General features: G+C 69.9%; 95 protein-coding genes, 3 tRNA genes and 7 pseudogenes. 50 read left to right on the forward strand and 55 right to left on the reverse strand.

The window, feature by feature from the left end:
* Window positions 1–119 precede the first annotated feature (119 nt).
* Window positions 120–1,883, reverse strand: coding sequence for an aspartate--tRNA ligase (gene aspS / locus ACFYQA_RS02895; RefSeq protein ID WP_388910665.1), 1,764 nt, complete (start codon window positions 1,881–1,883; stop codon window positions 120–122).
* Between the two features lie 155 nt (window positions 1,884–2,038).
* On the opposite strand from aspS, the gene ACFYQA_RS02900 reads away from it, so the two are divergent.
* The gene (locus ACFYQA_RS02900) at window positions 2,039–4,306 is read left to right on the forward strand and encodes a SpoIIE family protein phosphatase (RefSeq protein ID WP_388910668.1); all 2,268 of its coding nucleotides are present in this window, start codon (window positions 2,039–2,041) and stop codon (window positions 4,304–4,306) included.
* A gap of 6 nt (window positions 4,307–4,312) precedes the next feature.
* Here the strand turns inward: ACFYQA_RS02900 and ACFYQA_RS02905 are convergent, their stop codons facing one another.
* The 3 genes from ACFYQA_RS02905 to ACFYQA_RS02915 form a co-directional block, all read right to left on the reverse strand.
* The gene (locus ACFYQA_RS02905; protein ID WP_388910671.1) at window positions 4,313–5,404 is read right to left on the reverse strand and encodes an AI-2E family transporter; all 1,092 of its coding nucleotides are present in this window, start codon (window positions 5,402–5,404) and stop codon (window positions 4,313–4,315) included.
* Window positions 5,405–5,644: 240 nt separating this feature from the next.
* A complete protein-coding gene (locus ACFYQA_RS02910) occupies window positions 5,645–6,625 on the reverse strand; it encodes a pirin family protein (RefSeq protein ID WP_388910674.1) in 981 nt (326 codons plus the stop codon).
* Between the two features lie 198 nt (window positions 6,626–6,823).
* Window positions 6,824–7,312 carry an SseB family protein gene (locus ACFYQA_RS02915; RefSeq protein ID WP_350850749.1) on the reverse strand — a complete coding sequence of 163 codons (489 nt, stop codon included), beginning with the start codon at window positions 7,310–7,312 and terminating at the stop codon, window positions 6,824–6,826.
* 306 nt (window positions 7,313–7,618) lie between these two features.
* Between ACFYQA_RS02915 and ACFYQA_RS02920 the strand changes: the two genes are divergently transcribed.
* The 4 genes from ACFYQA_RS02920 to ACFYQA_RS02935 all read left to right on the forward strand — a co-directional run bounded on the left by ACFYQA_RS02920 (window position 7,619) and on the right by ACFYQA_RS02935 (window position 12,174).
* On the forward strand, window positions 7,619–9,445 hold the full coding sequence (locus ACFYQA_RS02920) for an acyl-CoA dehydrogenase (protein ID WP_388911091.1): 1,827 nt from the start codon (window positions 7,619–7,621) through the stop codon (window positions 9,443–9,445).
* Between the two features lie 283 nt (window positions 9,446–9,728).
* Complete coding sequence (locus ACFYQA_RS02925) at window positions 9,729–11,102, forward strand: M18 family aminopeptidase (protein ID WP_388910677.1); 1,374 nt, start codon at window positions 9,729–9,731, stop codon at window positions 11,100–11,102.
* A gap of 203 nt (window positions 11,103–11,305) precedes the next feature.
* A complete protein-coding gene (locus ACFYQA_RS02930) occupies window positions 11,306–11,554 on the forward strand; it encodes a DUF6458 family protein (RefSeq protein ID WP_386393832.1) in 249 nt (82 codons plus the stop codon).
* Between the two features lie 128 nt (window positions 11,555–11,682).
* On the forward strand, window positions 11,683–12,174 hold the full coding sequence (locus ACFYQA_RS02935) for an LURP-one-related/scramblase family protein (protein ID WP_388910680.1): 492 nt from the start codon (window positions 11,683–11,685) through the stop codon (window positions 12,172–12,174).
* Between the two features lie 127 nt (window positions 12,175–12,301).
* On the opposite strand, the gene ACFYQA_RS02940 is transcribed toward ACFYQA_RS02935, so the two are convergent.
* On the reverse strand, window positions 12,302–13,120 hold the full coding sequence (locus tag ACFYQA_RS02940; protein ID WP_386393835.1) for a carbon-nitrogen family hydrolase: 819 nt from the start codon (window positions 13,118–13,120) through the stop codon (window positions 12,302–12,304).
* A gap of 218 nt (window positions 13,121–13,338) precedes the next feature.
* On the opposite strand from ACFYQA_RS02940, the gene ACFYQA_RS02945 reads away from it, so the two are divergent.
* Window positions 13,339–14,163: a maleylpyruvate isomerase family mycothiol-dependent enzyme gene (locus tag ACFYQA_RS02945; RefSeq protein ID WP_388910683.1), complete on the forward strand. Its 825-nt coding sequence runs from the start codon at window positions 13,339–13,341 to the stop codon at window positions 14,161–14,163.
* 117 nt (window positions 14,164–14,280) lie between these two features.
* Here ACFYQA_RS02945 and ACFYQA_RS02950 read toward each other — a convergent pair whose 3' ends face one another.
* Both ACFYQA_RS02950 and ACFYQA_RS02955 read right to left on the reverse strand, forming a co-directional pair.
* Window positions 14,281–15,630: a nitrate/nitrite transporter gene (locus ACFYQA_RS02950; protein WP_388910686.1), complete on the reverse strand. Its 1,350-nt coding sequence runs from the start codon at window positions 15,628–15,630 to the stop codon at window positions 14,281–14,283.
* Window positions 15,627–16,280: a GntR family transcriptional regulator gene (locus ACFYQA_RS02955; RefSeq protein WP_388910688.1), complete on the reverse strand. Its 654-nt coding sequence runs from the start codon at window positions 16,278–16,280 to the stop codon at window positions 15,627–15,629. Before ACFYQA_RS02955 ends, ACFYQA_RS02950 begins: the two co-directional genes overlap by 4 nt.
* A gap of 438 nt (window positions 16,281–16,718) precedes the next feature.
* Here ACFYQA_RS02955 and ACFYQA_RS02960 point away from each other — a divergent pair, with 438 nt between their 5' ends.
* Window positions 16,719–17,618, forward strand: coding sequence for a D-alanyl-D-alanine carboxypeptidase family protein (locus ACFYQA_RS02960; RefSeq protein WP_388910691.1), 900 nt, complete (start codon window positions 16,719–16,721; stop codon window positions 17,616–17,618).
* Between the two features lie 58 nt (window positions 17,619–17,676).
* Here the strand turns inward: ACFYQA_RS02960 and ACFYQA_RS02965 are convergent, their stop codons facing one another.
* Both ACFYQA_RS02965 and ACFYQA_RS02970 read right to left on the reverse strand, forming a co-directional pair.
* Window positions 17,677–18,315, reverse strand: a complete 639-nt coding sequence (locus ACFYQA_RS02965; protein WP_388910694.1) for a DUF6518 family protein — start codon at window positions 18,313–18,315, stop codon at window positions 17,677–17,679.
* Between the two features lie 316 nt (window positions 18,316–18,631).
* Entirely contained in the window at window positions 18,632–19,633 is a 1,002-nt protein-coding gene (locus ACFYQA_RS02970) for a GlxA family transcriptional regulator (protein WP_388910697.1), read from the reverse strand.
* A gap of 101 nt (window positions 19,634–19,734) precedes the next feature.
* Here ACFYQA_RS02970 and ACFYQA_RS02975 point away from each other — a divergent pair, with 101 nt between their 5' ends.
* The 4 genes and pseudogenes from ACFYQA_RS02975 (at window position 19,735) to ACFYQA_RS02990 (ending at window position 23,373) form a co-directional block, all read left to right on the forward strand.
* Window positions 19,735–20,373 carry an HD domain-containing protein gene (locus ACFYQA_RS02975; protein ID WP_388910700.1) on the forward strand — a complete coding sequence of 213 codons (639 nt, stop codon included), beginning with the start codon at window positions 19,735–19,737 and terminating at the stop codon, window positions 20,371–20,373.
* 184 nt (window positions 20,374–20,557) lie between these two features.
* Window positions 20,558–21,859 (forward strand): amidase family protein, encoded by a 1,302-nt coding sequence (locus ACFYQA_RS02980; protein WP_388910703.1) that lies wholly within the window; start codon window positions 20,558–20,560, stop codon window positions 21,857–21,859.
* A 20-nt stretch (window positions 21,860–21,879) separates the two neighbouring features.
* Window positions 21,880–22,002 (forward strand): annotated as a pseudogene (locus tag ACFYQA_RS02985) (DNA-binding protein); the annotation flags it as partial.
* A 371-nt stretch (window positions 22,003–22,373) separates the two neighbouring features.
* Window positions 22,374–23,373 (forward strand): annotated as a pseudogene (locus tag ACFYQA_RS02990) (Bro-N domain-containing protein).
* Window positions 23,374–23,529: 156 nt separating this feature from the next.
* Here the strand turns inward: ACFYQA_RS02990 and ACFYQA_RS02995 are convergent.
* Together ACFYQA_RS02995 and ACFYQA_RS03000 are read right to left on the reverse strand one after the other, a co-directional pair.
* The gene (locus ACFYQA_RS02995) at window positions 23,530–23,715 is read right to left on the reverse strand and encodes a DUF397 domain-containing protein (RefSeq protein ID WP_388910706.1); all 186 of its coding nucleotides are present in this window, start codon (window positions 23,713–23,715) and stop codon (window positions 23,530–23,532) included.
* A 6-nt stretch (window positions 23,716–23,721) separates the two neighbouring features.
* Complete coding sequence (locus tag ACFYQA_RS03000) at window positions 23,722–24,603, reverse strand: helix-turn-helix domain-containing protein (protein ID WP_388910709.1); 882 nt, start codon at window positions 24,601–24,603, stop codon at window positions 23,722–23,724.
* 223 nt (window positions 24,604–24,826) lie between these two features.
* Between ACFYQA_RS03000 and ACFYQA_RS03005 the strand changes: the two genes are divergently transcribed.
* The 3 genes and pseudogenes from ACFYQA_RS03005 to ACFYQA_RS03015 form a co-directional block, all read left to right on the forward strand.
* Window positions 24,827–25,264, forward strand: coding sequence for an ATP-binding protein (locus ACFYQA_RS03005; protein ID WP_388910712.1), 438 nt, complete (start codon window positions 24,827–24,829; stop codon window positions 25,262–25,264).
* Window positions 25,265–25,328: 64 nt separating this feature from the next.
* Entirely contained in the window at window positions 25,329–25,676 is a 348-nt protein-coding gene (locus ACFYQA_RS03010) for a hypothetical protein (protein WP_388910715.1), read from the forward strand.
* A gap of 80 nt (window positions 25,677–25,756) precedes the next feature.
* Window positions 25,757–26,040, forward strand: a pseudogene (locus ACFYQA_RS03015) (BRO family protein); the annotation flags it as partial.
* A gap of 153 nt (window positions 26,041–26,193) precedes the next feature.
* Here ACFYQA_RS03015 and ACFYQA_RS03020 read toward each other — a convergent pair.
* Genes ACFYQA_RS03020 through pdhA (ACFYQA_RS03030) form a run of 3 tightly spaced genes read right to left on the reverse strand, consistent with a single transcriptional unit; the run spans window position 26,194 to window position 29,878 of the window.
* Window positions 26,194–27,723: a dihydrolipoamide acetyltransferase family protein gene (locus ACFYQA_RS03020; RefSeq protein ID WP_388910718.1), complete on the reverse strand. Its 1,530-nt coding sequence runs from the start codon at window positions 27,721–27,723 to the stop codon at window positions 26,194–26,196.
* A 24-nt stretch (window positions 27,724–27,747) separates the two neighbouring features.
* On the reverse strand, window positions 27,748–28,740 hold the full coding sequence (locus tag ACFYQA_RS03025; protein WP_388910721.1) for an alpha-ketoacid dehydrogenase subunit beta: 993 nt from the start codon (window positions 28,738–28,740) through the stop codon (window positions 27,748–27,750).
* A gap of 1 nt (window position 28,741) precedes the next feature.
* Window positions 28,742–29,878 (reverse strand): pyruvate dehydrogenase (acetyl-transferring) E1 component subunit alpha, encoded by a 1,137-nt coding sequence (gene pdhA, locus ACFYQA_RS03030; RefSeq protein ID WP_388911093.1) that lies wholly within the window; start codon window positions 29,876–29,878, stop codon window positions 28,742–28,744.
* An 819-nt stretch (window positions 29,879–30,697) separates the two neighbouring features.
* Here pdhA (ACFYQA_RS03030) and ACFYQA_RS03035 point away from each other — a divergent pair.
* Window positions 30,698–31,727, forward strand: a pseudogene (locus ACFYQA_RS03035) (phosphotransferase).
* A gap of 103 nt (window positions 31,728–31,830) precedes the next feature.
* Here ACFYQA_RS03035 and ACFYQA_RS03040 read toward each other — a convergent pair.
* Window positions 31,831–33,432 carry a protein kinase gene (locus ACFYQA_RS03040; protein WP_388910724.1) on the reverse strand — a complete coding sequence of 534 codons (1,602 nt, stop codon included), beginning with the start codon at window positions 33,430–33,432 and terminating at the stop codon, window positions 31,831–31,833.
* A gap of 362 nt (window positions 33,433–33,794) precedes the next feature.
* Here ACFYQA_RS03040 and ACFYQA_RS03045 point away from each other — a divergent pair, with 362 nt between their 5' ends.
* Window positions 33,795–35,477, forward strand: a complete 1,683-nt coding sequence (locus tag ACFYQA_RS03045; RefSeq protein WP_388910727.1) for a protein kinase — start codon at window positions 33,795–33,797, stop codon at window positions 35,475–35,477.
* Window positions 35,478–35,707: 230 nt separating this feature from the next.
* On the opposite strand, the gene ACFYQA_RS03050 is transcribed toward ACFYQA_RS03045, so the two are convergent.
* Window positions 35,708–36,250 (reverse strand): bacterial proteasome activator family protein, encoded by a 543-nt coding sequence (locus tag ACFYQA_RS03050; protein ID WP_388910730.1) that lies wholly within the window; start codon window positions 36,248–36,250, stop codon window positions 35,708–35,710.
* A gap of 695 nt (window positions 36,251–36,945) precedes the next feature.
* Here ACFYQA_RS03050 and ACFYQA_RS03055 point away from each other — a divergent pair.
* On the forward strand, window positions 36,946–37,260 hold the full coding sequence (locus ACFYQA_RS03055) for a hypothetical protein (protein WP_388910733.1): 315 nt from the start codon (window positions 36,946–36,948) through the stop codon (window positions 37,258–37,260).
* A gap of 29 nt (window positions 37,261–37,289) precedes the next feature.
* Here ACFYQA_RS03055 and ACFYQA_RS03060 read toward each other — a convergent pair whose 3' ends face one another.
* Window positions 37,290–38,270, reverse strand: coding sequence for an NAD(P)H-quinone oxidoreductase (locus ACFYQA_RS03060; protein WP_388910735.1), 981 nt, complete (start codon window positions 38,268–38,270; stop codon window positions 37,290–37,292).
* A 237-nt stretch (window positions 38,271–38,507) separates the two neighbouring features.
* On the opposite strand from ACFYQA_RS03060, the gene ACFYQA_RS03065 reads away from it, so the two are divergent.
* On the forward strand, window positions 38,508–39,566 hold the full coding sequence (locus ACFYQA_RS03065) for an ATP-binding cassette domain-containing protein (RefSeq protein ID WP_388910738.1): 1,059 nt from the start codon (window positions 38,508–38,510) through the stop codon (window positions 39,564–39,566).
* Window positions 39,563–40,414, forward strand: a complete 852-nt coding sequence (locus tag ACFYQA_RS03070; protein ID WP_388910741.1) for an ABC transporter permease — start codon at window positions 39,563–39,565, stop codon at window positions 40,412–40,414. Before ACFYQA_RS03065 ends, ACFYQA_RS03070 begins: the two co-directional genes overlap by 4 nt.
* A 108-nt stretch (window positions 40,415–40,522) precedes the next feature.
* Here the strand turns inward: ACFYQA_RS03070 and ACFYQA_RS03075 are convergent, their stop codons facing one another.
* The 6 genes from ACFYQA_RS03075 to pdhA (ACFYQA_RS03100) form a co-directional block, all read right to left on the reverse strand.
* Window positions 40,523–41,617 carry a potassium channel family protein gene (locus ACFYQA_RS03075; protein WP_388910744.1) on the reverse strand — a complete coding sequence of 365 codons (1,095 nt, stop codon included), beginning with the start codon at window positions 41,615–41,617 and terminating at the stop codon, window positions 40,523–40,525.
* A complete protein-coding gene (locus ACFYQA_RS03080; protein ID WP_388910747.1) occupies window positions 41,614–43,107 on the reverse strand; it encodes a molybdopterin molybdotransferase MoeA in 1,494 nt (497 codons plus the stop codon). The genes ACFYQA_RS03075 and ACFYQA_RS03080 overlap by 4 nt, the downstream gene beginning before the upstream one ends.
* Window positions 43,104–44,039: a DUF6457 domain-containing protein gene (locus ACFYQA_RS03085; protein ID WP_388911096.1), complete on the reverse strand. Its 936-nt coding sequence runs from the start codon at window positions 44,037–44,039 to the stop codon at window positions 43,104–43,106. Before ACFYQA_RS03085 ends, ACFYQA_RS03080 begins: the two co-directional genes overlap by 4 nt.
* Before the next feature lie 251 nt (window positions 44,040–44,290).
* On the reverse strand, window positions 44,291–45,832 hold the full coding sequence (locus ACFYQA_RS03090; protein ID WP_388910750.1) for a dihydrolipoamide acetyltransferase family protein: 1,542 nt from the start codon (window positions 45,830–45,832) through the stop codon (window positions 44,291–44,293).
* Window positions 45,832–46,836, reverse strand: coding sequence for an alpha-ketoacid dehydrogenase subunit beta (locus ACFYQA_RS03095; protein ID WP_388910753.1), 1,005 nt, complete (start codon window positions 46,834–46,836; stop codon window positions 45,832–45,834). The genes ACFYQA_RS03090 and ACFYQA_RS03095 overlap by 1 nt, the downstream gene beginning before the upstream one ends.
* Window positions 46,833–48,005 carry a pyruvate dehydrogenase (acetyl-transferring) E1 component subunit alpha gene (gene pdhA / locus ACFYQA_RS03100; protein ID WP_388910756.1) on the reverse strand — a complete coding sequence of 391 codons (1,173 nt, stop codon included), beginning with the start codon at window positions 48,003–48,005 and terminating at the stop codon, window positions 46,833–46,835. Before pdhA (ACFYQA_RS03100) ends, ACFYQA_RS03095 begins: the two co-directional genes overlap by 4 nt.
* A gap of 190 nt (window positions 48,006–48,195) precedes the next feature.
* Between pdhA (ACFYQA_RS03100) and ACFYQA_RS03105 the strand changes: the two genes are divergently transcribed.
* Entirely contained in the window at window positions 48,196–48,681 is a 486-nt protein-coding gene (locus tag ACFYQA_RS03105) for an Lrp/AsnC family transcriptional regulator (protein WP_386393910.1), read from the forward strand.
* Window positions 48,682–48,766: 85 nt separating this feature from the next.
* Here ACFYQA_RS03105 and ACFYQA_RS03110 read toward each other — a convergent pair whose 3' ends face one another.
* Together ACFYQA_RS03110 and ACFYQA_RS03115 are read right to left on the reverse strand one after the other, a co-directional pair.
* Window positions 48,767–49,357: a TetR/AcrR family transcriptional regulator gene (locus ACFYQA_RS03110; protein WP_388910759.1), complete on the reverse strand. Its 591-nt coding sequence runs from the start codon at window positions 49,355–49,357 to the stop codon at window positions 48,767–48,769.
* Complete coding sequence (locus ACFYQA_RS03115; RefSeq protein ID WP_388910762.1) at window positions 49,354–50,868, reverse strand: 3-hydroxyacyl-CoA dehydrogenase; 1,515 nt, start codon at window positions 50,866–50,868, stop codon at window positions 49,354–49,356. Before ACFYQA_RS03115 ends, ACFYQA_RS03110 begins: the two co-directional genes overlap by 4 nt.
* Window positions 50,869–51,107: 239 nt before the next feature.
* Between ACFYQA_RS03115 and paaN the strand changes: the two genes are divergently transcribed.
* A complete protein-coding gene (paaN, locus tag ACFYQA_RS03120) occupies window positions 51,108–52,799 on the forward strand; it encodes a phenylacetic acid degradation protein PaaN (protein ID WP_388910765.1) in 1,692 nt (563 codons plus the stop codon).
* 22 nt (window positions 52,800–52,821) lie between these two features.
* Here the strand turns inward: paaN and ACFYQA_RS03125 are convergent, their stop codons facing one another.
* From ACFYQA_RS03125 to ACFYQA_RS03135, 3 genes are read right to left on the reverse strand one after another with little or no spacing between them, the layout of a single operon-like run.
* Window positions 52,822–53,661: a TrmH family RNA methyltransferase gene (locus ACFYQA_RS03125; protein WP_388910768.1), complete on the reverse strand. Its 840-nt coding sequence runs from the start codon at window positions 53,659–53,661 to the stop codon at window positions 52,822–52,824.
* A gap of 10 nt (window positions 53,662–53,671) precedes the next feature.
* Window positions 53,672–55,018 (reverse strand): HTTM domain-containing protein, encoded by a 1,347-nt coding sequence (locus ACFYQA_RS03130; RefSeq protein WP_388910771.1) that lies wholly within the window; start codon window positions 55,016–55,018, stop codon window positions 53,672–53,674.
* A complete protein-coding gene (locus ACFYQA_RS03135) occupies window positions 55,015–55,896 on the reverse strand; it encodes a DUF5819 family protein (protein WP_388910773.1) in 882 nt (293 codons plus the stop codon). Before ACFYQA_RS03135 ends, ACFYQA_RS03130 begins: the two co-directional genes overlap by 4 nt.
* Before the next feature lie 354 nt (window positions 55,897–56,250).
* Between ACFYQA_RS03135 and paaA the strand changes: the two genes are divergently transcribed.
* From paaA to ACFYQA_RS03160, 5 genes are read left to right on the forward strand one after another with little or no spacing between them, the layout of a single operon-like run.
* The gene (paaA, locus tag ACFYQA_RS03140) at window positions 56,251–57,261 is read left to right on the forward strand and encodes a 1,2-phenylacetyl-CoA epoxidase subunit PaaA (RefSeq protein ID WP_388910776.1); all 1,011 of its coding nucleotides are present in this window, start codon (window positions 56,251–56,253) and stop codon (window positions 57,259–57,261) included.
* Window positions 57,258–57,545: a 1,2-phenylacetyl-CoA epoxidase subunit PaaB gene (gene paaB / locus ACFYQA_RS03145; RefSeq protein ID WP_388910779.1), complete on the forward strand. Its 288-nt coding sequence runs from the start codon at window positions 57,258–57,260 to the stop codon at window positions 57,543–57,545. The genes paaA and paaB overlap by 4 nt, the downstream gene beginning before the upstream one ends.
* Window positions 57,542–58,276 carry a 1,2-phenylacetyl-CoA epoxidase subunit PaaC gene (gene paaC / locus ACFYQA_RS03150; protein WP_388910782.1) on the forward strand — a complete coding sequence of 245 codons (735 nt, stop codon included), beginning with the start codon at window positions 57,542–57,544 and terminating at the stop codon, window positions 58,274–58,276. The genes paaB and paaC overlap by 4 nt, the downstream gene beginning before the upstream one ends.
* The gene (gene paaD / locus ACFYQA_RS03155; RefSeq protein ID WP_386393931.1) at window positions 58,270–58,839 is read left to right on the forward strand and encodes a 1,2-phenylacetyl-CoA epoxidase subunit PaaD; all 570 of its coding nucleotides are present in this window, start codon (window positions 58,270–58,272) and stop codon (window positions 58,837–58,839) included. Before paaC ends, paaD begins: the two co-directional genes overlap by 7 nt.
* Complete coding sequence (locus ACFYQA_RS03160; protein ID WP_388910785.1) at window positions 58,839–59,897, forward strand: 2Fe-2S iron-sulfur cluster-binding protein; 1,059 nt, start codon at window positions 58,839–58,841, stop codon at window positions 59,895–59,897. Before paaD ends, ACFYQA_RS03160 begins: the two co-directional genes overlap by 1 nt.
* Window positions 59,898–60,029: 132 nt before the next feature.
* Here the strand turns inward: ACFYQA_RS03160 and ACFYQA_RS03165 are convergent.
* Window positions 60,030–60,204, reverse strand: a pseudogene (locus ACFYQA_RS03165) (rhodanese-like domain-containing protein); the annotation flags it as partial.
* A 63-nt stretch (window positions 60,205–60,267) separates the two neighbouring features.
* Window positions 60,268–62,319 carry a hypothetical protein gene (locus ACFYQA_RS03170; protein WP_388910788.1) on the reverse strand — a complete coding sequence of 684 codons (2,052 nt, stop codon included), beginning with the start codon at window positions 62,317–62,319 and terminating at the stop codon, window positions 60,268–60,270.
* A gap of 516 nt (window positions 62,320–62,835) precedes the next feature.
* On the opposite strand from ACFYQA_RS03170, the pseudogene ACFYQA_RS03175 reads away from it, so the two are divergent.
* Window positions 62,836–63,003 (forward strand): annotated as a pseudogene (locus ACFYQA_RS03175) (2Fe-2S iron-sulfur cluster-binding protein); the annotation flags it as partial.
* Between the two features lie 75 nt (window positions 63,004–63,078).
* On the opposite strand, the gene ACFYQA_RS03180 reads toward ACFYQA_RS03175, so the two are convergent.
* From ACFYQA_RS03180 to ACFYQA_RS03195, 4 genes are all read right to left on the reverse strand, one after another.
* Window positions 63,079–63,408, reverse strand: a complete 330-nt coding sequence (locus ACFYQA_RS03180; RefSeq protein WP_388911098.1) for a rhodanese-like domain-containing protein — start codon at window positions 63,406–63,408, stop codon at window positions 63,079–63,081.
* Window positions 63,409–63,481: 73 nt separating this feature from the next.
* Window positions 63,482–64,336 carry a hypothetical protein gene (locus tag ACFYQA_RS03185; RefSeq protein WP_388910791.1) on the reverse strand — a complete coding sequence of 285 codons (855 nt, stop codon included), beginning with the start codon at window positions 64,334–64,336 and terminating at the stop codon, window positions 63,482–63,484.
* A 212-nt stretch (window positions 64,337–64,548) separates the two neighbouring features.
* Window positions 64,549–66,015 carry a DUF2252 domain-containing protein gene (locus tag ACFYQA_RS03190; protein WP_388910795.1) on the reverse strand — a complete coding sequence of 489 codons (1,467 nt, stop codon included), beginning with the start codon at window positions 66,013–66,015 and terminating at the stop codon, window positions 64,549–64,551.
* 307 nt (window positions 66,016–66,322) lie between these two features.
* On the reverse strand, window positions 66,323–66,997 hold the full coding sequence (locus tag ACFYQA_RS03195) for a ScbR family autoregulator-binding transcription factor (protein WP_386393941.1): 675 nt from the start codon (window positions 66,995–66,997) through the stop codon (window positions 66,323–66,325).
* Between the two features lie 215 nt (window positions 66,998–67,212).
* On the opposite strand from ACFYQA_RS03195, the gene ACFYQA_RS03200 reads away from it, so the two are divergent.
* The 3 genes from ACFYQA_RS03200 to ACFYQA_RS03210 all read left to right on the forward strand — a co-directional run bounded on the left by ACFYQA_RS03200 (window position 67,213) and on the right by ACFYQA_RS03210 (window position 70,141).
* Complete coding sequence (locus tag ACFYQA_RS03200) at window positions 67,213–68,238, forward strand: ScbA/BarX family gamma-butyrolactone biosynthesis protein (RefSeq protein ID WP_388910798.1); 1,026 nt, start codon at window positions 67,213–67,215, stop codon at window positions 68,236–68,238.
* Between the two features lie 10 nt (window positions 68,239–68,248).
* Window positions 68,249–69,214: an NAD-dependent epimerase/dehydratase family protein gene (locus ACFYQA_RS03205; protein ID WP_388910801.1), complete on the forward strand. Its 966-nt coding sequence runs from the start codon at window positions 68,249–68,251 to the stop codon at window positions 69,212–69,214.
* A 381-nt stretch (window positions 69,215–69,595) separates the two neighbouring features.
* A complete protein-coding gene (locus ACFYQA_RS03210; RefSeq protein WP_388910804.1) occupies window positions 69,596–70,141 on the forward strand; it encodes a glycosyltransferase family 2 protein in 546 nt (181 codons plus the stop codon).
* Window positions 70,142–70,458: 317 nt separating this feature from the next.
* Here ACFYQA_RS03210 and ACFYQA_RS03215 read toward each other — a convergent pair.
* Window positions 70,459–70,542, reverse strand: a tRNA-Leu gene (locus ACFYQA_RS03215).
* 675 nt (window positions 70,543–71,217) lie between these two features.
* On the opposite strand from ACFYQA_RS03215, the gene ACFYQA_RS03220 reads away from it, so the two are divergent.
* The 7 genes from ACFYQA_RS03220 to ACFYQA_RS03250 all read left to right on the forward strand — a co-directional run bounded on the left by ACFYQA_RS03220 (window position 71,218) and on the right by ACFYQA_RS03250 (window position 80,616).
* On the forward strand, window positions 71,218–72,090 hold the full coding sequence (locus ACFYQA_RS03220) for an FhaA domain-containing protein (protein WP_388910807.1): 873 nt from the start codon (window positions 71,218–71,220) through the stop codon (window positions 72,088–72,090).
* 10 nt (window positions 72,091–72,100) lie between these two features.
* The gene (locus ACFYQA_RS03225; RefSeq protein WP_388910810.1) at window positions 72,101–72,610 is read left to right on the forward strand and encodes an FHA domain-containing protein; all 510 of its coding nucleotides are present in this window, start codon (window positions 72,101–72,103) and stop codon (window positions 72,608–72,610) included.
* Between the two features lie 132 nt (window positions 72,611–72,742).
* On the forward strand, window positions 72,743–74,287 hold the full coding sequence (locus tag ACFYQA_RS03230) for a Stp1/IreP family PP2C-type Ser/Thr phosphatase (RefSeq protein ID WP_388911101.1): 1,545 nt from the start codon (window positions 72,743–72,745) through the stop codon (window positions 74,285–74,287).
* Window positions 74,288–74,314: 27 nt separating this feature from the next.
* Entirely contained in the window at window positions 74,315–75,760 is a 1,446-nt protein-coding gene (locus ACFYQA_RS03235; protein ID WP_388910813.1) for an FtsW/RodA/SpoVE family cell cycle protein, read from the forward strand.
* Window positions 75,757–77,229, forward strand: a complete 1,473-nt coding sequence (locus ACFYQA_RS03240) for a peptidoglycan D,D-transpeptidase FtsI family protein (protein ID WP_388910816.1) — start codon at window positions 75,757–75,759, stop codon at window positions 77,227–77,229. The genes ACFYQA_RS03235 and ACFYQA_RS03240 overlap by 4 nt, the downstream gene beginning before the upstream one ends.
* Window positions 77,230–77,398: 169 nt before the next feature.
* A complete protein-coding gene (pknB, locus tag ACFYQA_RS03245; protein ID WP_388910819.1) occupies window positions 77,399–79,405 on the forward strand; it encodes a Stk1 family PASTA domain-containing Ser/Thr kinase in 2,007 nt (668 codons plus the stop codon).
* 188 nt (window positions 79,406–79,593) lie between these two features.
* Complete coding sequence (locus ACFYQA_RS03250) at window positions 79,594–80,616, forward strand: restriction endonuclease (protein WP_388910822.1); 1,023 nt, start codon at window positions 79,594–79,596, stop codon at window positions 80,614–80,616.
* 96 nt (window positions 80,617–80,712) lie between these two features.
* On the opposite strand, the gene ACFYQA_RS03255 is transcribed toward ACFYQA_RS03250, so the two are convergent.
* From ACFYQA_RS03255 to ACFYQA_RS03280, 6 genes and pseudogenes are all read right to left on the reverse strand, one after another.
* Complete coding sequence (locus tag ACFYQA_RS03255; RefSeq protein ID WP_388910824.1) at window positions 80,713–81,474, reverse strand: class E sortase; 762 nt, start codon at window positions 81,472–81,474, stop codon at window positions 80,713–80,715.
* A 13-nt stretch (window positions 81,475–81,487) separates the two neighbouring features.
* Window positions 81,488–82,765, reverse strand: coding sequence for a class E sortase (locus ACFYQA_RS03260; RefSeq protein WP_388910826.1), 1,278 nt, complete (start codon window positions 82,763–82,765; stop codon window positions 81,488–81,490).
* Entirely contained in the window at window positions 82,762–83,403 is a 642-nt protein-coding gene (locus ACFYQA_RS03265; protein ID WP_388910828.1) for an aminodeoxychorismate/anthranilate synthase component II, read from the reverse strand. The genes ACFYQA_RS03260 and ACFYQA_RS03265 overlap by 4 nt, the downstream gene beginning before the upstream one ends.
* Window positions 83,400–83,561, reverse strand: coding sequence for a hypothetical protein (locus ACFYQA_RS03270; protein ID WP_332429303.1), 162 nt, complete (start codon window positions 83,559–83,561; stop codon window positions 83,400–83,402). Before ACFYQA_RS03270 ends, ACFYQA_RS03265 begins: the two co-directional genes overlap by 4 nt.
* A 52-nt stretch (window positions 83,562–83,613) precedes the next feature.
* Window positions 83,614–84,386: pseudogene (locus ACFYQA_RS03275) on the reverse strand (class E sortase).
* A 58-nt stretch (window positions 84,387–84,444) separates the two neighbouring features.
* Window positions 84,445–85,224 (reverse strand): DUF881 domain-containing protein, encoded by a 780-nt coding sequence (locus tag ACFYQA_RS03280; RefSeq protein WP_388910830.1) that lies wholly within the window; start codon window positions 85,222–85,224, stop codon window positions 84,445–84,447.
* Window positions 85,225–85,364: 140 nt separating this feature from the next.
* Between ACFYQA_RS03280 and crgA the strand changes: the two genes are divergently transcribed.
* A complete protein-coding gene (gene crgA, locus ACFYQA_RS03285) occupies window positions 85,365–85,619 on the forward strand; it encodes a cell division protein CrgA (RefSeq protein ID WP_388910832.1) in 255 nt (84 codons plus the stop codon).
* A 311-nt stretch (window positions 85,620–85,930) separates the two neighbouring features.
* Here the strand turns inward: crgA and ACFYQA_RS03290 are convergent, their stop codons facing one another.
* Both ACFYQA_RS03290 and ACFYQA_RS03295 read right to left on the reverse strand, forming a co-directional pair.
* Complete coding sequence (locus ACFYQA_RS03290; RefSeq protein WP_388910834.1) at window positions 85,931–86,818, reverse strand: rhomboid family intramembrane serine protease; 888 nt, start codon at window positions 86,816–86,818, stop codon at window positions 85,931–85,933.
* Window positions 86,819–86,927: 109 nt separating this feature from the next.
* A complete protein-coding gene (locus ACFYQA_RS03295) occupies window positions 86,928–87,455 on the reverse strand; it encodes a peptidylprolyl isomerase (protein ID WP_388910835.1) in 528 nt (175 codons plus the stop codon).
* A 323-nt stretch (window positions 87,456–87,778) separates the two neighbouring features.
* Here ACFYQA_RS03295 and ACFYQA_RS03300 point away from each other — a divergent pair, with 323 nt between their 5' ends.
* The gene (locus ACFYQA_RS03300) at window positions 87,779–88,477 is read left to right on the forward strand and encodes a DUF5324 family protein (RefSeq protein WP_388910837.1); all 699 of its coding nucleotides are present in this window, start codon (window positions 87,779–87,781) and stop codon (window positions 88,475–88,477) included.
* A gap of 274 nt (window positions 88,478–88,751) precedes the next feature.
* Here the strand turns inward: ACFYQA_RS03300 and ACFYQA_RS03305 are convergent.
* Window positions 88,752–88,824: transfer RNA gene (locus ACFYQA_RS03305), tRNA-Ala, on the reverse strand.
* A gap of 183 nt (window positions 88,825–89,007) precedes the next feature.
* Here ACFYQA_RS03305 and ACFYQA_RS03310 point away from each other — a divergent pair.
* The gene (locus ACFYQA_RS03310; RefSeq protein ID WP_386393972.1) at window positions 89,008–89,556 is read left to right on the forward strand and encodes a helix-turn-helix domain-containing protein; all 549 of its coding nucleotides are present in this window, start codon (window positions 89,008–89,010) and stop codon (window positions 89,554–89,556) included.
* Window positions 89,557–89,737: 181 nt separating this feature from the next.
* Window positions 89,738–91,459 (forward strand): protein kinase, encoded by a 1,722-nt coding sequence (locus ACFYQA_RS03315; RefSeq protein ID WP_388910839.1) that lies wholly within the window; start codon window positions 89,738–89,740, stop codon window positions 91,457–91,459.
* A gap of 43 nt (window positions 91,460–91,502) precedes the next feature.
* On the opposite strand, the gene ACFYQA_RS03320 is transcribed toward ACFYQA_RS03315, so the two are convergent.
* Together ACFYQA_RS03320 and ACFYQA_RS03325 are read right to left on the reverse strand one after the other, a co-directional pair.
* Window positions 91,503–92,810, reverse strand: a complete 1,308-nt coding sequence (locus ACFYQA_RS03320) for a hypothetical protein (RefSeq protein ID WP_388910841.1) — start codon at window positions 92,808–92,810, stop codon at window positions 91,503–91,505.
* Window positions 92,811–93,016: 206 nt separating this feature from the next.
* On the reverse strand, window positions 93,017–93,145 hold the full coding sequence (locus ACFYQA_RS03325; protein ID WP_003999697.1) for a DLW-39 family protein: 129 nt from the start codon (window positions 93,143–93,145) through the stop codon (window positions 93,017–93,019).
* Between the two features lie 337 nt (window positions 93,146–93,482).
* Here ACFYQA_RS03325 and ACFYQA_RS03330 point away from each other — a divergent pair, with 337 nt between their 5' ends.
* Window positions 93,483–93,860, forward strand: coding sequence for a DUF6344 domain-containing protein (locus ACFYQA_RS03330; protein WP_388910843.1), 378 nt, complete (start codon window positions 93,483–93,485; stop codon window positions 93,858–93,860).
* Window positions 93,861–94,371: 511 nt separating this feature from the next.
* On the opposite strand, the gene ACFYQA_RS03335 is transcribed toward ACFYQA_RS03330, so the two are convergent.
* The 9 genes from ACFYQA_RS03335 to dnaA all read right to left on the reverse strand — a co-directional run bounded on the left by ACFYQA_RS03335 (window position 94,372) and on the right by dnaA (window position 107,743).
* Window positions 94,372–94,445 (reverse strand) — tRNA-Ile (locus ACFYQA_RS03335).
* A 121-nt stretch (window positions 94,446–94,566) separates the two neighbouring features.
* The gene (locus ACFYQA_RS03340) at window positions 94,567–95,313 is read right to left on the reverse strand and encodes a DUF3566 domain-containing protein (protein ID WP_388910845.1); all 747 of its coding nucleotides are present in this window, start codon (window positions 95,311–95,313) and stop codon (window positions 94,567–94,569) included.
* Window positions 95,314–95,331: 18 nt separating this feature from the next.
* Window positions 95,332–97,923 carry a DNA gyrase subunit A gene (gene gyrA, locus ACFYQA_RS03345; protein WP_388910847.1) on the reverse strand — a complete coding sequence of 864 codons (2,592 nt, stop codon included), beginning with the start codon at window positions 97,921–97,923 and terminating at the stop codon, window positions 95,332–95,334.
* Window positions 97,924–97,965: 42 nt separating this feature from the next.
* The gene (gene gyrB, locus ACFYQA_RS03350) at window positions 97,966–100,026 is read right to left on the reverse strand and encodes a DNA topoisomerase (ATP-hydrolyzing) subunit B (RefSeq protein ID WP_388910850.1); all 2,061 of its coding nucleotides are present in this window, start codon (window positions 100,024–100,026) and stop codon (window positions 97,966–97,968) included.
* 466 nt (window positions 100,027–100,492) lie between these two features.
* A complete protein-coding gene (locus tag ACFYQA_RS03355; protein WP_388910853.1) occupies window positions 100,493–101,056 on the reverse strand; it encodes a DUF721 domain-containing protein in 564 nt (187 codons plus the stop codon).
* On the reverse strand, window positions 101,053–102,174 hold the full coding sequence (recF, locus tag ACFYQA_RS03360; protein ID WP_388910856.1) for a DNA replication/repair protein RecF: 1,122 nt from the start codon (window positions 102,172–102,174) through the stop codon (window positions 101,053–101,055). The genes ACFYQA_RS03355 and recF overlap by 4 nt, the downstream gene beginning before the upstream one ends.
* A 126-nt stretch (window positions 102,175–102,300) precedes the next feature.
* Window positions 102,301–103,176, reverse strand: coding sequence for a phosphogluconate dehydrogenase (NAD(+)-dependent, decarboxylating) (gnd, locus tag ACFYQA_RS03365; RefSeq protein ID WP_388910859.1), 876 nt, complete (start codon window positions 103,174–103,176; stop codon window positions 102,301–102,303).
* A gap of 296 nt (window positions 103,177–103,472) precedes the next feature.
* Complete coding sequence (dnaN, locus tag ACFYQA_RS03370) at window positions 103,473–104,603, reverse strand: DNA polymerase III subunit beta (protein WP_055596610.1); 1,131 nt, start codon at window positions 104,601–104,603, stop codon at window positions 103,473–103,475.
* Between the two features lie 1,196 nt (window positions 104,604–105,799).
* Window positions 105,800–107,743: a chromosomal replication initiator protein DnaA gene (gene dnaA, locus ACFYQA_RS03375; protein WP_388910863.1), complete on the reverse strand. Its 1,944-nt coding sequence runs from the start codon at window positions 107,741–107,743 to the stop codon at window positions 105,800–105,802.
* A gap of 380 nt (window positions 107,744–108,123) precedes the next feature.
* On the opposite strand from dnaA, the gene rpmH reads away from it, so the two are divergent.
* From rpmH to ACFYQA_RS03415, 8 genes are all read left to right on the forward strand, one after another.
* The gene (gene rpmH / locus ACFYQA_RS03380; RefSeq protein WP_003949374.1) at window positions 108,124–108,261 is read left to right on the forward strand and encodes a 50S ribosomal protein L34; all 138 of its coding nucleotides are present in this window, start codon (window positions 108,124–108,126) and stop codon (window positions 108,259–108,261) included.
* Between the two features lie 21 nt (window positions 108,262–108,282).
* Window positions 108,283–108,654, forward strand: a complete 372-nt coding sequence (gene rnpA, locus ACFYQA_RS03385; RefSeq protein ID WP_386394009.1) for a ribonuclease P protein component — start codon at window positions 108,283–108,285, stop codon at window positions 108,652–108,654.
* Window positions 108,651–109,022 carry a membrane protein insertion efficiency factor YidD gene (gene yidD / locus ACFYQA_RS03390; RefSeq protein ID WP_332429321.1) on the forward strand — a complete coding sequence of 124 codons (372 nt, stop codon included), beginning with the start codon at window positions 108,651–108,653 and terminating at the stop codon, window positions 109,020–109,022. The genes rnpA and yidD overlap by 4 nt, the downstream gene beginning before the upstream one ends.
* Window positions 109,023–109,025: 3 nt before the next feature.
* Window positions 109,026–110,297 (forward strand): membrane protein insertase YidC, encoded by a 1,272-nt coding sequence (yidC, locus tag ACFYQA_RS03395; RefSeq protein ID WP_388910867.1) that lies wholly within the window; start codon window positions 109,026–109,028, stop codon window positions 110,295–110,297.
* 15 nt (window positions 110,298–110,312) lie between these two features.
* Complete coding sequence (locus tag ACFYQA_RS03400) at window positions 110,313–110,825, forward strand: R3H domain-containing nucleic acid-binding protein (RefSeq protein ID WP_055595877.1); 513 nt, start codon at window positions 110,313–110,315, stop codon at window positions 110,823–110,825.
* Between the two features lie 115 nt (window positions 110,826–110,940).
* Window positions 110,941–111,660, forward strand: coding sequence for a 16S rRNA (guanine(527)-N(7))-methyltransferase RsmG (gene rsmG / locus ACFYQA_RS03405; RefSeq protein WP_388910869.1), 720 nt, complete (start codon window positions 110,941–110,943; stop codon window positions 111,658–111,660).
* 344 nt (window positions 111,661–112,004) lie between these two features.
* Complete coding sequence (locus ACFYQA_RS03410; RefSeq protein ID WP_388911104.1) at window positions 112,005–113,081, forward strand: ParA family protein; 1,077 nt, start codon at window positions 112,005–112,007, stop codon at window positions 113,079–113,081.
* The gene (locus ACFYQA_RS03415; protein WP_388910872.1) at window positions 113,078–114,178 is read left to right on the forward strand and encodes a ParB/RepB/Spo0J family partition protein; all 1,101 of its coding nucleotides are present in this window, start codon (window positions 113,078–113,080) and stop codon (window positions 114,176–114,178) included. The genes ACFYQA_RS03410 and ACFYQA_RS03415 overlap by 4 nt, the downstream gene beginning before the upstream one ends.
* Window positions 114,179–114,440 lie beyond the last annotated feature (262 nt).

The raw sequence follows: 114,440 nt of genomic DNA on the forward strand, positions 1-114,440 counted from the left end.
CCGGGCGCCGACCGCCTGGGCAACCCCCCCCCCCCGGGGGCCCCCCGGGCCGGCCCCGGGGGGGGGGCCCGCCCCCCGGGGGGGCCCCCCCGGGGCCCCCCCCCCTCTCCGCTGTGGTTCTACTTCGCCTGCGGCTTGCGCACCGTCAGGTGCAGTTCCTTCAGGCGGGCCTCGTCCAGCTCCGTCGGGGCGCCCATCATCAGGTCCTGGGCGTTGCCGTTGAGCGGGAAGGCGATGGTCTCGCGGATGTTGGGCTCATCGGCGAGGAGCATGACGATGCGGTCGACGCCGGGGGCGATGCCGCCGTGCGGCGGGGCGCCGAAGCGGAAGGCGCGCAGCATGCCGGCGAACTTGTCCTCGACCGTCTCACGGTCGTAGCCCGCGATCTCGAAGGCCTTGATCATGATGTCCGGCTCGTGGTTCCGGATCGCGCCCGAGGACAGCTCGACGCCGTTGCACACGATGTCGTACTGCCAGCCCAGGATGTCCAGCGGGTCCTGGGTCTGAAGGGCCTCCAAGCCGCCCTGCGGCATCGAGAAGGGGTTGTGCGAGAAGTCGATCCGCCCCGTGTCCTCATCCTTCTCGTACATCGGGAAGTCGACGATCCAGCAGAAGCGGAAGACTCCTTCCTCGAACTGGTCGGCCCGCTTCGCGGCCTCGACCCGGACGGCGCCCATGATCTTGGAGACCTCGTCGAACTCGCCCGCGCCGAAGAACACCGCGTGGCCGGGGGCGAGGGACAGCCGCTTGGTCAGCTCCGCGATGTTCGCCTCGGTCAGGAACTTCGCGATCGGGCCGGTCAGTGAGCTGTCCTCGGCCACCCGCACCCAGGCCAGGCCCTTGGCGCCCTGCGAGACCGCGTAGTCACCGAGCTGGTCGAAGAACTTGCGCGACTGGCCGGAGACGTCCGGCACCGGCAGCGCGCGCACGTGCTTGCCGGCGAACGCCTTGAACTCCGAGCCCTCGAAGACGTCGGTGATGTCGACGAGCTCCAGCTTGGCGCGCAGGTCCGGCTTGTCGGAGCCGTACTTCAGCATCGCCTCGCGGAACGGGATCCGCGGGAACGGCGAGGTGACGTGACGGCCGTTGCCGAACTCCTCGAAGAGCTCGGTCATGAGCTTCTCGATGGGCTGGAAGACGTCCTCCTGCTCGACGAAGCTCATCTCCACGTCGAGCTGGTAGAACTCGCCCGGCGAGCGGTCCGCGCGGGCGTCCTCGTCGCGGAAGCAGGGCGCGATCTGGAAGTAGCGGTCGAAGCCGGAGACCATCAGCAGCTGCTTGAACTGCTGCGGAGCCTGCGGCAGCGCGTAGAACCTGCCCGCGTTGAGGCGCGACGGGACGACGAAGTCGCGGGCGCCCTCGGGGGAGGTGGCGCTGAGGATCGGCGTCGCCATCTCGTTGAAGCCCAGCGCCGTCATCTTGTGGCGGATGGCCGAGATCACCGATGTCCGCAGCAGGATGTTGCGGTGCATGCGCTCACGGCGCAGGTCCAGGAAGCGGTACTCCAGGCGCCGCTCTTCGTTGACCCCGTCCTCGGCGTTGATCGTGAAGGGGAGCGGAGCCGCCGCGCCCAGCACCTCGACCTCGCCGACCTCGACCTCGACCTCACCGGTCGGCAGCTCGTCGTTGACGTTCTCCGCGCCGCGGGAGACGACCTTGCCGTCGATCCGGACGACGGTCTCCTTGGAGAGCCGGTCCAGGGTCTCGTAGGCGGGCGTGCCGGGCCGGGCCACGAGCTGCGTGATGCCGTAGTGATCGCGCAGATCGATGAAGAGGATGCCACCCAGGTCGCGCCGATTGTGCAGCCAGCCGCTCAACCGGACGTCGGTGCCGACGTCAGAGGCGCGGAGCTCGCCGCAGGTGTGGGACCTGTACCGATGCATCGTCGTTCATCCAGCCTTCGCGGATCGGGGTTTTGTTTCACGTGAAACTCCCCCAAGCCTACCGGCCGGTCCGAGATCGCCGCCCCAGGATTGTCCGTCGGTGCCGCGGGAACCGCCGGTAGCATTTTTCTCCTGAAACTCCATAAAGTGGGGCAATGCGCACAGGTGAGCCCCTGCCGTCCATGGGGGAAGTCCTCGCCCTCGTCGACACCGGCAGATGGCACTGGGACACGGCAACCGGGCTGGTCACGGTCGACGAGGTGGCGGCACGGCTCCTGGGACTGCCCGCCGAGCAGGCCACCCTCACAGAGGCCCAGGTGCGGGCACGACTGCACCCGGTCGACTGGAACGAGATCACCGGAGTGGTCCGGCTCGCCGTCGCCGAGGGCACCCTCGCCGAGGTACGCATCCGGATCATGGACAGTCGGGGACGGATCGTACGGGTGGTGCGCAGCCGCTCCAAGCCGACCTTCGACCCCCTGCGCAAGGCGTACCTGCTCACCGGAACCCTTCAGGAAGTCACCGATCCGACGCCCGGCACCCCCGCCGGCCGCAGGGCGGTCACCGGCGACTGGCGACGGTCCCGGGAGGCGTTCCTGCTGGACGCGGGCAGGGCGCTGGCCGAGGCGCGGTCGACGCAGGAAGTACTGCGGGTCACGGCGAACCTCTCGATGCCGGGCTTCTCACCGGACGGACTCGCGGTGTTCGGCGTGGCGGGCGACCGGCTCACCATCATCGGCCACTACGGACAGGAACCCGGCGCCGAAGACCCGTTCCACATGCCACTGGACACCCCCTACCCGGCCGCCGAGGTGGTACGGACGGGCCACGCGATCTACCTGTCCACCCCGCAGCAGTACCAGGCCCGCTATCCCCTCACCTGGCCGCTCGCCGAACGCTTCGGCCGCCACTCCTGGGCGTTCCTGCCGCTGGTCGTGTCCGGCCGCACGATAGGCACCTGGATGGCGGCCTTCAGCTACCCGGTCGCCTTCACCCCCGACGAGCGGTCGGTGCTGACCACCGTGGCGCGGATGCTGGCCCAGGCACTGTCCCGCGCGGGCACCGCCGAGAACGAGCGGGCCCTCACCGACGGCCTGCAGCGCTCGATGCTGCCGAGGCTCGGCCCTCAGCGCATCCCCGGAATGAGCCTCGCCGCCCGGTACATCCCCACCGGCGGCGGCCTCCAGGTGGGCGGCGACTGGTACGACGTGATTCCCCTGCCGAACGGCCGGTTCGCCCTGGTCATCGGGGATGTGCAGGGACACGACGTACGGGCCGCCGGGCTCATGGGCCAGCTGCGGATAGCCCTGCGGGCGTACGCGTCCGAAGGGCACCGGCCCGACGCCGTGCTCTCCCGCGCCTCCCGCTTCCTGTACGGGATCAACGAGGTGGACCCCGTCGATCCGCGCTTCGCGACCTGCCTGTACGTGGAGGTCGACCCCGCCGGTGGGATGCTGGACGTCGCCCGCGCGGGACACCCCGACCCGGTGGTCCGCATGCCCGACACGACCGTACTGATCCGGCAGACGGCCGGCGGACTTCCGCTGGGCATCGACCCGGACGCCGACTACCCCACCACCCGCATGGTCCTGGAGTCCGGCGAGACCCTGCTGATCTGCACGGACGGTCTGATCGAGACCGGCGGGCACGACCTGGACACCGGCTGGCAGCGGCTGCGCGACATCCTCGAACGCCACAGGGGCAGCCTGGAGGAACTGGCCGACGCTCTGGTCCAAGCGGTCCACGGTCCCTCCTCGCACCACACCACCGGCCCTCTGATCGACCGCCGCGAGGACGACATAGCCCTGCTGCTGCTCTCCCGTCGGGCCGAGGACCGCGGCTCCGGTGCGGGCCGGGACACCGTACGGCCGTCGCTGCGCCGCACCATGCTGACGGTGGAGCAGGCCGAGCCGGAGCGGGTCGCGGAGGCCCGGCAGCAACTGCGCGAGCTGCTGCACGACTGGTGCTCGACGGACCAGGTCGACTCGGCGGTCCTGCTCCTGTCGGAGGTGCTCACCAACGTCCTCGTGCACACGGACGCCGTCGCCCTGCTCGAAGTCGAGATCACCGACGGGCCTCAGGGCCGCCGGATGCGCATCGAGGTCACCGACGCGGGCGAGGACCTCCCGCACCTGCGCACACCGGGCGAGCTGGCGTCCTCCGGCCGCGGCCTGCTCCTGATCGAACTGCTGGCCCACACCTGGGGCGTCGTCCCGCGCGGCAAGGGCAAGAGCATCTGGTTCGAGCTGGACGAGGACGAGGCGGACACCCCGCCGGACAGGGCCGACGGGGCTGCTCCCTCGAAGCCCCACGAGGACCGCACCGCCCTCGACGACCGCGAGCCTCCCGAGGACGGCAAGCCCTACGAGGGCCGCAAACCTCTTGCGGACGGCAAGCCCCGGGAGAACCGCCCCACCCCGTGAAGGCCCTCACGACGGCTCGGGCTCCGGGGGCGACTTCGAGGACGGTTCCGCCGACGCGGTGTGGCGTTGGCGCAGTTCGTCCAGGACCCCGAGGACTGCCGCCGTCACCGGTACCGCCATCAGCATGCCGACGATCCCGGCGACCGAGGCACCGGCGGTGATGGCGATCATGACGACCGCCGGATGCATCTGCACGGTGCGGCTCTGGATCATCGGCTGGAGCACGTGCCCCTCCAGCGCCTGCACCGCGAGGACCACGCCGAGCACCCACAGCGCGATGAGGAACCCCCGGTCGGCCAGCGCCACCAGGATGGCCACCGCCCCGGAGATGAACGCCCCGAGGTAGGGGATGTACGCCCCGACGAAGACCAGCGCGCCCAGCCCGACGGCGCCCGGCACTTCGAGGATCAGCAGTCCGACGGTGATGCAGACCGCGTCGATGAGGGCGATGAGGGTGGTCCCCCGCATGAAGCCCTCGACCCCCTTGAAGGCCCGCCGGGCCATGGCCAGCACCACGCCCCCGGAGTCGCCCGGCACGAGCCCGCGCAGGGCGCCGGCGGCCCGGTCGGAGTCGCGCAGGAAGAAGAAGACGAGCAGCAGCGCGAGCACCGCCATGGCGAGCGCCTGGCCCACCACACCGACCCCGCTGATGACGCCCGACGCGGCCGTACCCCCGAACTTGGACAGCAGATCGCGCGCGTTCCCCACGATGTCGTCCAGGGAGGTGTCGGCCGCCCCGAAATGCCTGCTGAGATCGCGCGCCGCGGTCCTGAGCGAGGCGATGATCTGGTCCCCGGAATCGACCAGCGCGGACACGACGATGTACAGCGCCCCGCCGACCACCGCGACGACGGCGACACAGGTCAGGCCCGCCGACAGGGACCGCTGCACGCCGGCCCGCACCATCCGCCGGTGCAGTGGTCGCAGCAGAGCCGTACCGAGCAGGGCGAGCAGCACGGGAATCACGGCCGTCCGGAACTGCACGCACAGCAGCACCCCGACGTAACCGACCCCGCAGGCGAGCAGGATGACGGCACACCAGGCGGCGAAACGCCGAACGGCTTCGGGCAGCAACGGAGATGACGAGGAGTCCTGCATCGTCTCAGCCGATCACGCCCGGCACACCCTGTCCACCCGCCCGCCGCCCGCCCCCGGCCACCGCACCGGAAGCGGCACGTCACCCCCTCCTCCTTCCCCGGTCACCGCACCGGGAACAGCGAGTGGCCCCGCCCGGTGTCGGACGGGGCCACCACACACTCGGCCGGTCAGGAATCCCGGGGAGCCAGGGTCAGGACTCCCGGGATTCCAGGGGCTCCTGGAGCCCCTGGAGCTCCTGGGTCAGGACTCCTTCGGTCCCGACGCCGACATGCCGTGCACGGCCGGGACGGAGCCCAGCCGGCCCTTCTGGAAGTCGTCGAAGGCCTGCTGGAGTTCCTCGTGGGTGTTCATGACGAACGGCCCGTAGTGCGCCATCGGCTCCCGGATCGGCTGTCCGCCGAGCAGGACGACCTCCAGGTCCGGCGTGTTCGAGTCCTGCTTCTCGTCCGCGCGGACGGTCAGCGAGCCCCCGGCGCCGAAGACCGCCGTCTGCCCCAGGTGGACCGGACGGCGGTCGGTACCGACCGTGCCACGGCCGGCCATCACGTAGGCGAGCCCGTTGAAGTCCTCGCGCCAGGGCAGGGTGATCTCGGCACCCGGAGCCAGCGTCGCGTGGACCATCGTGATCGGCGTGTGCGTGATGCCGGGGCCCTCGTGGCCGTCCAGCTCACCGGCGATGACCCGCAGCAGCGCGCCGCCGTCGGGGGAGGTGAGCAACTGGACGCTGCCACTGCGGATGTCCTGGTAGCGCGGCGCCATCATCTTGTCCTTGGCCGGCAGGTTCACCCACAGCTGGAGCCCGTGGAAGAGGCCGCCCGACATGACCAGCTGCTCCGGCGGCGCCTCGATGTGCAGCAGCCCGGAACCGGCCGTCATCCACTGGGTGTCGCCGTTGGTGATCGTGCCGCCACCGCCGTTGGAGTCCTGGTGGTCGAAGATCCCGTCGATGATGTAGGTGACGGTCTCGAATCCGCGGTGCGGGTGCCAGGGCGTTCCCTTGGGCTCGCCCGGCGCGTACTCCACCTCGCCCATCTGGTCCATCATGATGAACGGGTCGAGATGGCGGTAGTTGATCCCGGCGAACGCCCGGCGCACCGGAAAGCCCTCGCCCTCGAAACCGCTCGGCGCGGTCGTGACGGTGAGCACGGGGCGTGCCACGGAGTCGGCCGAAGCTGTCACGCGGGGGAGCGTCAGCGTGTTCTCGACGGTCACTGCAGGCATGTCGGTACCTCTCTCTCGTACGACCATTTTAGTTGAGCGTTGAACTTCCTGCCAGCAGCAACAGAAAAAACCCGGAGGGCATTCCCTCCGGGCTCGGCAGGTTCCGGGGCGGGCGGAGATCACCCGCCCGTCACGCAATGACGGTGACCCCGGCGACGGCACCGGGCGTGCCCGCGGCCGGGGCGTCCGGGGCGGGCCCTAGCCATACATGCGCCGCATCGCGAACTCGACCATCTGCTCCACCGCCTTCGCGTCGAACACCATCCGGTGCTCGCCCTCCATGTCCAGCACGAAGCCGTAGCCGGTCGGCAGCAGGTCGATCATCTCGGCGCCGGTGATCACGAAGTACTTGGACTCCTTGCCCGCGTACCGCCGCAACTCCTTCAGCGAGGTGAACATCGGGATCACCGGCTGCTGGGTGTTGTGCAGGGCGAGGAATCCCGGGTTGTCGCCGCGCGGGCAGTACACCTTGGACGTCGCGAAGACCTGCTGGAAGTCCTCGGCGGTCACCTGCCCCGTGGTGAAGGCGCGCACCGCGTCCGCGAGCGACGGTGCGGACGGCTCCGGGTACAGCGGCGGCTGCTGCTGCTGCTGCTGCTGCTGCTGCTGCCCGTAGCCGCCCGGCATCTGCTGCTGCGGCGGGACATACCCCTGCTGTGCCCCTACGTTCTGGTCGTAGCCGTACATGCGCGCAAGCGTACCGAGAGCAGCACAGGGGCGGGCGGGTAAGGGCGGGTAATGCCTGACGGACAAGGCAGGACGGGCCGGCCCGCCGACGGCGCGGCACTCCGCGAAGCGGCCGCGGCCGGCTTCCGGTGATCCGCGGCCGGGTGCTCCGGGAAGCCCGCGGGGGCGTATCTCGTCACAGATGGCCGGATCTGGCTTGCTTCTTATTACTGGCGGGTAGCATCATCGTAGCCACTTGTTGGAATGCAAACCTGTGCGAGGAATCAAGTGCCTCGCCGTTCTCTCTACGGACCGGGAGCCGTCACCATGGGGCACTACAAGTCCAATCTCCGCGACATCGAGTTCAACCTGTTCGAGGTCCTCGGGCGCGACAAGCTGTACGGCACCGGGCCGTTCGAGGAGATGGACGTCGACACCGCGAAGAGCGTCCTCGAGGAGCTGACCCGCCTCTCGGAGAACGAGCTGGCCGAGTCCTTCACCGACGCCGACCGCAACCCGCCGGTCTTCGACCCGGAGACCAACACCGCACCGGTTCCCGCGTCCTTCAAGAAGAGCTACCAGGCCTTCATGGACTCCGAGTACTGGCGTCTGGGCCTGCCCGAGGCCATCGGCGGCACGACGACTCCCCCGTCGCTGATCTGGGCGTACGCCGAGCTGATCCTGGGCGCCAACCCGGCCGTGTGGATGTACTGCTCCGGCCCCGCCTTCGCCGGGGTCCTCCACGAGGAGGGCAACGACGAGCAGAAGAAGATCGCGCAGATCGCCGTCGAGCGGCAGTGGGGCTCCACCATGGTCCTCACCGAGCCGGACGCCGGTTCGGACGTGGGCGCCGGCCGCACGAAGGCCGTGCAGCAGGAGGACGGCTCCTGGCACATCGAGGGCGTGAAGCGGTTCATCACCTCGGGTGAGCACGACATGTCGGAGAACATCCTCCACTACGTGCTCGCGCGTCCCGAGGGTGCCGGCCCCGGCACCAAGGGCCTGTCCCTCTTCCTCGTCCCGAAGTACCTCTTCGACGCCGAGAGCGGCGAGCCGGGCGAGCGCAACGGCGTCTACGCGACGAACGTCGAGCACAAGATGGGCCTGAAGGCGTCCAACACCTGCGAGATGACCTTCGGCGACCGCCACCCCGCCAAGGGCTGGCTGATCGGCGACAAGCACGACGGCATCCGCCAGATGTTCCGCATCATCGAGTTCGCCCGCATGATGGTCGGCACGAAGGCGATCTCCACCCTCTCCACCGGCTACCTCAACGCGCTGGAGTACGCCAAGGAGCGCGTCCAGGGACCGGACCTCGCGAACTTCATGGACAAGGCCGCGCCCAAGGTCACCATCACCCACCACCCCGACGTGCGCCGCTCGCTGATGACGCAGAAGGCGTACGCGGAGGGCATGCGCGCGCTCGTCCTGCACACCGCCTCGGTGCAGGACACGATCGCGGTCAAGGCGGCCGCGGGCGAGGACACCTCGGCCGAGCACGCGCTCAACGACCTGCTCCTGCCCATCGTCAAGGGTTACGGCTCCGAGAAGGGCTACGAGCAGCTCGCCCAGTCGCTGCAGACCTTCGGCGGCTCCGGCTTCCTGCAGGAGTACCCGATCGAGCAGTACATCCGCGACTCCAAGATCGACACCCTGTACGAGGGCACCACCGCGATCCAGGGCCAGGACTACTTCTTCCGGAAGATCGTCCGCAACCAGGGCGCGGCCCTGAACTCGGTCGCCGAGGACATCAAGCAGTTCCTCGCCCTCGGCACCGGCGGCGAGGATCTGGCCGGCGCCCGCGAGCACCTGGCCAAGGCCGCCGTCGAGCTGGAGGCCATCGTCGGCCTGATGCTCACCGACCTCGCGGCCACCGAGCAGGATGTCAAGAACATCTACAAGGTGGGCCTGAACACCACCCGCCTGCTGATGGCCTCCGGTGACGTGATCGTCGGCCACCTGCTCCTCAAGGGTGCCGCGGTCGCCGCCGAGAAGCTCCAGACGGCCTCCGCCAAGGACGTCCCCTTCTACACCGGCAAGATCGCCGCGGCAAAGTTCTTCGCGGCCAACGTCCTGCCCGGCGTCACCATGGCCCGCAAGATCGCCGAAAGCGTGGAGCTGGACCTGATGGAACTGGACGAGGCCGCCTTCTAGGACCTCCCGGCACGGGTACCGGCACGGGTACCGGCACGGGTACCGGCACGGGTACCGGCACGGGTACCGGCACGGGTACCGGCACGGGTACCGGCACAGATACCGGCACAGATACCGGCACGGGTACCGGCACAGATACCGGCACAGATACCGGCACAGATACCGGCACAGATGCACGCGGGAGCGGACACGATCGGCCGATCCCGTCCGCTCCTCCCCGCGCCCGTACGAGGGCCCGCTTCCGCACCAGGAAGCGGGCCCTCGCCCTCGTTAAGGTGAACCCATGAGTGAACCCGCCCGTCCGTCTCCCGCCGCCGCCCCTCCGCGGAGCGCCGTACACGCGCCCCTCACCTTCGACCGCGGCCACACCGACGACCTCATGACCTTCCTCGCCGCCTCCCCCACGCCGTACCACGCGGTGGCGAACGCCGCCGAGCGGCTGGAGAAGGCGGGCTTCCGTCAGGTCATGGAGACGGACGCCTGGGACGCCGACACCTCGGCGGCTCCCGGAGCGGGCAGCGGCGGCAAGTACGTCCTGCGCGGCGGCGCGATCATCGCCTGGTACGTCCCCGAGGGTGCGGCGCCCCACACGCCGTTCCGGATCGTCGGCGCCCACACCGACTCCCCCAACCTGCGGGTGAAGCCGCGGCCCGACACCGGAACGCAGGGCTGGCGCCAGGTGGCCGTGGAGATCTACGGCGGGCCGCTGCTCAACTCCTGGCTCGACCGTGACCTGGGCCTGGCCGGCCGGCTGTCCCTGCGGGACGGCTCGACCCGGCTGGTGAACGTCGACCGGCCGCTGCTGCGCGTCCCGCAGCTCGCCATCCACCTGGACCGCTCGGTGAACACCGACGGCCTCAAGCTCGACAAGCAGCGCCACATGCAGCCGGTCTGGGGCCTGGGCGAGGACGTGCGCGACGGCGACCTCATCGCCTTCCTGGAGGACACCGCCGGGGTCCCCTCCGGCGAGGTCACCGGCTGGGACCTGATGGTGCACTCCGTGGAGCCGCCGGCCTACCTGGGCCGCGACAAGGAACTGCTGGCCGGCCCGCGCATGGACAACCTGCTGTCCGTGCACGCCGGCACGGCCGCGCTGACGGCTGCCGCCGCGTCCGGGGCCGGGCCGACCCACATCCCCGTCCTGGCCGCCTTCGACCACGAGGAGAACGGGTCACAGTCCGACACCGGTGCGGACGGGCCGCTGCTCGGCGGCGTGCTGGAGCGCTCGGTGTTCGCCCGCGGTGGCTCGTACGAGGACCGGGCACGCGCCTTCGCCGGCAGCGTCTGCCTCTCCTCGGACACCGGTCACGCCGTCCACCCCAACTACGCGGAGCGGCACGACCCGACGCACCACCCGCGCGTCGACGGCGGCCCGATCCTCAAGGTCAACGTCAACAACCGCTACGCGACGGACGGTTCGGGCCGGTCCGTGTTCGCGGCGGCCTGCGAGAAGGCGGGCGTGCCCTTCCAGTCGTTCGTCTCCAACAACTCCATGCCGTGCGGCACCACGATCGGCCCGATCACCGCGGCCCGGCACGGCATCAGGACCGTCGACATCGGCGTGGCCATCCTGTCGATGCACAGCGCGCGCGAACTGTGCGGCGCGAAGGACCCGTTCCTCCTGGCGAACGCGCTGACGGCGTTCCTGGAGGGGTAGGGAGCCCGCCCCGTCACCGGCCCCGCGTGCGCCGGGCGGTGAGTCGACCTCCCGCGGGAGCTCCGCGCCTCCCGCGGGAGTTCCGCGCATTCCGACGGGAGGCCTACTCGCCGCCGAAGCATGAGTGATGGCCGCCCGGGTATCCGGAGGCAACCGGAAGGACCGGGGAAGAACCGGAAGAACCGGATAGGGAGGCGGCACTCATGGGACTCGGAGGGTGCATCATCCTGATCGCCGTAGGGGCGATCCTCACCTTCGCGACCGACTGGGACATGCAGGGAGTCAACCTGAACCTGGTCGGCGTCATCTTCATGATCGTCGGTCTGATCGGCGTGGCGACCTTCAGCAGCATCGCCCGGCGCAGGCGTGTCGTCGTTCCGCCGGCCACACCGGTCATCGACGACACCCGCCCGCGCAGCCGCGACGGCTACAGCGACGGATACGGGGTCTGATCGGGCGTCACCGGGACCCGTACGCCACGCTCGTGCCATGTACACCGCATGTGCCGGGGGTACGCCGCATGCCGACAATCGGCCTAGTGACGGCGTCGGGAGGCGGGCTGCGGGGCACCCGTGATGGCATGAGATTCCTCGTACGCGACCGGCTCCTCGGAATCGGTGACGACTACTGGATCGAGGACGACCAGGGCAACAAGGTCTTCCTCGTCGACGGCAAGGCCATGCGGCTGCGGGACACCTTCGAACTGAAGGACGCCCGGGGCCGTGTGCTCATCGACATCCGCAAGAAGATGTTCGCCCTGCGCGACACCATGGTGATCGAGCGGGACGGCGAGGCGCTGGCGGCGATCCGGCGCAAGCGGCTGTCCCTGCTGCGCAACCACTACCGGGTCACTCTGGCCGACGGCACCGAACTGGACGTCAGCGGCAAGATCCTCGACCGTGAGTTCGCCGTGGAGTACGACGGTGAGCTGCTCGCCGTGATCTCGCGGCGCTGGCGGCACATCCGGGAGACGTACGGCGTCGACGTCGTACGGGACGACGCGGACCCGGCACTGCTGATCGCGGTGGCGGTGTGCGTGATCCACCTGGCGGAGAAGGAGCGGGAGGGCTAGGGGCCGGGCCCGGCCCGGCCCCAGGGCCCACCCCGGACACCTGCCCCGGGTCCGTTCAGGGGCCGCCCGGCTCCGTTCAGGCCCCGCCCGGGTCCGTTCCCCGGGGCGAGGGCTCAGCGGTGCGGGCTCAGCGGTGCGGGCGGTCCAGGCCCAGGACGCGGTCCTTGAGGGCCGGGAACCGATCGCGGGTCTTCGCCACCTCCGCCGGGTCGAAGTCCACCGTGAGGACCTGCTCCCCGGGGCCGGCCTCCGCCAGGACCTCTCCCCACGGATCGACCACGATCGAGTGACCCGCCTGCGGAACTCCGGCGTGGGTCCCGGCCGTTCCGCACGCGAGGACGTACGCCTGATTTTCCACGGCCCGCGCCCGCGCCAGGAGCGTCCAGTGGGACCGGCGGCGCTCCGGCCAGCCCGCCGGGACGACGAGCGTCTCGGCACCGGCGTCGACGAGAGCGCGGAAGAGTTCGGGGAAGCGCAGGTCGTAGCAGGTCGCGACGCCGAGCGTGGTGTGCGGCAGCGGCACGGTCACCAGCGCGTCGCCCGCGCTCATCAGGACGGCCTCGCCCTGGTCGAAGCCGAAGCGGTGGATCTTGCGATAGACGGCGGCCAGGTCGCCGGCGGGGGAGAGGACGAGCGAGGTGTTGTAGAGCGGCCCGTCGCCCGTGGCGGAGCCGCCGTCGGCGGCGGCCCGCTCCGGGACGGAACCCGCGTGCAGCCATACCCCCGCGTCGCGCGCGGCCGCGGCCATCGCCTCGAGGGTCGGCCCGTGGAGGGGTTCCGCCTCGCGCGCGAAGTCCTCGTGGGCGAAAGCGCCGGTCGTCCACAGCTCCGGCAGGACGACGAGGTCGGCCCCGGCCTGTTCCCTTACCAGAGCGGCGACCCTGCGCCGACGGGATTCGACCGATTCGCCCTCGTTCACGGCGACTTGGAGCAACGAAGCGCGCACAATACCACCGTCCTGGCATTTGACTCGTCGGCACGGCCTACGATCGTCACACGAAAGCACTGCCGGGGTGCCTCACAGCAGCGTAACTTGGGGGCCCTCCCGGTTCGAGCGTAGTCGAGAACCGGGGGAGTCCCCAGACGCCCGCCGAGCGCAGCCACCGCCCACTGGCACCGCCGCCACAACCTGCCCGTGTACCGACCGCCGAGGGGTCCCGTTCCGTGAGTCTGCATCCCACCCTCCAGCCCTACGCCGACGCCTGGAACCAGTCCGTCGAGGCGATATCCGAGCTGGTGCAGCCGCTCGTGGAGGCCGACTGGAACCGGCGGACGCCGTGCCCGGGGTGGTCGGTCCGCGATGTGGTCTCCCACGTCATCGGTCTGGACTGCGAGATGCTGGGCGACCCGCGCCCGATCCACACACTGCCGCGCGACCTGTTCCACGTCACCAACGACCAGCAGCGCTACACGGAGATCCAGGTCGACGTACGCCGCCACCACACGGCGCCGGAGATGACCTCCGAGCTGGAGTACACGATCATCCGCCGCAACCGCCAGCTGCGCAACGAGTCGCGTGAGCCGGGCAGGACGGTGCGCGGCCCGCTCGGCTCGGAGCTCACCCTGGAGGAGTCCATGCGCCGGCACGCGTTCGACGTGTGGGTGCACGAGCAGGACCTGCGCGCGGCCCTCGGCCGTCCCGGCGACCTCGACTCCCCCGGCGCGCACGTCGCCCGCGACGTGCTGCTCGCGGAGCTGCCGCGGGTGGTCGCCGAGAAGGCTCAGGCACCGCGCAGCTCGGCCGTGGTCATCGACGTCCACGGGCCCGTGGAGTTCCTGCGCACCATCCGCGTCGACATCCAGGGCCGCGGCACGCTGGAGACCGCCCCGGCGCTCGGCCCGGCCGTCACGCTCGGCCTCGACTGGGAGACGTACGTCCGCCTGGCGTGCGGCCGGGTGACGCCGGACGCGGTGTCGGACCGGCTGAAGACGGAGGGCGACCCGGATCTGGCGGCGGCGATCCTGCGGCACTTCGCGGTGACGCGGTAGGACCTGCCGGCGGGAGCGGGGGTGCCGGGGCCCCGGGGCGCCCCGGACGGCACCCGGGCCCCCGGGCCCCGGGCCCCGGGCCCGGGGCCCTGGCATACGTCCCCCGGGCACGCGTCCCTACACCGGCACGTGCACGCTCTGCACCCGGCCGACGACCAGCCGTTCCCGCTCCCTGCGCGCCGCCTGCCCGCGCAGCCGCAGGATCTGGGAGAGCCCGAAGGCCTGGAGGACGAAGACGGCGGCGAAGGCGACGCCGTAGTCCCCGCCGGTGGCGTCCAGCAGCACGCCGACGGCGAACAGGGTGGTCATGGACGCGATGAAGCCGCCCATGTTGGTGATGCCGGACGCCGTGCCCTGCCGCTCCGGCGGGTTCACCGGGCGGGAGAAGTCGAAGCCGATCATCGAGGCCGGACCGCAGGCACCCAGCACCGTGCACAGCACCACCAGCAGCCACATCGGCGCCGTCTCGCCCGGGTAGGCCAGCGTGGCCGCCCACAGCAGGGCCGTCACCCCCACGGTCCCGAGGACCAGCGGCAGCCGCGCGCCGTGCCGCCGGGCGATCAACTGGCCGTAGACGAGCCCGAAGACCATGTTGGACAGCACCACGAGGGTGAGCAGCTCACCGGCGGTGGCCCGGGACAGCCCCTGGGCCTCGACGAGGAACGGCATGCCCCACAGCAGCAGGAACACCATCGCCGGGAACTGCGTGGTGAAGTGCACCCACATGCCGAGCCGGGTCCCCGGTTCGCGCCAGGAGGCGGCGATCTGCCGGCGTACGTAGGTGGCGCCCCGGTGCGCCACGGAGTCCGGCTCGTGACCCTCGGGATGGTCCTTCAGGAACAGCAGGAGCAGGACGAACACCACGACACCCGCGAACGCGCTGCCCCCGAAGGCCGCCGTCCAGCCGATGCCGTGCAGCAGCCGGGCCAGGACCAGGGTGGAGACGAGGTTGCCCGCCATGCCGGCCAGCCCGGCGAGCTGCCCGATCAGCGGCCCGCGCCGGGCCGGGAACCACCGGCTGCCCAGCCGCAGCACGCTGATGAACGTCATGGCGTCCCCGCAGCCGAGCAGGGCGCGGGAGGCGAGCGCCATGCCGTACGACGGGGAGAGGGCGAAGCCGAGCTGTCCGACCGTGAACAGCACGACGCCGATGCCCAGCACCTTCTTGGTGCCGAGCCGGTCGACGAGCAGGCCGACGGGTATCTGCATGCCCGCGTAGACCAGCAGTTGGAGGATGGAGAAGGTGGACAGGGCGGAGGCGTTGACGTCGAAGCGGTCGGCGGCGTCGAGACCGGCCACCCCCAGGGACGTACGGAAGATGACGGCGACGAAGTAGACCGAGACACCGATCCCCCACACCGCCAGGGCACGCCGCCCGCCCGGAGGGTCCGCGGGCAGCGGACTCCCGCCGGGTCGACGGAATCCGGGGGAACCCGCGGGGTCGCCGGCACCGCTCGTGCCGGTCATCGCACTTCCCCCCGGGCCAGGTGGGAGAACCAGCCGACGTGCCGGTTGACGACCTCGGCGGCCGCCTCCGGGTCCCCCGAGCGCAGCGCCTCGAGGATCTCCTGGTGCTCGGAGAGGGTCTTCGCGATGCGGTCGGGGTGCGAGTACATGACGGCGACCCCCATGCGCAGTTGTCGGTCGCGGAGCTGGTCGTAGAGGCGGGAGAGGATCTCGTTGCCGCCGCTTCGGACGATCTCCGCGTGGAAACAGCGGTCGGTGACGGACGCGGCGGCGAAGTCGCCCGCGGCGGCCTGTTCCCTCTGCCGGGCGAGCAGCGCCTCCAAGCGCTCGATGAGCCCGGGGGGCGCGGGGACGGCCTTGCGCACCGCGTGCTCCTCGACGAGCAGCCGGGTCTCGACGACGTCGGCGATCTCCTGCGCGGAGACGGGCAGGACGAGGGCGCCCTTCTTCGGGTAGAGCCGGATCAGGCCCTCGGCCTCCAGCCGCAGCAGCGCCTCGCGCACCGGGGTGCGCGAGACCCCGGCGGCGTCGGCCAACTCCCCCTCGGTCAGCAGGGTGCCGCCCTCGTAACGGCGGTCGAGGACACCCTGCTTGACGTGGGCGTAGACGCGCTCGGCGGCGGGGGGTTGCTTCACGGGGGCCAGGCTCATGGCGACAGGATAGATACAACACGTACCTATGAACGCATCCGTCCATCATGCGGACCGGAAGGCCGAAGCCCCGACGGACCGGCGCCCCGGGCCCGCGACCCGGACCGACGGACCGGCGCCCCGGGCCCGCGACCCGGACCGACGGACCGGCGCCCCGGGCCCGCGACCCGGACCGACGGACCGGATCAACGGGCCCGCGACCCGGACCGACGGACCGGATCAACGGACCGGCGAACCAGTAGGCGGCTGAGGCCCGGTGGCCTGCGGACCGTCGAGCCGCCCGACGCGCCGGCGGACCGTCGAGGCGGCCGGCGAAATTCGCACACCCCGGCGCACAACCATCCACACCGCTTGCGCGTCAGACTGATGCGGCCCCACTCAGCCGCACCTCAAGTCGGCCGCAGCAATGGGGCATTCAACCTAATCGGGGTACCTCACTTGAATATCGGCACTCAGAGCATCCGCCTCCGTCGAGCCGTCGGCGTCGCCGTCACCACCGGCGCCGTACTGGCCTCCGGAGCCCTCTACGCGTCACCGGTCCAGGCTGCCGCCGCACCCACGATCGCCGCCAAGGGCGGCTTCGTGATGAACAACGCGAACGGCAAGTCGCTCTACACCAAGGCCGCGAACACCCGCCTTTCGACCGGTTCCACGACGAAGATCATGACCGCGAAGGTCGTGCTCGCGCAGAAGAACCTGAACCTCGACGCCAAGGTCACCATCCAGATGGCCTACAGCGACTACATCGTGGCGAACAACGCGTCGTCCGCGCGCCTGATCGTGGGCGACAAGGTGACCGTGCGCCAGCTGCTGTACGGGCTGATGCTGCCGTCCGGCTGCGACGCGGCGTACGCGCTGGCCGACAAGTTCGGTACGGGCTCGACGCGGGCCGCCCGGGTGAAGTCCTTCGTCGGGAAGATGAACGCCGACGCGAAGAAACTGGGTCTGAAGAACACCAACTTCGACTCGTTCGACGGCATCGGCAAGGGCAACAACTACTCCACGCCGCACGATCTGACGAAGATCACCAGCAGCGCGCTGAAGAGCGCCAACTTCCGCGCGATCGTCAAGACGAAGACGTACACGGCGAAGACCGTCACGAAGACGGGCAGCACCCGCACCATGGCGCCGTGGACCAACACCAACGGTCTGCTCAGCAGCTACAGCGGCACGATCGGCGTGAAGACCGGCTCGGGCCCGCAGGCCAAGTACTGCCTGGTCTTCGCCGCGACGAAGAACGGCAAGACCGTCATCGGCACGGTCCTCGCCTCGACCGGCTCCGCCCAGCGCGAGGCGGACGCCAAGAAGGTCATGAACTACGGCTTCGGCCGGATCTGACACCCGGGCCACAGCGCAGGGGCTCACCGTTCGCGGTGGGCCCCTGTCCCATGTGGGGTCAGACCGTTCCGATCAGGGCGTCGAGGATCAGCTTCTCGGCGAAGCAGAAGGCGACACCGCACACGGGGGCGAGCACGGCGCACAGCCAGAACCGGGGCTCCCGGGCGCGGGCGAGACGGTACGTCAGGAAAGCGGTGAGCAGCACGCCGGCCGACAGGAAGACGACCGCCTCCGTCCAGTAGCCGAGCGCCAGGCCCAGCCAGAGCCCTTCACCCAGCACCACCATCGCGATGACCGCGCCGGCCACCGCCCGCACGTCCCCGCGCCCGCGGCGCACCGTCCATCCGGCCCACCCCAGCAGGGGCCCGCCGGCCAGCCCCGCCACCGACCACACGGCGGCGGTGCCGAGGCCTCCGGCCCCGAAGGTGTTCCCGAGCGTGGACGCCGCGTAGTAGCCACCACAGGTGGCGAGCATCATCAAGGCTCCACCCCAGACGGCGAGTTGCCTGCTGCGGATCAGCGCCCCGGCCGCGGCGGTCCACAGGATCCAGGTGGACACCGAGTTGGTCGCCCGCTCCAGCAGGGGTGTCGTCCCGTGCAGGGTGTACGTCGCCCAGCCGAGCAGCAGCCCGAAGGCCAAGGTCGCGGCGAGGGCGGTGGCGGGGGTGTCGCGGCGCAAGGCGATCACGGTGGTCATGTCCGGCACTATACACATGAGGTATACGTGCAGTGTATACGCGCGGTGCATACTCGTCGGGATCCGCGTTCGAGGGCCGTTCTCGGCGGTACCGGCGCTCGGCGACCTCGCGTTCGGCGACCTCGGCGCTCGGCGACCTCGGCGCTCGGCGGCCCAGAAACGGAGATCAGCGGTGACGGCCGACCGCCGTGCGGGGCACCGGGACAGCCGTCGGGCCGAGAGGCGTCCGCACGCCCAGGTGGGGTGGTGCGGGTGTACTCGCGTCCGCTGCTCCTCGTCGACGAGGAGCAGCGGGGAACCGGCGGGGAACCGGCGCTCAGGTCCCGCGGTGCTCCACCGCGTCCTCGGCTTCGGGGGTCGCGGCCCGGACCGCGCCGGTGGTGGTGAAGCGTTGGCGGTAGGCGGTGGGGGTGGTGCCGAGATGGCGGACGAAGACGCGGCGGAGGGTTTCGTCGCTGCCGAACCCGCTGTGCCGGGCCACCGAGGTGACGCTGTGTCCGTCGAGGAGGAGTTGTCGGGCGCGGTCGAGACGGACCCGCTCGACCCAGCGGGCGGGAGTGGTGCCCAGTTCCGTGTGGAACAGCCGGGTCAGGTGCCGGGGGCTGACGGCCGCGGCGCGGGCCATGGACGGCAGGTCGTGATCAGCGGCCGGGTCGGCCAGCACGGAACTGATCAGGGTCCGCAGGAGACCGTTGCGCGCGGGCGCGGTGGCGGCCGTGGTGAACTGCGACTGCCCACCCGGACGCCGCAGGAAGACCACCAGTTCGCGTGCGATGCGGCGGGCCGCTTCGGCTCCGTGGTCGTCCTCGACGAGGGCCAGTGTCAGGTCGATGCCCGCGCTGATGCCCGCGGAGGTGACGAACCGCCCGTCGCGGACATGGATCGCGTCCGGCTCGACGCGTACCCGGGGGTGACGGCGGGCGAGCGTGTCGGCATGCCGCCAGTGAGTGGCCGTCCGGCGCCCGTCGAGCAGGCCGAGTTCGGCCAGGACGAAAGCGCCGGTGCACACCGAGGCGACCCGCGTCGCCCGCGCGGCCACGGTACGGGTCGTCGCCAGCAGCTCCGCGTCCACCGGCTGCTCGGCCAGGCGGTCGCCTCCGGCCACGAGCACCGTGTCGATCCGTCCGGCTTCGGCCGCCGTCACGGTGCCGCTCAGCGGCATCCCGGTCGAGGTCCTGACCTCTCCGCCGCACGCCGAGATCATGACCAGGTCGTAGGGGTGGCCGAGCCGGCCCGCCTGGTGCAGGACCTCCGCGGGGCCACTGACGTCCAGCATGGTCACACCGTCGAACACCACGAAGCCCACCCGGTGCGTCATGTCCGAATCCGTGGTTTCTCTGTCAGGAAGGACATGGCGCCATGGTACGCACCGGGAGACCCTGGAAGCCGGTCCCCGAAACGAGGAAGTGGAGAGAGACCATGAGCGAGACGATTACCGACGTGCGGATCCCGGACAGCGCTCTGGCGCGGGAGGCGACCGAACTGGTCCGTGAGGCGGCCTCACCGCTGCTGTTCGACCACTCCCGGCGCGTGTTCCTCTGGGCAGTGCTGCGCGGGCGCGAACAGGGGCTTTCGTTCGATCCGGAGCTGCTGTACGTAGGGGCGATGTTCCACGACCTGGGACTGACCGAGCGGTTCCGCCGCACCGACCAGCGTTTCGAGATCGACGGCGCCGACGAGGCACGGCGGTTCCTGCACGCCCACGGCGTCACCGGCGAGGCGGCCGACCGGGTCTGGACGGCGATCGCCCTGCACACCACGCCGGAGATCCCGCTGCACATGGCCCCCGAGATCGCCCTGGTCACCCGGGGGGTGGAACTGGACGTGCTGGGCATCGGCTACCACGCGGTCTCCGACGGACAGCGTGCGGCCGTGCTGGAGGCCCACCCCCGCCCGGACTTCAAGAACCGGATCCTGGCCGCGTTCACCGAGGGCATCAAGGACCGCCCCGAGACGACGTTCGGCAACGTCAAGGCCGATGTGCTCGCCCACTACGTGCCCGGATTCGTCCGCGGCGACTTCGTCGAGGTCATCAAGGACTCCGCCTGGGCCGAATAGCCCCGGCCCTCGGCCGCCGGACCGGCCGGCCCGGTCCCCCACGCAGGGGCGGCGACAGCGTCGTCGGCTGCCCCTGTCCCGGCCGGTCCGCCCCCTGGGGGTACGGCTGGCCGTACGCCCCTTTCCCGGTCCACGGTCGTACGTCCCCTCCCCTCCCCGTCTCCCGATCCCGTCGAGGTCGCTCATGTCCGCGCAGCAGCCGAGTCCCGCCGTCGCCGACGCGCCGACCCCGGTCCGGCCCCACCTCGACGGCGACGGCACGACGGTCTCCCCCCGCGGTGACGTCCCGGCTCCGGAGGAGACCGGCGCGTCGGTCTGGCGTGTCGTCGGTGACCCGCTGGTCGCGGCGACCCGGGAAGGCGTGCTGTCCGGCTCCCGGGTCGCGGTGAAGGACGTCTTCGCCGTGGCCGGCCACGCGATCGGGATGGGGAATCCGGCCTGGCTGCGCGAAGCCCCGATCGAGCCGGCCCACTCCGCGGCCGTCCGGGCCCTGCTGCGGGCCGGGGCGGACATCACCGGTATCGCGCAGACCGATGAGCTGGCTTACGGCCTGTCCGGGCACAACTCGCATTACGGGATGCCGCCGAACCCCGCGTCGCCCGGACGGGTCCCCGGGGGCTCCTCGAGCGGCCCGGCCAGTGCCGTCGCCCTGGGCCTGGCCGACATCGGCCTGGGCACCGACACGGCGGGCTCGACGCGGGTACCGGCCTCCTACTGCGGGCTGTACGGCCTGCGGCCGACCCACGGCCTGGTCCCGGACACCGGACAGACCGGTCTCGCGCCCTCGTTCGACACCCCGAGCTGGATCACCCGGACCCCGCGGCTGCTCGACCGGGTGACCGACGTACTCCTTCCGCGGCAGCCCGCACAGCCGATCGAACGATGGATCCTGGCCACGGACCTGTTCGCCCTCGCGGACCCGGCCCTGCGCCTTCCGCTGCAGGACGCGGCACGCGCGTGGGCGGACCGGCTGGCCGTCCCGCTGCAGCCGAGGGAGAGCACCTGCGCCGCGCATCTCGAGGAATGGGCGGAGGCAGTGGGCGTCATCCAGGCCGTGGAGATGTGGCAGATGCACGGAAGATGGCTGCAGACGCATCACGAGGCCGTCTCACCCGGGGTCGCACACGCCGTCGCCGCGGGCGAGAACATGCCGGCCGAGTACCTGACATGGGCCCGGGACGCCCTGAGCCGGGCGCGGAGCACGCTCGCCGAGCTGATCCCGCCGGGGACCGCGCTCGTACAGCCGGCGGCCCCGACCGCGGCACCCCCGCCCGGCCCGGCCGGCAACGGCCTGGCACTGCGTACCGCGACGGTACGGCTGGTCTGCGCCGCGAGCGCGGCGGGCCTGCCGGTGCTGACCCTGCCCGGAGTGCGCAGCCCGGCCGGCCCCGTCGGCCTCAGCCTCCTCGCGCCCGCCGGAAGCGACCGCGCCCTCACCGCCGCGTTCGCCCCTCACACCACCATGCCGCGCCACAGTTCCACCTAGGTTCCCCCCGTCCCGCGCCTCGTAAAGCACTTCTCGACCATGTCCCGGAAGACCACCGAGACAATCTCGAGACAGTGACTGGAAGTCACTGTCTCAGCATTCCCGCAGGTCGGAGCTGGCGCCGAGACTTGCAACTCATCGATGAACGGAACTCCGGTGCATATGTTCCACCGGGCTTGAGCCCGGCACGGCAGGAGGGGCGCCGCAATCCGAAGTTGCGGCGCCCCTCCTGCGATGAACCCAGTGGTTCGTCGGGCGTTACACGGTCAGGGGGATGCGCGTCTCGTCCACCCAAAGCCTGTCCCGTAACTGCTGATCACTGACGACTTGAGACGTGAAAGGGGGCCACCACTCCAGGGGCCCCCTTTCCTCTACCTCGCACCACCGCCGCATACACACTCCCATCAGCCGGTACAGCGGTTTCGATCTTCTTCGCTCGCAGTCGTGAACATCCTCGAACCGGCTGGCATATGCGCTCCGCCCCGCTCTACGTTCCCCAGCGGAGGTGGTTCACATGAACGAACCCAGCAGACGAAAGAGCTTCACCGAGCGGCATGAGGCGATCGACGTCAGCGACTTCGTCTACGCGGCGACCGGCGCCCGGGTGCGGAGACTGACGATGCCGGACGGGACGCACTGGTTCCCGGCGGTGGACGTCTGCAAGGAACTCGGCCACACCAACTCTCGGAAAGCTCTCGCAGATCATGTTCCCGACGAGCATCGAGAGATGCTCGAGACCGTAACTGGAGGTTACGGTCTCAGCATTCCCGCAGGTAGGGGGTGGCGTCGAGACTTGCACGTCATCTCTCTCCAAGGTCTCATCCTCCTCGTCAACGCCTGCACCAAATCGGCCTGCGCCCCCTTCAAGCAGTGGGTCGCCGAAGTGATCGAGACCGTTCAGCGCGAGGGTTCCTACTCTCTCGACAAGGCCGAAGTACAGCCCGCCGAGCCAGGTGCCCCCATCGCCTACGCCATGCCGGAACAGGTCGCCGAGGCCATCGTCCGGCTGGAGGCGCACAACCTTCAGCTGGACGAGGAGCTCGCCGGCGGACAGCGTGAGTCGATCGCTTTGCAGAAGGAGATGCTGACCGCGCAACAGGACGCACTCGCCGTGCAACAGGCGACCCTCTCCGTGCAGCAGGCAACTCTCGCTGTCCAGCAGGCCATGGTGCGGGCGATGGAACGCATCGCGGACCGGTTCGACACCCTCGTCCTCGAACGTCGTCCGACCCGGGGACACCTGGCCACGCCGCCCACCACGGAGTCGGTACTGGCCGACTGGCGGGAGCGGTTGTCCGTGACCGAGGACGTGTGGACGGTGGCCGTGGTCATCGCCCCGGTTCTCGTCGAGCAGGGTGAGATGCGCGAGCCACTGGAGTCGATCGCCGCCCGTACTGGGCTTTCCGTGCACCGTGTCAACGAATGCCTCCGGCTGCTGCGCAAGCACGCCTGCATCCGCTCGCGGGGCGGGACCGAGGACCGGGGCCCCGGTGTACGTGCTCCACCGGATCTGAGAGACCGGCACGGCAGGAGGGGCGTCGCAATCCGAAGTTGCGGCGCCCCTCCTGCGATGAACCTAGCGGTTCGCCGGGTCTCACGCCCAGCCGATCAACCGTTTCGGGTTCTCCGGGATCGCGGCAGGACACTGGCGTCCGGCCGTTGTCCGGAGTTCACTCCTCGACGGCGTCCGCGAGGAACGCCGCCCAGGCGGAGGGCGCGAGCCGGAGTATCGCGCCGGCGGCATCCTTGGAGTCCCGGACGGCTACGGTGCCGGGTATGTTGCGGGCGACCTCGACGCACTCGCCGTGAGCATCGCCGCTGCTGTATGTGGACTTCTTGAAGTCGAACTCAGACACGGTGTCCTACGCCTCCTTGCGGATGCTGTCGATGAACCTGACCGAGCTGCTGTGCGCCAGCCCCAGCCGCGTGATGCGGTCGAAGACAGCGCCGTGATGCGCGGCATCAGTCTCACTCTCCAGCCAGACCTTCGTCGACAAGGTATCCACCTGCACCACGTCCAGCGCACCGGGCTCCGCAAAGGACACCGCGGTGAAGGCACAGGTCATGCCAGGGTGAGCGCCGACCATGAACGGAACAACCTGCACCCGCACGTTGGGAAGGCTCGTCACCTCCAGCAGGTGTTCCAGCTGCGCCCGCATGACATCTCGGCCACCCACAAGTTGACGCAGCACTCCTTCGTGCAGCAATGCCCAGAGCTGTAGCGGACGCTCACCAGCGAGTCTCGCCTGCCGGGCCATCCTCGCCTCGACGAAAGTCTCGATCTCGTCGAGGTCTTGCCAGGCCCCATTGCCGACTGCGAGAGCCCGCGCATAGTCGGCGGTCTGCAAGAGACCGGGTACGAAGGTCAGTTGCCAGGTGCGGATCTCCGTGGCGATGTCCTCCAGTGCGACGTATTCGATCTGAGCCGCCAGTTGCGGGTACTGGTTCCACCACCCCTTGGCCTTGCGCCGGTCCCTGTCCGCCTTCGCCAGAGCCAGCAGCTTCTCGATCACCGCCTCGTCGTTCTCGCCGTACAAGTGGCACAGTGCCCTGACATCGGGGTCTCTCATGGGCACTTGGCCACGTTCGATCTTCGCGATCTTGGTGACCGATGCCGTCAGCGCCTCAGCCGCATGCGTCTGACGCAGACCGCACACCTCCCGCATCCGCAGCAGTTCCCCGCCGAGCCGTCGTCCCAGCACGGTCGTGATCGTCTTGCCACGATTGGGGTCATTGCCCGCCATCTCGCGTTCCCTCCCGGTCAATCGCACCAGTTTGAGACTTGGAGCGATCCACTCACAAATAGGACAGCGATATTGCTGCCCCGTTCGATTGCTGCCCAACTCCAAAAAAGCTACCTTAAGTATCCAACCGCTTACTCAAAGGCATCAGTTGGCGGAAGCGCACCGTGCTGCCCTCGTCCGCACGGCAGAGCCACCGCCATCTCGCACAAGGAGGTGTGCCCCCATGACCGATTCCTGTCCGCCCCCGCTCTCCAAGGGCTACGACCGCTACGACACCGTCAGTTACACGCCCTGCCCCCAGAACATCCCCCGCGCCCGCAGGCACGTCGCACGACTCGTCGTCGGCTGGGGGCACCCCGGAGCCGCCGGGGACGCGGCGCTGGTCGCGAGCGAGTTGTGCACGAACGCGCTGCTGCACGGATGCCTGCGGGACCGGCTGTTCCGGGTGGAGACCTCCCTCACCGGCACCGCGCTGCGCATCGCCGTCACGGACCCGAGGGGCGAGCGCCTGCCGCAGGACCGGCCGGCCGACCCCGACGCCCAGTTCGGGCGCGGACTCCTCATCGTCCGCGCCCTGGTCGACAGGTGGGCCGTGGAACACCTGGCCGTGGGCAAAACGGTGTGGGCGGAAATGGCTGTGACGGGGAGGGCTGATGCGTAGCCCGATCAGCCGGTTGCTGACGCGGTGCCGCAGTACTGTGGCCACCCGGAGGAAGGAGGCTCGGATGGCAACCGAGTGGCAGGACGCGATTGCCGAGGCGCAGGAAAGCACCGGGTTCACCGGAGAAATCGTTCCTCGTACGGTGGACGCGATCGGTACGGCACTGCGCATCGACCGCCGCACCGAGTTCTACACGGAGCTGGGCTCCCTGGGCGACGCCGACCGCTTCGAGGCCTTCCTGAACCACTGGTGGGCCCAGGCCCTCGCCGACTCCACACCGGACGAGGACACACGGGAGCAGGCGATCGAATTCGCCGACACCTCTGTGTCCCTCCACTCGCGGGCCGTGGACGGCCCCACGGTCACCCAGGCCGAGATCACCACCCTCGTCATGGGGGCGGAAGCCTCGTGAGCTACACGATCATCTGGGAACGGACGGCTTCCGAAGGGCTCAAGAGACTCCGCACACGGGACGGCGACGCCGTCAAACCGCTGGTCAAGGCGATCAACGCCAGCGACTTCGTGTACGCGGCGACCGGGTGCGGAGGCTGAGCGTGCCGGACGGGACGCACTGGTTCCCGGCGGTGGACGTCTGCAAGGAACTCGGCCACACCAACTCTCGGAAAGCTCTCGCAGATCATGTTCCCGACGAGCATCGAGAGATGCTCGAGACCGTAAGTGGAGCTTACGGTCTCGGCATTTCCGCAGGTAGAGAGTGGCGTCGAGACTTGCACGTCATCTCTCTCCAGGGTCTCCCCCTCCTTGCCAACGCCTGCATTCACTCGCGGGGCAGGGCCGAGGACGGGGCTCCGGTGTACGTGCTCCACCGAGCTTGAGGCCGGCACACCCGAGACCGGCACAGCAGGAGGGGCGTCGCGGCACCGGCTTGCGACACCCCTCCTGTCAGGAACCCGGTCGGTTCATGGCCTTCACGCCCAGCTGATCAACCGTTTCGGCTGTTCCAGGATCGCCGCCACGTCGGCGAGGAACCTGGAGCCCAGTTCGCCGTCGATCAGGCGGTGGTCGAAGCTCAGCGCCAGGGTGGTGACCTGACGGGGCTTCACCTTGCCCTTGTGGACCCACGGCTGGAGCTTGATCGCGCCGACCGCGAGGATCGCGGACTCGCCGGGGTTGAGGATCGGCGTGCCCGTGTCGATGCCGAAGACGCCGACGTTGGTGATGGTGACCGTTCCGGCCTGCATCGCCGAGGGGGAGGTCTTGCCGTCCCTCGCCGTGGACACCAGTTCACCCAGGGACTGGGCCAGTTGCGGCAGCGTCTTGGCGTGGGCGTCCTTGATGTTCGGGACGATCAGGCCGCGCGGTGTGGCCGCGGCGATGCCCAGGTTGACGTAGTGCTTGACCACGATCTCCTGGGCCGCCTCGTCCCAGGACGCGTTGACGTCCGGGTTGCGCCTGATCGCGACCAGCAGGGCCTTGGCGATCAGCAGGAGCGGGTTCACGCGCAGGCCCGTGAACTCCTTGTCCTGCTTCAACTCCTCGACCAGCTTCATCGTGCGCGTCACGTCGACCGTCACGAACTCGGTGACGTGCGGCGCCGTGAACGCCGAGCCGACCATCGCCGCCGCCGTCGCCTTGCGCACCCCCTTGACCGGGATGCGGGTCTCCCGGGCGGTGTCGTACGACACCGGAGCGGGAGCGGTCACCGGCGCGGAAGCGGGCACCGGGACGGGAACGGCCGTCGGCTCCTGCGACGCCTTCGGCGCTGCCGCGACCGCCGCGACCGCCGCGTGGACGTCCTCGCGCGTGACGATGCCGTCCGGACCGGTCGGGGTGACCGTCGCCAGATCGACGCCGAGGTCCTTCGCCAGCTTGCGCACCGGCGGCTTCGCCAGCGGACGCCGCGCGCCGGCCACCGGACCGGCGGCGGGCGCCGGGTCAGCGACGGGCGCCGGGGCGGCCGGGGCGTGGCCGTTCAGTTCCGCCTGGGCCCCCGCCACCGTCTGCCGGGCGAAGCCGTCCGGGGCGGACTTGCGCGGGCGGCGGCGCGTGGCGGATGTCGACACTCCGTAGCCGACCAGCACGGGCTGGCGGCCCGAGCTCATCGCCGTCGGCTCGGCTTCCGCCGGCTGCTCGGCGGGTACGGCAGCGGCGGGTACGGCAACCGCAGGTGCGGCAGCGGCGGGTACGGCTTCGGCGGCCGGGGTTGCCGGGACGGCCGCGGGAGCCTCCGGCTCCGGGGCCGCACCGCCCGAGACGTCCACCGCGATGATGGACATGCCCACGTCCACCGTGGTGCCCTCGGGGAAGTGCAGCGCGCTGACCACCCCGTCGTAGGGGATGGGAAGCTCCACGGCCGCCTTCGCCGTCTCCACCTCGCACACCACCTGGCCGTCGGTGACCGTGTCACCGGGCTGTACGTACCACTTGAGGATCTCGGCCTCGGTCAGTCCCTCGCCCACGTCGGGCATCTTGAACTCACGGACGGGCGCTTGCGTCATCGTCGTCACGACCCTCCCTTTCCCTCAGTACGCCAGCGAGCGGTCGACGGCGTCCAGCACCCGGTCCAGGTCCGGGAGGTAGGACTCCTCCAGGCGGGCCGGCGGGTACGGGGCGTGGTAGCCGCCCACCCGCAGGACCGGGGCCTCCAGGTGGTAGAAGCAGCGCTCGGTGATCCGCGCGGCGATCTCCGCGCCCGAACCGAAGAACACCGGGGCCTCGTGGACGACGATCAGGCGGCGGGTCTTCTCCACCGACGCCTGGATCGAGTCGAAGTCGAGCGGGGAGACCGAACGCAGGTCAAGGATCTCCAGGGAGCGGTCCTCCTCGGCGGCCGCGTCCGCGACCTCCTGGCAGAGCTTCACCATCGGGCCGTACGCCACCAGCGTCAGGTCGGTGCCCTCACGGACCACGCGCGCGGTGTGCAGCGGGCCGGGGATCGCCTCGGTGTTGACCTCGGCCTTGTCCCAGTAGCGCCGCTTGGGCTCGAAGAAGATCACCGGGTCGTCGCTCTGGATGGCCTGCTGCATCATCCAGTACGCGTCCGACGCGTTCGACGGCGAGACCACCTTCAGGCCCGCCACGTGCGCGAACAGCGACTCCGGGGACTCGGAGTGGTGCTCCACCGCGCCGATGCCGCCGCCGTAGGGAATGCGCACGACGACCGGGAGCTTCACCTTGCCCAGCGACCGCGCGTGCATCTTCGCGAGCTGCGTGACGATCTGGTCGTACGCCGGGAACACGAAACCGTCGAACTGGATCTCGACCACCGGGCGGTAGCCGCGCAGGGCGAGGCCGATCGCCGTGCCGACGATGCCGGACTCGGCGAGCGGGGTGTCGATGACGCGGCTCTCGCCGAAGTCCTTCTGCAGCCCGTCCGTCACCCGGAACACGCCGCCGAGCTTGCCGACGTCCTCACCCATGACGAGGACCTTGGGGTCCGTGTCCAGAGCGCGGCGCAGCGACTCGTTGATCGCCTTGGCCAGGGCCATGTTCTTGAATGTCACGGTCTCCGCCATGTCACTTCCCCCCGTCCACGTCGGCGAACGACGCCTGGTAGGCGGCGAACTGGGCCCGCTCCTCGTCGACGAGGGCGTGCCCGTCCGCGTACGCGTTCTCGAAGATGGCGAAGTGGTCGGGGTCCTTCATGGCACGGACCGCTTCGCGCACTCGTTTGCCCAACGTCTCGCTCTCGATCTCCAGTTCCGCAAAAAATCCCTCGTCCGCGTGGTGTGCGGACTCCAGGTGGCGGCGAAGGCGCAGGATCGGGTCCTTCGCCTCCCAGGCGGCCCGCTCGTCGTCGTGGCGGTAGCGGGTGGGATCGTCGGAGGTGGTGTGGGCACCCATGCGGTAGGTGAACGCCTCGATCAGCGTCGGCCCCTCACCGTCGCGGGCCCGCTCCAGGGCCCACCGGGTCACGGCGAGGCTCGCCAGCACGTCGTTGCCGTCCACCCGCACGCCCGGGAAGCCGTAGCCCTGCGCGCGCTGGTACAGCGGGACGCGGGACTGCTTCTCGGTCGGCTCGGAGATCGCCCACTGGTTGTTCTGGCAGAAGAACACCACCGGGGCGTTGTAGACCGCGGAGAAGGTGAAGGCCTCGGCCACGTCGCCCTGGCTGGAGGCGCCGTCGCCGAAGTAGGCGATCACCGCGCTGTCCGCGCCGTCCTTGGCGACACCCATCGCGTAGCCCGTGGCGTGCAGCGCCTGGGAGCCGATGACGATCGTGTACAGGTGGAAGTTGTTGCTGTTCGGGTCCCAGCCGCCGTTGTTGACCCCGCGGAACATGCCGAGCAGGTTGGTCGGGTCCACCCCGCGGCACCAGGCGACGCCGTGCTCGCGGTAGGTGGGGAAGACGTAGTCGTCGTCGCGCAGCGCGCGACCTGAGCCGATCTGCGCCGCCTCCTGGCCCAGCAGCGAGGCCCACAGGCCCAGCTCGCCCTGGCGCTGCAGCGAGGTCGCCTCGGCGTCGAAGCGGCGGGTGAGCACCATGTCGCGGTACAGGCCGCGGAACTCCTCGGGAGTGATGCCGGAGACGTACTGGTCGAACTCGGCGTTCTCCACCCGCTCGCCCTCGGGCGTCAGGAGTTGTACGAGGTGGGGTTCGGCGCTCCGCGGCTTCGTGCCGCCGGGCTTCCCTGCCGCGGATGCCTTCTTCACGACGGGCCCCTTCTTCGCGACGGGCGCCTTCTTGGCCGAGGTCGCCTTCTTGGCCGCAGGCGCCTTCTTGGCCGCAGGCGCCTTCTTGGCCGCAGGCGCCTTCTTGGCCGGGACCGCCTTCTCGGCGGTGGTGCTGGTGGTGCGCTGGGCGCCGGTGGCGCCGGCATCACTTCCGGCGCTGCGTCGCGGTGTGCGCGCGGCAGTGCTCTCCACGGTCACGTGTGCTCCTCCGTCGGTCCGACCCCCGGGATTGCCGGTAGGTCTGGGGTCCCCCTCCAGCTCGTCGAAGCCTGGGGGAGGCTCACCTCTTCTCGACCACGGGCACGGGGTGGGTGCCGCTCGGCCGGGAACAGGTGTGACAGGTGCCCCGGCGAGCGACCTGCAAATAGCACGTTACCCAGTACGCCACATTTCTGGGAAACCATTCCTGACCTGGGATTTTGCTTGGATTTCCAAGTAAATCGGAAAGGCTGGAAAGGCGCACTGGTCACAGCCTTGCAGGAGGCCGGAGCAACGGCACGTTATCCCGCCGACCCCGGACTCGGGAAGGGTCGTGTCCCGCGCGCGCCCGACGCACCGCCCGGCGACAGGCCGACGGCAGGCCGGGGACAGGCCGGGGACAGGCCGACGCACCGCCCCGGCGGCAGGCCGGGGACAAGCCGGGCCCCTCTCGCACTTCCATCGGGCGCCCGCCCGGCACTCCCTCCGGCACTCCGCCCGCTCCTGTCCGAGACGGGTCGAGCACATAGTGCGACCGGAAATGACTGGCTGTGACAACTCGCAGTTCACGGGCCCGCGCTGTGCCCTAACATCTGGCGCGTGTCGCCCTTACGTGTACTACCCCCTGTTCCTTGCGCGCCCCCCTTGGGCGCCCTGCTGCGCCGGTACGCCGCCGGTTCCGCGGTGACCTGCGAGCCCGTGGACGAGGGCCTGCTCAACCGCGGCTACCGTCTGCGCACGACCCACGGCCGCTACTTCCTCAAGCACCACTTCGACCCCGAGACCGCAGATCCGGCCGCGATCGTCCGCCAGCACCGGGCCACCCGGCGCCTGGCCGACCTGGGCGTGCCGGTGGCCCCGCCGCTGCCCGCCCGGGACGGGCGCACGGTCGCCGTGGTCGACGGCCACGCGTACGCCCTGCATCCCTGGATCGACGGCAGGCACCGGCACGGCGGGCAGCTCACGCCGGGACAGTGCGCACGGCTCGGGGCACTGCTCGGCGCGGTGCACGCCGGTCTGGAACGCGTGATGCCGGCCCCCGAGCGGACCCACGGCGCTCCGGCGGAGAGCGCCGACCCGGCCGACACCCTCACCCTCATCGACGAGTTGCTCGGCCGCGTCCGCCGGCACCGCCCCGCCGACTCCTTCGACACCCTTGCCCGCCGCCGGCTCCTGGAACGGCGGACCCTGCTGGAGCGGCACGCCGGCCGACGGCCACCGCGCGGGGACTCGGTGGGGTGGGTGCACGGTGACTTCCACCCGTTCAACGTGCTGTACCGAGGGGGCACGCCCGCGGCGATCGTCGACTGGGACCGGCTCGGCGTACAGCCCCGCGCGGAGGAGGCCGTACGCGCCGCGGCGATCTTCTTCGTCCGGCCCTCGGGCACCCTCGACCTGCCGCGCGTACGGTCCTACGCGCGCGTACCGGCGCGGCGCGGGGGCCACGCCCGCCCAGCTCGCCGCGGCGGTGCACCGGGTGTGGTGGGAACGCCTCAACGACTTCTGGATGCTCCGCTGGCACTACGAGCGCGACGACACCCGCGCGGACTGCCAGTTCCCGGCCACGGCCGCGCTGGTGGTGTGGTGGAGCCGGGAGTACGACGCGGTGCGCGCGGCGTTCACGGGGTGAGGCGGATGCCTGGCGGGGCATTCACGAAGACACCCCGCGCGGATGTGCTCCGCGCGGGGTGAGGCCGCGGGTGCGAGGCCCGCCCGTGATCCGTGACCCGTGGTCAGCCGCCGGTCACCGCGGCGGTGTCCCCGCCCACTGCTCCGCCGTTCTCCGTGCCGCCCTCGTCGCCGCCCTCACCCGGGTCAGGCACCGACGGCGACTCCGGCGGGTTCTCCGGCTCGGTATCCACCGGCGTCGTCGGGGTGTCCGTCGGCTCGCCCGTCGGCTCATCGGTCTGCGGCTGACTCTGCGTCGCCGTCGGGTACGGGGTGTACGGCGGGACGTAGCCACCGCCTCCGGAGCCGTTGCCGGTTCCGGTGTCCGTGTTCGGCGCCTCCGGCTCCTCGGTGGTGTCGTCCTCGTCCGGTGACGCGCTGGGCTTCTCCTTCTCGCTGCTCTGCGAGGAGGACGGCGACTTGGAGGGTGGTTCCTTGTCGTCCTTGCTGTCGTCGCCGCCGTTCAGCGCCAGCGCGACACCCGCGACGACGGCGATCACCGCGAGCACCGCGAGGATCCACAGCTTGCCGCGGCCGTTGCCATGGTGGTCGCCGCCCTCGAAACCGCCGTCGTCCCTGCCGCCGTACAGGTTGGGGAGAATCGGCTGCGGGATGGCCGCGGTGCCGGAGGCGTCCGGGTGCGGCATCGCCGTCGTGCCCGCGAAACCCCCCGCCGGGGTGTGCCGGCCGTCGTGCATGTCGACCACGCCGGTGTTCCAGGTGCCGGTGTGGCCGCCCTGGTCGTAGAGCATCTGCAGCCCGTACTGGATCAGCCCGCGCATCTCCTCCGCCGTCTGGAACCGGTCGTCCGGCTCCTTGGCGAGCGAGCGCATGACAAGCCCGTCCAGCTCCGGCGGGCTGGCGTCCGAGACCTCCGACGGAGGCGTGGGGATGTCCTGCACGTGCTGGTAGACCACGGACAGCGGCGTCTCACCGGTGAACGGGGGCCGCAGTGCCAGCAGTTCGTACAGCATGCAGCCGGTCGCGTACAGGTCGGACCGGTGGTCGACGGCCTTGCCGAGCGCCTGCTCGGGCGAGAGGTACTGGGGGGTGCCCATGACCATGCCGGTCTGCGTCATCGTCGTGGACGCGCCGTGCAGCGCGCGGGCGATGCCGAAGTCCATCACCTTCACGGCACCGTTGTGCGTGATGATGACGTTGGCGGGCTTGATGTCGCGGTGCACGATGCCGTGCTGGTGCGAGTAGGCCAGCGCCTCCAGGACGCCGGAGACGATGATCAACGCCTGTTCGGGGCCGGGCGCCTCGGCGTTGACCAGGAGATCGCGGATCGTACGGCCCTCGACGATCTCCATGATGATGTACGGCACGGCCTGGCCGCCCACGATGTCCTCACCGGAGTCGTACACGGCGACGATCGCGTGGTGGTTGAGACCGGCCACCGACTGCGCCTCGCGCGTGAAACGCGCTTTGGCGATCGGGTCCTCGGCGAGATCGGTATGCATCAGTTTGACGGCGACCGCCCGCCCGAGCCGCACGTCCTCCGCGGCGAACACCTCGGCCATGCCGCCCCGGCCGAGCCTGTGCGTCAGCCGGTACCGACCGTCGCCGACAAGTCCGCCGTTGCCCCAGTTGTCCGGCGCGTCCGACATGCCGCCGCCAGTCGCCTCGGGGTCGGACGGGCCCTGAGCGCGCTGCTGCTGTGCCATCAGTCCTCGCCGTCGTTTCTGCCCGCGGTGCGCGCGGTGTTGTCACGGTCTCCGTCGGCCACGCTACAGCCTTCACGCCGACCTCCCGTCCGGGACGGGTTGCCAGGAACGGGCGTGAGAACGGGCATGAGACGGACCGGCCATGAAACCCGCAATCCATATCGTCGTGCAAATTCCGTGCACCCGCCTCACGTCCCCTGTAACACTTCCGCGACGCTTCTGTCCCGTACGGTCACGGAACGGGCCCCACGCTTGACGCGTCAGGGGCCTGGGGCAGACTTGGCCGGGTATAGCGCATTGGATCTACGAGGAATCGGTCGCCGACGGCAGTAGCGCCGGAGAGGCTACGGGGGACGCGGAACATGAGCCAGGACGGCGCACAGGGCCACAACGCGGGGCGGGCGCTCGCCGGCGGCCGCTACCAACTGCGGGACCTGCTCGGCCAGGGCGGCATGGCCTCCGTCCACCTCGCGTACGACAGCGTGCTCGACCGTCAGGTCGCGATCAAGACCCTGCACACGGAACTCGGCAGGGAACAGGCCTTCCGCGAACGCTTCCGCCGCGAGGCCCAGTCCGTGGCGAAGCTCACGCACACCAACATCGTCTCGGTCTTCGACACCGGCGAGGACGATGTGGACGGCATGACGATGCCGTACATCGTCATGGAGTACGTCGAGGGCCGTCCGCTGGGCTCCGTGCTCGACGAGGACATACGGCAGCAGGGCGCGATGCCCGCCGACAAGGCACTGAAGATCACCGCGGACGTGCTGGCCGCCCTGGAGATCAGCCACGAGATGGGCCTGGTCCACCGGGACATCAAGCCGGGCAACGTGATGATGACCAAGCGCGGCGTGGTCAAGGTGATGGACTTCGGCATCGCCCGCGCCATGCAGTCCGGTGTGACCTCGATGACGCAGACCGGCATGGTCGTCGGCACCCCGCAGTACCTCTCGCCCGAGCAGGCGCTCGGGCGGGGCGTCGACGCCCGCTCCGACCTGTACTCGGTCGGCATCATGCTCTTCCAACTGGTCACCGGGCGGATCCCGTTCGACGCCGACTCGCCGCTGGCCATCGCCTACGCGCACGTGCAGGAGGAGCCACCGCTCGCCTCCTCGGTCAACCGCTCGCTGCCCCCGGCCGTGGACGCGCTGATCACCCGCGCGCTGAAGAAGAACCCGAACGAGCGTTTCCCCAGCGCCGAAGCCATGCGCGACGAGTGCCTGCGCGTGAGCCAGTCCTTCCAGGCGGCCCCGCCGAGCATCGTCCCCGGCGCGCACGGGCAGAGCGGCTCGGGCGTCGGCTCCGCGGTGTTCCCGCCCGTCGACCAGTCGGCTCCGGCGGCCCCGGGCAGCGTCCAGACGCCGTACACGCCGGGCCCGCCCCAGCACCACACCCCGAACCCGTACGGCACCCCGGCCGCGCCGGGCCCGGCCCCGGCGTACGGCTATCCCCAGCAGGGCGCCCCGCAGGGCGGCTACGCGACACCCCACCCCCCGTACGGCGCGCAGCAGGGCGGCCCGTCGACGCCGCCGTACAACCTGTCGCCCCAGGGCCCGGGCTCGGGCGGACCGGGTGACGGCAGTAACAACAAGCCGGTGATCATCGGTTCGGTCGCCGTGTCCGTCCTCGCCGTCAGCGGCCTGATCGCGGCGCTGCTGGCCAACGGCGGCGGCGGCGGCGAGAACGACAAGAGCGGCGACCCGGGCGTCAGCGCGTCGGTGTCGGCGGAGGTCTCCCGGGCGGCCGGGTACCGCGGGCCCGACCCGTCCAGGACGATCGACCCGGAGGAGTGCACGGAGCCGAAGGAGTCCTACAACGACGAGGACGAGATCGAGCTCCCGAATCTGAAGTTCAAGTACATCAAGTCGGTCAAGGAATGCTTCCAGGCCGCCGGCTGGGAGCTGGACGTGCGGAACGTCGACGAGAACACGTACGGCGAAGGCGCGGTCATGAAGCAGTTCCCCGCCGCCGGTACGGCCGTCGACCCCGAGGAGATGCCCAAGGTCCAGCTCGACGTCTCCACGGGCAAACCGCCGAACGGCTGATCTCCTGGGCTCCTGGGCTCCTGGGCTCCTGGGCTCCTGGGCTCCTGATCTCCTGATCTCCTGATCTCCTGATCTCCTGGGCTCCTGGGCTCCTGGGCTCCTGGGCTCCTGGGCTCCTGGGGAAACCTGAGCCCACCAGGTACGGGGCAAGGACCAAAGGACGTACGAAAGGGGCCCAGCTACGACGCCGGGCCCCTTTCGTACGTCCTGCCGAAGCGGGGCAGGGACGACTACAGGTAGGGGCCGCCCGAGCGGCCGCCCATCGGGGGTTCCTCATGACCGCCGTCACCCATGCCCGGCGGGAGGGCGCGGCGCATCTGCTCCAGCTGGGCGCGCGCGGCCATCTGCTGGGCGAAGAGCGTGGTCTGGATGCCGTGGAAGAGGCCCTCCAGCCAGCCCACCAGCTGGGCCTGCGCGATCCGCAGTTCGGCGTCGCTCGGGGTCGCCTCGTCCGTGAAGGGCAGCGAGAGCCGCTCCAGCTCCTCGACCAGCTGGGGCGCGAGTCCGTCCTCCAGCTCCTTCACCGAGCTGGCGTGGATCTCCTTGAGCCGGACCCTGCTGGCCTCGTCCAGAGGGGCCGCGCGCACCTCCTCCAGCAGCTGCTTGATCATGCTGCCGATCCGCATGACCTTCGCGGGCTGTTCCACCTGCTCCGTCACCGGGACCTCGCGGGAGTCCTCGCCCCCCGTGCCCCCGCCGAGCGCCATCCCGTCCTGGCCGACGACCAGAACCTGCGGATTGTCCGGTGACCGTTCGTTCCTCGGCATCTCCATACGGCCATTCTCTCGCACGCCCGCCGCACACCGCCGGGGCCCCCCGGCCGCCCCTGACTGGGGGAATCCGGAATGCCGGGGGTGCGCGGGAATGCGAGCCTGTGGGAGTCCATCCGGCCCATCTTGCCGACGGTGCGAACGGGCACCGGCCGGTGCGGGAGGTCACCGTCGTGACTCCATGGCTGTGTGCGGTGAGGGCGATGCGAGCGGGGCTCGCCCTGCGAACGTGCGTCGCGCTCGGGGTGGTGACGGGCGCGGTGACCGCGGCCGGGGCGGGAACGGCGGGGGGAGCGGTGATGAAGCTGCCGTACAGCGCTGCCGTGGCGCCCGTCGGTACGGCGATGGCTTACAACGCCGAAGGACCGGTGGGCGGGCTTCAGGAGGCGGTGGCCGGACAGCTCGACGTGCCCGCCCGCGCGACCGCCCACTCGTCCTCTCCGTCTCCTGTTCCCCCTTCGGCTCCCTCACTCTTCCGCTCGGCTGCGGCTGCGCCGCCGTCGCTCTCACTCTCGGCCGAACCTCCCCGGGCCGGCAGCCGGCCCGGGGAAGGACGGAAGCGGCCGGGGCGGGAGGTTCCCGGACCGGAGGGGAGGAGCGAGAGGCCCGAGGGGGCCGAGGAGACCAGGGAGGCGGCGGACCCGCGGGGTGGGCGGGACGGCGGACCGAGCGACGGCGGGCGCGCCACCGGCGACGGCGTGAGTGGCGTTCCCGAGAAGCCGGGCGAGCCCCAGGTCGGTGCGGAGGACACCGGGCCCGCCCCGGACTCCGGAGACGGTACGGACGGATCCCAGGAACCCGGGGCCGGCGCCACCCCTCGGGCGCCCCAGTCGCAGGAGGTGGCCGCCACGGTGTCCTCCGAGGTGTCGCGACAGCCCACGGCGAACACCGCCACCGGCACCGACCGCTCCGCCGGGCCCATGCTGCGCATCCTGCCGCTGGGCAGCGGACTGGTCCTGGTGGGGCTCGGGCTGGGACTGGCGTTCGTGGGCCTCAGGCTGCGGCGGAGCTGAAGCGCGAAGCCCACGGACATCCGGACGTCCTACGGCGCAATCAGCAGCACCTTGCCGATGTGGCCGCCGGCCTCCACGACCCGGTGCGCGTCGGCCGCGTCCGGCATCGGGATCTCACGGTCGACGACGGGGCGGACATGACCGCCCCCGATCAGCGGCCAGACGTGTTCCCGCACGGCCGCGACGATCGCCGCCTTCTCCGCCGGCGGCCGGGCGCGCAGCGAGGTCGCGCTGATGGCGCCACGCTTGCCGAGGAGGGCGCCGATGTTCAGCTCGCCCTTGACGCCGCCCTGCATGCCGATGATCGCGAGCCGGCCGTTGACCGCGAGGGCCTTGACGTTGCGGTCCAGGTACTTGGCGCCCATGTTGTCGAGGATGACGTCCGCGCCGGCGCCGTCGGTGGCCCGCTTCAGTTCGGCCACGAAGTCCTGCTCGCGGTAGTTGATCAGGATGTCGGCGCCCAGTTCGGCGCAGCGCTCCAGCTTCTCCTTCGTACCGGCCGTGACGGCGACCTTGGCACCGACGGCCTTGGCGAGCTGGATCGCCATGGTGCCGATGCCGCTGGAGCCGCCGTGCACGAGCAGCGTCTCGCCGGGGCGGAGGTGGGCCACCATGAAGACGTTCGACCAGACCGTGCAGACGACCTCCGGGAGTGCTGCCGCCTGCTTGAGGTCGAGCCCCTCGGGGACGGGAAGCAACTGGCCGACCGGGACGGCGACCTGCTCCGCGTAGCCACCGCCCGCGAGCAGCGCACACACCTCGTCGCCGACCGCCCACCCGGTCGCTCCGGGACCGAGCGCGGTGATCCGCCCGGAGCACTCCAGGCCGGGGTGGGGGGAGGCGCCGGGCGGGGGATCGTAGAAGCCCTGCCGCTGCATGATGTCGGCGCGGTTGACGGCGCCTGCCACCACCTCGACCAGCACTTCGCCCGCACCGGGAACAGGATCGGGGACCTTCGTCCACACCAGCGTCTCGGGCCCGCCGGGTTCGGGAATCGTGATCGCATACATGAGAACGACGCTACCTCTGGCCGGGCCGTGGGCGGCTCAAGTCCGGGGCCGATCCGGCCCGGGGCCCGGGTCAGGCCGGGAACCGGCTCGGTCCGGGAACCGGCCTGGGCCCACGGGCGGAGGGCGGGATCCGGCGTTGGGCCGGTTCGCGGGAAGACCCCTGTGCGGGAGCGATGAGTTTGCGCGACCGTGAAGGTCTCCCCATGCGTAGCCCAAGCACGCGGAAGGACCCGAAGCATGAGCACGCAGACGTCCGGCCTGGCGATCGAAACCGCCGGCCTGGTCAAGACCTTCGGTGAGACACGGGCCGTCGACGGAGTCGATCTCGCCGTGCCGGCCGGCACGGTGTACGGCGTCCTCGGACCGAACGGCGCCGGCAAGACCACCACCGTGAAGATGCTCGCCACCCTGCTGAGGCCGGACGGCGGCGATGCCCATGTCTTCGGCCATGACATCGTGCGCGAGGCCGACACGGTGCGCGGCCTGGTGAGCCTCACCGGGCAGTACGCATCCGTGGACGAGGACCTCACCGGTGCCGAGAACCTGATTCTGCTGGCCCGCCTCCTCGGCCACCGCAAACCGGGCGCCCGCAGCCGTGCCGCCCAGCTGCTGGAGGCGTTCGGTCTGACGGACGCGGCGGCGAAGCAGGTCAAGCACTACTCGGGCGGAATGCGGCGCCGTATCGACATCGCCGCGTCCATCCTCAACACCCCCGACCTGCTGTTCCTCGACGAGCCGACGACCGGTCTGGACCCGCGCAGCCGCAACCAGGTGTGGGACATCGTGCGCGCGGTGGTCGCCCAGGGCACGACCGTGCTGCTGACCACCCAGTACCTGGACGAGGCCGACCAACTGGCGTCCCGGATCGCCGTCATCGACCGCGGGAGGGTGATCGCCGAGGGCACCAAGGGCGAGCTGAAGGCGTCCGTCGGCGCCGGCACCGTACATCTGCGGCTGCGCGATCCGGATCAACGGCCGCTCGCCGCGGACCTGCTGCGCCGCCTGCTCGACGCACAGGTACAGCCCGACCCCGACCCGGTGACGCTCACCGCCCGCCTGGGCGCGGCCGCGAGCCAGGACACCGCCGCCGAACAGGCCGCCCGCGCGCTGAGCGAACTGGCCGCGGCCGGCATCACCGTCGACAACTTCTCGTTCGGCCAGCCGAGCCTGGACGAGGTGTTCCTCGCCCTCACCGGACACGACACCCGGGCATCGGGCAGCGGGGCCGGTTCCGGGACAGGGCCCGGGGCCGGCGCCGACAACTCCCCCAGCCCGAAGGACGAGGTGGCGGCATGAGTACCGTGACGACGACCACCGAGAGCGCGGAACTCGCCCCGGTCCGCACCGACTCCCTCGCCGAGCTGCTGGTCGCCAAGGAGCGCCCGCCGCGGCCCAGCGCGTGGTCGGCCTCCCTGACGTTCGGCTGGCGCGCGATCCTCAAGATCAAACATGTGCCGGAGCAGCTCTTCGACGTCACCGCGTTCCCGATCATGATGGTGCTGATGTACACGTACCTCTTCGGCGGGGCGCTGGCCGGTTCGCCGACGGAGTACATCCAGTTCCTGCTGCCGGGCATCCTGGTGATGTCGGTCGTGATGATCACGATGTACACCGGTGTCTCGGTCAACACGGACATCGCGAAGGGCGTCTTCGACCGGTTCCGCACCCTGCCGATCTGGCGGCCCTCGACGATGGTCGGCTATCTGCTCGGGGACGCCCTGCGCTACACCATCGCGTCCGTCGTGATGCTCACCGTGGGCATCATCCTCGGCTACCGGCCGGACGGCGGGGTCCCCGGTGTGCTCGCCGGGATCGCGCTGCTGGTGGTCTTCGCGTTCGCGTTCTCGTGGATCTGGACGATGTTCGGGCTGATGCTGCGCACCGAGAAGTCGGTGATGGGCGTCAGCATGATGGTGATCTTCCCGCTCACCTTCCTGTCCAACGTCTTCGTCGACCCCCGCACCATGCCGGGCTGGCTCCAGGCCTTCGTCAACAACAGTCCCGTCACGCACCTGGCGTCCGCGGTGCGCGGACTGATGGCGGGGGACTGGCCGGCCGACGAGGTGGCCTGGTCGCTGGGCTGGTCCGTCCTGTTCGTCCTGGTATTCGGACCGATCACGATGCGGCTCTACAACCGCAAGTGACGCGGCCGGCGAACGCCGCCCCAAACAACGTGGTGCCCCGGGGTCACCCGACCCCGGGGCACCACGTTGTTTGGGGCACCACGTTGTTTCCCGCATGTCCCGGCGGTGTCAGTCGTGGAGCGGACGGATGTCGGGGGTGACCTGGCTGACCGGTGTCGCCCGCACGATGGTGATCAGCCGGTCCGTCAGCTCGAGCGCCCCGACGTTCTTGTCGTCGTAGCCGAGCACCCGGTGCCCGCGCAGGACGCTCACCACCAGATCGTCGACCTCCCGCGGCGTCTTGCCCACCTCGGCCTTTATGACCGGCCGTTCGATCATGTCGAGGCCGGTGCCCTGCTGGATCAGGTCCTCCATCACCATGCCGGCCGCGGGGCTGAGCACGGACAGACCGAGCAACCGGCCGGCCGCGCTGGCACTGGTGATGACCGCGTCGGCACCCGACTGCTTCAGCAGCGGGGCGTTCTCCTCCTCGCGCACCGCGACCACGATCTTCGCACTGCGGTTGAGCTGGCGGGCCGTCAGCGTGACCAGCACGGCCGTGTCGTCCCGCTGTGTGGCGATGATGATCTGCTTCGCCCGGTAGGCCTCGGCCTGCTTCAGCACCTCACTGCGCGTCGCGTCCCCTATGACGCCCGCGTACCCGTCGGCCGCCGCGGCCTCGATCGCCTTGCTGCTGGGATCGACCACCACGACCTGCTCCTTGCGGAGCCCCGTCGCGCAGACCGTTCTGATCGCGGACCTGCCCTTCGTGCCGAATCCGACGACGACGGTGTGATCACGCAACGTGGACCTCCAGCGGTTCAGTCGCCACTCCTCCCGGGTGCGTTCGGTGAGGGCTTCGAGGGTGGTGCCGACCAGGATGATCAGGAACATCACACGCAACGGCGTGACGACGAAGATATTGGTCAGCCGGGCGGCGTCACTGACCGGGGTGATGTCGCCATAGCCCGTGGTGGAGAGGGTGACGGTCGCGTAGTAGAAGGCATCGAGGAAGTCGAGGGTGCCGTCGGCGTTGTCGGTGTAGCCGTCGCGGTCGAGGTACACGATCAGCGCCGTCAACACGAGGAGGAGCAACGCCATGGACAGCCGTTTGGTGACCTGGCGGATCGGGTGCTCGACCACTTTCCTGGGCAGTTTCACCCGGTGGGTCACCAAGTGCTCGTCCGCCTGGCGGGCAATGGCGTCCTGGCCCGGAAGTTTCACGTGAAACACACCCCGATTCCCCCGGACGCCCAGGGAAGGTCCAGCAGTTCCGCCTCCTGGCCGGGCCGCGTGCCGCCCGGGGGGACGACCGCGAGGGCGTCGGCCGCGGCGATGCCACGCAGCATGGCCGGGCCGTTGTAGTGCAACGGCAGGGCTGCGTCACCGCGCAGTACGACCGGGATGAGGCGGGTGTCGTGCGGATGTCCATGCACCGCGTCCCGCAGCGGCATCGTGTACGGCTCGGAGGCGGGGCGGGCCGCGAGGGTCCGCAGCAGGGGTTCGGCGAGCGTGAGCAGCCCGGAAACCGCGGCGAGGGGGTTGCCGGGCAGGCCGACGAGGTACTGGTTCTCCTTGGTCCGGGCCAGGAGCATGGGGTGGCCCGGACGCACCTCGACTCCGTCCACAAGGAGTTCGGCACCGATGCGGCGCAGCGTCGGGTGGACGTGGTCGACCGGCCCCGCGGCGGTGCCGCCGGTGGTGAGGAGGACATCGGCGCCGGACTTCGTGATCGCCTTGTACAGCGTCTGCGCGTCGTCACGGACCCGACGGACGGCGGTGACCTCGGCACCGAGTGCGCGCAGCCAGGGCGGCAGCATCGGGCCGAGGGCGTCCCGGATCAGCCCGTCGTGCGGCAGGCCTCCGGTGAGCAGTTCGTCGCCGAGGACGAGGACCTCGACGCGGGGACGGGGAAAGGTACTGAGCGTGTCGTATCCGGCGGCCGCGGCGAGGCCCAGCACGGCCGGGGTCACCAGGGTTCCGACGGCCAGCAGTTGCTCGCCGCTGCGGCACTCCTGACCACGTGGGCGGATGTCCTGACCGTGCGCGACCGTGGAGACGGGCCCGGCGTGGGACGCGCCCGCCGACCGGGGTGCGGTGGTGGCTCGGGGCAGGGTGGCGTGCAGTCGGCCGTTGCCGTCGGTACGGCCCTGTTCACTGCGCAGAACAGCGGTGGTGTCCGAAGGGACACGGGCGCCGGTGGCGATACGGACGGCTTCGCCGTCGGTGAGCGGTGGGTGCTCGGCGTGCCCGGCGAGGACGCCTTCCTCCCGTACGGCCCAGGGGCCGGGGCCGGAGACCGCCCAGCCGTCCATGGCCGAGGTGTCGAAGGAGGGCAGGTCGGTGAGGGCCGTGAGGGGGGCGGCCAGGGTGAGGCCGAGGGCGTCCTCAAGCCGCACGGGGGCCGGGGCGCGGTGGGCGGCCCGGCTGCCGGCGCCCCGACGTGCGGCGCGCTCGGCGACGGTGCGGGCCTCGGTCCAGGAGAGGGCGTGGCGGTCGTCGTGGCGCGCGTGGCCGGTGGCGGGACTCCGGCCGTCCGCGGCGGGCCGGGACCCGCCCCGCCGGGGGCCGCGGGCGCGCGCGGAATCGCCGGAGGTGCGGCCGGAGGCGTCGTTCACGAGGGCGAGAGCCTCCTCGACGTCGAGATCATCGGGGTCCTCGGCATCGTCGGTGGCCCCGGTGCCCTGGTCGGCACGGGCCCCGGACGCGTTCATTCGGCGTCCGGACGCGTGCCGGGCGCCGGCGCCGGGGCCGGGGCCGGGGCCGGGCCTGGGCCCTCACCGGAGGCTGTACCGGCGGCGGGCTGCTTGTCCGCGGGCTGCGCGGGCGCGGCGTCGGTGGTGTCCTCCTCGGCCCAGCGGGTGGCGAGGGCGACGGCCTTGCGCGCGGCCTCGGCGACGGCTTCCCGGTCACCGCCCGCGCGGGCGGCCGCATAGCCGACGAGGAAGGTGGTCAGCGGCGCCGCCGGCCTGGCCACACCGTGTGCGGCGTCCCGGGCGAGGTCGAGGAGGACGCCGGTGTCGACGTCCAGATCGATGCCCAGCTCGTCCTTGACTGCGGAAATCCATTCATCCAACACGTGTCCATGCTCCCTGATGCGTGCTCTGGCGGCGGCGATGTCGTCCCAGGTGTCGCAGTCGAACGATGCCACTGGGCCCAGGATTCGGGTGAGGTCGAGCGAGCCGGTCAGCCGGCGCAGCGGCAAACCGGCCAACGTGCCGTGCCGTTCGGCGAGCACCGCCAGTCCGCGACGCAGCGCAGCCGTCCGGTACGCGGCCACGAGCGGCTGGTCCCGGCCGTCGGCGTCGGTCAGCAGGACCCCGTCCGCCGTGCTCGTCCGAAGGGTGATCAGCAGCTCCTCGACGGTGGGTCCGTCGAGGAACGGCAGGTCGGCGGAGAGCAGGACGGCGTACTCCGCGGTGCTCAGGCGGAGCCCCGCGTCGAGCGCGGCGAGCGGTCCGCCGCCCGGCGGCTCCTCACGTGCCCAGAACACGGGCCGGGAAGTGGGCCGGGGACCGGCCACGACGACGGTGGTGCGGGCGCCGGAGCAGGCGGCCAGCACGCGGTCGAGCAGCGATCGGCCGCCCACCCGCACACCGGGCTTGTCCGCGCCCCCGAGCCGCCGGGCACCGCCACCGGCCAGCACAAGGGCGTCGTAGGCAAGGGGCACGGCGGGCGTGGGACGCGTGGAGGTCGCGGCGGACTCGTCGTACGCGGCGGGCACCGCCCGGTCCGGCACGGGGTCGCGGTCACGGGTGCGGTCGCCAGCGGCTCCGGGAGCATCCGGGAGCTCGTACTCGGTCACCCCCCGAGTATGCGTGCCCCCGCAAGCACGGGGAACGCGGGGGCACGGACAGCACGGACAGCACGGACAACGCGGTCAGGGAGAACGGGACGTCACAGCGTCCGCAGCAGCACCGCCGGTTGCTCCACGCAGTCCGCCACGTACCGCAGGAAACCGCCTGCCACGCCGCCGTCACAGACCCGGTGGTCGAAGGTGAGCGAGAGCTGCACGACCTGCCTCACCGCCAGCTCGCCCTCGTGCACCCAGGGCCTGGGGACGATGCGGCCGACGCCGAGCATGGCCGCCTCGGGGTGGTTGATGATCGGGGTGGAGCCGTCGACGCCGAAGACGCCGTAGTTGTTCAATGTGAACGTGCCACCCGTGAGGTCCGCCGGCGTCAGTGTTCCCGTGCGGGCCGCCTCGGTCAGCCGGGCGAACTCCGCCGTCAGCGACTCCGCATTGCGCGTGTGCGCGTCCCGTACGACGGGGACGACGAGCCCGCGCTCGGTCTGCGCGGCGAAGCCGAGATGCACGGCCGGGTGCCGGACGACCTCCCTGGCCGCCATGTCCACGGAGGAGTTGAGCTCGGGGAAGCGTGCCAGCGCGGCGGTGCAGATCCGGGCCAGCAGGGCGAGTACGGAGATCTTCGCCCCGCCGGCTGCGGGACTCCGGGGACGCTCCTCGGCGAAACGCCGCATCGCGTCCCGCGCCCGCATCAGCTCGGTCGCGTCTGCGTCCACCCAGCAGGTCGCGTCGGGGATCTCGGTACGGCTGCGGGAGAGCTTGTCGGCCATGACACCGCGGATGCCCTTGAGGGGGATGCGGGTGGTCTCCGAGGCTGCCGGAGACCCGACGATCGGCGCGTGCGCCTGCGGCGGTGCCTGCGTCTGCGTCTGCGTCTGCGTCTGCGTCTGCGGCACGCGCGGGTGCGGCTCGGTGGTGGGCGTCCGGCCCTTGCCGGCCTGCGTTCCGGCGGCCCGGAGCGCGTACTCCACGTCCGCCCTCAGGATCAGCCCCTCGGGCCCGGAACCAGCCATCTCCCGCAGGTCCAGGCCGTTCTGCCGGGCCAGCCGGCGCACCAGTGGCGAGATCACGGGGACCGGCCCGTCCACCGCCCCGGCGGTTCGGACCTGCCGGGCAGCGGATGCCTGCCCGGCGGCGGCCCGACCGTTCACCGTGGGCGTGGCGGGCTTGGTGGGCGTCGCCGGCGCGCTCGGCACCGGCGGCCCCGGCCGGACCCTGCGACGCCTGGCCGGCGCCTCCGAAGTGCCGTACCCGACCAGCACATTGCCGGAACCCTCCGAACGTGGGCCCTGCGCACGCGAGTCCTCCGCACGGGAGCCGTCGGTACGGGAGCCGTCGGTTGCGGAACGCTGCTCACCCGCCGGACGGCCGTCGTCGTCGGCCGGGCCGCCCACCGCGACCGTGATCAGCGGGGCGCCCACCGGCACCTCGGCGCCCTCCTCGCCGAAGCGGGCGGTGACCACGCCCTCGTAGGGGCAGGGCACGTCCACCATCGCCTTGGCCGTCTCGACCTCGACGACCGGCTGGTCGACGGCGACGACCTCGCCGACCTCGACCAGCCAGCGCACGATCTCCGCCCCGGTGAGCCCCTCACCGAGGTCGGGGAGCTTGAACTCCAGCACCTGTGCCATCAGCTTTCGGCCTCCCACTGCAGACGCCCCACGGCATCCAGGATCCGGTCCACGCCGGGCAGGTGGTGACGCTCCAGCATCGGCGGCGGATACGGGAGATCGAACCCTGCCACACGCAGCACCGGCGCCTCCAGATGATGGAAGCAGCGCTCCGTGACCCGGGCCGCGATCTCGCCGCCGGGACCGCCGAAGCCGCCCGACTCGTGAACGACGACCGCGCGTCCCGTCCGCCGCACCGAGGCGCACACCGTCTCGTCGTCGAACGGCACCAGCGAGCGCAGATCGACGACCTCCAGGTCCCAGCCCTCGGCACGGGCCGCCTCGGCCGCCTCCATGCAGACGGGAACGGACGGCCCGTATGTGATGAGCGTGGCGTTCCGGCCGGAGCGCCGCACCACCGCACGGCCCATGGGTTCAACGGCCGTCGGCCGCTCCGGGTTCCAGGAGTCCTTCGACCAGTACAGACGCTTGGGCTCGAGGAGGACGACCGGGTCGTCGGAGGCGATGGCGGCACGCAGCAGCCCATAGGCGTCCGGGACGGTCGCGGGCGTGACGACATGAAGCCCGGGAGTCGCCATGTAGTACGCCTCGGAGGAGTCGCTGTGGTGCTCGACGCCGCCGATGCCACCGCCGTAGGGGATGCGGATGGTGAGCGGCAGGGGCATCCGCCCGCGCGTGCGGTTGCGCATCCTCGCGACGTGCGACACCAACTGCTCGAACGCCGGGTAGGCGAACGCGTCGAACTGCATCTCCACGACCGGCCGCAGCCCGTACATCGCCATGCCGACGGCCGTCCCGAGGATGCCCGCCTCGGCCAGCGGAGTGTCCGTGCAGCGGTCCTCGCCGAACTCCTCGGCGAGTCCGTCCGTGATCCGGAAGACACCGCCGAGGGTGCCGACGTCCTCGCCCATGACGTGCACGGACGGATCCGCGGCCATCGCGTCGCGCAGCGCGCGCGTGAGCGCCTGCGCCATGGTGGCCGGTTTGGCGGCGACGGTGGTCATCGCTGCGTCCCTCCCGGTTCGGAGCCGGTCCCGGGCCCGGCCTCGCTCTCCGCTTCGGCCGCCAGCTCGGCCCGCAACTGCTCCCGCTGCTCCAGCAGCTGGGAGGTGGGCTCGGCATAGACGTGGGCGAACAGGTCCATGGGGTCGAGCACCGGGTCCTGGTTCATGCGCGCCCGCAGGTCGGCGGCCATGGTCTCGGCGTCCTGGCGGACGGCGGCGATACGGTCGTCGTCGAGCAGACCGCGCCGGGTCAGTTCCCGTTCGAGGAGCGCGACGGGGTCGTGCCCCTTCCAGGTCTCCACCTCGGCGTCGCCCCGGTAGCGGCTCGCGTCGTCGGCGTTGGTGTGGGCCTCCACGCGGTAGGTGATCGCCTCGACCAGGGTCGGGCCGCCGCCCTCACGCGCGTGGCGTACGGCGTCGGCCAGAACCTCGTGCACGGCGGCCGCGTCATTGCCGTCGACCAGGCGGCCGGGCATCCCGTAGCCGACGGCCTTGTGGGCCAGCGACGGGGCCGCGGTCTGCTTGGCAAGCGGGACGGAGATGGCGAAGCCGTTGTTCTGGACGAGGAAGACGACCGGCGCCCGCCACACGGCGGCGAAGTTCAGCGCCTCGTGGAAGTCGCCCTCGCTGGTCCCGCCGTCACCGACCATGGCCAGCGCGACCACATCGTCCCCCTTGAGGCGGGCGGCGTGCGCGAGTCCGACGGCATGCGGCAGCTGGGTGGCGAGCGGCGTGCTCAGCGGTGCGACCCGGTGCTCGTAGGGGTCGTAACCGGTGTGCCGGTCGCCGCGCAGGAGGGTGAGGGTCTCGACGGGGTCCACGCCGCGCGCGACGACGGCGAGCGTGTCGCGATAGCTCGGGAAGAGCCAGTCCTGCTCCTCGAGGACCAGCGCGGCGGCGACCTCGCAGGCCTCCTGTCCGGTGCTGGAGGGGTAGACCGCGAGACGGCCCTGCTTGGTGAGCGCGGTGGCCTGCGCGTTGTAGCGGCGGCCCTTCACCAGCTCCGCGTACAGCCGGCGCAGCAGCTCCGGATCGGCCGCGTCGGCGCGCTCGGTGCCGAGCACCCGGTACGGCTCCGCGTCGGGCAGCAGCGGCGCGGGGTCGGTACGGGGCTGCCAGGCGGGCGGCGGGGTGGGCCGGTAAGCGCCCCGCTGCTCCATGACCGTCATGACGGCACCTCCTCGTGGGAGCGGCTTATGGAGACGCGGCGTCTGTGACGCGCCTCACCAACCGATTGTTCGGTCGCCGGCACATTTTGGCTACGGGTGGCACCAGGCTGTGGACAAACGGTTGTCCACAGCCTGTGATGGACGCATTACGTCCATGGCGGAGAGGCGGGACCGGGTGTCGTCTGAACAAATGGCCGAGAGTCCGGAGGGGATCGGGCCGCTGCCGCCCGCGCGCCCCCTGGATTCCATAGACCAGGACATCCTGCGCATGCTCCAGGCGGACGGCCGCGCGTCCGTCCGGTCGGTCGCCGACCGGGTCCATGTCTCGCGCGCGAACGCCTACGCCCGGATCAACCGTCTCGTGGAGGACGGCGTCATCCGCGGCTTCGGCGCCCGCGTCGATCACGAACGGGCCGGTCACAGCACCTCGGCGTACATCACGCTGAAGATCGTCCAGAACACCTGGCGCACGGTCCGCGAGCAGCTCCGGCAGCTCCCCGGCGCCTCCCACATCGCCCTGGTGGGCGGCGACTTCGATGTGTTGCTCCTGGTGCACACCCCGGACAACCGGGCGTTGCGCGAGCTGGTGCTGACCCGGCTCCAGGCGATCCCCGAGGTGCTCAGCACACGCACCCTGCTGGTGTTCGAGGAGGAGGACCTCGAGCCACAGAGGTGAACCGCCGGACACACCCAGGGCTGTTCCCGGACGGCCCCGCGCGGAACCGTCCCCCGCGAGAACCGGCCCCGGTCCGGTGCTGGAACTAGGACGCCTTGCGCAGCCCGCCGAAGGCCAGCTGGACCACCGCGTCCGTCACCTCGCGCTCGCTCATGCCGTGCCCGTCCGGCCGGTACCACTCGACGATCGAGTTGATCATCCCGAAGACCAGCCGGGTCACCAGGCGCACCTCTATGTCGCCGCGCACGTCCCCGTCCGCCGCCGCGGCCTTCAGCAGTGCCGCCACCCGGTGGTCGAATTCGCGCCGCCGTTCCAGGGCCCACCGCTCGGTTTCCGTGTTGCCGCGCACACGCAGCAGCAGCGTCACGTACGGCAGCTCCGCGATCAGGACCTCGACCATGCGCCGTACGACGTACTCCAGGCGCTCGGCGGCACGCCCCGCGCGCGCGTGCTCCTCGTCGAGGATGCCGAAGAGTCCGTCCAGCGCCCGGCTCACCGCGCGCCGCAACAGCTCCTCCTTGCCCGCCACGTGGTGGTATATCGACGACTTGGAGATGCCTGCGGCCTTGGAGAGATGCTCCATGGAGGTGCCGTCGTAGCCGCGCTCGTTGAACACCTGGACGGCGACGGAGAGCAGGGACTCCGGGGTGTAGGTGTCGCGCCTGGCGGTGGTCATGGAGTGTCCTCCCGCTTCTCGGTGGCGCACGCGCGCCGGTAGAGCGCGAGGGACGGCGCGTAGCGGCCTGACTGATCGCGCTCGTGCAGGTCGTCGAGGAGGGAGCCGGCCCAGCCACGGCCGAGACGACGGCTCCACTCGAAGGGACCGAGGGGGTAGTTGACGCCCAGGCGCATCGCGGTGTCGATGTCCTGTTCGGTGGCCACCCCCTTGGCGACGGCGTCGTGCGCCAGGTCGATGATCCGCGCCACCGTGCGCGCGACGATCATGCCGGGGACGTCCCCGATGACGCTGACCTTCTTTCCGAGCGCCTGGAACAGCCCGGTGGCCTCGGCGACGGTCCGCGCGGAGGTGTCCTGGGAGTGGGACAGGGCGATGCGCGTGGCTTCGCGGTAGTCCGGCGAGAGGTCGAAGTAGACGACGTCGCGGTACTCCACGGAGGTCTGGCCGTCGGCGAGCACCAACTGGCCGCCGCTGGGCAGCACCAGGCGGGTGCCGTTGTCCTCGTCCTCCGCGCGGACCTGGATTCCGGCCTCGCGGATCAGGGCGAGCAGGTCCGAGGCGGGCCCCAGACCGCCCTCGGCGACCACGTACGCGGGCGGTCCGGCCTGCTCCGCGGTGTGCGGCTCGGGGCGCTCGGCGCCGTCCCGGTAGTCGTACCAGCCCCGGCCGCTCTTGCGGCCGAGGCGGCCGGACTCGACCAGCCGGCGCTGGACCAGGGACGGTGTGAAGCGCACGTCCTGGAAGAAGGACCGCCACACCGAGTGGGTGACGGACTCGTTGACGTCCTGCCCGATGAGGTCGGTCAGTTCGAAGGCACCCATGCGGAAGCCGCCGGACTCGCGCAGCACCGCGTCGATGGTGGCCGGATCGGCTCCCTGGGACTCGTACACCGTGAAGGCCTCGGCGTAGAAGGGCCGGGCGATGCGGTTGACGATGAAGCCGGGGGTGTCGGCGCAGGCGACCGGCGTCTTGCCCCAGGCGCGGGCCGTCTCGTACGCGCGCGTGGCGCAGGTGACGTCGGTGGCGAAGCCGGAGACGACCTCGACGAGTGGCAGCAGCGGCGCCGGATTGAAGAAGTGCAGGCCCACGAAGCGGCCGGGAACGCGCAGAGCACCGCCGATGGCGGTGACCGACAGGGAGGACGTGTTGGTGGCGAGCAGGCAGTCGTCGGAGACGACGTCCTCCAGCGCGCGGAACAGCTCCTGCTTGACGTCCAGGCGCTCCAGGGCGGCCTCGACGACCAGGGTGCAGTCGGCGAGTGCGGTGAGGTCGTCGGCGGGCAGCAGACGGGCGCGGGCCGCGTCCCGGTCGGCGGCGGTGAGCCGTTCCTTCGCCACGAGCCGGTCGAGCCGGGCCACGATCCCCTCGGCCGCTTCCCGGGCCCGGCCGGGGGCGGCGTCGTACAGCCGCACGGGATGACCCGCGACCAGGGCGACCTGGGCGATGCCCCGGCCCATGGTGCCGGTACCGACGACGGCCACGGGGCTGCTGAGGTCGAGTGCTGTCATGTGCGCGATCCTCCCGCACGGGCTTGTCCACGGAAGCGGCGGACCCCCTTGCCCCGACCGATCGTTCGGTTACTCTAACTCGGACCGCCCGACTTCCGACATCCCTTGCCTCCGACGCCCTTCCCTCCGGCATCGTCGTCGTCCCCGCCGTCCGGCACCGTCGGCTTCCGATGCCCCTGCCCCCGCCTCCTGCCCAGGGCTTTGCCCGGTCCCCGAACTCGACGAGGAGTTGGTCCCCGATGGCCGCCGAACTCACCGCGCAGCAGCTGACCGCCCAGCACCGGCCCACCCTGGACCGGGCGCTGGAAGCGATCCGCACACGCGCGTACTGGTCCCCGCACCCCGAGCACCCCAAGGCCTACGGGGAGAACGGCAGCCTGGACCTCGCGGCGGGCAAGGCCGCCTTCGACGCGCTGCTCGGCACCCGCCTCGACCTCGGCCAGCCCGGCACCGACGACTGGGTGGGCGGTGAGACCTCGCCGTACGGCGTCGAACTGGGCGTCAGCTACCCGCACGCGGACCTCGACGCGCTGCTGCCCGCCATGCGGGCCGGGATGCGGGCCTGGCGGGACGCGGGCGCCGAGACCCGCGCGGTGGTCTGCCTGGAGATCCTCAAGCGGATCGGCGACCGGACGCTCGAGTTCGCCCACGCGGTCATGCACACCTCCGGCCAGGCGTTCATGATGGCGTTCCAGGCCGGCGGCCCGCACGCGCAGGACCGCGGCCTGGAGGCGGTGGCGTACGCGTATGCCGAGCAGACGCGCACCCCCGGCACCGCGGAGTGGACCAAGCCGCAGGGCAAGCGCGACCCACTGGTGCTGACCAAGCGGTTCACCCCGGTCCCGCGCGGCATCGGCCTGGTCGTCGGCTGCAACACCTTCCCCACGTGGAACGGCTATCCGGGCCTGTTCGCCTCCCTCGCCACCGGCAACGCGGTCCTGGTCAAGCCGCACCCCCGCGCGGTGCTGCCGCTCGCACTCACCGTCCAGGTCGCGCGCCAGGTGCTCACCGAGGCCGGCTTCGACCCGAACCTGGTGGCGCTGGCCGCCGAGCGGCCCGGCGAGGGCATCGCCAAGACCCTGGCCACCCGTCCGGAGATCCGGATCGTCGACTACACCGGCTCCACGGAGTTCGGCGACTGGCTGGAGACCAACGCCCGCCAGGCGCAGGTGTACACGGAGAAGGCCGGCGTCAACACGGTGATCGTGGAATCCGCCGGTGACTACCAGGGCATGCTCGCCAACCTGGCGTTCTCCCTGTCGCTCTACAGCGGCCAGATGTGCACCACCCCGCAGAACCTGCTGATCCCGCGCGACGGCATCACCACCGACCAGGGCCCCAAGTCCTTCGACGAGGTCGTCGCCGACCTGGCGCAGGCGGTCGACGGCCTGCTCGGCGACGACACGCGCGCGGTCGGCCTGCTCGGCGCACTCGTCAACCCCGGCGTCAAGGATCGGCTGGAGGCCGCCACCGGCCTCGGCGAGGTGGCCCTCGCCTCCCGCCGCATCGCCCACCCGGAATTCCCGGACGCGGTGGTCCGTACACCGTTGATCGTGAAGCTGGACGGTGCGAAGCCGGACGCCGAGGCCGCCTACATGAGCGAGTGCTTCGGCCCGGTCTCCTTCGCCGTCGCCGTCGACTCGGCGTCCGACGCGGCGGAGCTGCTGCGGCGCACCGTCCGCGAGAAGGGCGCGATGACCGTCGGCGCGTACACGACCTCCCCGGAGTTCGAGGAGGAGGTGCGGGAGGTCTGTCTGGAGGAGGCCGCCCAGCTCTCCCTCAACCTCACCGGCGGGGTGTACGTCAACCAGACGGCCGCCTTCTCCGACTTCCACGGTTCCGGCGGCAACCCGGCGGCCAACGCGGCCCTCACCGACGCCGCGTTCGTGGCCAACCGCTTCCGGGTGGTCGAGGTGCGCCAAGAGGCGTAGACCCGGCCGGCGCGGGAGCCCCTCAGACGGGTGCGCCCCCGGCGGCGCTCCAGTGGTACAGCGTCATGGCCACACTGGTCGCGAGGTTGTAGCTGGAGACCTGGGGGCGCATCGGCAGCGCCACCAGATGGTCGGCACGCGCGCGCAGCTCGGGCGAGAGCCCGCTGCGCTCCGAGCCGAAGGCGAGCAGCGCGTCGTCCGGCAGCCTCAGCGCGCGGATGTCCTCGCCCTCCGGATCGAGTGCGAACACCGGGCCGGCGGGCAGTTCGTCGACGGACAGCCGTTCCACGGCGGTCGCGAAGTGCAGCCCGGCCCCGCCGCGCACGACCGTGGGATGCCAGGGGTCGAGGGTGCCGGTGGTGACGACCCCGGTCGCCCCGAAACCGGCGGCCAGCCGGATCACGGCGCCCGCATTGCCCAGGTTGCGCGGCTGGTCCAGGACCACCACGGGCGCGGTGCGCGGGGTGCGCGCCAGCCCGGCCAGGTTGCCCGCGCGGGAGGGCCGTACGGCGAGGGCGGCGACGGCAGTGGGATGCGGGCGCGGGACGAGCGAGGCGTACGTCGCGTACGGCACCTCGGCCAGCAGCGCCGCCAGCGCCTCCAGGACGTCCGGGGCCAGCTCGTCGGCGAGGGCGAGCGCGGCGGCCCGGTCCGCGGTCACCGCCACCTCGACCTCGGCCCCGAAGCGCACGGCGTGCTTGAGGGCGTGGAAGCCGTCGAGCAGAACCGCACCATCGCTGTGCCGGTGCCAGCGGGGCACGGGGGCGGTCTCCTGGGCGGGGGGCGTGGGGGGCACGGAGTCCCTGTGGGGGACGGCGTCGGGGGTGATGTCAGGGGTGGTGTCGCTGTCGGGGGCGGCCATGAGGTGCAGCCTACGGGCGCGTGCCGGGTGCCTTCCCGGGCGCGAGGACGGTCGGCCCCTGACCGGCCTGCTCCTCCCGGTCCACGTGGTCCACATGATCCGTCTGATCCACGTGATCCAGCTGATCCACGTGGTTCACCGGCTCTCCCTGGTTCCCGGTCCTTGGCACGGGCACCGGCGCACCGCCCGTGCGCGTGCGCGGCGGTGGGATCCGGAGTATCCGGGCGCGTACCCACCTGCAGGCGCGTCCGAAGGCGTTGCCCAGGCGGCGCAGGAACGACGTCGGCAGGAAGACCGCGTCGGCCGCGATCATCGCCAGGGAGAAGAAGGGCAGACCCAGGACGACGGCGATCACCGCGTGCTCGGTGATCATGAGCGCCAGGAGCACGTTCTTGACCCGCCGGTTGAACAGGGTGAACGGAAAGGCGACCTGTACGGCGACCGTCCCGTAGGTCACCAGCATCACCAGGGTGCCGCTGGCGGTCAGCAGGTCACCGAGCGCCGGCCAGGGGGAGAAGTACTCCAGGTGCAGTGGGTAGTGCGCCGCGGTGCCGTCCTGCCAGCGGGAGCCCTGGATCTTGTACCAACCGGCCGTGGCGTAGATCAGACAGGCCTCGGCCATGATCACCAGCAGGGCGCCGTTGTGCACGATGTTGACGACGACATCCAGCAGACCGCGCGGCTGCGGAGTCCTCGCACAGCGCCCCACCAGCCACCACAGCGCCTGTGCCGGCCATACGGCCCACAGCAGCGCCGGGACGAACCAGTCGCCGTCCATCCGGCCGGCCAGGGTCGCCAGAAGCAGCAGGAAGCCCAGCACCCCCCACAGCGCGGGGCCCGTCCGGTCCCGCGGCCGCTCTCCACGCGCGCGTGCCTCGTCCGCGCGCCGGGCGCGCCTCGCGTCCAGGGACCACACCTGGCCGCAGCGCGTGAACACGAGGTAGACCGACATCAGGTGCAGGACGTTGTCGCCGCCGTCGCCCATGAAGACGCTGCGGTTCTGCAGCGACAGCACTCCCACCATGAACAGCACCGACATGGTGCGGGTGCGCCAGCCCAGCAGCAGCAGGACGCTCCACACCACCGCGAGCAGGTAGAGGGCCTCGAACCAGCCCTGGCCGTCCGACCACAGCAGCGCGGTGAAGGCGCCGTTGGACCCGACGAGCTGATCGGCGAGGTCCCAGTCCCACGGGCCGTCGGGCCCGTACAGCTCCTGGCGGTGGGGGAACTCGCGCAGCAGGAACAGCAGCCAGGTCGCGCTGAAGCCGATCCGGATCACCGCGGTCTGATGGGGGCCGAGGGCGGAATCGGTGACCCGCGCGACGGCGCCGGAACCCTTGAGCAGGAAGCGGTTCACCCGATGCCTCCCCGGGCCTCGTCCTTGGGCACCGGCCACCAGGGCAGCGTGCGGTACACGGGCTTCGTGGAGACCTCCTCCTCGCTCCACTCCGGCGGCGGCACGTTGACCGTGCGGGAGCGGACCTGGAGCCGGTCGACGACACCGCCCGGCCCGGCCGCGTCCGACCGGTCGAGACGCATCACCATGATCCGGCGCAGATATGACTCGGCCAGCGTGCCGCGCATCCCCACCGGACGGTCCTCGCCGTCGTGCGTGGCGACGAAGAAGTCCCAGGCGCGGCGCAGCTCGTTCTGCTGGGTGTGGCTGGGCAGGAGGTTGCCGTCGATGGCCCGGCCGTCCTCGGCGGACAGGTCGTACCAGCCGGTGGTCCGCACTCCCCCGGCCGGCGTCAGAACCTCGGCGCGGACCTGGACGGAGATGTTCTGCTGCAACGGGTTCGGCGCGAACAGCTTCCAGTTCTGCTCGAACTCCGGGTAGATCCAGTCCTCGATCGCCTTGGCGTGTCCCTTGGAGACCGTGTTCACGGGCGCGACGTGGAGGAACGTCATGCCTATGTGCGTACAGACGACGGCAGCCACGATCCCGAGCGCCACGGCCGCGGCGATCCGGTGGCGGAGGGGGAGGGCGGCCACGCCGGTACGGGGCTCGAGGAGCGGGGGACCCGAGTCCGGGGCCGAGGAAGCATCCGGAGCCGGAGAGACGTCCGGAGCCGGAGGGGTGTCCGAGAGCGGAGGGGCGCCCGCGGGCCGGGGATCGTCCTGGGCAGCGGGCGCCGGTGCGGGAGCGGGCGGGGCGGAGGGCGGGGCAGGGTCGCCCGGCACGCCCGGCCCGGTCCGCCCGTGCCGGGCATGCGAGCCCTCGTCGTACACGTCCATCCCGCCCCGTTCCCACAGTCCCGGTCCGAATTCCGGCCGATCGCCGCCACCGTCCGGCGTGCGCGGGCGACGTGCCGCCCGCGTACCGCTTCGCAGCGTCGCACGGGAACGGTACTCAGCACCGGCCGTCGCGGCACAGCCCCGGCCGTCCACACATTCCGTGGCCGTCACCACATCCACCGTCCGCCCGGTTGCCCACAGGGACTCCCCCTGTCGACGATCCCGCCCCGAGGTTATCCACAGCTGTTGACACCTCGCGGCGCCCGTCTCACCATGGAATCGCGCGAACCGAACGATCGGTCGGGAGCGAGTTCCGGGGAGAGCCCCGGAACAACCCAGGTCGAGGGGGACCTCATGGCGACAGCAGTCGGCAGCGTCGGCGCCGACGCGGGTGACAGCGTGGGCGGCGGCACGGGCAGCAGCACGGAGTACGAGCGAGCCTTCGACGCGGCCGTCGCCGCCGACGAACGGATCGAACCGCGCGACTGGATGCCCGACGCCTACCGCGCCACACTCGTCCGGCAGATCGCGCAGCACGCGCACTCCGAGATCATCGGCATGCAGCCGGAGGCCAACTGGATCACTCGTGCGCCCTCACTGCGCCGCAAGGCGATCCTGATGGCCAAGGTGCAGGACGAGGCCGGACACGGCCTGTATCTCTACAGTGCCGCCGAAACCCTCGGCACGGGGCGCGACGAGCTGCTGGACAAGCTGCACTCCGGCCGCCAGAAGTACTCCTCGATCTTCAACTACCCCACGCTGACCTGGGCCGACGTAGGTGCGATCGGCTGGCTGGTGGACGGCGCCGCGATCACCAACCAGGTGCCCCTGTGCCGCTGCTCGTACGGCCCGTATGCGCGCGCGATGGTGCGCATCTGCAAGGAGGAGTCCTTCCACCAGCGCCAGGGCTACGAGCTGCTGCTGGCTTTGAGCCGCGGCACCCCCGAGCAGCACGCGATGGCCCAGGACGCTGTGGACCGCTGGTGGTGGCCGTCGCTGATGATGTTCGGCCCGCCCGACGACGAGTCCCAGCATTCCGCTCAGTCGATGGCCTGGAAGATCAAACGGCATTCCAACGACGAGCTGCGCCGGCGCTTCGTCGACATCTGCGTCCCCCAGGCCGAGTCGCTCGGCCTCACCCTCCCCGACCCGGACCTGCGGTGGAACGAGGAACAGGGACACCACGACTTCGGCCCGATCGACTGGACGGAGTTCCGGAACGTCCTCAAGGGCGACGGCCCGTGCAACGAGGAGCGGCTGACCCGGCGCAGGCGCGCCCACGAAGAGGGCGCCTGGGTCAGGGAGTCGGCAGCCGCCTACGCGGCCAAGCACACGCCCGGCGAGACAGGAGCGATCCGCGCATGACCGAAACCGACTGGCCCCTGTGGGAGGTCTTCGTGCGCTCGCGCCGGGGACTGTCCCACACCCACGCCGGCAGCCTGCACGCCCCGGACGCGGAGCTGGCCCTGCGCAATGCCCGCGATCTGTACACCCGCCGCGGCGAGGGCGTCTCGATCTGGGTCGTGCCGTCGTCCACGATCACCGCGTCCTCGCCCGACGAGAAGGACCCGTTCTTCGAACCGGCCGCCGACAAGCCCTACCGGCACCCGACGTTCTACGAGATCCCCGAGGGGGTGCAGCACCTGTGACGACGACACCCGCCCAGGACACCGCCCTCACGGCGGCCGCGCTCGCCCTCGGTGACGACGCCCTGGTGCTCTCCCACCGCCTGGGCGAATGGGCCGGCCATGCCCCCGTACTGGAGGAGGAGGTCGCCCTCGCCAACATCGCGCTGGACCTGCTGGGCCAGGCCCGCGTACTGCTGTCGCTGGCGGGCGACGAGGACGAGCTGGCGTTCCTCCGCGAGGAACGCGCCTTCCGCAACCTCCAGCTGGTCGAGCAGCCGAACGGCGACTTCGCCCACACCATCGCCCGCCAGTTGTACTTCTCCACCTATCAGCACCTCCTGCACACCGAACTCGCAGCCGCGGAAGGCCCGCTGGCACCGCTGGCCGGCAAGGCCGTCAAGGAGGTCGCCTACCACCGCGACCACGCCGAGCAATGGACCCTGCGGCTCGGCGACGGCACCGCCACCGGCCACACCCGGATGCAGCGGGCGGTGGACGCGCTGTGGCGGTACACCGGCGAGATGTTCCAGCCGGTCGAAGGTCTCGGCGTCGACCAACCGGCCCTGGAGACGGCCTGGCTGGAGCAAATCACGCAGGTGTTGCACAGGGCCGCACTCACCGTGCCCGACGGCCCGCGCACGGGTGCGTGGACGGCCGGCGCCGGACGCCAGGGGCTGCACACCGAGCCCTTCGGCCGCATGCTCGCCGAGATGCAGCACCTGCACCGCAGCCACCCGGGGGCGACATGGTGACCCCGGCGGCCACCACCCCGCTGGAGGCGGAACTGCTCGAACTGGCCGGTTCGGTGCCCGACCCCGAACTGCCCGTGCTGACCCTGCGCGAGCTGGGCGTGGTGCGCGCGGTGCACGCGCACGGGGCGGACACCGTCGAGGTCGAGCTGACCCCCACGTACACGGGGTGCCCGGCCGTCGAGGCGATGTCCGCGGACATAGAGCGAGTGCTGCGCGAGCACGGGGTGCGCGAGGTCACCGTCCGCAGAGTGCTCGCGCCCGCCTGGTCGACCGACGACATCACCGACGAAGGGCGGCGCAAACTGCGGGAGTTCGGTATAGCCCCGCCGCGCGTACGGCCGGCGTCCGGTGCGGTCGCGGTGGATCTCGGACCGACCCGTACCCGCGGCCCCCGGGCGAACGGGGTGGACGGGGTGGACGAACCCACGCCGGAGCCCGTGCGGTGCCCGCGCTGCGGCTCTGCCGACACCGAGCTGCTCAGCCGTTTCTCGTCCACCGCGTGCAAGGCGCTGCGCCGCTGCTTGGACTGCCGTGAACCGTTCGACCACTTCAAGGAGTTGTGATGGCGCGCTTCCACCGGCTCCGGGTGGCCGCCGTCGACCGGCTCACCGATGACTCCGTCGCCCTCACCCTCACCGTCCCGCCGGATCTGCGCGAGGAGTACCGCTACGTACCCGGCCAGCACCTGGCCCTGCGGCGCAGGGCCGACGGCCAGGACATCCGGCGCACCTACTCGATCTGCTCCCCGGCCCCCGACGGTACGGGGCCCGGCACGCTGCGGGTGGGGGTGCGGCTGGTCGAGGACGGCGCCTTCTCGACGTACGCCCTGAAGGAGATCGGCGTCGGGGACGAGCTGGAGGTGATGACCCCGGCGGGCCGGTTCACTCTCCCGCCCGCGCCCGGCCGGTACGCGGCGATCGTCGGCGGGAGCGGCATCACCCCGGTGCTCTCCATCGTCTCGACCCTTCTGGAGCGCGAGCCCGGGGCCCGGTTCTGCCTGATCCGCAGTGACCGGACAGCCGCCTCGACGATGTTCCTGGAGGAGGTCGCCGACCTGAAGGACCGCTACCCCGACCGGTTCCAGCTGGTGCCGGTGCTCTCGCGGGAGGAGCAGCAGGCGGGGCTGCCGTCCGGACGCCTCGACGAGGAGCGGCTCGCCGCCCTGCTGCCGGCCCTGCTGCCCGTGGGGCAGATGGACGGCTGGTTCCTGTGCGGCCCGTACGGGCTGGTCGAGGGGGCCGAACGGGCCCTGCGCGGTCTGGGCGTGGCGCGCTCCCGCATCCACGAGGAGATCTTCCACGTGGACACCGGCGCACCGGCCGCCCCCACGACCCCGGCTCCCGCCCACAGCACCGTCACCGCCCTGCTCGACGGACGCGCCGGCGCCTGGCCCGTCCAGGACGGCGAGTCCCTGCTGGAGACGGTGCTGCGCAACCGCCCCGACGCCCCCTACGCCTGCAAGGGCGGGGTGTGCGGAACGTGCCGCGCCTTCCTCGTCTCGGGCGAGGTACGGATGGACCGCAACTTCGCGCTGGAGTCGGAGGAGACCGACGCGGGCTACGTGCTGGCCTGCCAGTCGCATCCGGTGACGGAGAAAGTGGAGCTGGACTTCGACCGGTGACGGCCGCACCGCCACGTACAGCCGCGCTGCCACGTACAGCCGCGCTGCCACGTACAGCCGCACCGCCGCCACGTACGGGCGTACCGGTCACGGCCCGGCCGAGTCCGCCGTGACCGGCCGCCCTTCCCGGTGCTACAGAACATGTCCGGGCCGCCCCGTCATCGGTGACGACGGGGCGGCCCGCGGACTCCCACACCTGCATGCCGCCGTCCACGTTCACGGCGTCGATGCCCTGCTGGACCAGATACATCGCGACCTGGGCCGAACGCCCACCGGAACGGCAGATCACATGTACCCGGCCGTGCTCGTCCCGCCTGCCACAGGGGACCGGCCGCCGGTCATCCTGTCCGTCAGCTCAGCTCAGCTCAGCTCAGCTCAGGTCGACTCGGTTCGCGTCGAGGGCCGGTGTCAACAGCGTGTCGCTCGGCGCACTCTCCTGCTGGTGGAGCAGGGCCGTGTCGGCGAGGTCGTTGACGGCGGTGTTGAACCGCTCCATCGAGGTGGGCCGGTCGGGACCGAGGACGTACTCCTTGAGCGTGTGCCGGTCGAGTGCCATCGGGTCATGGCGTGGCTCTCGCACCGACCGCAGGATCTCCGGCAGTCGGGTGCAGGCCCGGTCGAGGAGATAGGCGCCGCCCGCAGTGGTGTAGGCGGCCCGGAATTCCTCGTCGGGCAGGTCGTGAGCGTTGGTCAGGACGTATGGCTTGAGGCTTGCGACGAAGTCGGCGACGACGGATGAGACGTCACTGATGAGAATGTCCGCCTGGTTGAAGCACTCGTACAAGGTGGGCAGTTGACTGGTGATCACCTGGTGGCGGAGGGGGCCGGTGTGGCTCCAGAAGAGGTGGTGCCATTCAGCTTCCAGTGCGTGCCACTCGTCGGAACCGGGGTGGTCCGGCATCCGCGCGTCGCGCGTTTGCTGGGCGTCGTCGCCGGTTCGGTTACGGCCGGCGAGTTCGTTGAGCCGTTCCTTGATCTCCTGCATCCGCGGCTCCGGCCCGGCGGCGAGGTCGGGCAGGGTGTTGGCGGACTGACGCCGGCGGTTGTCGGCGTCGAGCATCTCCCGGATGTCCCGATCGGCGGCCGCGGCTTCGACGGAGCGCTTGCCGGTCAGCGGATGCGGTTTGTACAGGACCCGTACGCCCTCGTCGAGCAGGGCACTGATCAGGCCCGTGCCCATGGGGATCAGGGAGGTGTGGCAGTCGTCGTCGCTCCAGCCTTCCCAGGTCGGCGCGTACAGCACGGTAGGCAGCGGACCGGGTATGTGCTCGGCGTGCGGCCGGATCGGGGACAGCTGGGGACGGCCGACCTCCACGATCGCGGCGTCGTCGATGGCGTGCCGGATCCGCTGGTAGCGGTCGCGGCCCGCGCGTCCGGCCACCCATATCTCGTCGTACACCTTGCTGACCCGGTTGCTGCTGGCGAGCTTGTCGCTGTCGCCATGGCCGATGAAGACGTGCTTGGCCTCGGCGACGCGCAGCATGTGGACGTTCTTGCCCGCGTTGCCCGGATACAGAACCACCTTCAGTTCAGGCAGGTCCAGTTGGGCCAGGTCGTCGGCCCTGGGCACGCATACGACCGGGAGGCTGGTGCGGCTGAGGTAGGAGAAAGAGGCGCGTTCCCGCAGGATGATCAGCGGGCGGCGGTCGAGGTTCTCCAGGGTTTCGATCCACATGTTGACCTGGTACATGAAGTCACGGGAGACCGCGGCGAAGCTGAAGTACAGGGCCACCTCCGGCCGGTAGTCGGCCAGCTGCCGGTTGAGTGCGGCGATGATCTCCTCCCGTTCCGGCATCCGGCGGGCCGTTCGCACCTGCACGGCCAGTGCCAGCAGCATGAGAGCGGGCAGGATGAGGCTCACCGCGTATCCGGCCTTGGTGAGGGACCAGCCGGCGGTCGCCAGACCGACGAGCAGCCCCGCGTGCATCGGCAGGTCGAGGTGGAGCAGCCGGCGCAGGTAGCGGCGGAACAGCAGGGGCGGCGGAGCCTTGGGGATGCCTGCGTCGCTCATGTCCATGTTGCGTACGGCGACCGGAAGCCTCCGCTTCCGGTGGATGACGCGGTGCAGCGCGGTGTAGAGCACGAGTATCCCGAACTGGCCGCCCAGGACGAGCAGTCCGGCGACCAGCACGGGCTCGGGTGCGTCCATGCGCACCGCCAGCACGAGAAGCAGCGCGTCACGGACCAGGAATCGCATGATCCGGTCGAACCTGAACCCTGCCAACCGGCGGATGAAGGCGGGCTCGACACGGTGCAGCCACGCGTCCGTGACATAGCTGACGGCCGATGCGGCGATGAACCCCCACAGATGGGGAAGCAGAGCGAACAGCGGTAGCGCCGCATAGCTCGCCCCGAGCAGGAGCGACAGCGCGAATCCGCCCCTTGTGTGTATGCGCAGCGCGGCACGCAGCGGTCGGAGCATGGTTGCTCGATGTTCCTTCCAGGAATCGGCCGGGAAGTCTGCCGAGAAATGAGTAATGCATGTGTTCGACACGTACATGGGGTGAATGGTTGTGTAACAAGAGGCAACTTTCTCAACGCGCGCATCGGGCGGACCCGACGCACCCGCTTCAGGGCCTACGGGACGATCGGTCGGCCGTCGGGCGTACGCCGCCGTGTCCGTCGCCCGCAGCCGGAGTGGGCGACGCGCAGGTCCGCGGCGCGGGAGCCGGGGACGCAGCGCTCACGTCCGTTGAACTGCCGTGATGACCGCGCCACCATGACCGCGCCACCATGACCGGGCCCCAGACGGAGGGGACGCGAGGCCCGAGCACCCGGAATCGCAGGGGACATCTGAGGGGTGGCCGCGTCACCACGAACCATGGGTGAACGAAGCAGGGGCCTGCCCGTGAGCTATCTCACGGACGGGCCCCTGCGTGCTTCAACCAGGCCGTGCATCGCCGCACAGCCCGCAGCAAACGAGAACCGGGCCACTGCCATGACCAAGGGCGGGGTGTGCGGAACGTGCCGCGCCTTCCTCGTCTCGGGTGAGGTACGGATGGACCGCGACCTCGCACTGGAGTCGGAGGAGACCGACGCGGGCTACGTGCCGGCCTGTCGGTCGCATCCGGTGACGGAGAAAGTGGAGCTGGACTTCGACCGGTGACTGCCTCACCGCCACGTACAGCCGCACCGGTCACGGCCCGGTCGAGTCCGCCGTGACCGACCGCTCTTCCCGGTGCTACAGAACGTGTCCGGGCTTCCCGTCATCGGTGACGACGGGGCGGCCCGCGGACTCCCACACCTGCATGCCGCCGTCCACGTTCACGGCGTCGATGCCCTGCTGGACCAGATACATCGTGACCTGGGCCGAACGCCCACCGGAACGGCAGATCACATGCACCCGGCCGTCCTGCGGAGCCGCCTCGGTCAGTTCGCCGTAGCGGGCGACGAACTCACTGACCGGGATGTGCAGCGCCCCTTCGGCATGACCGGACGTCCACTCGTCGCTTTCGCGGACGTCCAGCAGGAAGTCGCCGTCCTTGAGGTCCGAGACCCCGACCGTGGGCACCCCAGTCGCAAAACTCATGCCCCCGACGCTACCGGATGCCCCGGCCCGGGGCTCACGCCCACCGGACCGGACCTCAGCTCTCCAGGGCCGCCAGGGCCGCCAGCTCCGCCTCGCGCTCGGCCACCTCGGCGCGCAGCTGCTCGGCGATCTCCTCCAGGAGACGGTCCGGGTCGTCCGGGGCCAGTCGGAGCATCGAGCCGATGGCACCCTCCTCGAGCTCCTTCGCGACCAGCGTGAGCAGTTCCTTGCGCTGGGCAAGCCATTCGAGCCGGGCATAGAGTTCCTCGTCGGCACTCGGGGCCTGCTCCTTCAGCTTCGGGCCCGCCGCCCATTCCGCGGTGAGCTCCCGCAGCTCGGCCTCGCTGCCACGGGCGTAGGCGGCGTTGACGCGGGTGATGAACTCTTCGCGACGGCGGCGTTCCGCCTCCTCCTGCGCCAGGTCCGGGTGGGCCTGGCGGGCGAGGTCGCGGTAGAGCTTGCGGGCCTCCTCGCTGGGCCGCACCCGCTCCGGGGGCCGGACGGGCTGGTCGGTGAGCATGGCCGCGGCCTCCGGGAAGAGACCGTTGCCGTCCATCCAGCCGCTCAGCAGTTCCTCCACGCCGGGAATCGGCTGCAGCCGGGAGCGCGCGTCGTCGGCCAGCCGGCGGTCCTCGGGATCACCGCTGCGGGCGGCCTTGGCCTCCAGGATGCGGGCGTCCAGCTCCTCTAGGCGGGCGTACACGGGACCGAGCCGCTGCTCGTGCAACCGGGAGAAATTCTCGACCTCGATGCGGAAGGTGTCCACCGCGATCTCGAACTCGATCAGCGCCTGCTCCGCGGCCCGCACTGCCCGCTCCAGCCGCGCCTCGGGCCGCTGCGCACCGCCGTCGGCCGCCGTCTGCTCCGCACCGGCGCCGCCACTGCCCTGCTCACCCTGCGAGGTCGTCACCCGAACAGCGTAGGCCACCGCCGCCACCACCGATTCCCATCATCCTGCCCCTGACGCCACCCGCCCTGCCCCGGCAGCCGACCGACTCCCGCCCGGCCGACCGGGGCCGGGGACCGGGGAGGGTCATGGGCCGGCCGGGGGCATGGCCCCACCGGCTCCGCCCACACCCTCACCCGGTCGGCGAAGAGCCTCCGGAAGAAGTGAAGCAGTGCTCAGACCCCCATCTCCGCCGCGATCCGGCCCGAGCGGACCGCTGTCAGCAGGTCCGCGTGGTCCGCCTCCGTGCGGTCGGCGTAGCGGAAGGCGAAGGCGCCCATCGCCTCGTCGAGTTCGTCGTTCCTGCCGCAGTAGCCCGCGATCAGGCGGGGATCGGCGCTGTGGGAGTGGGCGCGGGCCAGGAGGGCGCCGGTCATCCGGGCGTAGTCGTCGACCTGGTCGGCCGACAGGGCCGCGGGGTCGACGCTGCCCTTGCGGTTGCGGAACTGCCGTACCTGGTAGGGCCGCCCCTCGACGGTCGTCCAGCCCAGCAGGTTGTCGCTGACCACCTGCATCCGCTTCTGGCCCAGGACCACGCGCCGGCCCTCGTGGCCGACGTCGGGGACGTCGAAGCCGGCCGTCAGCAGATGCGGCACCAACGCCGAGGCACGGGCCTCCTTCACCTGAAGGACAAGGGGCTCCCCCCGATGGTCGAGGAGCAGCACGACGTAAGAGCGGGTGCCCACGCTGCCCGTGCCGACGACGCGGAATGCCACGTCCTGCACCGCGTGCCGGGCCAGCAGCGGAAGCCGGTCGGGCTGGAGGGTGCCGACGTACTCCTCCAGGGAGGAGGCCACCGCCAGGGCCTCGGCGTCGGGGATACGGCGCAGCACCGGCGGGGCGTCGACGAAGCGGCGCCCGCCGTCCTCCGTCACCTTGGTGGACTTGGCCGCGAAACGGCCGCTGGTGTTGGCGCGGGCCTTCGCGTAGACCCGCTCCAGTGTGCCGAGCAGATCGTGCGCGTCGGTGTGGGAGACCAGCTCCTCGTCGGCGATGGCATTCCACGCGTCCAGCACCGGCATCTTCGCCAGCAGCCGCATCGTGCGACGGTAGGCGCCCACCGTGTCCTGGGCGGCTTTGCGGCAGGTGTCCTCGTCCGCGCCGACCTCCCGCCCCGCGAGTACCAGCGAAGTGGCGAGCCGCTTGAGGTCCCACTCCCAAGGGCCCCACACCGTCTCGTCGAAGTCGTTCAGGTCGATGACCAGCCCACCGCGCGCGTCGCCGTACAGACCGAAGTTCGCCGCGTGCGCGTCGCCGCAGAGCTGCGCGCGGATCCGCGTCATGGGAGTGCGGGCCAGGTCGTGGCCCATCAGGCCCGCTGATCCGCGCAGGAAGGCGAACGGTGTCGCCGCCATCCTGCCCACCCGTATCGGCGTCAGCTCGGGCAGCCGGCCACGACTGGACTCCTCGACCGCGCTGACCGCGTCGGGGCGGGAGGGATCCAGGTCGAGAGCGGAGTGCGCCCTGCGCGGCACCAGTCGGCGCAGAGCCTTGCCGTCCGCCTTGGCCGAGCCCTCGGGCGGCCACGCCGCGAAGCCCGGTACGCGCGGCAGCCGCCGCACCTCACCGGCAGCGAGGTCCGGCTCCGCCCGCTCCACCGTCCTGCTCGTCCCGGTCCCGCCGGCACCCGTTTCGGTCACCACAACCGCCTCCCCGTACGCCCGTATACACACACCGGCCGTGCCGCACGCGAACGGCCACCGACCGTCGGCCCGCCTCGATGCCGACATGGGCATCGGCGCAGGCCATGAAATCAACTGTGCCGACCGTACAACCCGGTGGCCGAAACGCGTCAGGCCCTGTGGACAACTCCGGGACCGTGGACACCTCCGTCACCCACCCGCACCTCTGCCACCATCCGCCCCGCAACCACCGTCCACCCCATCGCCCGAGCCACGGCGACCGCCTGCCACACCCTCCACACCTGTCCCGCCTGTCCCGCCTGTCCTGCTATCTCGCTTCTGCCTCGGTGGCCACATTCCCCGTGGCCGGTTCCAGTCGCCCCGCCTCAAGGGCCCGCCGGCCGCGGTCCGCCGAGATGTCCAGCCGGGCCAGCACCGCCGGCACCGCGATGCCCGGCAGCATGTGCTGGAACAGCACCACGACCCGGTGCTCCAGATCCTGCCGCTGACAGCGCAGCTGCGAGAGGAGCTGCACACCCGAAAAGCTCGCGACCAGCAGTTCCGCCGTCTCCGTCACCTCGACGTGCGGCAGCAGCTCGCCCCCCGCCTTCGCCTCGGCCAGGGTCCGGGTGATCTGGTCGATCCACATCCGGAAAGCGGGGGTCCGGTCCAGTCCCAACGCTCCCTGGTCCAGGGCCAGTCCGACACTGGCGCGCACCAGCGGATCCGTGCACAGCCGCAGGGCCAGCACCAGACCGGAGTCGACGAGCTCCTGGAGCTTGCTGGACTGGGGCTGCAGGGCCACCGCCAACTGCTCCTCGAAAATGCCGAGCGCCAGCTCCTCCTTCGAGCCGAAGTGGAAGTACAGCGCTCCCTTGGTCACCCCGGCCCGGCCCAGAATCTCGCCGATGGTCGCCGAGGTGTAACCGCGCTCGTCGAAGACGGCCGCCGCCGCGTCCAGAATGGTCCGCCGTGTGCGGATCGCGCGCTCCTGTCGCGCCATCGGGTGCCTCCTGATCTCCGTGGATCTCGTGGATCGCCGTGAAGTAGTCGTGCGGTAGCCGTGCGGTCGGCATACCGCCGTACCACGATGCCGTGCGGGCGCGTGGGCTCGTGGATTCGTCTCCAACGGTGTGGATCACCCTTGAAAAAAACCGGCTCGTCCGTATCTTAGTGCGAAGTCGATCGGAGCCAGGCCTTCTATCCGGAGGGTTCCTCATGCCGCAGTCAGGTGCCACAAGCACTCCCACGGAGGATCGAACCGGACAGCGAAGCGCGCCCGCAACCGCCACTGGACAGGCAGCCGGCGCCCTCGCCGTCACCCGGGTCACCGCGGAACTCGCCCACCGCACCCGCGCGGCGGACATCTTCCCGACGGAATGGGTCCGCCTGTCCGAACTCGACTTCCGCGTCACCGCGCACTGGCCCGCCGACCACTCCTTCTTCGGCCCCGTGGACGACTTCCACCAGGATCCGATGATCGTCGCCGAGACACTGCGCCAGACGACGATGGCCCTCGCCCATGCCGAGTTCGGTGCCCCCCTCGACACACACTTCGTCATGTGGGATTTGGGAATCTCCACCGTCCCCTCCGAACTGCTGCTCACGGACGCCGCGGAGCCGGTCACCATCGACGTCGTCTGCTCCGAGGTACGCCGCCGGGGCCGCGGCCTGAGCAGCATGCGGACCATCATGGAGTTCCACCGCGCGGGACGGCTCGTCGCCCGGGGCACCGGCAGCATGGGCTGCACCTCGCCGGCCGCGTACCGCCGCCTGCGAGCCGGGCAGCCGGCCGACCCGGATACCGCGATACCTCCCTTACCCCCCGTCCCTCACGAACTGGTCGGCCGTCAACACGCGGAGGACGTCGTCCTCGCCCGCTCCGACCGCCCCGGCACCTGGCTCCTGCGCGTCGACACCCATCACCCCGTGCTCTTCGCCCGGCCCAACGACCACGTCCCCGGCATGGTTCTGTTCGAGGCGGCCCGCCAGGCGGCGACGGCGGCAACCGGCGGACGCGCCTTTCTTCCCTCCGACCTGGCCTCCTCCTTCAGCCGCTACACCGAACTGGACAGCCCCTGCCGCCTCGAAACCGAGGTCCTCGACACAGGCGACGGGAACGACGTGACCGTACGGGTCTTCGGTCTGCAGAACGACGAACCCGTCTTCGCCGTAACCCTCGCCTCGGCACCCCACCGCCGGACCCCGGCCCCAGCCCCAGCCCCAGTACGGTCGCTGACGTGACGGTGACGTGATGGTGAACCTCCTGATCACGGGCGGCACCGGTTTCATCGGGAGCCGGATCACCGCCGCGGCGCGCCGACGCCCGCACACCCACATCCGGTTGCTGTCCCGTCGCGCCCCCGCCGGTAACGCACGGCCCGACGCCCCGCAGTCGAGCACCTTCCCGGACGTGCCCCCGCCCGCCTTGACCGTCCCCGGTGACCTCGCCGACCCCGCCTCCCTGCACGGCAGTTGCGCCGGCGTCGATGTACTCGTCCACTGCGCCTCACGCATCACCGGCGACCCGGAATCCGTCGCGGCGGTCAACGACCGGGGCACGAAGGCCCTGGTGGAGGAGGCGGTACGCAGCGGGGTGCGCCGGATCCTGTATGTGAGCAGCGCCGCCGTCCACGGCAGGGGTCCCTTCCGCGGCGTACGGCCCGGCGAGGCTCCCGTCGCCCCCGCCTCCGCCACCAGCCGCACCCGCGCCGCGGCCGAACGGCACGTACTCGACGCGGGCGGCCTGGTGCTGCGGCCCCACCTGGTGTACGGCTCGGGCGACCGCTGGGTGATCCCCGGGCTGGTGGGACTCCTGAGGGAGTTGTCGGCCACCGTGGCGGGCTGCGGAGCCCTGCACTCGATGATCGACGTCGACGTCCTGGGCCGCGCGGCCGTCGCCGCGGCACTCTCCCCGGTCCACGAACCTGGCGTCCACTACGTCAACCACCCGGACCCGGTAACCGCGTCGGAGCTGCTCGCGGCCGTCTGCACACAGGTGGAACAGCCCGGCGGGGGAACGACGGTCGACCTCACGACCGCCTACGCGCGGGCCGCCGGCTCCCCGCGCGCCCTGCATCACCTCGGCATACTCACCGTCGACCACTGGTTCAGGGACGACACCTTCTGGGACGGCCTGGACTACTCCCCGGGCGAGCCCTTCCTCCGCGCCTTCCCCCACGCGGCCCCCTGGTACCGGTCGTTCGTCACCGCCCCCTGACCGGTCGTTCGTCACCGTCCCCTGACCGGTCGTTCGTCACCGCCCCTGACCGACCGCCGCCACGGCCACCGCACCCCCGCCCCCGGCCCTCACCCCGCCCCCGGCCCCCGCCCCGCTCCGGGGGCCGCCCCGGACAACGCAGGACGTCAACGGGCAGCGAGAGCGGACGTCGCGCGGGAACACGTCAATGGCGCGCGACCGTGCCCCGCGCTCCGGATCCGTCAGGACCTCTGGAGCCCGGCCGGGCCGCCCCTCACCGCGGGCCCCGTCCGGGAACCGCACAAGCCCCGGGCACCGCTCCGCCGAATCGCTCCGGCGCTGTCCGTATAGCCGACGTGCAGGCACAACGGCGAGGGTGCCGAGGACGGCACGACGGCCGTCTTGAGGAGTCTGCGAGGAATCCCCTCGACCACGGCGGCGATTGACGTGATCTGCCCGGCCTGGAACCGGTCCGAGGCCATCCGCCCGACCATCGACAGCGTTCTGGCCCAGACCTTCGGTGACTGGCGCCTGCTCGTCGTCTCCGACGGCTGCACCGACGACACGGACGATGTGGTGCGCTCCTACGACAACGAGCGTGTCCAGCTGATCCGCGCCCAGCGGCACGGCCACCCCGGTGGCCCCCGCAGCATCGGCCCGGCCGCGTCGACCGCGCCGGCCATCGCCTACCTGGACAACCACGACCTGTGGATGCCCGATCACCTGGCCGTGCTGAGGCGCGAGTTCGAAGGCGGCGCACGCCTGGTGGCGACCGGGAACATCGGGATGAACGCGCAGGGCGAGGAGGAGTACCGGTCCCACCCCTCAACGGGCTCTGGCACCCCGAGCTCCAACTGCTCCGGGCGTTCTACGAGCCTTCCCGCGTCGGTCATGTGCGCAAGCACCCGGTGTACGACTACGTCACCCCGATCGAGACCAGGGCATTGACGACCCGGGATCTCACCCCCGCAGCGTAAACACCCGCTGTCCACGATCAGGGTGGAACTTCAGGCACCTGGATCCCCGAGGGCCACGTCACCAACCCCTGAGACTTTCCTCACAAGCCACCAGTGACCGAGGCAGAGAAACCAGCCCGCAGCAGAACAATCGAAGATCCACAGCCCGCGAAAACCCGACCGCCGACGGACCCAAGCCGTCGGCAGTCCACGTGTTTCTGGCCACACACAGAGGAACGGGCGGCATCGTGATTACGATGCCGCCCGTTCCGTCGGTGCAACTGGAGCACTTTCGTCGGTGCTCAGATGTGCGCGAGGGGGGAGTTGAACCCCCACGCCCTTGCGGGCACTGGAACCTGAATCCAGCGCGTCTGCCTATTCCGCCACTCGCGCATTGGGTGTGTCCTCGGGCCCTTTCCTGTAAGGGTCAGGCGCCTTCCGACTCCTGAACATTAGCACGCTGGTCGGGGTGGATTCACATCCCTTTCCACCCGCCCCCACTCCCCACCCGCGCTGAGCAGCACCGCCGCCCATGAGCGGTCCGCAAGCGACGCACCGGCCGCCCCCGACCACCCTTGAACCACCCCCGAGCAGTCACGGATGATCAACAGCGCGTCGCACGGGCCCGCCCCTTACCGCCCTGTGTCGCTCCCGTCACACCGGACAAAAACGTACCGACGGGCACCGATACCCACCCACGGGAACTGATGAGAACCGCTTCACGTATCAACCTCGTACCGGTAGCCCCCGTCTCCACAGGTGCCGGGCAGAGTGCACAGCCAGGTGCGGGACACTGGTCCGCGGCCCCCTCTACGATCCATGGCAGGGCGGCTCGCACGAGCACGGCCGAAGGAGTTCGAAGGCGAGCCCCGAAGGGAACTCCGTCAGGCATCGACACCCGTCGGGCCGGGCGGGCAGGGGGAACCAGCCGATCGACCAGGGCGTGGATACGATCAGTAAGCAGTACCAGTTATGCGGTGCACGGAACAGCGCACCGGGCAGTAGACGCGGTAGACGCAGCAGAAGACAGGGCAGTACACAGGACGGCAACGACGGAGGAGGTGCCCCATGGGAGTCCTGAAGAAGTTTGAGCAGCGACTCGAAGGCCTGGTCAACGGCACCTTTGCCAAGGTGTTCAAGTCCGAGGTGCAGCCCGTGGAGATCGCGGGAGCGCTCCAGCGGGAGTGCGACAACAACGCGACCATCTGGAACCGCGACCGCACCGTTGTCCCCAACGACTTCATCGTCGAGCTGAGCACCCCCGACTTCGAGCGGCTCAGCCCGTACTCCGGGCAGCTCGGCGACGAACTCGCCGGCATGGTGCGCGACTACGCCAAGCAGCAGCGCTACACCTTCATGGGCCCCATCAAGGTGCAGCTCGAGAAGGCGGACGACCTCGACACCGGCCTGTACCGGGTGCGCAGCCGTACGCTCGCCTCCTCCAGCAGCCAGGCGGACCCCACAGGACCCGGCCCCGCCGGACCCGGCATGGGCGGCCCGCCCGCCGGCGGCCCCGGCGGTTACGGCTACCCGCCGGCCGGTCCCACGGGCGCCCCGCCCATGCCGGCCGCGCCGCCGCCCGGCGGCCGGCCCGGCGGTTACGGCTACCCGCAGCCCGCGGGCGGCCAGCGGCCCCCCGCCGCACCCGCGTCCGCCGGGCGCACCCGGCACTGGATCGAGATCAACGGCAACCGCCACCAGATCTCCAACGGGACGCTCGTACTGGGCCGCAGCACCGAGGCCGACGTGCGGATCGACGACCCCGGCGTCTCCCGCCGGCACTGCGAGATCCGGACCGGAACGCCCTCGACGATCCAGGATCTGGGATCCACCAACGGCATCGTGGTGGACGGACAGCACACCACCCGCGCTACGCTCCGCGACGGCTCACGAATCGTCGTGGGCAGCACCACCATCATTTACCGGCAAGCCGAAGGGTGAAGCGGGGGCAATGTCAGAGCTGACCCTCACGGTCATGCGGCTAGGTTTTCTGGCCGTTCTGTGGCTGTTCGTGATCGTGGCCGTGCAGGTCATCCGCAGTGACCTGTTCGGCACACGGGTCACCCAGCGCGGAGCGCGCCGGGAGGCCGCCCGGCCGCAACAGGGCGCCCGGCAGGCACCGCCGCCGCAGCGCCAGCAGTCCGGGGGCGGCCGCCGCGGCCGCAACGCCCCCACCAAACTGGTCGTGACCGAGGGCATCCTCACGGGCACCACCGTCGCGCTCCAGGGCCAGACCATCACCCTGGGCCGGGCGCACGACAGCACCATCGTGCTGGACGACGACTACGCCTCCAGCCGCCATGCCCGGATCTACCCGGACCGCGACGGCCAGTGGATCGTCGAGGACCTGGGTTCCACGAACGGCACCTATCTGGACCGGTCCAGGCTGACGACCCCCACACCGATCGGACCGGGTTCACCGATCCGCATCGGCAAGACCGTCATCGAGCTGCGGAAGTAGTACGACAATGAGCGAGCGGAGCGAGCACGCAGGGGGGGCCCTCACCCCGGGCCCCGGCGCGCTCCCGACCGGAGGGTGGGCAGTGTGGCTCGACACGACCGGCTGTACCCGGAGCCGACGGGCGAGGTGCGCATGAGTCTGTCCCTGCGCTTCGCCGCCGGATCGCACAAGGGGATGATCCGGGAGGGCAACGAGGACTCCGGTTACGCCGGCCCCCGCCTGCTCGCCATCGCCGACGGCATGGGCGGCGCCGCGGCCGGCGAGGTCGCCTCCTCCGAGGCCATCTCCACCATCGTCTCGCTCGACGACGACGTCCCCGGCTCCGACCTGCTCACCTCCCTCGGCTCGGCCGTGCAGCGCGCCAACGACCAGCTGCGCATGATGGTCGAGGAGGACCCCCAGCTCGAAGGCATGGGCACCACCCTGACCGCGCTGCTGTGGACCGGCCAGCGTCTCGGCATGGTCCACGTCGGCGACTCCAGGGCCTACCTGCTGCGCGACGGCGTCCTCACCCAGATCACCCAGGACCACACCTGGGTGCAGCGGCTGGTGGACGAGGGCCGGATCACCGAGGAGGAGGCGACCACCCACCCGCAGCGGTCCCTGCTCATGCGGGCCCTCGGCAGCGGCGAACACGTCGAGCCCGACCTGTCGATCCGTGAGGTCCGGGCGGGCGACCGGTATCTGATCTGCTCCGACGGCCTGTCCGGCGTGGTCTCCCACCAGACCCTCGAGGAAGCCCTGGCGGGCTACCAGGGTCCCGAGGACACCGTGCAGACGCTGATCGAGCTGGCGCTGCGCGGCGGCGGCCCGGACAACATCACCGTGATCATCGCCGACGTCCTCGACCTCGACACCGGTGACACCCTGGCCGGCCAGCTGTCCGACACCCCGGTCGTGGTCGGCGCCGTCGCCGAGAACCAGAACCAGCCCAGCGACAACAGCGCCATGCAGACCCCGGCCGGCCGCGCCGCCGGACTCGGCCGCAGGCGCGGCCAGGGCGGCGGGGACGGCGGGGGCGAATTCGGCCCGCCCGGCAGCGGCGACGTCACCGGCTTCATCCAGACCGACGGCTTCGACTACGACGAGGGCGACTTCGTCAAACCTCGTAAGAACCGCCGGTGGCTCAAACGCTCCTTCTTCGGCCTGCTCACCCTCGCCGTCATCGGCGGCGGCGTGTACAGCGGCTGGCGCTGGACGCAGACCCAGTACTACGTCGGCACCAACGGCGAACACGTCGCGCTCTACCAGGGCATCAGCCAGGACCTGGCCTGGGCCTCGCTCTCGAAGGTCGAGAAGGACCACCCCGAGATCGAACTCAAGTACCTGCCGCCCTACCAGCGGAAGCTGGTCGAGGCGACCATCGCCGAAGGCGACCTGCACGGCGCCCGGTCGAAGATCGACGAACTCTCGGTCCAGGCCTCCGCGTGCAGGAAGGAAGCCGAGCGCCGCACCGCCGACAGCAAGAACAACGCCAAGACCGGCGAGGGCGAGGCCGGAGGCACCACGGGAACCACACCCGCCTCCTTCACGTCCAAGGCCTCGCCGACGCCGAACCCCTCGGGCACGACCGAGGCACCGCAGAAGTCCACGCCCCCGTCCGCACCTACTCCCAGCCCCGGCCCCAGCCTCTCGGAGGAGGAGCAGAAGGTCGTCTCGCTGTGCGGTAAGCAGTAGGCAAGCCGTGAGAGGCCCTGTCACACGATGAGCAGTACTACCAACCCATCGGCGCAGCACACGTCCACGATCGGTGCGATCGGGGCGCCGAGCCGGCGCAACACCGAGCTCGCGCTGCTGGTCTTCGCCGTCGTCATCCCGGTCTTCGCCTATGCCAACGTCGGCCTGGCCATCAACGGCGAGGTCCCGGCCGGCCTGCTGAGCTACGGCCTGGGCCTCGGCCTGATGGCGGGCATCGGCCACCTCGTCGTACGGAAGTTCGCGCCGTACGCGGACCCGCTGATGCTGCCGCTGGCCACCCTGCTCAACGGGCTCGGACTCGTCGCCATCTGGCGGCTCGACCAGTCCGAACTGCTGCAGCAGATCCATCAGGCGGGCACCGCCGCCCCCAGGCAGCTGTTCTACACCGCCATGGGCATCGCACTGTTCGTCGCGGTGCTGATCTTCCTCAAGGACCACCGCGTCCTGCAGCGCTACACCTACATCTCCATGCTCGGCGCACTGGTCCTGCTCCTGCTGCCGCTGGTGCCCGGCCTCGGCAAGAACCTCTACGGCGCCAAGATCTGGATCCAGATCGGCAGCTTCAGCATCCAGCCCGGCGAGTTCGCCAAGATCGTCCTGGCGATCTTCTTCGCCGGCTACCTGATGGTGAAGCGCGACGCGCTCGCCCTGGCCAGCCGCCGCTTCATGGGGCTGTATCTGCCGCGCGGACGCGACCTCGGACCGATCCTCGTCGTGTGGGCGGTGTCGATCCTCATCCTCGTCTTCGAGACCGACCTCGGTACCTCCCTGCTGTTCTTCGGCATGTTCGTGATCATGCTGTACGTCGCCACCGAGCGGACCAGCTGGATCGTCTTCGGTCTGCTGATGTCCAGCGCCGGCGCCGTCGGCGTGGCCAGCTTCGAACCGCACATCCAGACACGCGTCCAGGCCTGGCTCGACCCGATGCGCGAGTACCAGCTGAGCCGGTCCGGGGCCAGCGACGGCATCATCCACTCCGAACAGGCCATGCAGGCACTGTGGGCCTTCGGCTCCGGCGGCACCCTCGGCACCGGCTGGGGCCAGGGCCACTCCGACCTCATCCGGTTCGCCTCCAACTCCGACTTCATCCTCGCCACCTTCGGCGAGGAACTCGGCCTCGCCGGAATCATGGCCCTGCTCCTGCTCTACGCGCTGATCGTGGAACGCGGCGTGCGCACCGCCCTCGCCGCCCGCGACCCGTTCGGCAAGCTGCTCGCCATCGGCCTGTCCGGCGCCTTCGCCCTCCAGGTCTTCGTCGTCGCCGGCGGCGTCATGGGCCTGATCCCGCTGACCGGTATGACGATGCCCTTCCTGGCGTACGGCGGTTCCTCCGTCATCGCCAACTGGGCGCTCATCGGCATCCTGCTGAGAATCAGCGACACCGCCAGACGCCCCGCCCCCGCCCCCGCCGCCAACCCCGACGCCGAGATGACCCAGGTGGTCCGACCGTGAACAAGCCCCTGCGCCGAATCGCGATCTTCTGCGGCCTCCTCGTCCTCACCCTCCTCCTCCGCGACAACTGGCTCCAGTACGTCAAGGCCGACGAGCTGAGGACCGACAAGAACAACCGCCGGGTCGCCATCGAGCGGTACGCGTCACCGCGCGGCGACATCATCGTCGGCGGTGAGCCGATCACCGGACACACCACCACCGAGGGCGAATTCAAGTACAAGCGCACCTACAAGGACGGCGCCATGTGGGCGCCGGTCACCGGCTTCGTCTCCCAGGCCTTCGGTGCCAATCAGCTGGAGTCCATCGAGGACGGCATCCTCACCGGCAACGACGAGCGCCTGTTCTTCCGCAACACGCTCGACATGCTCACGGGCAAGGCCAAGGAGGGCGGCAACGTCGTCACCACCCTCAACGCCGACGCCCAGAAGGCCGCTTACGAGGGTCTGAAGAAGCAGGGCGGCAAGGGCTCGGTCGTCGCCCTCGACCCCTCCACCGGCAAGGTCCTCGCGCTCGCCTCCTTCCCCTCGTACGACCCGTCCGTGATCGCCGGCGGCAGCGACAAGGACGCCGAGGCGTGGCAGAAGCTGCAGAAGAAGGAAAACCCCGACGACCCGATGCTGAACCGGGCCCTGCGCGAGGTCTACCCGCCCGGCTCCACCTTCAAGGTCCTCACCGCGGCCGCCGCCCTGGAGGAGGGGCTGTACACGAGCGCGGACGAGAAGACGGACACGCCGCTGCCGTGGACCATGCCGGGCACCAACACCGAGCTGAAGAACGACGGCGACCTCCCCTGCGAGGACGCCACCCTCCGCGAAGCGCTCCGGGTCTCCTGCAACACCGTCTTCGGCAAGATCGGCGCCGACCTCGGCAACGACACGATGCTCGAGTACGCCAAAAAGTTCGGCTTCACCGAGGAACAGTTCGTCCCGGTCCGCTCCAGCGCTTCGGTCTTCTCCGACGACATGAACGAGTCGCAGACCGCGCTCTCCTCCATCGGCCAGTTCAACACCGCCACCACCCCGCTGCAGATGGCCATGGTCACCGCCGCCATCGCCAACAACGGCACCCTGATGAAGCCGTACACGGTCGACGAACTCCAGGCCCCCAGCCTCGACACCATCGAGAAGACGGACCCGGAGGAGCTGAGCAAGCCGATGTCGGCGGAGAACGCCCAGATCCTCCAGTCGATGATGGAGACCGTCGTCTCCGAAGGCACCGGCAGCAGGGCGAAGATCGACGGTGTCACCGTCGGCGGCAAGACCGGTACCGCCCAGCACGGTGTGGACAACAGCGAGAACCCCTACGCCTGGTTCATCTCCTACGCCAAGGGCGAGGACGGCAGCTCACCGGTGGCCGTCGCCGTGATCATCGAGGACGACAACGCCGTGCGCGGCGACATCTCCGGCGGTGGCCTGGCAGCCCCCATCGCGAAGAACGTGATGGAGGCGGTCCTCAAGGCCAAGCAGTGACCCCGCTCACGTCCGCTTCACATCGGTGCACGTTGCGGTACCGGTCCTGTATCGGCTGCGGTACTTGGCCAGGTCACACAAAGCGAGCCGGGTACCGTATCCCCGGACGGCAGCCTCCGGCCGCACGAACGTGCCGGCCGGGACCGACGGAGAGGGCTGGTAGGTAGCTATGGAAGAGCCGCGTCGCCTCGGCGGCCGGTACGAACTGGGCCACGTGCTCGGCCGCGGCGGCATGGCAGAGGTCTACCTCGGCCACGACACCCGCCTCGGCCGCACCGTTGCAGTGAAGACGCTCCGCGCCGACCTCGCGCGTGACCCGTCCTTCCAGGCCCGGTTCCGCCGGGAGGCCCAGTCGGCCGCCTCGCTCAACCATCCCGCGATCGTCGCGGTCTACGACACGGGCGAGGACTACATCGACGGGGTCTCCATCCCGTACATCGTCATGGAGTACGTCGACGGCTCCACGCTCCGCGAACTCCTGCACAGCGGCCGCAAGCTGCTGCCGGAGCGGACGCTGGAGATGACCATCGGCATCCTCCAGGCCCTGGAGTACTCGCACCGGGCCGGCATCGTCCACCGCGACATCAAGCCCGCGAACGTCATGCTGACGCGCAACGGCCAGGTCAAGGTCATGGACTTCGGCATCGCCCGCGCCATGGGCGACTCCGGCATGACGATGACCCAGACCTCGGCGGTCATCGGCACCGCACAGTACCTCTCACCCGAACAGGCCAAAGGCGAACAGGTCGACGCCCGCTCCGACCTCTACTCCACCGGCTGCCTGCTGTACGAACTCCTCACCGTCCGCCCGCCGTTCGTCGGCGACTCCCCCATCGCGGTCGCCTACCAGCACGTCCGGGAGGAACCACAGGCGCCGAGCGTCTTCGACCCCGAGGTCACGCCCGAGATAGACGCGATCACGCTGAAGGCGCTCGTCAAGGACCCCGACTACCGCTACCAGTCGGCCGACGAGATGCGCGTCGACATCGAGGCCTACCTCGACGGCCGGCCCGTCGCCGCCACCGCCGCGATGGGCACGGCCGGCTACGGCGGCTACCCCGACGACCAGCCGACGACCGCCCTGCGCTCGGACTCCGGCGCCGCGACGTCGATGCTGCCCCCCATGAACCCGGACGACGGCGGCTACGGCTACGACGACCGCCCCGGCCGGCGCCGCCAGCAGAAGAAGAACAACACCTCGACGATCCTGCTCGTCGCGTCGGGCGTCCTGGTCCTGGTCGGCGCCATCCTCCTCGGCCGCTGGGTCTTCTCCGGCAACGGAGGCGTGGGCAACGACACCATCAAAGCCCCGAACTTCGTCGGTCTCACGAAGGAAGCCGCGGACAAACAGGCCATCAACACCGACCTGGTACTCGAGTTCACGGAGAAACCCTGCGAGGACCAGGCCAAGGGCAACATCTGCGAGCAGGACCCCGAGCAGGGCACCGACGTCAAGAAGGAATCCACCGTCAACCTGGTGGTGTCCACGGGGGCGCCCAAGGTGGCGGTACCGAGCGTAGTCGGCGACAACATCGACGACGCCAAGGCGGAGCTGGAGGGCGAGAAGTACGCCTTCGTCGTCGAGACCAAGGAGAAGGAAGTCTCGGAGACAGCGGGCACCGTCCTCGAGCAGGACCCGGCTCTCGGCGAGGAAGTGGAGAAGGGCACCACCATCACCCTCACCGTCGCCAAGGCGGTGGCCAGGTCGACGGTCCCGGACGTCCTCGGCAGGACCTGCGACGAGGCCAAGACGCAGATGAGCGCCAGCGACCTGGTGGGCAACTGCACCGAGCGGGACGTCGACGACCCGAACCAGGTCGGCAGGGTCATCGAGACCACGCCGGGCCCCAACCAGCAGATCGACAAGAACTCCCAGGTGCAGATCGTCGTCGGCAAGGCCAAGGAGGCCGAGCAGCCCGAGAAGGTCGCCGTCCCGAACGTCAACGGCCAGCCCCTCGAAGCCGCCCGAAGGCTGATCGAGGAAGCCGGGCTGGCGGTCGGCGAGATCAAGGGTTCGCAGGATCCCAACTCCTTCGTCTTCCGCGCCGACCCGGGCCAGGGCAACCCGGTCGACAAGGGAACGGCAGTCACTCTGTTCACCGTGGACCAGGGTGGTAACGGCGGTGACAACGGCGGCGGCTTCCTCGGCGGCCTCACCGGCGGCAACAGGGACTGACCCCTCCGGACACGCCGGACGCGCCGGAGCCCCGGCACCCTCTGAAGAGGGTGCCGGGGCTCCGCCATGGGACCGCACTTGAACGTTGGTCCCCACACCGTACGCACCTTCGCCTCACACGGCTCGTTGATCGGGTGGGGCGGGCCGTCCGGGTTCTGCCCCGACCACGACAACGCAAGGGGCAGAGGGTGCTCAAGGAATCAGTACTTCTGGAATCGCAGACGCTGCGCAGCGGCGTCCTGGAACGCACGGACGTTCTCGACCGGGTCAAGGCCCTGTCACTGCTGCCGGACGGAATGCATGTGACGACGGCGATGGTGGCGACGTACTTCGAGGTCACTGTGAAGACACTCGAGTCAGTTGTTGAGGACCATCGGAACGAACTACGAGCCAACGGCTACCACGTCTTGACGGGTACGCGACTGACCCTCTTTAAGAGGGCCAGTGGGATCCAGTCGCGCTCCCGGTCCCTCGCTCTCTACTCCCGCCGTGCCGTCCTCAACGTCGCCATGCTCCTCCGGGACAGCGAAGTCGCACGTCAGGTGCGTGTCTACCTCCTGGACATGGAATATCTGGCGCGCACACAGCCTGTGGACAACCCAGTCCCCACCGAACCCTTCTCCTTCGATGCCCGCATCGACCAGCGCATCACCCACATCCTCGGCAGGACGATCGTGCCGATGCTCAACGCCTTGATCGCCACGTCCGGTGAACACCGCCTCGAGCTCCTCGAACTCCGCGAGGACATCGAGAACGTCGAGCGCAGGCTGTGCTGGCACCACAAGCGCCTCGCCACCCTGGAGGGGTCGGCCCCCGCGGAGAACGTCAGGTCGACGCTCAAGGCGATGACCTGGCAGGCGTTCGAACAGCACGTCGCCGACCTGCTGCGGCGCGACGGCTGCACCGATGTCGTCGTACGGCAGGCCCGCAGCGACAGGGGCATCGACGTCACCGGCCGTACCGCGGACGGGCGGACTGTGGCCGTCCAGTGCAAGAACCGGTCAGGACGCTGGACCGTGCCCAGTGCCGACATGCAGAAGTTCGCGGGCGCGGCGCGGGCCATCAACCGTGTGGACCTCGCGCTCTTCGTCGCCACCTGCAACTTCAGCCACGAATCACAGGCGATCGCCGACCTGACCGGAGTCGTCACGGTCAATCGGGAAGAAGTGGAGGCATGGACCGCCGGAGTGCGTCTCAAGGCTCTGCGATAGCAGCAGATCGTGAAGGCCCGAAGCCGCAAGAGAAAGTTGCGGCTTCGGGCCTCCGCCATGTTAGGCGACAAAGGTCCTTGAAGGCCCTTTGTCGCCTCAGCGCAGTTCCTTCGGCGGTGTCCGGTCCTCGTCGACCTTCTCCGTACGGACCAGTTCACCCCAGACGACATAGCGGTACTTGCTGGTGTACACCGGTGTGCAGGTCGTCAGGGTGATGTAGTGGCCGGCCTTCTTGCGGCCGGACTCCTCGGGGACCTTCGCGAGGACGTCCACGTTGTACTTCGAGGTCTCGGGAAGGATCGCGTAGGTCTTGTAGACGTACCAGGTGTCCTTCGTCTCGAAGACGATCGGGTCGCCGTCCTTGATCTTGTGGATGTCGTGGAACTTGGCCCCGTGGCCGTCCCGGTGCGCGGCCAGCGAGAAGTTGCCCTTCTTGCCGGACGTCGGCAGGGTCGCCTTCACCGGGTCGGTGTAGTAGCCGGCGACGCCGTCGTTGAGCACCTTCATCGTGGTGCCCTTCTCGATCAGGATGTCGTCGCCCATCGCGGGCACGTGCAGGAAGCCGATGCCGTTCTTGCTGTCGTAGGAGGCGGGACCGTCACCGGCGTCGCCACCGGGTCCCTGGGCCCATTTGTCGCGCACCTTGTCGGCCTGCTTGCCCGCCTCGCGGTCGGCGAGCACGTTCGTCCACCACAGCGAGTAGACGACGAACAGGCCGAGCACCAGGCCCGCGGTGATGAGAAGCTCCCCGAGTGCGCTGACCAGCAGCGCGCCCGGTCCCATACGGCGGCGGGCCGGAGGCGATGGTGACGCGGACATGGCGGTGTGCTCTTCGGTGTCGTCGGCGGTCGCTGCCACGTTTCCTCTGCCCTTAACTGACGAGCGCATCCGGCTTGCCCTTGCTGCGCGGCCGTTCCTCGTCCATCTTGCCCCAGACGATCATGCGGTACTTGCTGGTGAACTCCGGCGTGCACGTGGTCAGCGTGATGTAGCGGCCCGGTCCGGTGAAGATCGACCCCTTCGGGACGGGCTCGAGGACGCTCACGTTGCTCGGCGGCGTCACCGGCAGGATCGACGCCATCTTGTAGACGAAGTACGTGTCCTGCGTCTCCACGACGATCGGGTCGCCCGGCTCCAGCCGGTTGATGTACCGGAACGGCTCCCCGTGCGTGTTGCGGTGCCCCGCGACCCCGAAGTTTCCCTCCTTGTCGTTCGGCATCGCCGTCTTCAGGGCCCCCTCCGCGTAGTGGCCCACCATGCCCCGGTCGAGGACCTTCTTGCTGTCGATGCCCTCGGCGATCGGCACCACCACGTCCAGCTTCGGGATGTGCAGCAGCGCGAAACCCTGACCCGGCTCGAACGCGCCCGGCTTGCGCTTGCCGTTGGCCCAGTCGCTCTGGAGGTCGCTGGCCTCCTGGCCGGCCTGTGCCTGCGCACGCACATTCGTCCACCACAACTGGTACGTCACGAACAGCAGCATCAGCACACCGCAGGTGATGAACACCTCGCCGATACCCCGGCTCGCGACGACGGCGGGGCTCGCCTTCCGCTCCCGGGCCCGCCGCCGCGCCTCCACGCGCGAGAGCGACGCCTGAGGCGCACTGTGACCCTGCCGGACGTCATGGCCCTCGGAAGGGCTGTTCGCGCCGCCACGGTGCCCCTGGCGCCTCTTGGCGGCCTTCCTGCGCGCCGCCCGGCCCTCGGAAGCCACCGGGGGCTCCGTGCGCGCCCCGCCCGCCCCGGCCGTCCCGTACACCGCGTCCGCCGCAGCACTGCCCGTCGTGTACCCCGTGCCGTCCGTACGCTGCGCGCGCCCCACGCGCTGCGGCGGCGGATCGGGGATCCGCAGCGCCATCGTCTCCTCGTCGACGGACGGCAGATACGCGTGCTCGTCGACGGACGGCAGATACGCGGTGCTGTCGTCGGCCCCGGCAGCACCGCTGCCGGCCGACCCCGCGCCGCCATAGGGATAGGCGCCCTGCTGGGTGGTGTCGTACCAGTCGCCGCCCCCGAGCGTGCCGGGCGCCCCGTACGGCTGCTGCTGCCCGTACGAGGTCCCCTGCTCGCCGCCGGTGCCGTACGAGAAGCCCTCCGTGAAGGACTCCCCGTGTCCGGCGCCGGACTCGCGCTCGGGGCGCAGCGCGGTCACGCCGGCGACCTGCCCACCACCGGAGCGAGCCCCGCCGATCTCGCCACCGCTCCCTCGTCCCCGCACTCCACCAGCCAGTTGGCCAGCATCCGGTGACCGTGCTCGGTAAGCACCGACTCGGGATGGAACTGCACACCCTCGACGCGCAGTTCACGGTGACGCAGACCCATCACGATGCCGTCCGGCGTCCGGGCCGTCACTTCCAGCTCCACCGGTACGGTGGCCGGCTCGGCGGCCAGCGAGTGGTAGCGCGTCGCCGTGAACGGCGACGGCAGGCCCGCGAAAACGCCCTTGCCCTCGTGCTCGACCGGCGAGGTCTTCCCGTGCAGCAACTCGGGGGCACGGCCCACGACACCGCCGTAGGCCACCTGCATGGACTGCATGCCGAGGCAGACACCGAAGACCGGCACCCCGGTCGACGCACAGTGCCGCACCATGTCCACACAGACCCCGGCCTGCTCGGGAGTCCCGGGCCCCGGGGACAGCAGCACCCCGTCGAACCCTCCCCCACCTGCATACGCCGTCGACACCTCGTCGTTGCGCAGGACCTCGCACTCGGCGCCCAGTTGGTACAGGTACTGCACCAGGTTGAAGACGAAGCTGTCGTAGTTGTCGACGACGAGAATGCGCGCGCTCACTGGCTGTCCACCGTCACATCATTGAAGGGCAGCAGCGGTTCCGCCCAGGGGAAGACGTACTGGAAGAGGACATAGACCACAGCGGTGGCCAGCACGAGCGAGATGAGCGCCCTCACCCATCCGTTACCCGGCAGATGCCGCCAGATCCAGCTGTACATGCCGTCCCTTCCGTCGCACCACGGCACCAGACCCACGCCGTACGTCACCAGACTAACGGCGCAACGCCTCCGGTTTCCCGGCCTCCACAGGCTGCGTGGAGTCCGGATGGGCCCAGCCGATCAGCCGGTGCCTGTGCCCCCATTCCGGTTCGCACGTCGTCAGCGTCAGGTAACGGCCCGGACGCGTGTACCCGGAAGTACGTGACACAGGGCCGATCACCTCGATGTCCGTGGGCACGGTTCTGTACGGACCCCGGCCGATCCGGTACGTGAACCAGGTTGTCCCGTCGGTCACAGCACCACCGCGTCACCCCGTCCTAGCCGGGGAAAGTCCTTGGACGGGTCGTCATGGGTGCGCCGGTGGGCCGGTGGGCCGGCGACGGAGAAGCTGCCCTCGCGGCCCAGCCGCGCGGCGTTCACGTAGTGGCCGAGGCCCTTCTTCAGGGTGCCGGCCTCCGTGCCCTCGAGCACGGTCTTGTTCCACCTTGTTCCACGTGAAACCAAGACGCGGGATGTACATGATCGCGAAGGGCTTTCCCGCGACGCACGGCTTCGACTCCGAGGGGCCGCCGGGGGAGATGCCGGGAGATGCGCCGGCACCGGAACTCGCGGTGGGCACGGGCGAGGACGCGGCGGCCGGCGTCGTGGACCTGACGGCCGGCAGAGCACTCTCCCTCGCCCACTGGTCCTCGAGGAGCGCGATCCGGTCGTCCATGACCTGACCGGCCTGACCCCGGCCCGGAAGAGGACATGGGCGACGAAGAGCACGATCAGGGTGCCGACGGTGACGCACAGCTCGCTGACGGTCCTGACGATCCCACGCACCGGCGACTCCCGGCCTCACCCCGGAGCCCGCCCCGGCCCGGAGTCTGCCCCGCGGCCTCTACTCCACGGGCTTCGCGTAGTGCAGGTCCACTGTGCCCGAGTAGCCGGGCAGAGTTATCGGCCCGTCGTCCTCGACCTTCCAGCCGAGCCCGTAGACATTGACGTACACCATGTAGTTCTGGATCGACGAGGAGGCCGCGAGCGCGTTCTTCAGCTTCTCCGGATCACCGACCGCCGTGATCTTGTACGGCGGCGAGTAGACGCGGCCCTGGAGAATCAGGGTGTTGCCCACGCAGCGCACCGCGCTGGTGGAGATCAGCCGCTGGTCCATGACCTTGATGCCCTCGGCACCGCCCTGCCACATCGCGTTCACCACGGCCTGGAGATCCTGCTGATGGATGACCAGATAGTCGGGTTCCGGCTCGGGATATCCGGGAAGCTTGGCGGTGGCGTCCGGTGGAGCGTCGTCGAGCGTGACCGTGACGGCCTCCCCCTGGAGCTCCTGCGTCCCCGCGCGGTGCTCCAGGCCGGCGAGTTCGTCGTCCTCCGCCGCACTCCTGCCGGCATCGCGCTCGGCGAGGGACTCGACGTCCCCGCGCAGAGCCGCGTTGGACTTCTCCAGCACACCGTTCTTCCGGCTGCGCTCATGAATGAGGTCGGACAGCTTCAGCAGCGAGTCGTCCGTGCGGATGTTGGTCCCCTTCGCCGTGTCGAAGCTGGTGAAGAAGAGCAGACCCGCGAGGGCGAAGACACCCGCGGTGAGGATCCGGAGGGGCCGGAAACCCCATCGGCGGACAGGACTGGATCCCGTCCCGGGAGAGTCGGCAGAATTGCTCAACGTACCCTTATCTCCTTCGGCGCCACGGAAGGACTACGCTAACGGACGCCCGGGGGAGCGCTCGGAGTCCCCTCCCAACCGCCCCGAGCCCGACCCAGTTCCCTGCGCGGCCACGCAGCGCATCGACAGGAGAGACCCTCGTGCCGAAGTCACGTATCCGCAAGAAGGCCGACTACACGCCGCCGGCGGCGAAGCAGACGACCGCCCTCAAGCTGACCAGCCGCTCCTGGGTCGCGCCGGTGATGCTGGCTCTGTTCCTGATCGGCCTGGCCTGGATCGTCGTGTTCTACGTCACCGACGGCAAGCTGCCCATCGACGCTCTGGGTAACTGGAACATCGTGGTGGGCTTCGGCTTCATCGCTGCCGGATTCGGCGTCTCGACGCAGTGGAAGTAGCGCCCGGCAGCGCTCACCACCAGCTGGACCAAGCCCTGCCCGGAGCTGCCCGACGGCTCCGGGCAGGGCTGTCCTCAGCTCCGGGCAGGGCCGTCCACCGAGTTATCCACAGGCGTTTCCACAGCGTGGGGAAAAGAAACGACGATCTGTGGATAACCCGCCGGACGTTGACGCCTGTGTAACAGAAGTACCGGTAACCGAATACCCGTTCGCACGCCTCTGACCTGGGAAAACACCGGCCAGTGACATCGGGCACAGATGTTCCCGCACGGTGTGCACAAGATCCGCCACATGCTGTGGACAACGTGCCCTCAGACGAGCTGAACCGTCCTCACCAGGGTTATCAACACGACCACGGCAAGAACCAGCGCACAGGTTCCGTACTGGATCAGCGCTCGCCGCTCACGCGGCGCATGGACCATGGCGTATCCGATCACGACACCGGCGACAAGTCCTCCGATATGGGCCTGCCATGCGATGTTGCTCCAGCCGAAGGTGAAGATCAAGTTGATCACCAGCAGGGCGATGATCGGCCGCATGTCGTAGTTGAGCCGCCGTACCAGGACCGCGGTCGCGCCGAACAGCCCGAAGATGGCGCCCGAGGCACCGAGCGAGGCCGTGGACCCCGAGGCCAGCAGATAGGTCAGCGCGCTGCCCGCCAGGCCTGAAATCAGATAGAGCGCGAGATAGCGGGCCCGGCCGAGGGCCTGCTCGAGCGGGCCGCCGAGCCACCACAGAGCGAGCATGTTGAAGGCGATGTGCCAGATCTCCTCGTGCGTGAACATCGAGGTGACCAGGCGGTACCACTCGCCCTCGGCGACACCCTCGGTGGGATTGAACGGCACCGGGGGCCAGACCCCGATCAGCACGAGATGGTCCAACAGTGACGACCAGACATGCACCGCGATGAACACCGCGGCATTGATCCCGAGAAGGATCTTGGTGACCAGCCGGGGGTCCGCGGCGACGGTGCCGCCCGCGATCGTGCGGGGCATGGAGGCCGTGGGCGCATGGCCGGTTGCCGAGCCTCCGCGGACGCATTCGGGGCACTGGAACCCGACCGAGGCGCTGATCATGCACTCGGGGCAGATCGGACGCTCGCAGCGGGTACAGCGAATGCCGGTCTCACGGTCCGGGTGGCGATAGCAGACGAGGACGCCGTGGGCGTCCTGCGGGCTGCCGGCAGCCTGGTCGTCCATGGGTTCCCCTAGGTCGTGTGGAAAAGCCCCGCCCCGCCCATCCTTACGGATGAGCGGGGCGTTTGGTTCCCTCTGGGGGCTTGCGCACTCCTCGGGGACAGGGCAGTCCTCAGCCCTCGCGGATCTCGACCGACTCGATGACGACGTCATTGAGCGGACGGTCGGTGCGCGGGTTGGTCTGCGTGGCCGCGATGGTGTCGATGACCTTCTGGCTCGCGGCGTCGGTGACCTCGCCGAAAATGGTGTGCTTGCGGCTCAGCCACGCCGTCGGAGAGACGGTGATGAAGAACTGCGAGCCGTTGGTGCCCGGACCCGCGTTGGCCATCGCCAGCAGGTAGGGCTTGTCGAAGCGCAGGTCCGGGTGGAACTCGTCCTCGAACTGGTAGCCGGGACCGCCGGTGCCGTTGCCCAGCGGGTCTCCGCCCTGAATCATGAAGCCACTGATCACCCGGTGGAAGACCGTGCCGTCGTAGAGCTTGGCTGTGGACTTCGCCCCGGTCTCCGGGTGCGTCCACTCCCGCTCGCCCTTGGCGAGCTCGACGAAGTTCTTGACGGTGATCGGCGCCTGGTTCGCGAAGAGCCGGACCTTGATGTCGCCGTTGTTGGTCTTCAGGGTGGCGTAGAGCTGGTCAGCCACGGTGTGCCTTCCGTTGTCTTTCGTAACTCCCTGATCCTCGCACGGACGGGGCGCACAGTCGCCCGTCGCCCGCTCACAGGGGGCAACAGGACCGAACAGCTTGCGGAAACCGGGTGAGTGCCGCCGCGACGGGGGCACTCGGCAACGATCCGTGGCATTGTCGACGAACCAGCTCCCGTTCCCCCGCATTCATCCGCTATTGCACTCGATCAATGCCATCGGCACCCATATGCCCGCCCACACATGCCCGGCGTCGTCGCGGGATGCATGATCCGTAAAAGGGTGGACAGTCGAAAAACGTACGCCACCGAGGAGGAGGAACCGTGACCCGCATCGAAAGCGTGCGCGCCGCGACTGATTCGGCAAAGGACAGCGTGCTGCACGCCGCGGACGTGGTGGCGCCCTACGCCGACACAGCCAAGGTGAAGGCCGCGCACTACGCGCAGGAAGCACGCGTACGGCTGGCGCCCAAGGTGACACAGGCCGCAGGGCATGCCCTGGTCCAGTACGGCACCCATGTCCAGCCATACCTGGAGCAGGCCCGCACCCATGTGCCGCCGAAGGTCGATCTGGCCGCCCATGAGGCCGCCATCCGCACCCGCAAGACCGCCCAGCAGGCGGCGGACTACTCCCGGCCGAGGATCGAACAGGCCAGGGCCGCCGCCGGCCCGGCGAAGGACGAAGCGGCGGCGCGCAGTGCGGCGGTGCTGGCCGCCCTGCGTGGCCAGGTCTCGGCCCAGCAGATCCAGAAGCTGGTCCGCAAGCAGCAACGGCGCGCGAAGGCCGGTCGTGCCGCGAAGGTGATCGTCGTCCTGGGTGCCGTTGCCGGCGGCGCCTTCGCCGCCTGGAAGTGGTGGGACAAGCAGGCCAACCCGGACTGGCTGGTGGAGCCGCCGCCCGCGACCGATGTCCGGGACTCCGGCACGCTGACGTCGGTGGACGGCAGCCGCGGGGCCACGCTCGACCCCGAGGTCCGGGCGGAGGAGGCCGAGGAGGCCGCCAAGCGCGACGAACAGCCATAGGCCTGTCCGCGCGGCGGCACACCCGCCTGCGCTGTCAACAGCCCGGTGGGGCAGGAGAGTTCAGCGCCTCCTGCCCCACCGGGCTGTTTCACGTGAAACAGGCCCCGGGGAGCGGCGAACGGGAGCCGGGCGGCGGAAAGCCGGGAGTCCTGGAAGCCTGGGCTACGGCGGGGGGCCGGGGCCGAAAGCCGGGAAACGAAGTCGGAAGCGGGGAAAAGAAGCCGACGCAAAAACCCCTCCCACCTGCGTTTTCGCAGGTGGGAGGGGTTTTTTGTGGAGCCTAGGGGAGTCGAACCCCTGACATCTGCCATGCAAAGACAGCGCTCTACCAACTGAGCTAAGGCCCCGTGGACAAAGCGTCCACCAGGAAGAAGAAACATCCGGGCGGGCGCCAGAACCAGAGTACCGGGTCACCGGGGGGGTTCCGCAAAAAGGATTGGGGGTCCCCGTGACCGACCACTCTCCGTAAGATGCTTGGCGTGGTTCGCTACAGCGAAGCACGGTTCTTGGGGAAGCGATGGGGAGACGCAATGGACGCCGCACAGCAGGAAGCCACCGCAAGAGCGCGGGAACTGCAGCGGAACTGGTACGGGGAGCCACTGGGGGCGCTCTTCCGTAAGCTCATAGACGATCTCGGCCTCAACCAGGCTCGTCTCGCGGGGGTACTGGGACTGTCCGCTCCGATGCTGTCGCAGCTGATGAGCGGCCAGCGGGCGAAGATCGGCAACCCCGCCGTGGTCCAGCGGGTACAGCTGCTGCAGGACCTGGCGGGACAGGTCGCGGACGGAAGCGTCAGCGCGGCCGAGGCGACCGAGCGCATGGAGGAGATCAAAAAGTCGCAGGGCGGCTCGGTACTCAGCAACACCACGCAGACGACGAGCGGTTCGGGGGCGCCCACGGTCAAGCGGGTGGTGCGTGAGATCCAGTCGCTGCTGCGCTCGGTGGCGGCAGCCGGTGACATCATCGACGCCGCCGACACTCTCGCCCCGACCCACCCCGAACTGGCAGAGTTCCTCCGGGTCTACGGCGCCGGCCGCACCTCCGACGCGGTCACGCACTACCAGTCCCACCAGAACTGAGGCCCCGGCGGCCGGAGGGGGCCGGCAGCCGGAAACGCGGGAGGGACAGCCGGGGGGAGTCGAACCGTTCGTCACGGGGGAAGCAGTCGAGGGGAAGCAGTCGGCGGGAGGCAGAACGTGAGCCAGAAGGGGTAGGGCAGGGCCAGGCACGGCACCGCTGGGGGAGGAGCGACGCACAGCCATGGGTGAGGTCTTTGCCGGCCGGTACGAACTGGCCGACCCGATCGGGCGCGGAGGTGTCGGTGCCGTCTGGCGTGCCTGGGACCACCGTCGCCGCCGCTACGCGGCCGCCAAGGTCCTGCTGCAGAGCGACGCCCACTCCCTGCTCCGTTTCGTGCGCGAGCAGGCCCTGCGGATCGACCACCCCCATGTGCTCGCCCCGACCAGCTGGGCCGCCGACGACGACAAGGTTCTGTTCACCATGGACCTGGTCGCCGGCGGTTCACTGGTCCACCTCATCGGCGACTACGGTCCCCTGCCGCCGGTGTTCGTCAGCACCCTGCTCGACCAGCTCCTGGCGGGGCTCACCGCGGTGCACACGGAAGGCGTCGTCCACCGCGACATCAAGCCCGCCAACATCCTCCTGGAGGCCACCGGCACGGGCACGCCGCGGCTGCGGCTGTCCGACTTCGGCATCGCCATGCGGCTCGGAGAGCCCCGCCTGACCGAGACCGACCTGGTGGTGGGCACGCCCGGCTATCTCGCGCCGGAGCAGATGATGGGCTCCGAACCGGATTTCCCCGCAGACCTGTTCGCCGTGGGCCTGGTCGCGCTGTATCTGCTGGAGGGCGCCAAACCGGATGCCAAGGCCCTCATCCAGTACTTCGACGAACACGGGACGCCCGGGGCTCCCCAGGGCGTCCCCGAACCGCTGTGGCAGGTCGTGGCCACACTGCTGCAGCCGGACCCGCAGGCGCGGTTCCGTACGGCCACGGGGGCGCGCAAGGCCTTGGCGGCGGCCAGGGATCTGCTCCCGGAACCCGGGCCCGACGACGAAGTGATCGAGATCTTCGACCAACTCGGCCCGCTTCCCACGGGCTTCGGCTCCGACGGCCCACTGAAGGCGGCCTCGGGCGTGCGCTCGGAACGGGGCCAGGGCAGGGGCCGCCCCGGAGCGGAGGGTCGATATCCGGAGCACGGGGAGACGGGCCGCCCGGGGAACGCCCGACCGAGGGACCTCGGACCGGCGGCGGGCGCCGGAACACCAGGTGCCGGAACGGCGAGCCCGGTGTTCCAGCCCTTCGGCGGAGGCCACAGCACTCCGGCGTCACCCGGTTCATCCTCCATAGGCAGCGGTACCAGTTCCACCGACCCGCGCCAGGGCACCACCCCGGCACCACATTCCGCCCCCCACACCACCTGGCCACCCGCCTCGGGCACCGGCCCTCCTCCGGTACCGTCCGTCCCCCCACAGCCGCCCTCCATGTCGGACACCGGCAGCTTCCACCTTCCACCGCCCCAGGCCACGGTCACCCCCTCCCTCTCGCCCTCGCCCGTTCCGCCGCGTCATGCGCCCACGCCGGCGGCGCAGCCACAGGCGCCGTTACCGGCACCGCCTCGGGTACCGGGTCCGCCCCAGCCGCCGTACAACGCGCAGCCGCAGGTCGTCCACTCCGGCTCCGTGTCCCCCGTATCCCCTCACGACCCCACTCACCCGCTGCGCTCCCCCCTGCCCCGGCCGTCCACGCATCCCCGTCCCGCGTCGCACCGCGCCGATCCCTCCACCGCCGAATACACCGCCGGGGTCCCTGATGCACCGTCCCAGGGCAGGGCAGGGCCACGGCACGGAGCGGGCAGCCGACGTCGTCGCCGTCCCGGCCCTCCCGCGCGGGTGGCCGTCCCTCTCCTGCTCCTGGCCCTGGCCTGCTACTCCGTGGGGTTCTGGGCGCTCACCCGAATCTGAAACCCCTGCCGCTCCACGGACCGCCGTCCCGGGAACTGCCTTCCTAGCCCGGGGAGACAGTTCTCCGCCGAGCCACCGCGGTCCACACCCCGAGGCCCACCAGCAGTGCGCTGCCGGTGCCGATACCGCCCACCGCGAGCGCCGTCATCATGGTGTCGTCGTTCGCCGGCCGATCCGCCTGCGGCCCGTCCACCGCTGCCTCGTGGTCCTGCTCACCGGCCGCGAAGACGTCCGACGGCACGGGCTCCCCCGCGTATCCGGGCCCGTCCTGTGCCGTCCCGCTCACGCGCACCCGCAGTGTCAGCGGGACGGGCCCGTCGCCGAAGTCGTCCGCGACCTTCTCCGCGAGGTGCGCGACGAGGTAGTACGAGCCGGCGAAACGCATCGCCGCGACCTGGCTGTTGGGTGCGTGGCGATTGGCGTACGCGACGTGGGGCAGCGGGGAGAGGCTGCCCGACTTCTGCCTGCCGTCGTAGCCGATGCCCACGTCCGCGACATGTCCGCGTACGGGGTTGTAGAGGTCCAGGTCCAGTGCGGCGGGGACGAAACCGGTACTGCCCGAGCTCGAACTGCCCAGTTCGGCAGTGGCGTTGAACTGCCGGCCCCAGCCGACCGGGACCTTGTAGAAGAGCGTCCGGCCGGGTCGGATGTCGTCCCGCCAGACTCCCTCACCAAGAGGGGTGGCCTCGGTGAAACCGGCGCCGCCGGCACGCCGTCGGGCCTCCCCGGCGACGGGTTCGGGCGAGGCGGAGTTCCACGCGTCCGGCGCGGTCGTCGCTCCGGCCTGCGCCGGCCGCGGTTCCGACACGGTGGTGAGCTCCAGCTCCCAGGCGTCGGGGGAGGCGCCCTTCCCGTCCGGATCCGCGCGTTCGACGGCCACGTAGTACGTACCGGCGTCCTTGCAGAGGGACCGTCGGGGAGAGATCTCGCGCGCGGCCCACGCGGCGACCGGGTGCGGGCTGGCGGCGGCGCCGAAGGTCGCCGTGTCCACGTCGCAGGAGCGTCCGTCACCGTCCTGTACGGACACCTTGACGCCGTCGATGACAGCGGCGCTGCCGCCGCCCGGCGGGACGGCGGTGGCGGAGGCATAGACGTTCGAGGTGTCGTCGAGTTCCAGGCGGTAGTGGACCGGGCCGCTCGCCGGGAGGGTGCTCCGATAGGTACGGCCGGTCTCCAGCTGCACGGCGTCCGCGGTGCTCAGGGCTCCTTCGACCCGCGGCGCGCCCTCCTCGAAGGCGTAGCCAGGGGCCTCTGCGGCGACCGCCTCCTGCCCCGTGGACAGGCCCGGCAGGCCCGGCAGGCCCGTCAGCAGCACCGCGGCGAGCGTCACCACTCCCGCGCGTCCGGCCACCGGGATCCGGCCGCCCCTCGCCGCCCGTGCACGCCGTACCCACGCAGTACACCGCCGTGCCCTCACGCGCCACTCCTCGTCGTCGCCGGACGTCGCACCGTGACCATCCTGCCCCGCGGACAAGGCCCGTCGGCAAGGCCCCCACACCCACACAAAACCCCGGCCGCGAGTGCGGCCGGGGTCTGTTCAGCGTCGTATGTCGGTACTCACGAACCCGTGGGCACGGAGTCAGTCGCCTCCGTCCACAGATCCTGCTCGGCGCGATCCGCCTGGATCTGGCGGTACACGAGGAGTCCGCCGATGGCGGCCAGTGCGACCAGGAGAAGCTTCTTCACCGCGCGACCTCGTCTTTCTTGACGTAGGGGACCTCTGGCGCCCGACTATACACACCGGCCGAGACCGATCGGTGACCTGCGTCGGCCCGTCAACTCCCCTCCTGAACTGCGCAGTAGAAGCAGGAAACAGTGGCCGGGCCGGAGGGTGATCACCCCCACACGGTCGGTGATTTCAGCCACCTCCCTCCATGAACTTCCGCTTTTCGCCCCTCTTGCGCCCATCCGAGTGGTGTTCATCTGAACATCGACGCGCCACGTACGCAGGTCCACCACTTCGCGGCCCGCATACACATCATGAGGAAAGTACGCAAATCGCCCGACCCGAAAGTGAGGGGCCATGGCCCGGAACAAGGTCATGAAGCTGTGGACCGCCATCATCACCGCCTTCCTCGCGCTGTGCACGGCGCTCGGATTCATCACCACGACCGCCTCCGCGGCCGTACCCCGGACCGAGACGACGCGCAACAGCGAGCGCGCCCCGGACGTGACGGCGCCGGCGACGTCCGTCCGGCCCTGGTCCCATGCGAGGGCCCTGCCCCCCACGATGAAACAGCGCATCCGCGCGGAGGCCCACGGCGCATCCCCCGGCTGCCGCCACCGCTCGCTCGCGAACCCGGCCCCGGCCCCTGATCCGGCCACCTCCACGCCCTGCTCCGACGACGACACCCCGCCCCCGACGGAACCCCTCAGAGGCAGCGTCCCGCTCCAGCGCTGAGGCCCGGAGCCCCACACCCGCAGCACCCCTTCCGTGCCGTTCCGGCTCCCCGAAGTCCCGGCGAACTCGCGTACAGCCCCAACGGCACGCGAAAACAGCCCGGCAGCTCGAACACGAGCTGCCGGGCTTCCCCATGCGCCCACCTCCACGTCCCCACCCACCGGCTCATCAGGGTCCAAGGGGCACGTGCACACCCCGGGCCCCTGCCACAGCGGCGAAGGGAGCGAAGGAAGGGCGTCCAGGCCACGCCCCACGACGGGACGGGACGCGGCGGGACGGGACGACAGAACGATGGAAACGAGTCCAGGCGGAACAGGGCCACCACAACCACATCGGCCACCCCACGCCGCCCGGTGCAGGCCGCAGACGCCTCGCCCCACCCCACCCCCGAGTGAGCTCCGCCGGCCACACCGCACACCAGACACGGCACACCACACACCGCACCGCGCGCGGAAGCCCTCGGAGACACCGAAAACCCCCGGCCGTATCGACCGGGGGTCTCGCAGTGATGTGGGGCTAACAGGATTTGAACCTGTGGCCTCATCCTTATCAGGGATGCGCTCTAACCAACTGAGCTATAGCCCCGCCGCGCTCTGCGGTACATGTCCCGCGCGCTGACTCCTGAAGATTAGCGCACGACCGGGGCAGTCCCAAAATCGGTTGTCGGAGGGCGGTAGGAGCAGGCCGGGAAAGCGCTGGGCGCCACTCACTCGTCCTCGGCCAGCGTCAGCTCGACGCCCCCCACGAAGCCCGCGGAGAGGTTGTAGATGAACGCGCCGAGGGTCGCCAGGGCTGTCGCCAGGACGACGTCGACGACCGCGATGATCGTCGTGAACAGCAGCACGTTGGGCAGCGACAGGAACGACTGGAGGTCGAATCCGTTCGACTCGTTGGAGCCGGTCGCCTCGGAGATCGTGCCACCGACGGTGGAGAAGACACCCATCGCGTCCATGACCATCCACAGCACCGCCGACGCGACGATCGTGCAGATGCCCAGGGCGATGGAGAGCAGGAAGCTGACCTTCATCACCGACCAGGGGTCGGCCTTGGCCACTCGCAGGCGCGCCTTGCGCACGCGCGGTATGGTGCGCGCCCCGGTGCGCGGGCGGCGTACCGCGCCGGCCTGGCCACCTGCTGTACCGTCCTGCGCGGTGTAGGCCTGCGGCGGGTGGTACGGCCCCGCCTGCTGTTGCGGCTGCCGTTCCCCCGGCAGCGGTGAGGCCGTGTGAGCAGCGGCGCCCTGTCCGGGCGTGCTCTGCTGCTGGCCTCGGGTGTCCGTCACAGTTCCCCCCTGGGATCCATGTCTGTCGGACGAAGGCGAGTCCTTGCCGGGCGACTTGATCGCTTTCAGGTTGGTCGTGTGCGGATCTGTCGCCCGCGCGGCAGAGCCACGGCCACCGCCGTCCGTGCCCGTACTGGTACCGGTCGGTTCGGCGCCCGTGGCTCCGCTCACGCTGACTCACTCCTCGTGCTACTCGGACGAGGGCGCCTCACCCTCGTCCGTGCCGGTGGTCACGGCACCTTCATCGGTCTCGTCCACGGCCACGTCGCCGTCGACTTCTTCCGCTTCGCGTCCCGCCTCGGCGTTACGGGCGATGCCGACCACGGCATCGCGCTTGCCCAGATTGATCAGTTGGACGCCCATGGTGTCACGGCCCGTCTCCCTGACCCCGCTGACTCGCGTACGAATCACACCGCCCGACAGCGTGATGGCGAGGATTTCGTCGGTCTCCTCGACCACCAGCGCGCCGACGAGGGTTCCACGATCCTCGACGATCTTGGCGGCCTTGATACCTAGGCCGCCGCGACCCTGGACGCGGTACTCGTCGACAGCGGTCCGCTTCGCGTAACCGCCGTCTGTAGCAGTGAACACGAACGTACCGGGTCGAACAACATTCATCGAGAGCAGTTCGTCCCCTTCGCGGAAACTCATGCCCTTTACGCCTGAAGTCGCACGGCCCATGGGCCGCAAAGTCTCGTCCGTCGCGGTGAATCTGATCGACTGCGCCTTCTTGCTGATCAGTAGTAGATCATCTTCTGGCGAGACAAGTTCGGCCCCGATCAGTTCGTCGTCGACACCATCCTCCTGCTCCCGCAGGTTGATCGCGATCACACCGCCCGCACGCGGCGAATCGTAATCCTTCAGCGACGTCTTCTTCACCAGGCCGGCCTTGGTGGCAAGAACCAGGTAGGGCGCCGCCTCGTAGTCGCGGATCGCGAGGATCTGGGCGATCGCCTCGTCCGGCTGGAAGGCCAGCAGGTTCGCCACGTGCTGTCCACGCGCGTCCCGGCCGGCGTCGGGCAGCTCGTACGCCTTCACCCGGTAGACCCGGCCCTTGTTGGTGAAGAACAGCAGCCAGTGGTGCGTGGTGGACACGAAGAAGTGGTTGACGATGTCGTCTTCCTTGAGCTTCGCGCCCCGTACACCCTTGCCGCCACGCTTCTGGGCCCGGTAGTCGTCGGCCTTGGTGCGCTTGATGTAGCCACCGCGCGTGACCGTGACGACGATGTCCTCCTCGGCGATCAGGTCCTCGATGGACATGTCGCCCTCATAGGGGATCAGCTTCGTCTTGCGGTCGTCCCCGTACTTCTCGACGAGCGCGGTCAGTTCCGCGCTGACGATCCCGCGCTGGCGGACCGGGGAGGCGAGGATCTCGTTGTACTCGTTGATCTTCGTCTGAAGTTCGTCGTGCTCCTGGACGATCTTCTGGCGTTCCAGCGCCGCCAGCCGGCGGAGCTGCATCTCCAGGATCGCGTTGGCCTGGATCTCGTCGATCTCCAGGAGGCCCATCAGGCCCCCGCGCGCGATCTCGACGGTGTCGCTGCGCCGGATCAGCGCGATGACCTCGTCGATGGCGTCCAGTGCCTTCAGCAGACCACGCAGGATGTGCGCGCGCTCCTCGGCCTTGCGCAGCCTGAAGCGCGTACGGCGGACGATGACCTCGATCTGGTGGTTCACCCAGTGGCGGATGAACGCGTCCAGGGAGAGCGTGCGCGGCACGCCGTCGACCAGCGCCAGCATGTTGGCGCCGAAGTTGGTCTGCAGGTCGGTGTGCTTGTAGAGGTTGTTCAGGACGACCTTGGCGACCGCGTCCCGCTTGAGCACGATGACCAGGCGCTGGCCGGTGCGGGACGACGTCTCGTCACGGACGTCCGCGATACCGCCGACCTTGCCGTCCTTCACCAGGTCGGCGATCTTCTGCGCGAGGTTGTCGGGGTTGGTCTGGTACGGCAGCTCGGTGACCACCAGGCACTGCCGGTTCTGGATCTCCTCGACCTCGACCACCGCGCGCATCGTGATCGAGCCGCGGCCCGTCCGATACGCCTCCTCGATGCCACTGCGGCCCACCACCAGGGCGCCGGTCGGGAAGTCGGGGGCCTTGATGCGCTCGATGAGCGCGTCGAGCAGCTCCTCGTTCGACGCCTCGTGGTGCTCCAGGTACCACTGGGCGCCGGCCGCGACCTCGCGCAGGTTGTGCGGCGGGATGTTGGTCGCCATGCCGACCGCGATACCGGCCGATCCGTTGATCAGCAGGTTCGGGAAGCGGGCCGGCAGGACGGTCGGCTCCTGGGAGCGGCCGTCGTAGTTGTCCTTGAAGTCGACGGTCTCCTCGTCGATGTCGCGGACCATCTCCATCGACAGCGGCGCCATCTTGCACTCGGTGTACCGCATGGCCGCCGCGGGGTCGTTGCCCGGGGAACCGAAGTTGCCGTTGGAGTCCACCAGCGGCATCCGCATCGACCACGGCTGCGCAAGGCGGACCAACGCGTCGTAGATCGAGGAGTCGCCGTGCGGGTGGTAGTTGCCCATGACGTCGCCGACCACACGCGCGCACTTGTAGAAGCCGCGCTCGGGCCGGTAGCCGCCGTCGTACATGGCGTACAGCACGCGGCGGTGGACGGGCTTGAGCCCGTCACGGACGTCCGGCAGCGCACGCGAGACGATGACGGACATCGCGTAGTCGAGGTACGAACGCTGCATCTCCGTCTCGAGCCCGACGGGCTCGACACGCATGACGATGCCGTTCTCTTCGGACATGACGGGAGTGTTCTCGTCGGTCATTGCTGGTGAAGATCCTTCCTGGTGCGGTCAGCTGAGACCGACTCAGATGTCGAGGAAGCGGACATCCTTGGCATTGCGCTGGATGAACTGGCGGCGCGCCTCCACGTCCTCGCCCATGAGGACGGAGAACAGGTCGTCGGCCTGCGCGGCGTCGTCCAGGGTGACCTGGCCGAGGACACGGTGCTCCTGGTCCATCGTGGTGATGCGCAGTTCCTCGGCGTTCATCTCGCCGAGGCCCTTGAAGCGCTGGACGGAGTCCTCACGGATGCGCTTGCCGGCCTGACGGCCCAGCTCGATCAGCGCGTCGCGCTCGCGGTCGGAGTACGCGTACTCGAAGTCCTCCCGGCCCCACTTGATCTTGTAGAGCGGGGGACGGGAGAGGAACACGTGCCCAGCCTCGACCAGCGGCCGCATGAAGCGGAACAGGAACGTCAGCAGCAGGGTGTTGATGTGCTGGCCGTCGACGTCGGCGTCCGCCATCAAGATGATCTTGTGATAGCGGAGCTTCTCGATGTCGAAGTCCTCGTGCACACCGGTGCCGAACGCGGAGATCATCGCCTGGATCTCCTGGTTCTGCAGGATCCGGTCGATGCGCGCCTTCTCGACGTTGAGGATCTTGCCCCGGATCGGGAGGATCGCCTGGTACTGCGGGTTCCGGCCGGACTTGGCCGAGCCGCCGGCGGAGTCACCCTCGACGATGAAGATCTCGCACTTGGTGGGGTCGTTCGACTGGCAGTCCGAGAGCTTGCCCGGCAGGGACGCCGACTCCAGCAGACCCTTGCGGCGGGTCAGATCGCGGGCCTTGCGGGCCGCCACACGCGCGGTGGCCGCCGCCATGCCCTTGCGGATGATGTCCGCGGCTTCGTTGGGGTTGCGGTCCAGCCAGTCGGCGAGGTGCTCGTAGATGACCTTCTGGACGAAGGTCTTCACCTCGGTGTTGCCGAGCTTGGTCTTGGTCTGGCCCTCGAACTGGGGCTCGCTCAGCTTGACCGAGATGATCGCCGTCAGACCCTCGCGGATGTCGTCGCCCGTGAGGTTGTCGTCCTTCTCCCGCAGCAGCTTCTTGTCACGCGCGTACTTGTTGATGAGCGAGGTCATCGCCGCGCGGAAGCCCTCTTCGTGCGTACCGCCCTCATGGGTGTGGATGATGTTGGCGAAGGAGTAGACGCCTTCGGTGTAGCCGCTGTTCCACTGCATGGCGACCTCGAGGGACAGGAGCTTCTCCTTGTCCTCGGCCTCGAGGTCGATCACAGTGGGGTGCACCACGTCGCCCTTGCGGGAGTTGAGGTACTTCACGAAGTCGACGATGCCGCCCTCGTAGTGGTACGAGACGGCCTTGACCTCGTGCTTCTCGTCCTCGCCCGCCTCGTCCGCCCCGGCGGTGGCCTTCGCCGACTCCCGCTCGTCGGCGAGGTTGATCCGCAGGCCCTTGTTGAGGAACGCCATCTCCTGGAAACGCCGCGACAGCGTCTCGAAGGAGTAATCGGTGGTCTCGAAGATGTCCGCGTCGGCCCAGAAGGTGACCGTGGTCCCGGTCTCGTCCGTGGCCTCCTGCTGGACCAGCGGGGCCGTGGGGACACCCATCTTGTAGTCCTGCGTCCAGCGGTGGCCGTCGCGCTTGATCTCGACGGAGATCCTGCTCGACAGGGCGTTCACCACGGAGACACCGACGCCGTGCAGGCCGCCGGAGACCGCGTATCCGCCGCCGCCGAACTTGCCGCCCGCGTGCAGCACGGTCAGCACGACCTCGACGGCCGGCTTGTTCTCCGAGGGGACGATCCCCACCGGGATGCCCCGGCCGTTGTCGACGACCCGGACACCGCCGTCGGCCAGGATCGTCACATCGATCGTGTCCGCGTGCCCGGCCAGCGCCTCGTCGACGGAGTTGTCGACGACCTCCTGCACCAAGTGGTGCAGCCCTCGTTCACCGGTCGAACCGATGTACATACCGGGTCGCTTGCGGACCGCGTCCAGACCCTCGAGGACGGTGATGGCACTGGCGTCGTACGAAGCGGTGATCTCGCCGTTGAGGGCGGCCGCCTCGTTCTTCTCGCCGGTGTCGGTGGACGGGATGTTCTCGTTGGGGTTGCCGGAATCGGCCACGAAGCGCCCTTTCTGGCACACCACGAGCCTGGCTCGGCGGCGGGTTGCCGGAGCGGCTGCGGCATGTTGCGTTGATAAGCCTTGATCAGCGTTGCTCAGCTTTTCCCGGGCGGTCCCCACGATCGGGGCGGGATTGCTTCCAGTCTACCGGTAGCTCGGACATCGATGGGGGTTTGCCGGTGCCTGAGTCCGCATGTGCCGCCCTCAACCGGTCTCGCCCGACTCCCGATATACGGATGGGGGCTCCAAGAGGCTCACGAGGGCACCTAGCGCTTCCGGCCGTCCACCCTTTGCTACTTACGAGTCAGGTGGTAATCCGGCACCCCGCCCAGGGGTACGCCGAAAGGGGTGCCGACGGACCGAACACACCCCCGGAAGCCCTCGGTGTGACGTCAGTCACCCTCTTGTGGAAGACCCGCTACAGGGCCCGCTACAGGGCCCGGAACATGGATCGGAAGGGCCTGGATCACCCGTACGTGTCGCCGGGGCCAGTACTTCCGGGAGCGCGCAGCGGGCCGTAACGGCGGACCGGGCCACCCGGTCCGTTGACCTTGATCAGCTTCACGGTGCCGTGGCCCAGGTCCTCGTTCAGCCGGGCGACCAGAGTCGGGGCGAGCAACCGCAGATTCGTCGCCCACGCGGTGGAGTCACAGCGCACGACCAGCACCCGCTCGTCCTCGTCGTAACGCTCCGGCTCACAGTGCTTGGCCACGTCCTCACCGACGATCTCGGGCCAGCGCCCCATCACACCGCCCACCGCGGCCGGGGCCTCCCAGCCGCGTTCGGTGAGCAACCGGTTGATCGCCGCGCCGAGCGCCATGGGATCGCGCCGGTCCCCGCGCGCGCCCGAGCGCAGGCCACCGCGCCGCGCCTGCTTCTTCTGCTGCGCCACGTCCCCCCGCGCGCGTGCGGCCTCCTTGGCCGCGCGCAACGCCACGCGCGCGAGGTCGACGCCCGAGGGCTCAGGGGTCGCCTTCCGCGGATCTCCAGGGTCTCCGGGAGTTCCGTCGGGCCTGCCCGGCTCGCTCATACCCGTTCCACCCTCCCCTCGGCCACCGCGAACCGCGTCCCCGACAGCGCATGGGGGACGTCGTCATCGACCGCCGCGGTCACCAGCACCTGCTCGCCGGGCGCGACCAGTTCGGCAAGGCGCTCACGACGGCGGGCGTCCAACTCGGCAAAGACGTCGTCGAGGACCAGCACCGGCTCATTGCCCTCGGCGCGCAGCAGGTCGTAGGAGGCCAGGCGCAGTGCCAGCGCGTAGGACCAGGACTCGCCGTGGGAGGCATAACCCTTGGCCGGCAGCCGGCCGAGATTGAGCAGCAGATCGTCGCGGTGCGGGCCGACCAGGGTGACGCCCCGCTCGACCTCCTGCTTGCGCGCCTCGGCGAGCGCGGCCGACAACTGCTCGAACAGGTCCTCACGCGTGTGCGCCTCACCGGGTGCGGACGGCTTGTACTCCAGGGCGACGGGGCCGCCGCCCGGCGCGAGCTGTTCGTACGCCTTGTCGGCGAGTGGCTGGATCGCGGCGATCAGGTCCAGTCGCTGGGCCAGCAGTTCGGCACCCACACGCGCGAGGTGCTGGTCCCAGACGTCGAGGGTGGACAGGTCCATGGTGCGTCCGCCGTGGCGGCGGGCCAGCGCGGCAGACTTCAGCAGCGTGTTGCGCTGCTTGAGAACACGGTCGTAGTCGGAGCGGACACCGGCCATGCGCGGGGAGCGGGCGGTGATCAACTCGTCCAGGAACCGGCGCCGCTCGCCGGGATCACCCTTGACCAGGGCAAGGTCCTCGGGCGCGAACAGGACAGTACGGACGATCCCCAGCACGTCCCGGGGCCTGACCTGCGAGGACCTGTTGATCCGGGCGCGGTTGGCGCGGCCCGGGTTCAGTTCCAGCTCGACGAGCTGCTGCCGCTCGCCCTGGCGGACCTGGGCCCGGACGATCGCGCGGTCGGCACCCATGCGGACCAGCGGAGTGTCGGAGGAGACACGGTGACTGCCGAGAGTGGCGAGATAACCGACCGCCTCGACAAGATTCGTCTTGCCCTGCCCATTGGGGCCGACGAAGGCCGTGACCCCCGGGTCGAGAGGGACCTCGACCCGGGGGTAGGACCGGAAATCGGCCAGCGACAGATGCGTGACGTGCATGGTCGTTCGCCGACCTCCCCTGGCGTTGTGGACCGTCGTGCGGCCCGATGGACTGCAGCCCCGGAACTGCCCCGACTGCTCAGGCGGTGGCCGCTCCAGCTGCTTCGTGGAGTACTTCTCCGTGGATTACTTCTTCTCGACCGCGTGGCCGCCGAACTGGTTGCGCAGCGCCGCGACCATCTTCATCTGCGGCGAGTCCTCCTGACGGGAGGAGAACCGCGCGAACAACGACGCGGTGATCGCCGGCAGCGGGACCGCGTTGTCGATCGCGGCCTCCACGGTCCAGCGTCCCTCACCAGAGTCCTGCGCGTACCCCCGCAGGCCCTCCAGATGCTCGTCCTCGTGCAGCGCGTTCACCGCGAGGTCGAGCAGCCAGGAGCGGATGACCGTGCCCTCCTGCCAGGAACGGAAGACCTCCCGGACATCGGTCACCGAGTCGACCTTCTCCAGGAGCTCCCAGCCCTCGGCATAGGCCTGCATCATCGCGTACTCGATGCCGTTGTGAACCATCTTGGCGAAGTGGCCGGCACCGGCCTTGCCGGCGTGCACCGAGCCGAAGTCGCCCTCCGGCTTCAGGGCGTCGAAGACCGGCTGCACCTTGGCGACGTGCTCCTTGTCACCGCCGTACATCAGCGCGTAGCCGTTCTCCAGGCCCCAGACGCCGCCGGAGACCCCACAGTCGACGAAGCCTATGCCCTTGGCCGCCAGCTCCTCGGCGTGCTTCTCGTCGTCCGTCCAGCGGGAGTTGCCGCCGTCCACCACGACGTCGCCGGGCTGCAGCAGCACAGCGAGTTCGTCGATGGTCGACTGGGTGGCCTCGCCCGCCGGGACCATCACCCAGACCACGCGCGGGCCCTTGAGCTTGCCCACAAGCTCTTCCAGGCTGTGGACATCGGCGAGGTCCGGATTGCGGTCATATCCGAGAACGGTGTGGCCCGCGCGGCGAATCCGCTCGCGCATGTTGCCGCCCATCTTGCCGAGGCCGACGAGACCGAGCTCCATCAGTTGTGTTCCTTAGGTTGCGACGTGGCGTGGCGGCACGAGCGTGCCGCGGCACTTACGTACCGACCCGACCCTAAACCCGGGCGCTCACGCACATCTGTGGGCATACGCGCTCATGCGCACGCCCCCACCTGCGGTTTCACCGACACCGGCCGACCAGCCGTCTTCCGCCGCTTCCGGGTCCGGCACCAGCCGGCAGACCCACGGCCCGGCGCCCGGACCCGGAAGGACTGTGCACGCCTGTGGACCGGTGCGGGCGGCCGTGGAGAGGCGGGGCGAGGTCGGGCAGGGCGAGGTCAGCCGCTGAGCCGCACCGGCATGATCAGATACTTGTAGGCGTCGTCCGCCTCTGCGTCCACCGCGGGCCTGCCGCTGAGCAGCGCGGGCTTGGTGGACGTGGTGAACGACAGCTGGGCCACCGGAGAGTCGATGGCGCTCAGGCCGTCCAGCAGGAACGTGGGGTTGAAGGCGATCGAGATGTCGTCTCCCTCCAACTGGGCGTCGACCCTTTCCACAGCCTGTGCGTCGTCACTGGAACCGGCCTCCAGGATGAGCACACCCTGCTCGAAGCTCAGCCGCACCGGGGTGTTGCGCTCGGCGACCAGAGCCACACGCTTGACGGCCTCCACGAAGGGGGCGGTCTCGATGACGGCGACGCTGTTGAACTCGGTCGGGAACAGCGTGCGGTACTTCGGAAGGTCACCTTCCAGCAGCCGCGTGGTGGTGCGTCGGCCCGCGCCTTCGAAGCCGATCAAGCCCTCACCCGCACCCGAGCCGGACAGCGCCAGGATCACCTGGTCGCCGCTGGTCAGCGCCTTGGCGGTGTCCAGGAGCGTCTTGGCGGGCACCAGGGCGACCGCCGAGGCCTCCGGGTTCTCCGGCTTCCACAGGAACTCGCGGACCGCGAAACGGTAGCGGTCGGTGGAGGCCAGCGTCACCGTGTCGCCCTCGATCTCGATGCGGACACCGGTCAGGACGGGCAGGGTGTCGTCACGGCCCGCCGCGATGGCGACCTGCTGCACGGCGGACGCGAAGACCTCACCGGGCACCGTGCCCGTCGCGTTCGGCATCTGCGGCAGGGCCGGATACTCCTCCACCGGCAGGGTGTGGAGCGTGAACCGTGAGGAGCCACAGACCACCGTCGCCCGTACACCGTCTGTGGAAATCTCCACCGGCCGGTTGGGGAGAGCGCGGCAGATGTCGGCGAGCAGCCGGCCCGAGACGAGCACCGTGCCCTCCTCCTCGACCTCCGTCTCCACCGAGACCCGCGCGGAGACCTCGTAGTCGAAGCTGGACAGGCTCAGCTGTCCCGACTCGGCCTTCAGCAGCAGGCCTGCGAGGACCGGCGCCGGCGGACGGGCCGGGAGGCTGCGTGCCGCCCAGGCCACTGCCTCCGCGAGTACGTCGCGTTCCACCCGGATCTTCACCGTAAGCCGCCTCCTGCTATTGCCGGCGTTCTCGCGCCCTGCTTCGCCTTCGTCATCTGACTCGGTGTGCTCGGCCTCTGGGAGGCGCAAGGACACCGGGAACAGTCTGACGCACCGCACTGACAGTAGGTGCCCCTCGGGGTCAAGTCGTGACGGGGGGCAGTCGGCGCAGAAGCGGTGAGTTGTGCACAGGACCCTCTTCGAAACGGATTCCTCACTCTCTCTAGTTGGGAGTAGTAGTAGGGCCTGTGGATACCGTGGATAACCTCGTTTTCCCAGCTCAGAGCCTAGATTTTGTCCACCGACCCTGTGGGCGGAGCCGGTGGACAACTCGGGGTTTCTGTGGAGAACAGAAAGTTCTGCACACTCCGTACACAGGGTGGGCCGAGTTCTCCCCAGCTTCGTCCCCAGGTTTTCCGGTCTTTCCCACAGGCCCCCTAGGCACCTTGGTGTGACGCCTTTCACTCGACCCAGTGAGGGGAGGCAGCGTGTTGCCGAACAGTGGACAGACGTGTGGAGAAGCGCATGATCGCTGGGGACAACCGGCCTCTGCCTGTGGGTTGCCGGTGGAAAACTTTATCCACAGCCTGTGGATAACTATTTTATCCACAGGCTGTGGACATCGCTTGTCCACGAATCCACAGCCGGTTGACCTGGCCCGATAGTGCCCCATCGGGCGGCCCTGTGGACAGGATCGGGACAACTTCGCGGTCCCCAGGATGTGGACGGGAAAAACTTGCCGAATCTGTGGAGGAAGGCCGTAACCCGGTGCCGAAATGGAACAGCGGACAGGACCTCGAGGATGACCGGGGGGCCGGGGGCCGCCCTGAGGGCGGACGTGGGGACCGACGTGGGGCAGATGTGGGGCAGATGAGGGGGCAGCAGTGGGTCTCGGCGGCTCCTGGAGGCGCGAGAAGGCGCTCGAAGGCCTTTCCGGGTTCTGTCGGTGAGCGGGCCGGTGAGCGGGCCGGTGAGTCGGCGGGCGTACGAGGAAGGGCGCCCCCGGATGTGGTCCGAGGGCGCCCTTCCTGGGTGTCTGACGGTTCTGAGGGGGCCGAGCCCGGCCGAGGAGCAGGGACGCTGTGGGCGGGGTACCGGGTCTCCCCTGGCGGCCGCGACGGGTGGCCTGGCACCCGGGGGCCCTTGTTGCGGGTGGATAGCCCTGCGTGCCTGCCTGGTGCGGACGCTGGGAGGCCTCAGCCTGCCTTGATGCGGTTGGTGAGTTCGGTGACCTGGTTGTAGATGGAGCGCCGTTCCGCCATCAGATTGCGGATCTTCCGGTCCGCGTGCATCACCGTCGTATGGTCGCGGCCGCCGAACAGTGCGCCGATCTTCGGCAGCGACAGGTCGGTCAGTTCGCGGCACAGGTACATCGCGATCTGCCTCGCGGTCACCAGCGCGCGTCCGCGCGAGGTGCCGCACAGGTCCTCGACCGTGAGCCCGAAGTAGTCGGCGGTCGCGCCCATGATGGCCGTCGAGGTGATCTCCGGTGCGGAGTCGTCCCCGCCGGGCATCAGGTCCTTCAGGACGACCTCGGAGAGCCCGAGGTCCACCGGCTGCCGGTTGAGCGAGGCGAAGGCCGTCACCCTGATCAGCGCGCCCTCCAGCTCACGGATGTTCCGCGAGATCCGAGAGGCGATGAACTCCAGCACCTCCGGCGGGGCGTTGAGCTGTTCCTGCACCGCCTTCTTGCGCAGGATCGCGATCCGCGTCTCCAGCTCCGGCGGCTGGACGTCGGTGATCAGACCCCACTCGAAACGGTTCCGCAGTCGGTCCTCCAGCGTCACCAGTTGCTTGGGCGGCCGGTCACTGGAGAGCACGATCTGCTTGTTGGCGTTGTGCAGCGTGTTGAAGGTGTGGAAGAACTCCTCCTGCGTCGACTCCTTGTCCGCGAGGAACTGGATGTCGTCGACCAGCAGGATGTCCATCTCCCGGTACCGCTTGCGGAAGCTGTCGCCCTTGCCGTCGCGGATGGAGTTGATGAACTCGTTGGTGAACTCCTCCGAGCTCACGTACCGCACCCGGGTGCCGGGATAGAGACTGCGCGCGTAGTGCCCGATCGCGTGCAGCAGGTGCGTCTTGCCGAGTCCGGACTCCCCGTAGATGAAGAGGGGGTTGTACGCCTTCGCGGGGGCCTCGGCCACCGCCACCGCCGCCGCGTGCGCGAAGCGGTTGGAGGCGCCGATGACGAAGGTGTCGAAGAGGTACTTCGGGTTCAGCCGCGCGGTGGGCTCACCGGGGCCGGTCGCCGGCGCGGGCTGTGCGGCCAGCGGGCCGGGCGCGCCGCTGGCGGGCAGGTTCGGGCCGACGGGGCCGCCACGGTGGACGTGACCCGCGCCGGAGGGAGGCTCCGGCAGCTCGCGGCGGACTGCGTCGCGCTGGTCGTAGTCGCCGCGGTCGTACTTCGCGCGTGATGTCTCGTAGTCGGAGCGCTGCTGGTCGTAGGAGGGACGTTCCATCGGCTGCGGACGGTAGTCCTGCGAGGGCGCGCCACCGTAACCGTCCTGGGGGCCATACGTTTCCTGGGACGGCGAGGCGTACGGGTCGCGGTCCGGGAAGCCGAGGCGCTGCTGTTGCCAGCTGTACTCGTCCTGTGCCGGACGGGGCCAGGAGCCGGGCTCCGGGCGCTGGTACTCCGAGGGGTAGGCAGGGCGGGCGGTGGGGAGCTGGTCGCCGGGCGGTCCGGGATGCTGGTCGGCACGGCGCCGGCCGTAGCCCTCGTAGCTGTCGTAGTTCTCGTACTGCTCGCGCTCCTGGCGCTCTTGCCTGTCCGGGCGCTCGGGGCGGTCCTGTCGGGCCGGCGGGAGCTCGGGTTCCTCGTAGCGTGGCTGAGGGCGGGGGGCGAGCGGGGCGGGAGGCTCTCCCGCGGAGTCGTCGACGGTGATGGCGATACGGATGGGGCGCCCGCACTCGCGGCTCAGGCTCTCGCTGACGACCGGTGCCAGGCGGCCCTCGAGAACGTTCTTGGCGAACTCGTTCGGCACGGCGAGCAGGGCGGTGTCGGCGACCAGTGCCAGTGGCTGGCAGCGCCGGATCCAGTGTTCGTCCTTCCCCTCCACTCCCTGCCCCCGGCCCTCACCGAGGAGCTGTTCCAGTACGCGTGGCCACACTGCGGCAAGATCGGCAGGTACGTCAGCCACAGGGCACGCTCTCTCACAGGTCCCTCGAACGAGTGGTTCAGGGACGGGTTGGGTCGGGTTCTAAAGGGGGTGCTGGAGGGACAAAGGAACGAATCGGGGTTCAGCCACGGTAGTCAGGGCGGCCGCTACGGTTCAAGTCGTTGTCCCCAGCCTGTGGACAAGTGTCTCCCGGCGACGGCTGGTTTGACCGAATGGCGCGGCCGCGCGTACCGTGACGAGGTCGAGTTGTCGATGGCTGCTGCCGCCTGCCTCCGATGGGCACAGATCGCGCAAGTTGATCGGTCAGCGGTGCACTCGGGCGTAACGCGAGCTACTCGTGGGCGCACGGTGACAGCCAGGACGGCACCCCGCAATCTACGAACTCTTTCTGGAGCCCCCGAGTGAGCAAGCGCACCTTCCAGCCGAACAACCGTCGTCGCGCCAAGACCCACGGCTTCCGGCTGCGTATGCGTACCCGTGCCGGCCGCGCGATTCTCGCGTCCCGCCGTGGCAAGGGTCGCGCCCGTCTGTCCGCCTGATCCTGATCAGGTCATGACGTCGTGCTGCCCACCGAGAACCGGCTGAGGCTGCGCGAGGACTTCGCGACCGCGGTACGACGGGGACGCCGGGCCGGACGTCGGCACCTCGTCGTACACCTACGCAGCGGTGTCACGGACCCGCATGCGTCTGGGGAGAACGCTGCCCCGACGCGTGCGGGTTTCGTCGTAAGCAAGGCGGTGGGCGGTGCGGTCGTGCGGAACAAGGTGAAGCGCAGACTTCGCCACCTGATGCGCGATCGAGTCGCCCTGCTGCCCCCCGGTAGCCTGGTAGTCGTACGAGCGTTGCCCGGAGCGGGGGACGCCGACCATGCACAACTGGCCCAAGACCTGGACGCCGCTCTTCAGCGGTTGCTGGGAGGGGGCACGCGATGAAGTACCCGCTGCTGGTTCTGATCAAGCTCTACCAGTGGACGATCAGTCCCCTGCTCGGACCTGTATGCAAGTACTACCCGTCGTGTTCCCACTACGGCTACACGGCCATCGACCGGCACGGTGCCATCAAGGGCACAGCACTCACGGCCTGGCGCATCCTGCGGTGCAATCCGTGGTCGCTGGGCGGCGTGGACCATGTCCCGCCGCGCAAGCGACCGCGGTGGCACGAAATGCTGCGTAACGCCTGGCGTGCACGCAAGGGCGGGCCCGCCTCCGCCGAACCGGCCACCGAAGGACGGACCTCTCCCGAGACTCCGAGTTCTTCGAGCCCGGCCGCAGAGACCTCGCCCCATGCCCAAGGAGCATGATTAGTGGACACGATTGCCAGCCTCTTCAGCTTCATCACGACACCTGTCTCCTGGGTCATCGTCCAGTTCCACAGCGTGTACGGGGCCATCTTCGGCCCTGACACCGGATGGGCCTGGGGCCTGTCCATCGTGTCCCTGGTGATCCTGATCCGTATCTGCCTGATCCCGCTCTTCGTGAAGCAGATCAAGGCGACACGCGCGATGCAGACGCTCCAGCCGGAGATGAAGAAGATCCAGGAGCGCTACAAGAACGACAAGCAGCGCCAGTCCGAAGAGATGATGAAGCTGTACAAGGATGCGGGTACCAACCCGCTCTCCTCGTGCCTTCCCATCCTGGCGCAGTCCCCGTTCTTCTTCGCCCTGTACCACGTGCTCAACAGCATCGCGTCCAATGACACCGTCGGCGTGATCAACGAGCGTCTGCTGGAAAGCGCACAGAAGGCGCACATCTTCGGTGCCCCGCTCGCGGCGAAGTTCACGGACAATGCGGACAAGGTCGAGGCCCTCAACGCCTCCCTGACCGATGTGCGCATCGTCACGGCGCTCATGATCGTGCTGATGTCGCTGTCGCAGTTCTACACGCAGCGCCAGCTGATGACGAAGAACGTCGACACCACGGTGAAGACGCCGTTCATGCAGCAGCAGAAGATGCTGATGTACGTCTTCCCCGTCATCTTCGCCGTCTTCGGTATCAACTTCCCTGTCGGCGTCCTCGTCTACTGGTTGACCACCAACGTGTGGACCATGGGACAGCAGATGTACGTCATCCACAACAACCCGACGCCGGGTTCCAAGGCGCAGGCCGCGTACCTGGAGCGTTTCTCCAAGCACGTCACCCACCACGGCAAGACCCGTAACCGTCGTGAGCGTGCCATCGTCAAGGCCATCGTGGCCAAGGGCCGGGATCGTAACGAGTACGAGCGCAAGTTCATCAACGGTCTGAACAAGGCGGGCCTCGCGGCCCAGGCCGACGGTGCGGTGATCAAGGGCGATGCCACGGCCGCCGCCCAGGCGGAGGACGGTTCCCCGACGACGGCCCAGGCCGCGAAGCGGCAGCAACCCAAGCGGCAGAGCAAGTCCCAGCGCCAGGGTGGTACGGCGAAGGCGGCCGGCGAGTCCCTCTCGCTGACCAAGGCCGAGGAGCCCGAGGGCGACGTCAAGCCCGCCGCCGCTGCCAAGAAGGGCAACGCGAAGCCCGGCGGAAGTACCCGCAGCAAGGCCCAGTCCGGACAGCGCAAGGGTCCGCAGCGGCCCAAGTCCCCGTCCAAGAAGTAAGAAGGAGTCCATCCCGTGACGGAAGGCACCACCTCCGCCGCTGCCGAGGGCGCAGACACCCTGACCCGCCTGGAGCAGGAAGGCGAGATCGCAGCGGACTACCTGGAGGGTCTGCTCGACATCGCCGACCTCGACGGTGACATCGACATGGACGTCGAGGCAGACCGTGCCTCTGTCTCGATCATCAGCGACTCGTCCGGCCGTGACCTGCAGAAGCTGGTCGGCCGTGACGGCGAGGTACTCGAAGCGCTCCAGGAGCTCACGCGCCTGGCCGTACACCGCGAGACCGGTGACCGCAGCCGACTGATGCTCGACATTGCGGGCTACCGCGCCAAGAAGCGGGCCGAGCTGTCCGAGCTCGGTGCGAAGGCCGCTGCCGAGGCCAGGAGCAGCGGCGAGCCCGTGAAGCTCGACCCGATGACGCCGTTCGAGCGCAAGGTCGTGCACGACGCGGTCAAGGCTGCCGGTCTGAGCAGTGAGTCCGAGGGCGAGGAACCGCAGCGCTTCGTCGTCGTGCTTCCCGCCTGAACGGTTCCCCATTCCACCGGCCCCGTCTGTTGCGCAGACGGGGCCGAATTTTGTCAGCCTGATAGTTCTGTGGTGTCGGCCGCCGGGTCGGCACGGTACGGAAGGACGGTCCCTCGTGACGGAGGCAGCGGAGCTCCCCCCCGCGCCCGAGCAGGCCCGTGAGGTGTTCGGTGATCGCTTCGCGGACGCTGTGCGTTACGCGGAGCTACTTGCTGAGGCGGGCGTGCAGCGTGGTCTGATTGGCCCACGGGAGGTGCCCCGGCTATGGGAGAGGCATCTGCTGAACTGCGCAGTGCTCTCGGAGGTCGTCCCCGAGGGTGTGACGGTGTGCGATGTCGGCTCGGGTGCCGGCCTGCCGGGTATCCCCTTGGCGCTGGTCCGGGAGGACCTCAAGATCACGTTGCTGGAACCGCTGCTGCGGCGTACCACCTTCTTGACCGAAGTCGTGGAGCTGCTGGGCCTGGACCATGTGACGGTCGTCCGTGGGCGGGCCGAGGAGGTCATGGGAACACTGTCTCCGGTCCACGTGGTGACCGCGCGGGCCGTGGCGCCGCTCGACCGTCTCGCCACATGGGGCGTTCCCCTGCTGCGGCCCTACGGAGAGATGCTCGCTCTCAAGGGTGATGCGGCCGAGGAGGAGCTGAAGAGCGCGACTGCTGCTCTGAACAAGCTCGGTGCAGTAGCGACGTCGATCGTGCATGTAGGTGAGGGCGTGGTGGATCCGATGTCCACAGTCGTGCGCGTCGAGGTCGGGGAAAGCCCCGGAGGTGTGCGCTTCGCGGCGAAGCGCGCGAAGGCCGCCCGCACGGGACGTGTACGGCGCCGACGCGGATAAGGGGTTCGCGCATTCTGTGGCAGAGCGGCTGACAGGCAGGAATGCGCTCTGAGGTGCCAGACGTACTCCACACAAGCTGCCGAACCTCAGCGTGCCGGAGTGTCGCGGCAGTGCGGGCCCGGCTGCTGTGCATCGTGTTTCACGTGAAACATCGCTCCCTGCTGCACGGCATCATCAGTCGCGGTCGCGCCGCAGCCGAACCCCGCGACCGTAAGCCTCTCGGTTCACTCGGAGAGGGTCCTGTTCCCGGCGAGAGTTCACCCCCCTCAGGGGGTACGGAGTTGTCCACAGAGGTGGCTTTCTCCACAGAACGTAAGGCCTCGCTGGTTCACGACCCCGAAGACATGGGAGGCTCTGTTCATTGCGAGCCTGAAGTCGAGGAGAGTGAATCCTTGCGGTCCGACGCCAACATCGCGGGACCGATGACCGATCCGGTCCCCGGTCCCCGTACCGAATCGATGGGGGCGGATGTTTCACGTGAAACACCGCCTCCGATGGACGACACTCCCATCGGTTGCACTGCCCAGGTGGCGGTGGACGCGCTGGGCCGCGCAGGCGAGGGTCTGCCACGGCCTGAGCAGACACGCCTCATGGTGGTGGCCAACCAGAAGGGCGGCGTGGGCAAGACGACGACGACCGTCAACCTTGCCGCATCACTCGCGCTCCATGGCGCTCGGGTCCTGGTGATCGACCTCGACCCTCAGGGCAACGCATCCACGGCCCTGGGGATCGACCACCACGCAGAAGTCCCTTCCATCTATGACGTGCTGGTCGAGAGCAGGCCGCTGGCGGAAGTGGTCCAGCCGGTCCCCGACGTGGAGGGTCTTTTCTGCGCCCCCGCCACGATCGATCTTGCCGGTGCGGAGATCGAGCTGGTGTCCCTGGTGGCACGGGAGAGTCGGCTGCAGCGTGCAATCCAAGCCTACGAGCAGCCTCTGGACTACATTCTCATCGACTGCCCCCCGTCGCTCGGCTTGCTGACAGTCAATGCGATGGTGGCAGGTCAGGAGGTTCTGATCCCGATTCAGTGCGAGTACTACGCGCTGGAAGGCCTGGGGCAGCTGCTCCGCAACGTCGATCTGGTGCGGGGTCACCTCAACCCCTCCCTGCACGTCTCGACGATCCTGCTCACCATGTATGACGGCCGGACGCGGCTCGCGTCCCAGGTCGCGGACGAGGTCCGCAGTCACTTCGGTGAGGAGGTGCTGCGGACGAGCATTCCCCGTTCCGTGCGTATCTCGGAGGCGCCGAGCTACGGGCAGACGGTACTGACCTACGATCCTGGATCGAGCGGTGCCCTCTCCTACCTTGAGGCGGCACGAGAGATCGCGTTGAGGGGTGTAGGCGTGAGCTATGACGCATCGAACGCGCACATCGGCGCACAGCAGAACGATCCGAGCATGGTGGAGGGCGTCCAGTGAGTGAGCGACGGAGAGGGTTGGGTCGTGGTCTCGGCGCACTGATCCCTTCTGCCCCGACAGAGAAAATGGTCGCCCCGGCCATGACGGGAGGCGCTGCTTCCGCGTCTTCCGGCGGCCCGCCGGTGGCGCCGAACGAGCGTGGGGTGGCCGCCGCGAAGCTGGCCGCACTGTCCTCTGTTCCACGTGAAACAGAGGGACTCTCGACGCAAGGTGCAGCGGAGACTCCCATGCCTCCCCTGGGGGCGCATTTCGCTGAGATCCCCATCGAGTCCATCAAGCCGAACCCGCGTCAGCCTCGCGCGGTCTTCGACGAGGACGCACTGGCAGAGCTTGTCACGTCCATCAAGGAGGTCGGCCTTCTCCAGCCCGTTGTCGTACGACAGGTCGGGCCGGCGCACTACGAGCTCATCATGGGTGAGCGTCGATGGCGGGCCTGCCGCCTGGCGGGGCTCGAGGCCATCCCTGCGATTGTCCGGGCCACGGAGGACGAGAAACTCCTTCTGGACGCCCTTCTGGAGAACCTGCACCGGGCTCAGTTGAACCCACTGGAAGAGGCAGCCGCCTACGACCAGCTACTCAAGGACTTCAACTGCACCCACGATCAGCTGGCGGACCGCATCGGCCGCTCCCGTCCGCAGGTGTCCAACACCCTGCGTCTGCTGAAGCTCTCGCCGAGGGTCCAGAGCCGGGTGGCTGCGGGAGTACTCTCCGCCGGACATGCGCGGGCCCTGCTATCTGTCGAGGACTCAGAGGAACAGGACAGGCTGGCCCATCGGATCGTGGCCGAAGGGCTCTCGGTACGCGCCGTCGAGGAGATCGTCACGCTGATGGGGTCCGGTCCTCAGAAGGCGCCGCGGTCCAAGGGTCCGCGTGCGGGTGCACTGGTGTCGCCGGCGCTGTCCGATCTGGCCACACGCCTCTCGGATCGCTTCGAGACGCGGGTGAAGGTCGACCTGGGGCAGAAGAAGGGCAAGATCACCGTCGAGTTCGCCTCCATGGAGGATCTCGAACGCATCCTCGGTACGCTCGCTCCCGATGAAGGGCCGGTTCTGCAGAAGAGCCTGGTGGACGACGATGCTGTAGAGGACGATTCCTGAGGCATCGGCTCGTTCAGCCGAACAGCCGACCAGGGGCGGATTGTGTCCGGTATGTGCCGGAATATGGTCCGCCCTTTGCTTTTTGCCGGTATCGATGGAATCGCTTCGTGGATACGATGAATGGAAATACGAGATGTATCCACCGGCAGTACCTCTGATTCTCTGAGCGCAAGGCAGGGCCATGCGAATGATGAGCCGCATCGGACTGGTGAGAGCAGGGCTGGCGATCGCTGTCTTCGGTGGGTTCGTCGGCAGCCTGCTC

It is taken from the genome of Streptomyces sp. NPDC005774 (assembly GCF_042871645.1).
GTDB lineage: Bacteria > Actinomycetota > Actinomycetes > Streptomycetales > Streptomycetaceae > Streptomyces > Streptomyces pratens.

Excerpts from the sequence above, each read along its gene's own strand:
- aspS (WP_388910665.1), bottom strand. The coding sequence starts at position 1,883 with ATGCATCGGTACAGGTCCCACACCTGCGGCGAGCTCCGCGCCTCTGAC.
- ACFYQA_RS02900 (WP_388910668.1), top strand. The coding sequence starts at position 2,039 with ATGCGCACAGGTGAGCCCCTGCCGTCCATGGGGGAAGTCCTCGCCCTC.
- ACFYQA_RS02905 (WP_388910671.1), bottom strand. The coding sequence starts at position 5,404 with ATGCAGGACTCCTCGTCATCTCCGTTGCTGCCCGAAGCCGTTCGGCGT.
- ACFYQA_RS02910 (WP_388910674.1), bottom strand. The coding sequence starts at position 6,625 with ATGCCTGCAGTGACCGTCGAGAACACGCTGACGCTCCCCCGCGTGACA.
- ACFYQA_RS02915 (WP_350850749.1), bottom strand. The coding sequence starts at position 7,312 with ATGTACGGCTACGACCAGAACGTAGGGGCACAGCAGGGGTATGTCCCG.
- ACFYQA_RS02920 (WP_388911091.1), top strand. The coding sequence starts at position 7,619 with ATGGGGCACTACAAGTCCAATCTCCGCGACATCGAGTTCAACCTGTTC.
- ACFYQA_RS02925 (WP_388910677.1), top strand. The coding sequence starts at position 9,729 with ATGAGTGAACCCGCCCGTCCGTCTCCCGCCGCCGCCCCTCCGCGGAGC.
- ACFYQA_RS02930 (WP_386393832.1), top strand. The coding sequence starts at position 11,306 with ATGGGACTCGGAGGGTGCATCATCCTGATCGCCGTAGGGGCGATCCTC.
- ACFYQA_RS02935 (WP_388910680.1), top strand. The coding sequence starts at position 11,683 with ATGAGATTCCTCGTACGCGACCGGCTCCTCGGAATCGGTGACGACTAC.
- ACFYQA_RS02950 (WP_388910686.1), bottom strand. The coding sequence starts at position 15,630 with ATGACCGGCACGAGCGGTGCCGGCGACCCCGCGGGTTCCCCCGGATTC.
- ACFYQA_RS02955 (WP_388910688.1), bottom strand. The coding sequence starts at position 16,280 with ATGAGCCTGGCCCCCGTGAAGCAACCCCCCGCCGCCGAGCGCGTCTAC.
- ACFYQA_RS02965 (WP_388910694.1), bottom strand. The coding sequence starts at position 18,315 with ATGACCACCGTGATCGCCTTGCGCCGCGACACCCCCGCCACCGCCCTC.
- ACFYQA_RS02970 (WP_388910697.1), bottom strand. The coding sequence starts at position 19,633 with ATGACGCACCGGGTGGGCTTCGTGGTGTTCGACGGTGTGACCATGCTG.
- ACFYQA_RS02975 (WP_388910700.1), top strand. The coding sequence starts at position 19,735 with ATGAGCGAGACGATTACCGACGTGCGGATCCCGGACAGCGCTCTGGCG.
- ACFYQA_RS02980 (WP_388910703.1), top strand. The coding sequence starts at position 20,558 with ATGTCCGCGCAGCAGCCGAGTCCCGCCGTCGCCGACGCGCCGACCCCG.
- ACFYQA_RS03000 (WP_388910709.1), bottom strand. The coding sequence starts at position 24,603 with ATGGCGGGCAATGACCCCAATCGTGGCAAGACGATCACGACCGTGCTG.
- ACFYQA_RS03005 (WP_388910712.1), top strand. The coding sequence starts at position 24,827 with ATGACCGATTCCTGTCCGCCCCCGCTCTCCAAGGGCTACGACCGCTAC.
- ACFYQA_RS03010 (WP_388910715.1), top strand. The coding sequence starts at position 25,329 with ATGGCAACCGAGTGGCAGGACGCGATTGCCGAGGCGCAGGAAAGCACC.
- ACFYQA_RS03020 (WP_388910718.1), bottom strand. The coding sequence starts at position 27,723 with ATGACGCAAGCGCCCGTCCGTGAGTTCAAGATGCCCGACGTGGGCGAG.
- ACFYQA_RS03025 (WP_388910721.1), bottom strand. The coding sequence starts at position 28,740 with ATGGCGGAGACCGTGACATTCAAGAACATGGCCCTGGCCAAGGCGATC.
- ACFYQA_RS03040 (WP_388910724.1), bottom strand. The coding sequence starts at position 33,432 with ATGGCACAGCAGCAGCGCGCTCAGGGCCCGTCCGACCCCGAGGCGACT.
- ACFYQA_RS03045 (WP_388910727.1), top strand. The coding sequence starts at position 33,795 with ATGAGCCAGGACGGCGCACAGGGCCACAACGCGGGGCGGGCGCTCGCC.
- ACFYQA_RS03050 (WP_388910730.1), bottom strand. The coding sequence starts at position 36,250 with ATGGAGATGCCGAGGAACGAACGGTCACCGGACAATCCGCAGGTTCTG.
- ACFYQA_RS03060 (WP_388910735.1), bottom strand. The coding sequence starts at position 38,270 with ATGTATGCGATCACGATTCCCGAACCCGGCGGGCCCGAGACGCTGGTG.
- ACFYQA_RS03065 (WP_388910738.1), top strand. The coding sequence starts at position 38,508 with ATGAGCACGCAGACGTCCGGCCTGGCGATCGAAACCGCCGGCCTGGTC.
- ACFYQA_RS03070 (WP_388910741.1), top strand. The coding sequence starts at position 39,563 with ATGAGTACCGTGACGACGACCACCGAGAGCGCGGAACTCGCCCCGGTC.
- ACFYQA_RS03080 (WP_388910747.1), bottom strand. The coding sequence starts at position 43,107 with ATGAACGCGTCCGGGGCCCGTGCCGACCAGGGCACCGGGGCCACCGAC.
- ACFYQA_RS03090 (WP_388910750.1), bottom strand. The coding sequence starts at position 45,832 with ATGGCACAGGTGCTGGAGTTCAAGCTCCCCGACCTCGGTGAGGGGCTC.
- ACFYQA_RS03095 (WP_388910753.1), bottom strand. The coding sequence starts at position 46,836 with ATGACCACCGTCGCCGCCAAACCGGCCACCATGGCGCAGGCGCTCACG.
- pdhA (WP_388910756.1), bottom strand. The coding sequence starts at position 48,005 with ATGACGGTCATGGAGCAGCGGGGCGCTTACCGGCCCACCCCGCCGCCC.
- ACFYQA_RS03105 (WP_386393910.1), top strand. The coding sequence starts at position 48,196 with ATGGCCGAGAGTCCGGAGGGGATCGGGCCGCTGCCGCCCGCGCGCCCC.
- ACFYQA_RS03110 (WP_388910759.1), bottom strand. The coding sequence starts at position 49,357 with ATGACCACCGCCAGGCGCGACACCTACACCCCGGAGTCCCTGCTCTCC.
- ACFYQA_RS03115 (WP_388910762.1), bottom strand. The coding sequence starts at position 50,868 with ATGACAGCACTCGACCTCAGCAGCCCCGTGGCCGTCGTCGGTACCGGC.
- paaN (WP_388910765.1), top strand. The coding sequence starts at position 51,108 with ATGGCCGCCGAACTCACCGCGCAGCAGCTGACCGCCCAGCACCGGCCC.
- ACFYQA_RS03125 (WP_388910768.1), bottom strand. The coding sequence starts at position 53,661 with ATGGCCGCCCCCGACAGCGACACCACCCCTGACATCACCCCCGACGCC.
- ACFYQA_RS03135 (WP_388910773.1), bottom strand. The coding sequence starts at position 55,896 with ATGGACGTGTACGACGAGGGCTCGCATGCCCGGCACGGGCGGACCGGG.
- paaA (WP_388910776.1), top strand. The coding sequence starts at position 56,251 with ATGGCGACAGCAGTCGGCAGCGTCGGCGCCGACGCGGGTGACAGCGTG.
- paaB (WP_388910779.1), top strand. The coding sequence starts at position 57,258 with ATGACCGAAACCGACTGGCCCCTGTGGGAGGTCTTCGTGCGCTCGCGC.
- paaD (WP_386393931.1), top strand. The coding sequence starts at position 58,270 with ATGGTGACCCCGGCGGCCACCACCCCGCTGGAGGCGGAACTGCTCGAA.
- ACFYQA_RS03160 (WP_388910785.1), top strand. The coding sequence starts at position 58,839 with ATGGCGCGCTTCCACCGGCTCCGGGTGGCCGCCGTCGACCGGCTCACC.
- ACFYQA_RS03170 (WP_388910788.1), bottom strand. The coding sequence starts at position 62,319 with ATGCTCCGACCGCTGCGTGCCGCGCTGCGCATACACACAAGGGGCGGA.
- ACFYQA_RS03195 (WP_386393941.1), bottom strand. The coding sequence starts at position 66,997 with ATGGCGCGACAGGAGCGCGCGATCCGCACACGGCGGACCATTCTGGAC.
- ACFYQA_RS03200 (WP_388910798.1), top strand. The coding sequence starts at position 67,213 with ATGCCGCAGTCAGGTGCCACAAGCACTCCCACGGAGGATCGAACCGGA.
- ACFYQA_RS03205 (WP_388910801.1), top strand. The coding sequence starts at position 68,249 with ATGGTGAACCTCCTGATCACGGGCGGCACCGGTTTCATCGGGAGCCGG.
- ACFYQA_RS03220 (WP_388910807.1), top strand. The coding sequence starts at position 71,218 with ATGGGAGTCCTGAAGAAGTTTGAGCAGCGACTCGAAGGCCTGGTCAAC.
- ACFYQA_RS03225 (WP_388910810.1), top strand. The coding sequence starts at position 72,101 with ATGTCAGAGCTGACCCTCACGGTCATGCGGCTAGGTTTTCTGGCCGTT.
- ACFYQA_RS03230 (WP_388911101.1), top strand. The coding sequence starts at position 72,743 with ATGAGTCTGTCCCTGCGCTTCGCCGCCGGATCGCACAAGGGGATGATC.
- ACFYQA_RS03235 (WP_388910813.1), top strand. The coding sequence starts at position 74,315 with ATGAGCAGTACTACCAACCCATCGGCGCAGCACACGTCCACGATCGGT.
- pknB (WP_388910819.1), top strand. The coding sequence starts at position 77,399 with ATGGAAGAGCCGCGTCGCCTCGGCGGCCGGTACGAACTGGGCCACGTG.
- ACFYQA_RS03270 (WP_332429303.1), bottom strand. The coding sequence starts at position 83,561 with ATGTACAGCTGGATCTGGCGGCATCTGCCGGGTAACGGATGGGTGAGG.
- ACFYQA_RS03290 (WP_388910834.1), bottom strand. The coding sequence starts at position 86,818 with ATGGACGACCAGGCTGCCGGCAGCCCGCAGGACGCCCACGGCGTCCTC.
- ACFYQA_RS03310 (WP_386393972.1), top strand. The coding sequence starts at position 89,008 with ATGGACGCCGCACAGCAGGAAGCCACCGCAAGAGCGCGGGAACTGCAG.
- ACFYQA_RS03315 (WP_388910839.1), top strand. The coding sequence starts at position 89,738 with ATGGGTGAGGTCTTTGCCGGCCGGTACGAACTGGCCGACCCGATCGGG.
- ACFYQA_RS03330 (WP_388910843.1), top strand. The coding sequence starts at position 93,483 with ATGGCCCGGAACAAGGTCATGAAGCTGTGGACCGCCATCATCACCGCC.
- gyrA (WP_388910847.1), bottom strand. The coding sequence starts at position 97,923 with ATGACCGACGAGAACACTCCCGTCATGTCCGAAGAGAACGGCATCGTC.
- ACFYQA_RS03355 (WP_388910853.1), bottom strand. The coding sequence starts at position 101,056 with ATGAGCGAGCCGGGCAGGCCCGACGGAACTCCCGGAGACCCTGGAGAT.
- recF (WP_388910856.1), bottom strand. The coding sequence starts at position 102,174 with ATGCACGTCACGCATCTGTCGCTGGCCGATTTCCGGTCCTACCCCCGG.
- gnd (WP_388910859.1), bottom strand. The coding sequence starts at position 103,176 with ATGGAGCTCGGTCTCGTCGGCCTCGGCAAGATGGGCGGCAACATGCGC.
- yidD (WP_332429321.1), top strand. The coding sequence starts at position 108,651 with ATGAAGTACCCGCTGCTGGTTCTGATCAAGCTCTACCAGTGGACGATC.
- ACFYQA_RS03410 (WP_388911104.1), top strand. The coding sequence starts at position 112,005 with ATGGGAGGCTCTGTTCATTGCGAGCCTGAAGTCGAGGAGAGTGAATCC.